The sequence below is a fragment of the Mesoflavibacter zeaxanthinifaciens DSM 18436 genome (genome assembly GCF_000422365.1).
GTDB classification, from domain to species: Bacteria; Bacteroidota; Bacteroidia; order Flavobacteriales; family Flavobacteriaceae; genus Mesoflavibacter; species Mesoflavibacter zeaxanthinifaciens.
In genome coordinates this window covers 1-115,343 of sequence record NZ_AULQ01000001.1, presented here as the reverse complement: position 1 = coordinate 115,343, position 115,343 = coordinate 1, and the positions used below count along the sequence as shown (strand labels likewise).

The 115,343-nt window shown below is 30.8% G+C and carries 102 protein-coding genes, 1 tRNA gene and 1 riboswitch (1 of these 104 running past the window's edge); of the genes, 65 read left to right on the top strand and 38 right to left on the bottom strand.

What is annotated here, in order from left to right:
- Window positions 1-1,316, bottom strand: partial view of a TonB-dependent receptor plug domain-containing protein gene (locus H574_RS0100530; protein ID WP_027878659.1) — the 5' portion only. 535 nt of this gene lie to the left of the window's left edge; 1,316 of the gene's 1,851 nt are visible here — the first part of the coding sequence; the start codon lies at window positions 1,314-1,316; its stop codon lies off the left edge, out of view.
- 33 nt (window positions 1,317-1,349) lie between these two features.
- A riboswitch (cobalamin riboswitch) is annotated at window positions 1,350-1,545 on the bottom strand.
- A gap of 127 nt (window positions 1,546-1,672) precedes the next feature.
- On the opposite strand from H574_RS0100530, the gene H574_RS0100515 reads away from it, so the two are divergent.
- The 8 genes from H574_RS0100515 to H574_RS0100475 all read left to right on the top strand — a co-directional run bounded on the left by H574_RS0100515 (window position 1,673) and on the right by H574_RS0100475 (window position 8,219).
- Complete coding sequence (locus H574_RS0100515; protein WP_338100977.1) at window positions 1,673-2,884, top strand: ABC transporter substrate-binding protein; 1,212 nt, start codon at window positions 1,673-1,675, stop codon at window positions 2,882-2,884.
- Window positions 2,881-3,912, top strand: coding sequence for a FecCD family ABC transporter permease (locus H574_RS0100510; protein WP_027878657.1), 1,032 nt, complete (start codon window positions 2,881-2,883; stop codon window positions 3,910-3,912). The genes H574_RS0100515 and H574_RS0100510 overlap by 4 nt, the downstream gene beginning before the upstream one ends.
- A gap of 1 nt (window position 3,913) precedes the next feature.
- Window positions 3,914-4,708: an ABC transporter ATP-binding protein gene (locus tag H574_RS0100505; RefSeq protein ID WP_027878656.1), complete on the top strand. Its 795-nt coding sequence runs from the start codon at window positions 3,914-3,916 to the stop codon at window positions 4,706-4,708.
- Window positions 4,709-4,780: 72 nt separating this feature from the next.
- Complete coding sequence (locus H574_RS0100500) at window positions 4,781-6,166, top strand: DNA recombination protein RmuC (protein WP_027878655.1); 1,386 nt, start codon at window positions 4,781-4,783, stop codon at window positions 6,164-6,166.
- A gap of 333 nt (window positions 6,167-6,499) precedes the next feature.
- Window positions 6,500-7,042 (top strand): hypothetical protein, encoded by a 543-nt coding sequence (locus H574_RS0100490; RefSeq protein WP_027878653.1) that lies wholly within the window; start codon window positions 6,500-6,502, stop codon window positions 7,040-7,042.
- A gap of 12 nt (window positions 7,043-7,054) precedes the next feature.
- Window positions 7,055-7,405: a hypothetical protein gene (locus H574_RS0100485; RefSeq protein ID WP_027878652.1), complete on the top strand. Its 351-nt coding sequence runs from the start codon at window positions 7,055-7,057 to the stop codon at window positions 7,403-7,405.
- Window positions 7,406-7,407: 2 nt separating this feature from the next.
- A complete protein-coding gene (locus tag H574_RS0100480; protein ID WP_027878651.1) occupies window positions 7,408-7,659 on the top strand; it encodes a hypothetical protein in 252 nt (83 codons plus the stop codon).
- The gene (locus tag H574_RS0100475; protein ID WP_027878650.1) at window positions 7,656-8,219 is read left to right on the top strand and encodes an acyl-CoA thioesterase; all 564 of its coding nucleotides are present in this window, start codon (window positions 7,656-7,658) and stop codon (window positions 8,217-8,219) included. The genes H574_RS0100480 and H574_RS0100475 overlap by 4 nt, the downstream gene beginning before the upstream one ends.
- Window positions 8,220-8,247: 28 nt before the next feature.
- Here H574_RS0100475 and H574_RS13830 read toward each other — a convergent pair whose 3' ends face one another.
- The 3 genes from H574_RS13830 to rpmH form a co-directional block, all read right to left on the bottom strand.
- Window positions 8,248-8,883, bottom strand: a complete 636-nt coding sequence (locus tag H574_RS13830; RefSeq protein ID WP_036226869.1) for a T9SS type A sorting domain-containing protein — start codon at window positions 8,881-8,883, stop codon at window positions 8,248-8,250.
- Window positions 8,884-8,967: 84 nt separating this feature from the next.
- Entirely contained in the window at window positions 8,968-11,820 is a 2,853-nt protein-coding gene (carB, locus tag H574_RS0100465) for a carbamoyl-phosphate synthase large subunit (protein WP_027878649.1), read from the bottom strand.
- 103 nt (window positions 11,821-11,923) lie between these two features.
- Window positions 11,924-12,085, bottom strand: a complete 162-nt coding sequence (gene rpmH, locus H574_RS0100460; RefSeq protein WP_027878648.1) for a 50S ribosomal protein L34 — start codon at window positions 12,083-12,085, stop codon at window positions 11,924-11,926.
- A gap of 171 nt (window positions 12,086-12,256) precedes the next feature.
- Between rpmH and H574_RS0100455 the strand changes: the two genes are divergently transcribed.
- Together H574_RS0100455 and H574_RS0100450 are read left to right on the top strand one after the other, a co-directional pair.
- The gene (locus H574_RS0100455; protein WP_027878647.1) at window positions 12,257-13,141 is read left to right on the top strand and encodes a DUF6263 family protein; all 885 of its coding nucleotides are present in this window, start codon (window positions 12,257-12,259) and stop codon (window positions 13,139-13,141) included.
- Window positions 13,142-13,144: 3 nt separating this feature from the next.
- Window positions 13,145-13,723 carry a tetratricopeptide repeat protein gene (locus tag H574_RS0100450; protein WP_027878646.1) on the top strand — a complete coding sequence of 193 codons (579 nt, stop codon included), beginning with the start codon at window positions 13,145-13,147 and terminating at the stop codon, window positions 13,721-13,723.
- A gap of 4 nt (window positions 13,724-13,727) precedes the next feature.
- Here the strand turns inward: H574_RS0100450 and H574_RS14320 are convergent, their stop codons facing one another.
- The 4 genes from H574_RS14320 to H574_RS0100430 all read right to left on the bottom strand — a co-directional run bounded on the left by H574_RS14320 (window position 13,728) and on the right by H574_RS0100430 (window position 20,171).
- Complete coding sequence (locus H574_RS14320) at window positions 13,728-16,853, bottom strand: T9SS type B sorting domain-containing protein (RefSeq protein ID WP_027878645.1); 3,126 nt, start codon at window positions 16,851-16,853, stop codon at window positions 13,728-13,730.
- Between the two features lie 217 nt (window positions 16,854-17,070).
- Window positions 17,071-18,528 (bottom strand): cardiolipin synthase, encoded by a 1,458-nt coding sequence (gene cls, locus H574_RS0100440; protein WP_027878644.1) that lies wholly within the window; start codon window positions 18,526-18,528, stop codon window positions 17,071-17,073.
- The gene (locus H574_RS0100435; RefSeq protein ID WP_027878643.1) at window positions 18,529-19,458 is read right to left on the bottom strand and encodes a lytic transglycosylase domain-containing protein; all 930 of its coding nucleotides are present in this window, start codon (window positions 19,456-19,458) and stop codon (window positions 18,529-18,531) included. It abuts the gene before it with no gap.
- A 47-nt stretch (window positions 19,459-19,505) separates the two neighbouring features.
- Window positions 19,506-20,171, bottom strand: coding sequence for an alpha/beta hydrolase family protein (locus tag H574_RS0100430; RefSeq protein WP_027878642.1), 666 nt, complete (start codon window positions 20,169-20,171; stop codon window positions 19,506-19,508).
- A gap of 123 nt (window positions 20,172-20,294) precedes the next feature.
- On the opposite strand from H574_RS0100430, the gene H574_RS0100425 reads away from it, so the two are divergent.
- Window positions 20,295-20,591, top strand: coding sequence for a GNAT family N-acetyltransferase (locus tag H574_RS0100425; protein WP_027878641.1), 297 nt, complete (start codon window positions 20,295-20,297; stop codon window positions 20,589-20,591).
- A 60-nt stretch (window positions 20,592-20,651) separates the two neighbouring features.
- Here the strand turns inward: H574_RS0100425 and mtaB are convergent, their stop codons facing one another.
- Window positions 20,652-21,983, bottom strand: a complete 1,332-nt coding sequence (gene mtaB, locus H574_RS0100420; protein ID WP_027878640.1) for a tRNA (N(6)-L-threonylcarbamoyladenosine(37)-C(2))-methylthiotransferase MtaB — start codon at window positions 21,981-21,983, stop codon at window positions 20,652-20,654.
- Window positions 21,984-22,103: 120 nt separating this feature from the next.
- Between mtaB and H574_RS0100415 the strand changes: the two genes are divergently transcribed.
- Genes H574_RS0100415 through H574_RS0100405 form a run of 3 tightly spaced genes read left to right on the top strand, consistent with a single transcriptional unit; the run spans window position 22,104 to window position 26,624 of the window.
- Entirely contained in the window at window positions 22,104-23,264 is a 1,161-nt protein-coding gene (locus H574_RS0100415) for an ATP-binding cassette domain-containing protein (RefSeq protein ID WP_027878639.1), read from the top strand.
- 15 nt (window positions 23,265-23,279) lie between these two features.
- A complete protein-coding gene (locus tag H574_RS0100410; RefSeq protein ID WP_027878638.1) occupies window positions 23,280-25,022 on the top strand; it encodes a PrgI family protein in 1,743 nt (580 codons plus the stop codon).
- A 3-nt stretch (window positions 25,023-25,025) separates the two neighbouring features.
- Window positions 25,026-26,624 (top strand): ABC transporter substrate-binding protein, encoded by a 1,599-nt coding sequence (locus H574_RS0100405; protein ID WP_027878637.1) that lies wholly within the window; start codon window positions 25,026-25,028, stop codon window positions 26,622-26,624.
- Here the strand turns inward: H574_RS0100405 and H574_RS13820 are convergent.
- The 5 genes from H574_RS13820 to H574_RS0100380 form a co-directional block, all read right to left on the bottom strand.
- Window positions 26,621-26,983 (bottom strand): hypothetical protein, encoded by a 363-nt coding sequence (locus H574_RS13820; protein ID WP_036226866.1) that lies wholly within the window; start codon window positions 26,981-26,983, stop codon window positions 26,621-26,623. The two genes, H574_RS0100405 and H574_RS13820, sit on opposite strands and share 4 nt — an antisense overlap.
- Before the next feature lie 9 nt (window positions 26,984-26,992).
- On the bottom strand, window positions 26,993-27,682 hold the full coding sequence (locus tag H574_RS0100395; protein ID WP_027878636.1) for a lysoplasmalogenase family protein: 690 nt from the start codon (window positions 27,680-27,682) through the stop codon (window positions 26,993-26,995).
- A 78-nt stretch (window positions 27,683-27,760) separates the two neighbouring features.
- Window positions 27,761-28,456, bottom strand: a complete 696-nt coding sequence (locus H574_RS0100390) for a lysoplasmalogenase (protein WP_081653156.1) — start codon at window positions 28,454-28,456, stop codon at window positions 27,761-27,763.
- Window positions 28,457-28,528: 72 nt separating this feature from the next.
- The gene (locus H574_RS0100385) at window positions 28,529-29,704 is read right to left on the bottom strand and encodes a GlmU family protein (protein ID WP_027878634.1); all 1,176 of its coding nucleotides are present in this window, start codon (window positions 29,702-29,704) and stop codon (window positions 28,529-28,531) included.
- A 102-nt stretch (window positions 29,705-29,806) separates the two neighbouring features.
- A complete protein-coding gene (locus H574_RS0100380) occupies window positions 29,807-30,058 on the bottom strand; it encodes a type B 50S ribosomal protein L31 (protein WP_027878633.1) in 252 nt (83 codons plus the stop codon).
- Window positions 30,059-30,217: 159 nt separating this feature from the next.
- On the opposite strand from H574_RS0100380, the gene H574_RS0100375 reads away from it, so the two are divergent.
- The 7 genes from H574_RS0100375 to H574_RS0100345 all read left to right on the top strand — a co-directional run bounded on the left by H574_RS0100375 (window position 30,218) and on the right by H574_RS0100345 (window position 37,110).
- Complete coding sequence (locus H574_RS0100375; RefSeq protein WP_027878632.1) at window positions 30,218-30,748, top strand: DUF4199 domain-containing protein; 531 nt, start codon at window positions 30,218-30,220, stop codon at window positions 30,746-30,748.
- A gap of 35 nt (window positions 30,749-30,783) precedes the next feature.
- Window positions 30,784-31,737 (top strand): glycosyltransferase family 2 protein, encoded by a 954-nt coding sequence (locus H574_RS0100370; protein WP_027878631.1) that lies wholly within the window; start codon window positions 30,784-30,786, stop codon window positions 31,735-31,737.
- A gap of 51 nt (window positions 31,738-31,788) precedes the next feature.
- Complete coding sequence (locus H574_RS0100365) at window positions 31,789-33,519, top strand: phospho-sugar mutase (RefSeq protein ID WP_027878630.1); 1,731 nt, start codon at window positions 31,789-31,791, stop codon at window positions 33,517-33,519.
- Complete coding sequence (locus H574_RS0100360; RefSeq protein WP_027878629.1) at window positions 33,520-35,370, top strand: ABC transporter ATP-binding protein; 1,851 nt, start codon at window positions 33,520-33,522, stop codon at window positions 35,368-35,370.
- A gap of 208 nt (window positions 35,371-35,578) precedes the next feature.
- Window positions 35,579-36,124 (top strand): RNA polymerase sigma factor, encoded by a 546-nt coding sequence (locus H574_RS0100355; RefSeq protein ID WP_036226863.1) that lies wholly within the window; start codon window positions 35,579-35,581, stop codon window positions 36,122-36,124.
- A gap of 33 nt (window positions 36,125-36,157) precedes the next feature.
- Window positions 36,158-36,634, top strand: coding sequence for a hypothetical protein (locus H574_RS0100350; protein ID WP_027878627.1), 477 nt, complete (start codon window positions 36,158-36,160; stop codon window positions 36,632-36,634).
- An 11-nt stretch (window positions 36,635-36,645) separates the two neighbouring features.
- Window positions 36,646-37,110: a hypothetical protein gene (locus tag H574_RS0100345; RefSeq protein ID WP_027878626.1), complete on the top strand. Its 465-nt coding sequence runs from the start codon at window positions 36,646-36,648 to the stop codon at window positions 37,108-37,110.
- A 31-nt stretch (window positions 37,111-37,141) separates the two neighbouring features.
- On the opposite strand, the gene H574_RS0100340 is transcribed toward H574_RS0100345, so the two are convergent.
- Entirely contained in the window at window positions 37,142-38,245 is a 1,104-nt protein-coding gene (locus H574_RS0100340) for a WD40/YVTN/BNR-like repeat-containing protein (RefSeq protein WP_027878625.1), read from the bottom strand.
- Between the two features lie 106 nt (window positions 38,246-38,351).
- On the opposite strand from H574_RS0100340, the gene H574_RS0100335 reads away from it, so the two are divergent.
- The 11 genes from H574_RS0100335 (at window position 38,352) to H574_RS0100285 (ending at window position 56,145) form a co-directional block, all read left to right on the top strand.
- Window positions 38,352-39,563 (top strand): RsmB/NOP family class I SAM-dependent RNA methyltransferase, encoded by a 1,212-nt coding sequence (locus H574_RS0100335; protein ID WP_027878624.1) that lies wholly within the window; start codon window positions 38,352-38,354, stop codon window positions 39,561-39,563.
- Window positions 39,564-39,588: 25 nt separating this feature from the next.
- Window positions 39,589-41,442, top strand: a complete 1,854-nt coding sequence (locus H574_RS0100330) for an endonuclease (RefSeq protein ID WP_027878623.1) — start codon at window positions 39,589-39,591, stop codon at window positions 41,440-41,442.
- 162 nt (window positions 41,443-41,604) lie between these two features.
- Window positions 41,605-45,279, top strand: a complete 3,675-nt coding sequence (purL, locus tag H574_RS0100325) for a phosphoribosylformylglycinamidine synthase (protein WP_027878622.1) — start codon at window positions 41,605-41,607, stop codon at window positions 45,277-45,279.
- A gap of 68 nt (window positions 45,280-45,347) precedes the next feature.
- Window positions 45,348-46,154: a helix-turn-helix domain-containing protein gene (locus tag H574_RS0100320; RefSeq protein WP_027878621.1), complete on the top strand. Its 807-nt coding sequence runs from the start codon at window positions 45,348-45,350 to the stop codon at window positions 46,152-46,154.
- A 290-nt stretch (window positions 46,155-46,444) separates the two neighbouring features.
- Window positions 46,445-48,214: an AMP-dependent synthetase/ligase gene (locus H574_RS0100315; RefSeq protein ID WP_027878620.1), complete on the top strand. Its 1,770-nt coding sequence runs from the start codon at window positions 46,445-46,447 to the stop codon at window positions 48,212-48,214.
- 135 nt (window positions 48,215-48,349) lie between these two features.
- Window positions 48,350-48,805: a MarR family winged helix-turn-helix transcriptional regulator gene (locus H574_RS0100310; RefSeq protein ID WP_027878619.1), complete on the top strand. Its 456-nt coding sequence runs from the start codon at window positions 48,350-48,352 to the stop codon at window positions 48,803-48,805.
- Between the two features lie 5 nt (window positions 48,806-48,810).
- Window positions 48,811-51,219 carry a 3-hydroxyacyl-CoA dehydrogenase/enoyl-CoA hydratase family protein gene (locus H574_RS0100305; protein WP_027878618.1) on the top strand — a complete coding sequence of 803 codons (2,409 nt, stop codon included), beginning with the start codon at window positions 48,811-48,813 and terminating at the stop codon, window positions 51,217-51,219.
- Window positions 51,220-51,291: 72 nt separating this feature from the next.
- On the top strand, window positions 51,292-52,482 hold the full coding sequence (locus H574_RS0100300) for an acetyl-CoA C-acyltransferase (RefSeq protein WP_027878617.1): 1,191 nt from the start codon (window positions 51,292-51,294) through the stop codon (window positions 52,480-52,482).
- Between the two features lie 37 nt (window positions 52,483-52,519).
- Entirely contained in the window at window positions 52,520-52,873 is a 354-nt protein-coding gene (locus H574_RS0100295) for a four helix bundle protein (protein ID WP_027878616.1), read from the top strand.
- A 42-nt stretch (window positions 52,874-52,915) separates the two neighbouring features.
- Window positions 52,916-54,724, top strand: a complete 1,809-nt coding sequence (locus H574_RS0100290) for an acyl-CoA dehydrogenase family protein (RefSeq protein WP_027878615.1) — start codon at window positions 52,916-52,918, stop codon at window positions 54,722-54,724.
- 89 nt (window positions 54,725-54,813) lie between these two features.
- On the top strand, window positions 54,814-56,145 hold the full coding sequence (locus H574_RS0100285; protein ID WP_027878614.1) for a M28 family peptidase: 1,332 nt from the start codon (window positions 54,814-54,816) through the stop codon (window positions 56,143-56,145).
- Between the two features lie 40 nt (window positions 56,146-56,185).
- Here the strand turns inward: H574_RS0100285 and H574_RS0100280 are convergent, their stop codons facing one another.
- On the bottom strand, window positions 56,186-57,991 hold the full coding sequence (locus H574_RS0100280; protein ID WP_027878613.1) for a glycoside hydrolase family 15 protein: 1,806 nt from the start codon (window positions 57,989-57,991) through the stop codon (window positions 56,186-56,188).
- Window positions 57,992-58,070: 79 nt separating this feature from the next.
- On the opposite strand from H574_RS0100280, the gene H574_RS0100275 reads away from it, so the two are divergent.
- Window positions 58,071-60,281, top strand: coding sequence for a bifunctional alpha,alpha-trehalose-phosphate synthase (UDP-forming)/trehalose-phosphatase (locus H574_RS0100275; protein WP_027878612.1), 2,211 nt, complete (start codon window positions 58,071-58,073; stop codon window positions 60,279-60,281).
- Between the two features lie 8 nt (window positions 60,282-60,289).
- Window positions 60,290-61,936 (top strand): M1 family metallopeptidase, encoded by a 1,647-nt coding sequence (locus H574_RS0100270; protein ID WP_027878611.1) that lies wholly within the window; start codon window positions 60,290-60,292, stop codon window positions 61,934-61,936.
- A gap of 38 nt (window positions 61,937-61,974) precedes the next feature.
- Here H574_RS0100270 and H574_RS0100265 read toward each other — a convergent pair whose 3' ends face one another.
- Both H574_RS0100265 and H574_RS0100260 read right to left on the bottom strand, forming a co-directional pair.
- Window positions 61,975-63,441 (bottom strand): hypothetical protein, encoded by a 1,467-nt coding sequence (locus H574_RS0100265; protein ID WP_027878610.1) that lies wholly within the window; start codon window positions 63,439-63,441, stop codon window positions 61,975-61,977.
- 8 nt (window positions 63,442-63,449) lie between these two features.
- Window positions 63,450-64,577, bottom strand: coding sequence for a vWA domain-containing protein (locus H574_RS0100260; RefSeq protein ID WP_027878609.1), 1,128 nt, complete (start codon window positions 64,575-64,577; stop codon window positions 63,450-63,452).
- A gap of 98 nt (window positions 64,578-64,675) precedes the next feature.
- On the opposite strand from H574_RS0100260, the gene H574_RS0100255 reads away from it, so the two are divergent.
- The 5 genes from H574_RS0100255 to H574_RS0100235 all read left to right on the top strand — a co-directional run bounded on the left by H574_RS0100255 (window position 64,676) and on the right by H574_RS0100235 (window position 70,616).
- Window positions 64,676-67,894, top strand: coding sequence for a VPS10 domain-containing protein (locus tag H574_RS0100255; protein WP_027878608.1), 3,219 nt, complete (start codon window positions 64,676-64,678; stop codon window positions 67,892-67,894).
- A gap of 90 nt (window positions 67,895-67,984) precedes the next feature.
- Window positions 67,985-68,542, top strand: coding sequence for a superoxide dismutase family protein (locus H574_RS0100250; RefSeq protein WP_027878607.1), 558 nt, complete (start codon window positions 67,985-67,987; stop codon window positions 68,540-68,542).
- A 20-nt stretch (window positions 68,543-68,562) separates the two neighbouring features.
- Window positions 68,563-69,189: a YceI family protein gene (locus H574_RS0100245; RefSeq protein ID WP_027878606.1), complete on the top strand. Its 627-nt coding sequence runs from the start codon at window positions 68,563-68,565 to the stop codon at window positions 69,187-69,189.
- Between the two features lie 100 nt (window positions 69,190-69,289).
- Window positions 69,290-69,817, top strand: coding sequence for an RNA polymerase sigma factor (locus H574_RS0100240; RefSeq protein ID WP_027878605.1), 528 nt, complete (start codon window positions 69,290-69,292; stop codon window positions 69,815-69,817).
- A 1-nt stretch (window position 69,818) separates the two neighbouring features.
- On the top strand, window positions 69,819-70,616 hold the full coding sequence (locus H574_RS0100235; RefSeq protein ID WP_027878604.1) for an anti-sigma factor: 798 nt from the start codon (window positions 69,819-69,821) through the stop codon (window positions 70,614-70,616).
- Window positions 70,617-70,992: 376 nt separating this feature from the next.
- Here the strand turns inward: H574_RS0100235 and H574_RS0100230 are convergent, their stop codons facing one another.
- The 4 genes from H574_RS0100230 to H574_RS14825 form a co-directional block, all read right to left on the bottom strand.
- Entirely contained in the window at window positions 70,993-73,215 is a 2,223-nt protein-coding gene (locus H574_RS0100230; protein ID WP_027878603.1) for a TonB-dependent receptor, read from the bottom strand.
- Window positions 73,216-73,234: 19 nt separating this feature from the next.
- A complete protein-coding gene (locus tag H574_RS0100225; RefSeq protein WP_027878602.1) occupies window positions 73,235-74,518 on the bottom strand; it encodes a tetratricopeptide repeat protein in 1,284 nt (427 codons plus the stop codon).
- An 85-nt stretch (window positions 74,519-74,603) separates the two neighbouring features.
- On the bottom strand, window positions 74,604-75,164 hold the full coding sequence (locus H574_RS14830) for a DUF4331 family protein (protein WP_027878601.1): 561 nt from the start codon (window positions 75,162-75,164) through the stop codon (window positions 74,604-74,606).
- A gap of 22 nt (window positions 75,165-75,186) precedes the next feature.
- On the bottom strand, window positions 75,187-75,837 hold the full coding sequence (locus H574_RS14825) for a DUF4331 family protein (RefSeq protein ID WP_027878600.1): 651 nt from the start codon (window positions 75,835-75,837) through the stop codon (window positions 75,187-75,189).
- A gap of 152 nt (window positions 75,838-75,989) precedes the next feature.
- Between H574_RS14825 and H574_RS0100210 the strand changes: the two genes are divergently transcribed.
- Window positions 75,990-77,174: an LETM1-related biofilm-associated protein gene (locus H574_RS0100210; protein ID WP_027878599.1), complete on the top strand. Its 1,185-nt coding sequence runs from the start codon at window positions 75,990-75,992 to the stop codon at window positions 77,172-77,174.
- On the opposite strand, the gene H574_RS0100205 is transcribed toward H574_RS0100210, so the two are convergent.
- The 4 genes from H574_RS0100205 to H574_RS0100190 all read right to left on the bottom strand — a co-directional run bounded on the left by H574_RS0100205 (window position 77,175) and on the right by H574_RS0100190 (window position 79,941).
- Window positions 77,175-77,930 carry a LytR/AlgR family response regulator transcription factor gene (locus H574_RS0100205; protein WP_027878598.1) on the bottom strand — a complete coding sequence of 252 codons (756 nt, stop codon included), beginning with the start codon at window positions 77,928-77,930 and terminating at the stop codon, window positions 77,175-77,177.
- Window positions 77,931-78,037: 107 nt separating this feature from the next.
- On the bottom strand, window positions 78,038-78,379 hold the full coding sequence (locus tag H574_RS0100200; protein ID WP_027878597.1) for a 2TM domain-containing protein: 342 nt from the start codon (window positions 78,377-78,379) through the stop codon (window positions 78,038-78,040).
- A 22-nt stretch (window positions 78,380-78,401) separates the two neighbouring features.
- On the bottom strand, window positions 78,402-79,760 hold the full coding sequence (locus H574_RS0100195) for a histidine kinase (RefSeq protein ID WP_027878596.1): 1,359 nt from the start codon (window positions 79,758-79,760) through the stop codon (window positions 78,402-78,404).
- A gap of 1 nt (window position 79,761) precedes the next feature.
- Window positions 79,762-79,941 carry a hypothetical protein gene (locus H574_RS0100190; protein WP_027878595.1) on the bottom strand — a complete coding sequence of 60 codons (180 nt, stop codon included), beginning with the start codon at window positions 79,939-79,941 and terminating at the stop codon, window positions 79,762-79,764.
- Between the two features lie 173 nt (window positions 79,942-80,114).
- On the opposite strand from H574_RS0100190, the gene H574_RS0100185 reads away from it, so the two are divergent.
- Together H574_RS0100185 and H574_RS0100180 are read left to right on the top strand one after the other, a co-directional pair.
- On the top strand, window positions 80,115-80,609 hold the full coding sequence (locus H574_RS0100185) for an RNA polymerase sigma factor (RefSeq protein ID WP_027878594.1): 495 nt from the start codon (window positions 80,115-80,117) through the stop codon (window positions 80,607-80,609).
- Between the two features lie 3 nt (window positions 80,610-80,612).
- Window positions 80,613-81,245 carry a hypothetical protein gene (locus H574_RS0100180; protein WP_027878593.1) on the top strand — a complete coding sequence of 211 codons (633 nt, stop codon included), beginning with the start codon at window positions 80,613-80,615 and terminating at the stop codon, window positions 81,243-81,245.
- 29 nt (window positions 81,246-81,274) lie between these two features.
- Here H574_RS0100180 and H574_RS0100175 read toward each other — a convergent pair whose 3' ends face one another.
- Window positions 81,275-82,081, bottom strand: coding sequence for a lysophospholipid acyltransferase family protein (locus H574_RS0100175; protein WP_027878592.1), 807 nt, complete (start codon window positions 82,079-82,081; stop codon window positions 81,275-81,277).
- Window positions 82,082-82,128: 47 nt separating this feature from the next.
- A complete protein-coding gene (locus H574_RS0100170) occupies window positions 82,129-82,770 on the bottom strand; it encodes an NUDIX hydrolase (RefSeq protein ID WP_027878591.1) in 642 nt (213 codons plus the stop codon).
- Between the two features lie 7 nt (window positions 82,771-82,777).
- On the opposite strand from H574_RS0100170, the gene H574_RS0100165 reads away from it, so the two are divergent.
- On the top strand, window positions 82,778-83,485 hold the full coding sequence (locus tag H574_RS0100165) for a peptidylprolyl isomerase (RefSeq protein WP_027878590.1): 708 nt from the start codon (window positions 82,778-82,780) through the stop codon (window positions 83,483-83,485).
- 9 nt (window positions 83,486-83,494) lie between these two features.
- Here the strand turns inward: H574_RS0100165 and H574_RS0100160 are convergent, their stop codons facing one another.
- Window positions 83,495-84,097, bottom strand: coding sequence for a trimeric intracellular cation channel family protein (locus H574_RS0100160; RefSeq protein ID WP_027878589.1), 603 nt, complete (start codon window positions 84,095-84,097; stop codon window positions 83,495-83,497).
- A gap of 102 nt (window positions 84,098-84,199) precedes the next feature.
- Entirely contained in the window at window positions 84,200-84,946 is a 747-nt protein-coding gene (locus H574_RS0100155) for an RDD family protein (protein WP_027878588.1), read from the bottom strand.
- Window positions 84,947-85,025: 79 nt separating this feature from the next.
- On the opposite strand from H574_RS0100155, the gene H574_RS0100150 reads away from it, so the two are divergent.
- From H574_RS0100150 to H574_RS0100110, 9 genes are all read left to right on the top strand, one after another.
- Window positions 85,026-86,009 (top strand): stage II sporulation protein M, encoded by a 984-nt coding sequence (locus H574_RS0100150; protein ID WP_027878587.1) that lies wholly within the window; start codon window positions 85,026-85,028, stop codon window positions 86,007-86,009.
- Window positions 85,990-86,931: a hypothetical protein gene (locus H574_RS0100145; protein ID WP_027878586.1), complete on the top strand. Its 942-nt coding sequence runs from the start codon at window positions 85,990-85,992 to the stop codon at window positions 86,929-86,931. Before H574_RS0100150 ends, H574_RS0100145 begins: the two co-directional genes overlap by 20 nt.
- On the top strand, window positions 86,924-87,694 hold the full coding sequence (locus H574_RS14315) for a DUF4129 domain-containing protein (RefSeq protein ID WP_051169799.1): 771 nt from the start codon (window positions 86,924-86,926) through the stop codon (window positions 87,692-87,694). Before H574_RS0100145 ends, H574_RS14315 begins: the two co-directional genes overlap by 8 nt.
- Window positions 87,691-88,887 carry a DUF4350 domain-containing protein gene (locus tag H574_RS0100135; protein WP_027878585.1) on the top strand — a complete coding sequence of 399 codons (1,197 nt, stop codon included), beginning with the start codon at window positions 87,691-87,693 and terminating at the stop codon, window positions 88,885-88,887. The genes H574_RS14315 and H574_RS0100135 overlap by 4 nt, the downstream gene beginning before the upstream one ends.
- Window positions 88,888-88,890: 3 nt before the next feature.
- Window positions 88,891-89,985 carry an AAA family ATPase gene (locus tag H574_RS0100130; protein WP_081653155.1) on the top strand — a complete coding sequence of 365 codons (1,095 nt, stop codon included), beginning with the start codon at window positions 88,891-88,893 and terminating at the stop codon, window positions 89,983-89,985.
- 13 nt (window positions 89,986-89,998) lie between these two features.
- Window positions 89,999-90,538 carry a hypothetical protein gene (locus H574_RS0100125; protein ID WP_027878583.1) on the top strand — a complete coding sequence of 180 codons (540 nt, stop codon included), beginning with the start codon at window positions 89,999-90,001 and terminating at the stop codon, window positions 90,536-90,538.
- 6 nt (window positions 90,539-90,544) lie between these two features.
- Window positions 90,545-91,876, top strand: coding sequence for a DUF58 domain-containing protein (locus H574_RS0100120; RefSeq protein WP_027878582.1), 1,332 nt, complete (start codon window positions 90,545-90,547; stop codon window positions 91,874-91,876).
- A gap of 94 nt (window positions 91,877-91,970) precedes the next feature.
- Window positions 91,971-93,215, top strand: coding sequence for an OmpA family protein (locus tag H574_RS0100115; RefSeq protein WP_027878581.1), 1,245 nt, complete (start codon window positions 91,971-91,973; stop codon window positions 93,213-93,215).
- A gap of 102 nt (window positions 93,216-93,317) precedes the next feature.
- Complete coding sequence (locus H574_RS0100110; RefSeq protein WP_027878580.1) at window positions 93,318-93,749, top strand: DUF2141 domain-containing protein; 432 nt, start codon at window positions 93,318-93,320, stop codon at window positions 93,747-93,749.
- A gap of 68 nt (window positions 93,750-93,817) precedes the next feature.
- On the opposite strand, the gene H574_RS0100105 is transcribed toward H574_RS0100110, so the two are convergent.
- Window positions 93,818-93,899, bottom strand: a tRNA-Tyr gene (locus H574_RS0100105).
- Window positions 93,900-94,051: 152 nt separating this feature from the next.
- On the bottom strand, window positions 94,052-96,430 hold the full coding sequence (locus H574_RS0100100; RefSeq protein ID WP_027878579.1) for a TonB-dependent receptor: 2,379 nt from the start codon (window positions 96,428-96,430) through the stop codon (window positions 94,052-94,054).
- Window positions 96,431-96,604: 174 nt separating this feature from the next.
- On the opposite strand from H574_RS0100100, the gene H574_RS0100095 reads away from it, so the two are divergent.
- Window positions 96,605-97,207 (top strand): YdeI/OmpD-associated family protein, encoded by a 603-nt coding sequence (locus H574_RS0100095; protein WP_027878578.1) that lies wholly within the window; start codon window positions 96,605-96,607, stop codon window positions 97,205-97,207.
- A 104-nt stretch (window positions 97,208-97,311) separates the two neighbouring features.
- Here the strand turns inward: H574_RS0100095 and yajC are convergent, their stop codons facing one another.
- The 4 genes from yajC to H574_RS0100075 all read right to left on the bottom strand — a co-directional run bounded on the left by yajC (window position 97,312) and on the right by H574_RS0100075 (window position 100,348).
- On the bottom strand, window positions 97,312-97,605 hold the full coding sequence (yajC, locus tag H574_RS0100090) for a preprotein translocase subunit YajC (protein WP_027878577.1): 294 nt from the start codon (window positions 97,603-97,605) through the stop codon (window positions 97,312-97,314).
- 2 nt (window positions 97,606-97,607) lie between these two features.
- The gene (locus H574_RS0100085) at window positions 97,608-98,093 is read right to left on the bottom strand and encodes a DUF1573 domain-containing protein (protein ID WP_027878576.1); all 486 of its coding nucleotides are present in this window, start codon (window positions 98,091-98,093) and stop codon (window positions 97,608-97,610) included.
- Between the two features lie 84 nt (window positions 98,094-98,177).
- The gene (gene nusB / locus H574_RS0100080) at window positions 98,178-99,122 is read right to left on the bottom strand and encodes a transcription antitermination factor NusB (RefSeq protein WP_027878575.1); all 945 of its coding nucleotides are present in this window, start codon (window positions 99,120-99,122) and stop codon (window positions 98,178-98,180) included.
- Between the two features lie 122 nt (window positions 99,123-99,244).
- The gene (locus tag H574_RS0100075; RefSeq protein WP_027878574.1) at window positions 99,245-100,348 is read right to left on the bottom strand and encodes a Glu/Leu/Phe/Val family dehydrogenase; all 1,104 of its coding nucleotides are present in this window, start codon (window positions 100,346-100,348) and stop codon (window positions 99,245-99,247) included.
- Window positions 100,349-100,497: 149 nt separating this feature from the next.
- Between H574_RS0100075 and H574_RS0100070 the strand changes: the two genes are divergently transcribed.
- Together H574_RS0100070 and H574_RS0100065 are read left to right on the top strand one after the other, a co-directional pair.
- Window positions 100,498-102,240 carry an ABC transporter ATP-binding protein gene (locus H574_RS0100070; RefSeq protein WP_027878573.1) on the top strand — a complete coding sequence of 581 codons (1,743 nt, stop codon included), beginning with the start codon at window positions 100,498-100,500 and terminating at the stop codon, window positions 102,238-102,240.
- An 83-nt stretch (window positions 102,241-102,323) separates the two neighbouring features.
- Complete coding sequence (locus tag H574_RS0100065; protein WP_036226860.1) at window positions 102,324-102,695, top strand: PUR family DNA/RNA-binding protein; 372 nt, start codon at window positions 102,324-102,326, stop codon at window positions 102,693-102,695.
- A gap of 84 nt (window positions 102,696-102,779) precedes the next feature.
- Here the strand turns inward: H574_RS0100065 and H574_RS0100060 are convergent, their stop codons facing one another.
- Window positions 102,780-103,115 (bottom strand): tRNA-binding protein, encoded by a 336-nt coding sequence (locus H574_RS0100060; protein WP_027878571.1) that lies wholly within the window; start codon window positions 103,113-103,115, stop codon window positions 102,780-102,782.
- A 45-nt stretch (window positions 103,116-103,160) separates the two neighbouring features.
- Between H574_RS0100060 and H574_RS0100055 the strand changes: the two genes are divergently transcribed.
- A complete protein-coding gene (locus H574_RS0100055; protein ID WP_027878570.1) occupies window positions 103,161-103,730 on the top strand; it encodes a hypothetical protein in 570 nt (189 codons plus the stop codon).
- Complete coding sequence (locus H574_RS14310; protein ID WP_051169797.1) at window positions 103,730-104,413, top strand: DUF2490 domain-containing protein; 684 nt, start codon at window positions 103,730-103,732, stop codon at window positions 104,411-104,413. The genes H574_RS0100055 and H574_RS14310 overlap by 1 nt, the downstream gene beginning before the upstream one ends.
- Window positions 104,414-104,577: 164 nt before the next feature.
- On the opposite strand, the gene H574_RS0100045 is transcribed toward H574_RS14310, so the two are convergent.
- Complete coding sequence (locus tag H574_RS0100045) at window positions 104,578-105,645, bottom strand: tyrosine-type recombinase/integrase (protein ID WP_027878569.1); 1,068 nt, start codon at window positions 105,643-105,645, stop codon at window positions 104,578-104,580.
- Window positions 105,646-105,834: 189 nt separating this feature from the next.
- Here H574_RS0100045 and H574_RS0100040 point away from each other — a divergent pair, with 189 nt between their 5' ends.
- The 8 genes from H574_RS0100040 (at window position 105,835) to H574_RS0100005 (ending at window position 114,963) form a co-directional block, all read left to right on the top strand.
- Window positions 105,835-106,455: a toxin-antitoxin system YwqK family antitoxin gene (locus tag H574_RS0100040; RefSeq protein WP_036226858.1), complete on the top strand. Its 621-nt coding sequence runs from the start codon at window positions 105,835-105,837 to the stop codon at window positions 106,453-106,455.
- Between the two features lie 314 nt (window positions 106,456-106,769).
- Entirely contained in the window at window positions 106,770-106,973 is a 204-nt protein-coding gene (locus H574_RS0100035; RefSeq protein ID WP_027878567.1) for a helix-turn-helix transcriptional regulator, read from the top strand.
- 2 nt (window positions 106,974-106,975) lie between these two features.
- Window positions 106,976-108,958, top strand: a complete 1,983-nt coding sequence (locus H574_RS0100030; protein WP_027878566.1) for a site-specific DNA-methyltransferase — start codon at window positions 106,976-106,978, stop codon at window positions 108,956-108,958.
- Between the two features lie 2 nt (window positions 108,959-108,960).
- Window positions 108,961-111,834 (top strand): type III restriction-modification system endonuclease, encoded by a 2,874-nt coding sequence (locus tag H574_RS0100025; protein ID WP_027878565.1) that lies wholly within the window; start codon window positions 108,961-108,963, stop codon window positions 111,832-111,834.
- Between the two features lie 278 nt (window positions 111,835-112,112).
- Complete coding sequence (locus H574_RS0100020; protein WP_027878564.1) at window positions 112,113-112,454, top strand: hypothetical protein; 342 nt, start codon at window positions 112,113-112,115, stop codon at window positions 112,452-112,454.
- A 165-nt stretch (window positions 112,455-112,619) separates the two neighbouring features.
- Window positions 112,620-112,871 carry a hypothetical protein gene (locus H574_RS0100015; protein ID WP_027878563.1) on the top strand — a complete coding sequence of 84 codons (252 nt, stop codon included), beginning with the start codon at window positions 112,620-112,622 and terminating at the stop codon, window positions 112,869-112,871.
- 5 nt (window positions 112,872-112,876) lie between these two features.
- Entirely contained in the window at window positions 112,877-113,434 is a 558-nt protein-coding gene (locus H574_RS14605; protein ID WP_027878562.1) for a hypothetical protein, read from the top strand.
- Window positions 113,435-114,444: 1,010 nt separating this feature from the next.
- The gene (locus tag H574_RS0100005; protein WP_155912546.1) at window positions 114,445-114,963 is read left to right on the top strand and encodes a hypothetical protein; all 519 of its coding nucleotides are present in this window, start codon (window positions 114,445-114,447) and stop codon (window positions 114,961-114,963) included.
- The last annotated feature ends 380 nt before the right edge of the window (window positions 114,964-115,343 follow it).

The following is a 115,343-nucleotide window of genomic DNA, read 5'->3' as shown; positions in this document are numbered from 1 at the left end:
TTGTATTGTAATTGATGACCTAAATCTACTTGATAAGACGTTTCTGGTTTAAGATTTAGATTGCCACCAGGTTGCCAAAACAAGTCGTTAAATGTTGGTACTCTAAAATTCTTAGAGGCATTTATCATTATTTTGTAAAACTTACTAAACTGATAACTTCCGTCTAAAGAAAATAACAATGGACTTTTAAAATCTGAAGTAACATCTTGTCTAATATTAAAAGCTATAGTAGATTTTGTATCAGGTTTATAAGTAGCTATTGCTGTTGCAGAAAATGCACTACGATTTGGTGACCCAAAACTACTACCATCTGCTTCAAAATAATTATAATCAAGGATACTTTTTAAAGCTATTTTTTTGGAAAGATTGTAATCTAAAATATGTTTAATTAGATAGGTATTTACTTTGCCATAACTATAACTATCTAAGACTTTATTTTGGTAAAATTTAAACAGCTCTTGTAAATGAGCTACTTTTACTTTTGAGGTGTAATGATTACCAATATTTGCCCATTCTAATAATGTTCTAAAGTTTTCATCTAAATATTTATTTCTAGAAATTGTATTTAAGGTACCAGACAGCTCTCGTTCACCTAAAAACGCTTGATGATATAGTTTTAAGATATTATTTTCTGATATAAAATATCCTAAATTGACATTAAAATTTAAATTATTAAAAGCTCCGTTTTCATTAACTTCATTTGTACCTAAATACATGTAATCATTATCTGAAGTCACATATTGAAACCCAAAATTTACTGCAAATTTAGAGCTACCATAATTAGTATTAAAACTTGCTTTTTGTGTGTTAAAACTTCCATAGTTCAACCTTAGATGATTGTCAAAATGCGAGCTAAAATTTAACTTATTATTTAAGTGAATACTACCGCCTATTGCGCCACTTCCGTACTGTACACTTCCGCCTCCATTTTTGATAACGACGTTATCAAAATTATTAACGTTAATTAAATTAAAATCTGTTTGACCATTAAGTTGAGAGTTTATAGAAATTCCGTTCCAGATTACAGCGGTTTGAGAGGCATTTGTGCCTCTAAATGATGGGGAAGACACCATACCATAACCATTTTCTTTAAAGTAAACATTACTATTAAAACGTAAAATATCTGTAAAAGATTTAGAGTCGTTTTGTAAGACAGAATCTTTTAATGTTGTTGTTTTAAACCCATAATTATTCTGCTGTAATTTAACATCGCTTAAAACAACAGTTTCTAACGTTTGTACAGAATCTACTTTGATTTGCCCTTTTAAAGCAATTGTGCTAAAGCACAAAAAAACAAGACTATAAAATAATTTCATAAACCTTAAAACCTTTTTCCCGAAGGTTATTAATTATAATTATAGAATTTGGCAGGTCTCCTGACTTGCGTCTTGCTATTGGTCTTCCCATCTAATAAAGACAGTGACATGAAGTAAAATAACAAGCTTTATAGCTTACAGTTGCGGGAACAGTTCTGGATTTTAACCAGATTCCCTTTTAATTTGATACAAATAATATTATATCAAAACCAAAATCTGCTGCAAATGTAACAGATAAAATAAATAAAGACTATTTTTTCTTATTCATTTTATAAATCAAATACACAAAGCCTAATAAAAAATGAAGAATAATAACACCAGCTACTATATATATTGTTAAATTTGAACCGTCTCGCATGGCAAATAATTTTGATAAATTTACATGCTTTTTTAGTCAACAACAGTTACAAATGTTACAAAAACACCTACTATTTTACATTTCTATTTTTGTATTGCTTTTTACAAATTGTAAAGAGGATGAAGCCAAAACAAAACCTTTACCAAACGTTATTGAAACTAATTTAAACTTAAGTTACGCAAAAGGTTTTAGTATAAAAAACAACGGGAATTTTAAAGTATTAACTATTACAAACCCTTGGCCAAAAGCAGATAAAAATTACCGTTACGCTTTAATATCTAAAGAAAACGCTGCAAAAACAACATTAAATAAAGATGAATTTGATGGTATTATTACCATTCCTATTCAGAACATTGTAGTAACATCTACAACTCATATTCCTGCTTTAGAATTATTAGATGAAGTTGAAACCTTAGTAGGTTTTCCTGGTACAAACTATATATCTTCAATTAAAACAAGACAACGTATTGACGATGGTTTAGTAAGAGAACTTGGTAAAAATGAAGGCCTAAATACCGAAGTCCTTTTAAGCATAAATCCTGATGTTGTCGTTGGTTTTGGTGTAGACGGAAAAAGTAAATCTTTAAACACCATAAAAAAAGCAAACATACCTGTAATTTATAACGGAGATTGGGTAGAAAAATCGCCACTTGCCAAAGCAGAATGGATTAAGTTTTTTGGAGCATTGTATGATAAAGAACAACAAGCAGATTCTATTTTTAAATCTATTGAAACAAGTTATAAAGACGCAAAACAATTAGCAAAAACAGTTACCAATCAACCAACTGTAATTAGTGGCGCATTACACAAAGATGTATGGTATTTACCAAGCGGAACTAGTACCGAAGCACAGCTTTTAAAAGATGCTAACCTTAATTATTTATATGCAGACACTGAAGCTGCTGGTAGTTTAGCTTTAAATTTTGAAAGTGTCTTTGCAAAAGCCAAACAAGCCAATTTATGGTTAAGTCCGTCGTATTATTCTTCTATGGATGCTCTAAAAAAAGCTAATCCGCATTACACACAATTTGACGCTTTTAAAAACAATCAAGTATACTCTTTTACTAATGCAACTGGCGCAACTGGTGGCGTTTTATATTACGAAACTGGCTTTGCAAGACCTGATTTAGTTTTAAAAGATATTATTAAAATTGGTCATCCAGATCTTTTAAAAGATTACGAACCTTATTTTTTTAAAGTTTTAAAGTGAATCAAAACCAGTCAAATAAATGGACGTTTTTAGCGCTTACATTAGGGCTTATCGCTATGTTTATTTTAAACATCAGTTTAGGATCTGTACAGATTTCATTTTCTACAATTATTGATAGTTTTTTTTCATCTTCTGACACATTAACTAATAAAGAATATATCATTCAAAATTACCGTTTACCTAAAGCGATTACTGCCATTTTAGTTGGTTCTGGTTTAGGTATTTCTGGTTTGTTAATGCAAACCTTATTTAAAAATCCTTTAGCTGGTCCTTTTGTTTTAGGGATTACTTCTGGTGCAAGTCTTGGCGTTGCTTTAGTTATTTTAGGCAGCTCGGTCTTTGGTGGATTTTTAGCTACGTTTTTAATTAGCAAATGGAGTTTGGTAATTGCTGCAAGTTTAGGTAGTTTTTTAGTATTATTACTTGTGCTTATCGTTTCAAGTAAAGTTAGAGATACTATGGCAATTTTAATTATAGGATTAATGTTTGGTAGCATTACCGCATCTATAGTTAGTGTGTTATCTTATTTTAGTTCTGCAGAGCAATTACAACAATATATTTTTTGGGGATTTGGTAGTTTAGGCGATTTAGATTGGCAGGAGCTTATCATATTTATCATTATTTACAGCTTTGGACTGTTCTTTAGTATCCTTTCAATTAAAGGGTTAAACTCTTTATTGTTAGGTGATAATTATGCTAAAAGTTTAGGTTTAGATTTAAAGAAAAGCAGATTTATCATCATCATTGCCACTAGTTTATTAGCAGGAACAATTACCGCTTTTGCTGGACCAATTGCTTTTATTGGTTTAGCAATTCCGCATTTAACGCGACAATTATTTAAGACTTCAAACCATAAAATATTATTACCAGCTGTGTTTTTAATTGGAGCCATTATTATGCTTATTTGCGATAGTATTGCACAATTACCAAACAGCGATTATTCGTTACCAATTAATGCAATAACCTCTTTATTTGGTGCTCCAATAGTGATTTGGTTACTAGTTAGACAACGTAAAATGATATTTTAAAATGAATGCGAAAAACCAAAATATCATCCTAAAAACCAAGAATTTAGACATAGGTTATATTTCTAAAAAGAAAGAAAACCGTATAGCCAAAGACATTAATATTAATCTAAATAAAGGTGAATTAATAGCGCTTGTCGGCGGAAATGGAATAGGAAAATCTACATTATTAAGAACACTAACCAAAGTACAACCTGCTTTAAATGGAGATATTTTTATTAACGAAAAACATCTAAACAATTACAATAATTTAGAATTAGCAAAAGAGATGAGTTTGGTTTTGACAGAGCCTATTTCATCTAAAAACCTTAGCGTTTTTGAGCTTGTCGCTCTGGGAAGACAACCTTATACAAACTGGATAGGCAACTTAACAACAACAGATTTAGAGGCTGTAAAAAAAGCCATTCAACTTACAAATATTGAAGATTTACAGCACAAAAAATGTTTTGAACTAAGCGATGGACAACTTCAAAAAGTAATGATTACACGTGCTTTAGCCCAAGACACACCAATTATTATTTTAGACGAGCCTACAACGCATTTAGATATGTATCATAAAGCATATCTTTTAAAACTGCTAAAGCAATTAACGATAGATACTAGCAAAACCATATTGTTTTCTTCTCACGAGATTGATTTAGCCATTCAACTTTGTGACAGTATGGTTGTAATGACAAAAGACCAAGTGGTTTCTGATCAACCATGTAACCTTATTTCAAAAGGTGTTTTTGAAAGTCTTTTCCCTAAAGATTTGATTGTTTTTGATGAAAAAACAGGAAGTTTTAGAGTGAAGAAATAGTTGAGAAAACTTTTTAACTTGTAGATTTCAACTTATAACTTTATTTTATCTTTGAAAAAATCAATTTTTTAAATGAGCGACAACATCATTCTTATTATAGCGATACTTATTTCGGCAGCTATTGGCGGTTATTTGGGTATGCTTTTTACCAAACTAAAAAGTAAAAGCGAAAAAAGTACTTTAGAGGAAAGAAATGCCAATATTCAGCAACAATTTAACGACTTTAAAGCCTTTCACGACAGTGAAAATCAAAAACAAAACGAGGCTTTTAATCTTCAATTAAATGAATTACGTCAACAAATTTCTAAAACCGAAAACGAGCGTGAAGACATCAGGCGCGAAAAAGAATTTTTAAACGCAGAACTTACAAGACGTAATACTGAGTATGAAAATCTTCAACAACAAAATTTAAAACGTGATGAAGAGTTAGCGCTACAACAAGAACAATTACGTAAAGATTTTGAGTTATTGGCAAATAAAATTCTTGAGGAAAAATCAAACAAATTTACAGAGCAGAATAAAGAAAATATCAAGAATATTTTAAATCCATTACAGGAAAAAATTCTAACCTTCGAGAAAAAAGTAGAAGACACACAAAAGGAAAGCATAAGCATGCATAGTGCTTTAAAAGAACAATTATTGGGCTTAAAAGACCTAAATCAACAAATGACTAAAGAAGCCACAAACCTTACTAGAGCATTAAAAGGCGATAGTAAAATGCAAGGAAATTGGGGCGAATTAGTACTAGAACGTGTTCTTGAAAAATCTGGTTTAGAAAAAGATCGCGAGTATTTTGTACAGCAAAGTTTTACTCGTGCAGATGGAACACGTGTGTTGCCAGATGTCGTGTTACACTTACCGGATAACAAAAAAATGATTATTGACAGTAAAGTGTCTTTAACCGATTACGAACGTTACGTTAATGCAGATGAAGACGAACGTGCAATATTTTTAAAAGCGCATTTAAACTCGATAAAAAAACATATCGAGCAACTATCTGAAAAAAATTATCAAGATTTATACGATATAGAATCGCCAGATTTTGTTCTTCTATTTATCCCAATAGAACCAGCATTTGCAATAGCAATAAACGAAGATAACACGCTTTACAACAAAGCTTTTGAGAAAAATATTGTAATTGTAACACCTTCTACCCTACTTGCTACTTTAAGAACAGTAGACAGTATGTGGAACAACGAAAAACAACAACAAAACGCTATTGAAATTGCACGTCAAGCTGGTGCATTATATGATAAATTTGAAGGCTTAGTTAAAGATTTAACTGGTGTTGGTAAAAAAATTGACGATGCTAAAAAGGATTATTCTTCTGCAATGAATAAGTTAGTAGAAGGACGAGGAAACTTAATTACAAGTGTAGAAAAAATTAAAAAATTAGGTGCTAAAGCCAAAAAATCTTTACCAGAAAATATTGTAAAACGAGCGCATAGCGACGATTAAATATTACAATGAATTATATCAATTCAAAAATTAAACCTAAAAACTGTAGGAGATACTATACTTCAGTTAAGATTACTGATAAGGAAACTGAATTGATTAATTTAGGGATTCAACCCAAAGAAATGGATGGAGGAAAATGGCGAATTATTAAATCGAAATCACATTACATACTAAAGAGATCTTGGTCTAATGTTGAAATTTTTAAATTTAAGATTAAAAATCAATTGATTAGTGAAATTATAATAAATACAACTTATGTTTCATCTGAAAAATTTAATCCATTAAAATTCAAAATTCTACTATTTGATATCATTTTTAATTACAATTTTCAAAATGAATAATAAAACTTTAGATGAGGTAAAAGAATCTGTAAAAACAGAATATAAAAACAAAATTAAACTTACAGATAAAGTCTCAAATGTTGATTGTATAAAATTCAATATGAGTCAAATTGATAATAATAAAAATTTAAACAAGATTTTAATTAATAAGATTTCTAATTTAGACAACAGTAAACCTTATGTCTATATTTTTGAATTTTTAAATTTAAGCGACAGTTCATTCTCAATCAGAGATAATTTTATTAAAACAAAAAAAATAAATAAATACAATAGAAATTTTACACAGGTAAATTCAAAAGCTGATATAAAGTCTAAAATTCTTTACATTGGTAGTGTTAAAAATAAAATTTCAACAAGATTCAAGCAACATTTGGGCGTTTTAGCTGGAACAACTGGAGCATTACATCTAAGTTATTGGATGGATAAAAATTTAGATCTTAAATTTACTTATATTGAAATACCAAACATAACAATGACGAATGATTTTGAAGCTGCTCTAAGAAAACAATTAACACCTCTATTGGGACAAAAATAAAGTTAGACAAATATGAAATTCTTAATTAAATCCATTATAGTAATCCTTTTAATAGTTATAGGCTACTTTGCCTTTATCTACTTTGTACCTTACAGCGAAGGTGTTAGAGCTGGAGAACTCGTGAAGTTTAGTAAAAAAGGTGTCATGTTTAAAACTTGGGAAGGTGAAATAAGTCAAGGCGTTAGCGAAGCGCAAATATTTCAGTTTTCGGTAGAAAAAGGAAAATCTCAAGTTATTGAAGATTTAAATAAATATCAAGGTCAGTTTGTAAAACTATCATATGTAGAGCGTTATCAAAGTTTTTTCTGGCTTGGTGATACCAAATATTTTATAACTAAAGTTGAAGAAAAAGAGCGTAATTAAATTTGACAAAGCATGACCAAAATATAATTTACAAATATGCTTTAAGAGCTAAATATATCTTTGTATTTGCAGCTGGAGCTGGTTTATTATCTCTCGGAATACAAATCTTTTTTCAGCCTAATTTAATTTCTAAAAACCCAGATTTAGAATCAATTTTAATGGTTGGATCCTTAATATTTGGTTTAATTTTTATTGCATTTGGGTTTTACTACAAAAAAGACATTGAAATTTATATTAGACAACAACAATTATGAGCAATAAATCCTATAAAAAAGTAGATGCATCTCGTGTAAGTATTTCGCAATTAATGCAACCTTCACACTCTAATTTTGGAGGAAAAATTCATGGTGGTTACATTTTAAATTTAATGGATCAAATTGCGTTTGCTTGTGCTTCAAAACACTCAGAAACTTACTGTGTAACTGCAAGTGTAGATACTGTAGACTTTTTAAATCCAATAGAAATTGGTGAGCTTGTTACCATGAAAGCATCGGTAAATTTTGTTGGCAATACATCTATGGTAGTTGGTATTAGAGTAGAATCTGAAAACATACAAACTGGAGCTGTAAAGCACTGCAACTCGTCTTACTTTACTATGGTTGCAAAAAATAATGACGGAACTTCTAAAAAAGTTCCTGGTCTAATTTTAAATGATAAAAATGAAGTGAAACGTTTTTTAAAAGCCATTAAACGAATGGAAACTAAAAAACAACGTCAAAACGAATTTGACAGTGAAGATTTTTCTCATATTGATTACTTACCCTTATTAGAAAAATACAAAGTTAAAATTGAATTACCAGATCAGTTTAATTAAAAAAAGCCTCGATAAATGAGGCTTTTTTTTAAATCTTTACAAATTTTTTGGTAATTGATTTTCCTTCTTTTTTAGATGTTATTTTGATCAAATAAACACCATTATCCCAATTTGAAACAGATATTTCATTACTTTGGATAGAAGTGTTTTTACTGAAAATTTTCTTTCCTAATACATTAAATACATCAATAGCGTATTCATCTTCCAAAATAAAAGGAAGAATTATTTTTAATTGAGTAGATGCTGGATTAGGATAAATATTGATTTTTTTTGAAGCTTCTTCAAAGGTAGACACACTTAAAGTACCTTCTGGTACTACAGTAATTACGCCATACATATTACCACTATGCGGTGTACATACGTAAGGATTTGTTCCAACAGATGTAAATGTTCTTTGAAAAGTCACTCCTGCTCCAGAAGATATAAAACCACTATCCCAAGTCTCAGTACTTCCTGCGCTACTTGTTACAGTATGTGTTCCTGTTGCGTAATAATTCCAAATTACCGTATCTCCAACTTCAATAGTTCGATCTGCGTTTGTAGGATCTGTAGTTGGTGTAACATCAGAATTTGATCCAAAGGACCAATCTATAGTTACCGTTTGCGTTTGTGCAGCAACACTAAAAGTTGCTAAACAAGTTAAAATTAAGAGTAGTTTTTTCATCATAGTTGTTTTTTTATTAAATATACAAAAAACAAACCAAAATATATTGACTATCAATTAACTAAAACTTGTTTAGCAATATAATTATTTACTTAAATACATTTTACGTCTTGCATAAAGATCATAAAACTCATCATCTTTAAGGCTATCTATAAACAAGATACTTTCTCCTGTACTCTTCATTTCTGGTCCTAATTGCTTATTTACATTAGGGAATTTATTAAAAGAAAAAACAGGCTGTTTTATAGCGTATCCATCAAGCTTCGGATTAAAATCAAAGTCGGTTACCTTCTTCTCTCCTAACATTACTTTAGTAGCATAATTTACATAAGGTTCCCCATACGCTTTTGCTATAAATGGTACGGTTCTAGAAGCTCTTGGGTTTGCTTCGATAATGTAAACAGTATCGTCTTTTACCGCAAACTGTATATTGATTAAACCTACTGTATTTAGTGCTAATGCAATCTTTTTAGTATGATCTTTTATTTGTTGCATTACTAAGTCACCTAAATTAAAAGGTGGTAACGTTGCGTTACTATCTCCAGAGTGAATACCACATGGTTCTATATGCTCCATTATACCAATGATGTATACATTTTCGCCATCACAAATAGCATCTGCTTCTGCTTCTATTGCACCATCTAAATAATGATCTAATAATAATTTATTATTAGGAATACTACGTAATAAGTCTACAACGTGTTCTTCTAATTCTTTTTTATTGATCACAATTTTCATTCCTTGTCCACCAAGTACATAAGATGGACGTACTAAGATTGGAAAGTCTAATTTATCTGCAACTTTAAGTGCTTCTTCTGCTGTTTCGGCAGTATCAAACTTAGGATAAGGTATATTGTTTTCTTTTAATAGTTTAGAAAAACTTCCTCTATCTTCGGCTAAATCTAACGCTTCGTAGCTTGTTCCTATTATTTTAATACCGTACTTAGATAGTTTTTCTGCAAGCTTTAATGCAGTTTGACCACCTAATTGAACGATAACACCTTCTGGTTTTTCATGACGAATAATATCGTAGATATGTTCCCAAAATACTGGTTCAAAATATAGTTTATCTGCGGTATCAAAATCTGTAGACACAGTTTCTGGGTTACAGTTTATCATTATAGTTTCGTAGCCACATTCTGCAGCTGCTAATACTCCATGCACACAACAGTAATCAAACTCAATACCTTGACCAATTCTGTTTGGTCCAGATCCTAAAACAATAATCTTTTTCTTGTCGGTAACTATACTTTCGTTATCTGCATATCGCTTACCATCTGCAGTTTCAACTTCATTTTCAAATGTAGAATAGTAATAAGGTGTTTTTGCTTCAAACTCGGCAGCACATGTATCTACTAATTTGTATACACGGTTGATGTTTAATTCTTCTCTTTTATTATATACTTGACTTTCTAAACAATTAAGCATATGTGCAATTTGCCTGTCACCATAACCTTTTTGCTTAGCTTCTAATAATAAATCTCTTTCTATAGTATCTATTGTATACGTCGAAATTTCTTTTTCTAATTGGTACAACTCTTCGTACTGACGTAAAAACCACATGTCTATTTTTGTGATTTCGTGAATACGACTTAACGGAATACCCATTTGAATTGCGTCATAAATTACAAATACTCTATCCCAACTTGCGTTAGTTAATTTATCTATAATTTGGTCGTAATTTTTATAACCTTTACCATCTGCGCCTAATCCATTTCTTTTAATTTCAAGTGATTGAGTGGCTTTATGTAAGGCTTCTTGAAAAGATCTACCAATACCCATTACTTCTCCTACCGCTTTCATTTGAAGACCTAAAGTACGATCTGATCCTTCAAATTTATCAAAGTTCCAACGTGGTATTTTTACAATAACATAATCTAATGTTGGCTCGAATAAAGCAGAAGTTGATTTTGTAATTTGGTTTTGAAGTTCGTCTAAATGATATCCTATAGCTAATTTAGCAGCTATTTTTGCAATTGGATATCCTGTTGCTTTACTTGCTAATGCAGACGAACGAGATACACGTGGATTAATTTCAATTGCGATAATTTCTTCATGTTCATCCGGACTTACAGCAAATTGTACGTTACATCCACCAGCAAAATCACCAATACTACGCATCATTTTTATTGCCATATCACGCATTTTCTGAAATGTTTTATCAGAAAGTGTCATAGCTGGCGCAACAGTAATTGAGTCTCCGGTATGGATTCCCATAGGATCCATATTTTCAATCGTACAGATAATTACAACATTATCATTTTTATCTCTTAAAAGCTCAAGCTCATACTCTTTCCACCCCATCATAGCCTTATCAATCATCACCTCATGTATTGGTGATACTTCTAAACCACGGGTAAGAGCGTCGTCAAATTCTTTTTCGTCATAAACAATTGCTGCTCCTGCTCCTCCTAAGGTAAACGATGCTCTAATACATAACGGAAAACCAAATTCTTGAGCTATTTCTTTACCTTTTAAAAATGAAGTTGCTGTAGCTTGAGGTGCCATACCAACACCTATTTTTAACATTAACTCTCTAAACTTTTCTCTGTCTTCTGTAATGTTAATGGCATCAATATTAACACCGATAATTTCTACTCCAAAGTCTTCCCAAATACCTTTTTCGTCTGCTTCAATACAAAGGTTAAGCGCTGTTTGTCCTCCCATTGTTGGTAAAACAGCATCTATTTGAGGATGCTCTTTTAATATTTTAACAATAGACTTTGTATTAAGAGGAAGCAAGTACACATGATCTGCCATTTTTGGATCAGTCATGATAGTTGCTGGGTTAGAGTTAATTAAAATAGTTTCGATTCCTTCCTCTCTTAAAGATCTTAATGCTTGTGAACCAGAATAATCAAATTCGCACGCTTGACCAATAATAATTGGACCAGAACCAATAATAAGGATAGATTTTAATTTAGGATTTTTAGGCATTGTATTATGTGTTGTTTTTGGTTTTTCAAAAATAGTGATAATTAGATATAAAAAAAGGCGTTACACCTAAGCAACGCCTTTATATATTAACAATTGTTAATCATTATTTTTTATGTCTAGTTTCAGATGAAACAGATAATTTCTTTCTTCCTTTAGCACGACGACGCGCTAATACTTTTCTACCATTAGCAGAAGCCATTCTTTCTCTAAAACCATGCTTGTTTCTTCTTTTTCTTTTCGATGGTTGAAACGTTCTTTTACTCATTGTATATTATCTTTAAATCTGAAAATGTAATTTTTAATATAATTCTGGTTTTGAAATCTCCAAAACTGAGCGCAAATATACAAAGGGTTTTTAATTTGACAAACCTAAAATTAAAAATATTTTTCAATAAAATTTTAGTTTCTTTGCAAAAGCAAATAAAACAATGCTTTTATGTCCTTTAAAAAATTATTTTTATTAGTCCTTTTGATAGGTTTTACTAGTGTTACACAAGCACAACACTATCTTGGATATAACTTAAATGTTGGTGACACCTTAAAGATTACTCAGGTTTCTGAGCAAGAAATTGTTCAAAAAATGAATGATCAAGAACATAAAATTATTAATAATCTTGGTGGAGATTATCTGTTTCACATCAAAAAAGAGACAGATAGCTCTTATATTATTAACTTTAAGTATGATTCATTTTTCATGAAAACCACTTCCAATTTAGCAGGAACCATATTTAATGTTGATACTAAAAAAGATATTAGTGAAGACGATGTAGAAGGAAAAATCTTTAAAGGGTTAACCGAAACTGCTTTAGAGATAAACATGCTAAAAACAGGAAAAATTGTAAGTTTAGTTGGTACCGAGGATTTAATTAACAATATGATTAACGATCTTGATTTTGATAATTTTACTAAAGAAATCATGAAAGAATCTATACGAAATGAATTTGGAGGCGAAAGTCTTATTGAAAGTCTTGGTCAGTTTACTTTTATGTACCCAGATAAAACGGTAACTATTGGTGAATCATGGAATAATGAGTTTAAAGGAGACATGAAAGCTAAGAATACTTGGCAACTAGATAAGGTTGATAACAATTTACATATCTCTTGCAATAGTGCCATAACTTTAACATCTAAAGAAGATACACTTACCATGAACTTAGAAGGTACGCAACAATCTGTTATCACTTCTAACAAAACTTCTGGTTGGCCAATAGAAGCTAAAATAACTTCTATAGCAAAAGGAATTTCTATTATGCAAGGCATGGAAAGTGTAGAAATCCCTACAACTATAATTTCAACAACAACATATAAACCATTTAAATAAAACATGTACAATAAAATTTTTAAACTAATACTAGCAGTAGGAATATTTGGAGTTGCAATCTGGCAATTTATTGACGGTGAGATAGGTAATGGCATCATGTACCTTTTACTGTCTTTAGTATTTCTATTTTTATATTTTAAAAATGAATTTATTCTTCTTGCCTTTTTACGCCTAAGAAAACAAGATTTTGACGGCGCAAAAAAATGGCTTAATAAAATTAAAAATCCTGAAGCTGCATTAGTAAAAAAGCAACAAGGATATTACAACTTTTTACACGGAATAATGGTGTCTCAAGATAATGTAAATGAAGCAGAACGTTATTTTAAAAAAGCAGTAAGCTTAGGGTTGTCGATGGATCACGATATGGCTATGGCAAAATTAAACTTAGCTGGTATTGCTTTTTCTAAACGAAGAAAACAAGAAGCTACAAAACTACTTGCCGAAGCACAAAAACTAGACAAACAAGGTATGCTTACTGACCAAATAAAAATGATGAAGCAAAATATGAAGCAGGCGCAAATGCCTAAGCAACATTATGGTCAAGGTGGATCTTTAAGGTCTCAAAAAAGAAGAAGCAGATAGGCGTTTATCGTTTTAACGTAAAATGCCCTTTGTAAGTTAAACCATTTGCTCTGGTTACAACAAACCAATAGTCGTTGGTTGGCATAGTATTACCATTATAAGTACCATCCCAACCAGCGTCTTGACTACCTAATTGTTTTAAAAATTTTCCGTATCTATCAAATATAAAAACTTCTAAACCAGGTTCAAGACTTGCAAATTTTATCTGCCAAAATTCATTTATATCATCTCCATTTGGAGTGAAATATTTAGGGTAATGTAATAGATAAACGTCTTTATCTACAATACCACATCCATTACTATCCTTAATGTAAACTCTATATTCTCCTGGTTCTAAATTAGAAAAAGTGTTTTGAGTTTGATAATCAATTCCATTTAAAGAATATAGGTAATTTCCTGTTCCAGAAGTCATTACTGCTATTGAATTTTCATTAGCAGTCCAATCTGAAATTTCTATATTTTCGATAGTTGCTGGTTCTGAATTTATTACTTGATAATTCTTTGTGCTTTCACAATAAAAGTCTCCTATTTCATCTATAATAGTTACTGTATAAGTACCAGCTTGATCTACAATTATACTTTGTGTTGTTTCTTCTGTTGACCATAAATACGCATCAAAACCAGAATCTGCTATTAATGTTGCTGTACCATTAGGACAGATGTAAACTGTTTCTTCTTCACATAAAACAGGTACTTGACCAACATATATTTGAAATGATGTTGTTGCATGACACAATGCTAAATTATTATGTATAACCCTTGCGTAAACCGTTTGAGGATTGGTATTATTTGTAAATTGATTTGGCAACAGATTATTACCTGTATCTGCATCAGACTGGGATAAATGATAGGTTATTGTGTAGTTATTTGGGTTTTGATTTCCTAAAATTTGTTCGTTTTGAGTGTCTAATTGAAACACTTCTTGGTCTATACCATCTGCTTTGCAAATTGTAAAGTCGTCTGGTTGGTTTGCTCTAGCTAATGGTAATAAATTTTCGAGATTAATGGTTATATTTTCAATGCTTCCGCAGGCATCTTCTACTCTAATTTCGTAAATATTATTAGGTAAGCCTGAAAACACGTTATTAGTTCCGTTATTTATTGTTATTGGGGAAATAATACTATAATTGAAAGGCGCTACACCAATAGCTTCTACTACGACGTCTGACGGATTACCGCCACCAGAACAATTTAAATTATAAACTCCTGAAATGACTAAATCTGAATATACAGTGAAATTGGCAAATTGATCTAAACAATACACGTCTGGATTTTCTGAATTTATAGATTGAAACACTTTTATCAATCTAAAATCTCCTGTTAAAAAAATATTATAAAGTGTTTCCGTATTTTCTATTTCAATAGCAGTTGTGCTATTTGGGATATCGCCTTCTGTGTACGCTACACCGGTATTTGGATGTCCCCAAACTTCATCTTCTTCAAAGTAATATTGCAACCAATATGTTTGGTTAGTTACTGTTTGATCTAAATCATTAATAGTAACATCAAAAGAACCGCAGTTTCTGGTTAATGTGTATGCAAAAGGATTACTGGTATAACTATTTATGGTAACATTAGTTGTGTAATCAAAATTACAAGTATCAGTAGATTCAAATTGATAATCACCAACGGGTAAATTATTTATAAAAAGGTTACCATTTGCATCTAATAAATTGGTACCATTAAAAGGAATAGTTTCCGCGAAAGCGGAAGGTGCAGCGACAATAATAATTTCTGATAATTGTCCATGATTACTGCTTAGATTTAAAGAACCTGTTTCTGTTTCGCAATTTGGAAGTGTTAATACATTTAATCCTTGAAACTGAAACACCGGAATATTAGCATCTAAAGTATATTCTACACCACAATTATCAACTACAGTAACAACATAATCTCCTGCAGGAAGATTGTTATCCTGAATGGTTAAAATATCTCCAACAATAAACTCATCTGCATTAAAGGGTAATGTTTCGGTAAATGATGATGGTGCGCTAATAATGGTTGCTGTAATTACTTCACGTTCTGGAATCCTAATTTCTAAAATACCAGAATTTGCAGAACATCCATTATTGCTTGTTATTACTAACGGATCTACAACAACTTCGTCTACAAAAATAGTACCCGTTCCTACACGATTGCAAGCATCTACTACTTCTACAGTGTACATACCTGTTGGCACTGGATTATCGTCAAAACCAAAAATTATAGTTCCATCATCCTCAGTAAATGGTCCTGGATAACTATTGTTGTAATCTGATGGATCAAAACCTGAAGGCGCAGATGTAAAACTTAAAGTGAAAGGTGGCAAATAGTTGTTTATTGCTACGTTTAAAAATTCGCCACAAAATTCTTCTGTCGTGGTTAAATTTACTTTTGGATTTGGGTTTACAATTTGATCAGATTCAAATAGAAGTTGACATGAATCTTGAATTGAAATATTTACATCAAAACTATCTGATCCAAATAACGGAATTAGTTGATTTATTGTAAAATTTAAATCGTCTCCACTTGTAATATTTTGATTAAAAACAATCTCTGGAGAACCATCTGGTGGATATAGTGTTAACGTTACCGAAAGCGGATAAATTATTGTTGTACCTTCTGCCGCATCAATAGAAATTTCGACATCTGCTTCATCACAATTATCGTATACAATTGGCAAACCTACTTCGCCTATAATTAAGTCATTGATATCTAGTAACATTGTGTAGGTTTTTGAGAGCGCATTATCACAATCGTCATAAACTCTAATAATGTAAGTACCTTGAGGCAAATCTGTAAAAACATTTGAAGTTTGAGGAGCAACCGTTTCTGGTCCAGAAATCACCTCGTAAGACACAGGATTACCAGATGTTATATTTACTGTGATTGTGCCAAACTCGTCACAATTTGACGTGGTTGAATGCGAAATATCGTAATCTAAAGTTGTAGTTAAATTGTTAATTGTAATGTCTTGTTGTTGCTCATTTTCTTCACTTCCAAGAGTTTGTGTCGCAACGACAATGTAATCTCCAGATGGCAAACTACTAAAAGAAGACGCTGTAGTTTCTGCAATTGGATTTGTACTGTCTGGTAGTAAAAATAATGAATATGTAATTGTTGCTCCAACTGCTGTATTATTAACACTCATTGTCAAAGCACCGTTACCAGAACACGTTTCGTCAGTTGCAGTTACTACTAGATTAAAGCCTGGTAATTGAGCAATTACAGACCAATGTGTAAGAAAAAAGAATATAAAAACCCAAACTATTCTTTTTACTTTATAAATATTTATGTTGGTTGATGTTTTAATTTCATTATCAATTTAGCCCTTTAAATATACGACTAAAAAATTTTGAATTAAATAATTATAACAACGGAGCCCAAAGCCTGCAATAAGCTTCTTTTAAACGTTCTAATTTACCTCTGTTTTTCCATTGGTCGTAGTCCATACACAAAGAATCATCCAAATCGTTTAAATACATCTGTTTTGCTTTTAAAGCTTGTTCTTTACTGTAGATTAATGCATTAATTTCGAAGTTAATATTGAAACTTCTATAATCCATATTACAAGTACCAATGGTTGTAAAGACATCATCAATAACCATTGTTTTTGCATGAGTAAATCCTTTTTTGTACCTGTAAACCTTAACATTGGCATCAAACAATTGTTCTAAATAAGAGTTTGTTGCATGTTGTGCTATCCAAGAGTCTGATTTATCTGGTATTAAAATCCTAACATCTACTCCACTTTTTGAAGCCACTTGCATTGCGGTTATAATTTGATCATTAGGAATAAAATAAGGTGTCGCTATATACACGTATTTTTCTGCAGTTACTATTGAGAAGAAAATAGCTTCCATAATGTTTGCCCAATCGGTATCAGGACCACTTGCAGCAATTTGAATTGGAGTAATTGTTTCTGTTTTATTTTTTGGAAAATAGGTTTGATTTAGCTCTATTTTTTTATCTGAAACAAAATTCCAGTTGGTTAAAAATTGAACTTGAAGTGTAAATACTGCTTCACCTGTAATTCTAAGATGTGTATCTCTCCAATACTTTTTGTTTTCTGGATAATTCACATAAGTGTCCGAAACATTTATTCCTCCAACATAACCAATTTCGCCATCAATAATCACTATTTTCCGGTGATCTCGGTAATTCATTTTACCAGTAAATTTTGGAAATAATACTGGCATAAACGGATGATGCTCTATTGAAGATTGCGTAAGCCTTCTTTTCATTTTAGATGAAATTTTGCTTCCTACATCATCATAGCTTAGCTTTACTTGTACACCTTGATCTGCTTTTTTAAGTAATAGCTCTAAAAATTTTGTACCAATTTTATCATCTTTTAAAATATAGTATTCTACATGTATATGCTGTTTTGCTGACTCTATATCTTTGAAGAGCTTTTCAAATTTATTTTCACCATTAATTATAATTTCAACATCGTTATACTGTGTTAATGGTGATTTATCATTTTTTTGAAGTAGTTGAACTAAACGTATTTGATCTTCTTCTGCTTCTGCTTCATAAAAAGTTAAAGCTTCGGGTTTTATTTCTAATTTATCTTCAATAGATTGTATTAATTCATTATTTAAAATGTCTTTTTTATTGAAGATTTTATTTTTTCTATACTCTTGACCAAACAGATAATAAACGATTAAACCAAAAAAAGGAAACACTAACAATACAATAATATATGTTAGTGTTTTTGTTGGATTTATAGATTTAAATAGAATGGTAACAACTGCAATTAGTGCCAATATATAGTTTAGCGTTATTGCTATTGTCCACCAATGTGATTGTAAAAACTCTATCATTTAAGGTTGTATGTTATAATAACCTTCTTTAGGCAATTCTATAAAATATTGCTTTCTTGATTTATTATTTAAATGCGGCTCTCTTAACCAAGGATTGTGTAGTTTTAAAATTTTATAGTTTATACCAAACTGCTTTGCAAAACCAGCAAAATCTGTAACTGCTGTATCTACTTCTACTAAATATGTTGGTACTTTAGAGTATAAGTCTTTATCTCTAAAATTAAAACCATATTTTGAAGGGTTTGATAAAATTTCTTTTAAAGCTAAAATTCTGAATACATAACGACCAGTTTCTTCACCTAACAACAAATCGTAATATCCATTAACTTGTTGTGCATCTAACCTTCTTTTTATACCTGCATTACCAGCATTATAAGCTGCAGCTGCAAGTGTCCAACTACCTAAATTTTCTTTTGCTTTTTTTAGATAATCGCAAGCCACTTCTGTTGCTTTTTCTAGATGATATCTTTCATCTACATTATCATTAACTTCTAAACCATGTTCGCGACCTGTAGCTTTCATTATTTGCCAAAACCCACTTGCTCCAGCTGGTGATTTAGCATTAGTTAACCCACTTTCTATAACTGCTAGATATTTAAAATCATCAGGTACACCATGTTTTGCTAAAATAGGTTCTATTATAGGAAAGTATTTTTTAGCTCTTTTAAACATTAATAGACCGTTAGATTGCCAATAGGTATTTACTAAAAGCTCTCTATCCATTCGCTCTAAAATATCAGGATTAGATAATGGTACTTCTTCGCCTGCAAAATCCATATAATCCGGAACTTGTAATGCGTATACGTTGTAATCGTTTATAAGTTTTTTTGTAAAATTTTCGTCTGTTGGAGCTTCTTGCATAGCATTGATAGATAATGCTCCAATAGCGACTAAACCAACTGCTGCTAATGTGTTTTTAACTAACTTCATCTTCATTATTTCTTTTTCTAAATTTAAAAATTTTATTTGATTTTTTATTAATTACCTAGGATTAGTTTTGGTAAATTTTCGTTAAACCATTTATACTTATTTATAATCATAATGTGTGTTCCGCCTTTAATTTTTGTACAATTTGATATGTAAGAACACGGAAACACCATATCATTATCGCCATGTATGTGTATGGCTTCTGGTATTGGTTGATCTTGTTCCCAACATATTACTTGCTCTATTGCCCAATCTAAATATGCTTTATCACTAACAGATAGGTATTTTTTATACAATTCTACACGTTTAGTAATAGTTTCTCCAAAAGCATATTTTGCTAATAAATCTATATTACCCATTAATTGCGTAGGAAGCAATTTATAAGCTTTTGTTACTTTAAGCAACTTCATACGTTTTGGCAGCTCATGTTTAGTCTTAACGCTAGAAACAACAAATAATTTTCTTACACTAATATGTTTACTCATTTCTTGCACTAAAATACCTCCAAAAGACACACCTAAAAGTACAGGGTTTTCATGCTTTACTTCTTCGCACATACGTTTGGCATAATCTTGTAGAGTTTCTTTTTTAAAAGGCATTTTCCACGATAACCAAAAAATTTCAAACTGATCTTCGGGTAATTTTATATATTCAAAAATTGTAGGATTTGCCGCCATACCTGGCATTAAGTAAACTGGTATTAACTGCTGATTCATAAGCTTTTAACAACTTAAACAACTATTGTTGTTATTATTTTTTGTAAATTTGTAGTATAAAACTAAAAAATAGTTTGGTACTATTTTTGAAACTTCCTTGATAATTAATAAAACTTTATAAATATGATTGATGCAGCTGAGCTGATTGACAACGATTTTTTACGTCAATTTGAACTGAAAATAGATGATCATTTTGCTAAAATTGAGTATTCTCTTCAAGAAAAAAAGATTTTTTTAACCAAGTTAATTGTTCCTGAAGCACTTGATAATGACGAGTTTAAAACAGATTTTATCAAAATAGTATTTGATAATATCGAAGAGCGCAACTTAAGTGTTGTCCCAACAAGTCCTTACATTGCTAAATTTATTAGAAAAAACCGCCAATTTAAAAGGTTATTACCTGTTGGTGTAAGAATCTAATTAGGTTTAATTTAACTTAAAAAGAAAACATCCGAGGTTAATCACTTCGGATGTTTTGTTTTATATCACTTCTACGTTTACAAAATCAAATCTTACTAAACCGTCTGTGTCTATTTTAGTAAGCTGGACTTGATGAAGCGTATTGACTAATTCTGGGTTCCATGGTGCTTTAACCTTGACATAATTTTCTGTAAAGCCGTGTATGTAACCTTCTTTATTTTCTGATTCAAAAAGTACGGTTCTTTTTGTACCTATTTGTGACTCGTAAAATGCACGACGCTTTTTAACGCTTAATCCTCGTAACATTTTACTTCGTTTTGATCTTACTTTTTTAGGCACAACGCCATCCATTGTAGCTGCTACTGTATTTTCTCTTTCAGAATATGTAAATACGTGTAAGTATGAAATATCTAATTCGTTTAAAAAATTGTAGGTTTCTAAAAAGTGTTCATCCGTTTCTCCAGGAAAACCAACAATAACATCTACACCAATACAAGCATGAGGCATCACTTTTTTGATTTGTTCTACACGATCTACATACAATTCTCTTAAATAACGACGTCTCATTTTTTTAAGCATATCGTTACTTCCGCTTTGTAGCGGAATATGAAAATGTGGCACAAACGTTTTACTTTGGGCTACAAAATCTATCGTTTCATTTTTAAGCAAATTAGGTTCTATAGAAGAGATACGTAAACGCTCTATACCTTCTACTACGTCTAAAGCTTGTACTAATTCGTAAAATGTGTGCTCGTGTTTTTTATTACCAAATTCGCCTTTACCGTAATCGCCTATGTTTACACCTGTTAAGACAATTTCTTTGATGTTTCTTTCTGAAATTTCTTTAGCATTTTTAAGTACATTTTCTAAAGTATCACTTCGTGAAATACCACGAGCTAAAGGAATTGTACAATACGTGCATTTGTAATCACAACCATCTTGCACCTTTAAAAAAGCACGTGTTCTGTCACCTATGGAGTAACTTCCTACGTAAAAATCGGCTTCTTCTATCTCGCACGAGTGTACTTCGCCAAAATCATTTTTTGACAAATCGTTTAGGTAATCTGTAATCTTAAATTTTTCGGTAGCACCAAGCACTAAATCTACTCCATTTACGTCTGCTAACTCTTGTGGCTTTAACTGCGCATAACAACCTACAGCGGCAATAAAAGCTTCTGGATTTGCTTTTTGCGCTTGCTTTACTATGGTTTTAAAACGTTTATCTGCATTTTCGGTTACAGAGCATGTGTTTATAACATAAATATCTGCTTGATCATTAAAGTCTACACGCTCAAAACCTTCGTCTTTAAAGGAACGTGCAATGGTTGATGTTTCAGAAAAATTAAGTTTACAACCTAAAGTATAAAAGCCAACTTTCTTTTTGTTATTCAATGCAATTCGTGTTTATGCTAAGTAAGTTTTGTTATATTTACCTAGTGCTATTAAAATTTGTGGCTGCAAAAATACGTAATTTTTCCTGCTATAAAAAGCGTTTAAACCTTTAAAATCAATATGTCTACATTAGAAAAAAGACTACAAGAAGTCTATCGTTTTTTTGAAAATAAAGATACTGTTTTAGGCTACAGAAAACTTATGGATTGTGCTTTAGACACACAAAACTTAGAGATTTATAATCAAATTATTGAAGTTACCGATTGGAAATCTAAACATCCTGATAACGAAAGCGAGTTTATAACTAAATGCTTGAAGGTTTTGGAGGATATTTCTAAAATTCCTATTGAGGTTTACAACAATTTTAAACCTATTGTCACAGCAACAAACATCACTAAAAGTTATGGAACTAATAGTTTTAGTTTAGGACCTATCAATCTTTCTATAAAAAAAGGAAATGTTTATGGTTTAGTTGGTGAAAATGGAAACGGAAAAACAACACTTTTACGTGTACTTGCTAAAGAGTTAAAACATACTTCTGGTAACTTAAACTATGATTTTGATAGTAAAGTAAATACCGATTTTGAACTAAGATCTAAATTAGTTTACATACCGCAACGTACCCAAAAATGGTACGGTAGTTTAAAAGACAACTTAAAATTTGTGTTGTCTAATTATGGAATTAGTCCCGAAGAAAATGAAACAAGAGTTTTAATGATGATTTGTAGACTTGGTCTTTGGGATTACAAACATTTAAAATGGAGCGAATTATCTTCTGGTTACAAAATGCGTTTTGAACTTGCAAGAACTTTATTGCGTCAACCAGAATTACTATTACTTGACGAACCGTTAGCAAACCTTGATGTTTTAGCACAACAAGTTATTCTTGAAGACTTAAAATCTATTTGCAACTCATTAAATCATCCTATTGCATTAATTTTAAGCTCTCAACAATTATATGAAGTTGAAAAAGTTTCGGATAAGGTTATTTATTTAAAAAATGGAAAATATACTGATAACAACAACTCTGAAACTGAAGAAACAACAATAAAAAATCAACTAATCATAGAAATTGATTGTAATTGCGAACGTGAAAAACTTCAGCAAATTTTTAATCCTTTACAACTTGAAAAATTGGTTTTTAATGGCGGAATTTATGTAGCATATTTTGATGCTAACACTCAATTTTATCAAGTTTTAGAAGCGCTAGGTAATCATCAAATTGATGTTACTTATACCAGAAACATAACTAAATCTACTAGACGTTTTTTTGTATCTTAATCTCTATTATTCAAAATGCAGCAATTCATTTCTAAAATAAATAAATATTTAATCGAGCGTCATCCAACATTATGGAACACCAAAGTAGTTTGGATGTTAGGTGCTTCTTTAATTATTCATATTCTATTCTTTTTATTTGGTTTAATTACATTAACAAACCCAGAAAGCTTACAAAATAGAGGCGCCGAAACTATCTTTTTTGATAATGGCGCAATTTTCTTTAGCATGATGATTTCTGTAGTTATGCTAGTACTTTGGCTAGTATTTATGTTTAAAAACAATGCGTTTAAAAACTACTATCCAACAACTGCTTTTAAGCTATTTAAGCAATTTGTATTATACTTCATTATCATATTTTTTTCGATAACCTTCTACTTCTCGTATAATTTTGGTTTAAAGACATATATCGTCAATAAATATCCTGATAACATTACTAAAAATGAAGTTTTAACTGCTAATAAGGCTAGTGTATTTTTATCGCACTCTTTAAAAAATTATACTGTAGACCGACTAGTTTATCCTAAACCTTTTGATTCTTTACATTGTGAAACTGAATACTCTAAAATTGATTTAGATAAACCTTATCTTGATTTTTTAGGAAAAAAATATCAGTTTTATAACTTAAAATTTGTCTCTTATTATGATAGTGACAAACCTATTCATTACAACGTAAAAGGCTACGTGTATTATAAGCATAAAGACACTACCACAATATATGCTTATAAAGATTCTGTTGTAGATGTTTCTGCATATTTAAAATCTGCTAAACCAAATTATTACAACTATTCCAAAATATTTTACAGTTATGGTAAAGACGATGTAGATTATTTATACTCTAGATATGAATACAATCCTTTAGACGATAGATATGGAAATGTGTCTAAAAAACAATTAGTACAAAAAGGAAATTTTGATTTATTAAACAGAAATAACCCAGATGAAATAAAACAGTTGTTAAACGATTTTTTAGAAGTATCTAAAAAGTATAGAATAAAAACCAATTTAGACACAGACAACTGGTTTAAAATGGTTTACAATCCAACAGATTTTGAGGTAAAACACCTTATAAGCAACAGAGATTATCCTTACAAAAAAAGCTATAGGTCTAACATAGATCGATCTGATTTTGAAATCTATCAAGATAAAATAATGACTAACAAGTTTTTTGACTCAGATCATCTTAAAATTGTGTTTGAAAACTTAGACGATATAAAAAACAAAACTATTATAGATGCTAGTATTCATGCTTTTATTTGGATAGCATTTGCAATTGCATTACTTATATTCTGTTTTAGAGTAACCAGTTTAAAATCTGTTTTATTTACTATTGTTAGCGGTATATTACTTACTATTTTTATATCATTAGTAGCAGCTGCTATAGGCTTTACATCTAGAAGTGGTGGTATTGATTTTGAATACTTTATGATGTATTTTATTTTATTTATTGCATCCATTATAATAATTATTGGTCTATTTGGAGTCACTAAATTAAAAAAGCTAGTAGGCAGTATTTTTATCAATCTAACATTGTCTGGATTTGTCGCTTACGTATTATTAATTATGGCAATTATTACATCACACCAAAGCGATGCGTGTCGCTTAAAATTTCCTGATTATTCAGAAAGAACTGAAAATTGCTTTGTTCTATTAAGAGACTTAGGTTTGTGGTCAAGTTTAATTTTATTTGTTGTTGGTATTGTTTTTACTTACTTATATTGCAATACTATCTTAAAATGGAGAGCTACACCAGAAAATTAATCAATGAAACACTTATTATATTTTAGCTTTAGTTTACTACTGTTTTGGTCTTGTAATTCAACTAAAAATGATAATAAAGACCATTTAGTTTTTAGATATAATGAACATAAAAATATAGGGTCTTTAGATCCCGCATTTGCTAAAGACAATGCAGATATTTGGGCTATTAATCAACTATTTAATGGGTTGGTTGAAATGAATGACAGCCTAAAAGTCATACCAAGTATTGCAAAAAAATGGACAGTTTCTGAAGATGGTTTAACTTACAAATTCACATTACGAAACGATGTTTATTTCCACAAACATTCACTCTTTAAAAAAGACAGTACAAGAACTGTAAAAGCACAAGATTTTGAGTATAGTTTTAACCGAATTTTAGATCCAAAAGTTGCTTCTTCTGGTCGTTGGGTTTTTAATAAAGTGGAACATTTTAAAGCTGAAAACGATAGCATTTTCACTATAAATTTAAAGCAACCATTTCCTGCGTTTTTAGGCCTACTAACCATGAAGTATTGCAGCGTAGTCCCAAAAGAAATTGTAGAACATTACGGTAGCAATTTTAGATCCAACCCAATTGGTACTGGTCCTTTTAAATTTAAACGTTGGGAAGAAAATATAAAGTTAGTTTTTAGAAAAAACAATAACTATTTTGAAACTGATGCTAAAGGCAATCAACTACCATATTTAGAAGCTGTAGCTATTACTTTTTTACCAGATAAGCAAAGTGAATTTATGCAGTTTGCACAAGGTAATCTAGATTTTTTAAACAGCTTGGATGCTTCTTATCAAGATGAAATTTTAACAACAAAAGGCGAACTTAGAGACAAATACACAAAAACTGTAAACGTCATTAAAGGTCCATATCTAAATACCGAATATTTAGCTTTTTTTATGGATAGTGAAAAAGATGAAATTAACTCAAAAAATTTAAGATTAGCAATTAATTACGGTTTTGACAGAAAAAAAATGATAACCTATTTACGTAACGGAATAGGCATACCCGCAAATGGTGGATTTATCCCAAAAGGTTTACCTGGTTTTAATAAAAATACTGGTTTTGAATATAACCCAGAAAAAGCAAAGCAACTTATCGAAGACTACAAAACACAAACTGGCAATTTAAACCCAGAAATAACTATCACAACGACAAGTAATTACCTTAATTTTTGTGAATATATACAAAGAGAATTAACAAAAATAGGACTTATTGTCAATGTAGATGTAATACCAGCTTCAACATTAAAGGAAGGTAAAGCAAATGGTAAATTAGACCTATTTAGAGCAAGTTGGGTTGCAGATTATCCCGATGCTCAAAATTATTTATCATTGTTTTACAGTGAAAACTTTGCGCCAAACGGACCAAATTACACACACTTTAAAGATGAAACTTTTGACACTTGGTACACGCAATCTTTTTTAGAGTCTAATGTAGACGAACGTGCTAAGCTATATTCTAAAATGGATAGTTTAATATTAAAAGAAGCGCCTATCGTACCTTTATATTATGATGAAGTAATACGATTTACGCATAAAAAAGTTTCAGGTATAGGTAATAATCCTATAAATTTATTGCAGTTGAAAAGGGTTAAAAAAGAACTTTAAATTCTGAATTTAGGCTTTTCTTCTTCTTTTTCTTCCTCTATTGATTTGCCAATATCTTCTATACTTTGAATTGGTTCTGGTTTATTTTGCTCGAAGTTTTTCTTTAATAAGTAATGAAACAACGCTACGGTACCAAGACCAAATGGTGTCGCGATCAAGGTCATTAACAAAGTATTTTCCCAATCTATATACCAACCAAAAATTTCGCTTAAAACACCAATAATAACACCACCTATTATTGATCCTGCATAATAGCTTATTACTCCTAAAACAGCATACAACCACTTGTTTTTATTATAAGCTTCAGCTAATTTGATAAAATGTTTTCCTATAAATATAATTAAAATTATCGTTAACATTAGTTTACTTTATTCATTAATTAAAACCGTCTCTTTTGTTATACCAAGCACTACAAGATATTGAAATAATCCGTAAAATAACATTACAGAATACTGATTAAGACCAAAGTTTTGATTGTAAAACGATTGTAATACCGATATAGAATCTGAAAACACACTACATACAACACCTGCAAAAACTAAATAAAAACTTAAACTATTTACCACATCATACCTTAGATAAGCAAATAAGAAGATTAACATAGATACAAAAAAGTAAAGTAAAACAGGTATAAAGAAGTCTCCTAAATTGTCAAAAATTAAAGAAGCAACAAAGACAATGTATATAAAAAGGATAGTTAGAAAAGGAAATAACCTTTTAATTTTAAAATCTTTTTGATTAGAAAACCTTACTGTGTAAGCTATTTTACCTAACATAAAACAGAATAAACCCGTAAGGTATATTGTCTCATATTCATAGAAAATTAGAAAAAAATCTCCCAAAAGAAAAGCAAACAAACCTGCTAAAAAAATTTTATCTTTCAATAGCTTAATTGGTTTATTATATTGAAAGAAAAAAACAATAAGTAGTGTAACTAAAGATAATTTTGTGAAGATTCTTACATAAAAAAAATCAGATATATTTTTAAAAATTATATCTAAGAATAATATAAAGAAATAAACGAAAGTAAAATATTTAATATTTACAAAAGCTGTCATAAATTATTACAAATAGCGTTTGCAATATAGAATAATTATACGGCTATTACAATAATTTAAAACTAAAACAAACAATAATCAACTAGTTACTAGAGTGTTATTTTCTTTTAGTATGCCTAAAACAATTAGATATTGTGATAAACTATAGAAGAGCATGATTGTATACTTATGATAAAAAAAGCTTGAATCATAAAAAGATTTTAAAAAAGCAATACTATCGGATGCCATAGAAAATAAAACACCTATTAAGACCAAATAATAGCTTAAATTATTCACTTCATTTTTTCTTAAATAAGCTATTTGACCTAGCAATAGTACCACAAATAAGTATATTAAAGTAGGTATAAAATATAAGCCTAATTTACTGTAAATAAAATTCATCATCAAGCTCATGTAAATAAAGCAAAACAGTAAAAAAGGGAGTAGATTTTTTATATAAAAGTCTTTTTTATTTCTAAATCTAACAATATAAAATGCTTTTGCTATCCCAAAAAAAACACCTCCAATAGCAAAAGATTTTGTAGTATTTTCTCCTACTAAAACTAAATCTCCAATAATAAAACTAAATAAAGCTAATATTACTAATCTGTAATTAAATACACTTTTTTCTTTTTGATTAACTATATAAAATAATAGTAAAATTAAGATTAAAAGTGTCTTAGAAATATATCTAAAAGGGAAACGAAACTGAGAATTTTTAATAAAAGTATCAATTATAAACACCAAAAAGTATAGCAAAGTGAATAGCTTTACATCCTTAAATATTAGTTTCATAAACTTGGGGCAGTTTTAAGTATATCCAATATTAAAATACTTTTTTATTAAATGCAAAATTTTTAGATAATCTTAGTCTTTTCTATATTTTTTTGTAATTTCAAAAACATGTTCTAAAATAGCTTTATCTTGTAATGTAAACTCTATATTTCTTCTAGACATTGCTACTTCTGCTACTTCAAAAGCTTTCTTAGTTAAATATGTAGAAAACCCAGATGCTCCGCCCCAACTATAGCTTGGCACAAAATTTCTTGGGAAGCCACTTCCAAAAATATTAGCATTAACACCTACAACTGTTCCTGTGTTAAACATTGTATTTATGCCACATTTACTATGATCACCCATCATTAAACCACAAAACTGAAGTCCAGTTCTAGCAAAACGTTCGGTATCATAATCCCAAAGTCTTACTTCTGCGTAATTATTTTTTAAATTAGAATTATTACTATCTGCACCAAGATTACACCATTCGCCTAAAACAGAGTTACCTAAAAACCCATCATGTCCTTTATTAGAATATCCAAATAGTACACTGTTATTAACTTCTCCTCCAACTTTAGAAAATGGACCAATAGTAGTCGGACCGTAAATTTTAGCTCCTAATTTAATAGTAGCATTATCACACAATGCTAACGGACCTCTAATGATAGAGCCTTCCATAATTTCGGCATTTTTACCAATATAAATTGGTCCAGAACTAGCGTTTAGTGTTGTAAATTCTAGCTTAGCGCCTTCTTCTATAAATATATTTTCTGGTGCAATTACGTTATTACTTGATGGTATTGGTTGCGATGTACGGTCAGTAGTCAATAAATCAAAATCTTGTTGTATTGCTTCTCCGTTTTTAGAAAAAATATCCCAAGTATGCTCTATTTTTAGTATATCGTTATCAAATTCTATCGCTTCAAACTTATCAAAATCAATATCCTCTTCGGCTTCTGTAGTAAAAAAAGCAATAACGTCTTCATCTTTAAAAATTGCTTGATTTTTTTCAAGACCAATTATTAATTCTATTAATTCTGGGTTTGGTAAATATGACGCATTAAGCATAATATTTTCTTCCATTTCTACCATGGGATATTTGTCCGACAAATAATCTTCGGTTACCGTTGTTGTGGTTGTTTTAAGATACTGTTCCCATTTTTCTCTAATGGTCAAAATACCTACGCGTATATCTGCAACTGGTCTTGTATATGTAAATGGTAGTAATTGGTTTCTTACTGGTCCGTCAAATAGAATATAATTCATTGTAACTATTTAGATTAAAATATAAAAATAGATTAATTAGCGGTAACAAAAAAGCCTTTCAAAAAATATTGAAAGGCTTTTAGTATATGATTGCGTCTAAACTTATTTTTTAAATTTAGCGTATTTGTTTTTGAATTTATCGATACGTCCAGCTGTATCAATTAATTTAGTCTTACCAGTGTAAAAAGGGTGAGATGTTCTAGAAATTTCCATTTTAATTAATGGATACTCAACACCATCAACTTCTAAAGTTTCATTAGTATTTGCAGTAGATTTTGTTATAAAAACATCTTCATTAGACATGTCTTTAAATGCTACTAATCTATAATTTTCTGGATGTATACCTTTTTTCATCGCTTAATGCTTTTGTGTCTTTACTAAATTCGAGGTGCAAATTTAAGCATTTTTTACAAATCAACAACAAATTTATTAAAATTTTTTATTTCATTTTTTATGTAACAATTTGTTGTAAAATTATACTAACTTACAAATACTAACTTAAATCAAAATATTATGGAAAAAACTATTAAATCTATTGCATCTAATTATGGATTATATTTAGGGCTTTTTATCGCTGTTGTATACGTTGTATCGTATGCTGTTAATCTTGAATTACTAACAAATCCATTTGTAGGAATAGCAATGCTTTTAGCTATTATTATTTTTGGTATTATATCTATAGTAAAATCTAAAAAGTCTCAAAATGGTTTTATATCATTTAAAGAAGCTTTTACATCTTACTTCATAACGGTATTAATTGGATTAATTGTAGCTAGTGTGGTAGCAATAGTTCTTTTCAATGTTATTGATCCTGATGCTGCTATAACTTTAAAGGAAAAAACAATTGAAGGAACAGCAGAAATGATGAGAAACTGGAATGCACCAGAAGAATCAATTGTTGAAACCGTTGAAAAAATGCGCGAGCAACCAAACCAATTTAGTATTGGTAGCGTATTACAGTCTTTAGTTATCCAAATTATTATATTTAGTATAATTGGTTTAATAGCTGCATTAATCATGAAAAAATCTGATGATAACGCATAATAATTCTATATTTGAAATAATTTTCAAGTTGAATTATGGATATATCAGTAGTCATACCACTACTTAACGAACAAGAATCTTTAACAGAGTTACACCATTGGATTTCATCAGTCATGAAATCCAATGGTTTTTCTTATGAAATTCTTTTTATAGACGATGGTAGCACAGACCAATCCTGGCAAACCATTTGCACTTTAAAAGAGCAAGATAAAAATGTAAAAGGAATTAGATTTTTAAAAAACTTTGGTAAATCTCAAGCATTGCATGCAGGCTTTGCCCAAGCTAAAGGTGATGTAATAATCACTATGGATGCAGATTTACAAGACAATCCAGAAGAAATACCAGAACTTTATAACTTAATTACTAAACAAAAATTTGACCTTGTTTCTGGTTGGAAAAAGAAACGTTTTGATAATAAATTTACCAAAAACCTACCTTCTAAGCTTTTTAATTGGGCTGCAAGAAAAACATCTGGTGTTAAATTAAATGACTTTAATTGCGGACTAAAAGCCTACAATAAAAACGTAGTAAAAAATATAGACGTTAATGGCGAGATGCACCGTTACATACCTGTACTTGCTAAAAATGCTGGCTTTACCAAAATTGGTGAAAAAGTCGTACAACATCAAGCCAGAAAATATGGCGAAACAAAATTTGGTATGGATCGTTTTATTAACGGTTTTTTAGACTTAATAACCATTTGGTTTATATCTAGATTTGGAAAAAGACCTATGCACTTATTTGGTGCTTTAGGTGTTATTATGTTTATTGTTGGTTTTGGTTTTGCTGTATATTTAGGTATTGATAAGCTATTTTTTAATCCAACAGGAAGATTAATTACACAACGACCTCAATTTTACATTTCACTTACAACAATGATTTTAGGATCTCAATTTTTTATAGCTGGTTTTTTAGGAGAAATTATTTTACGTCAAAACGCAAACAAAAAACGCTATTTAATTAAAGAATCTTTAAATTTAAAAGAGTAAAAACTTTAGCATTTTGTAAATGCTTACTTTTGTATATAATTTATTTACGTTATGAGATATATTGACCCAGAACTTTTAGAACGTGTCAACACTTGGTTAACGCCAACTTTCGATAAAAAAACACAAGATTACATAAAAGATTTAATCGCTTTAAAACCAGAAGAATTAAAGGAAAGTTTTTATAAAAATTTAGAATTTGGTACAGGTGGTATGCGTGGCGTTATGGGTATTGGTACAAATCGTATCAACAAATATACACTCGGAAAAAATACACAAGGCTTAAGCAATTATTTACATAAAAGTTTTCCTAATCAAGACTTAAAAGTAGCTATTGCTTTTGATTGTAGACATAATAGTAAAACACTAGCAAAAGTAGTTGCAGATGTGTTTTCGGCAAATAATATTAAAGTATTTTTATTTGAAGACCTGCGTCCTACACCAGAGCTTTCTTTCACTTTAAAACATCTAAATTGTCATTGCGGAATTGTACTTACCGCATCACACAACCCGCCAGAATATAACGGTTACAAAGTATACTGGCAAGATGGTGGACAATTAGTTCCGCCACAAGATGCCGAAATTATTCAAGAAATAAATAACCTTGAATATTCAGAAATTAACTTTGAAGCAAAAGAAAAAAATATTCAATACATAGGTCAAGATGTAGATGATGTTTTTATAAACGCATCTGTTAAAAACGGAAGTTTTAACACAAGTCAAGACGCAAAAGATAATTTAAATATTGTATTTACATCTTTACACGGTACATCAATAACAACCATTCCAGAAACGTTAAAACGTGCTGGTTATAAAAATGTACATATTGTAGAAGAACAACGTGAACCAAACGGAGACTTTCCTACGGTAGTTTCGCCTAACCCAGAAGAGCCTGAAGCTTTAAAAATGGCTTTAGAATTAGCAGAAAAAGTTAATGCAGACATTGTTATTGGGACAGATCCTGATAGTGATAGATTAGGTATTGCAGTAAGAGATCTTGATAATAAAATGACGCTTTTAAACGGAAATCAAACCATGGTCTTAATGACAGATTTTCTTTTAAAACAATGGAAAAACAATAACAAAATTAACAACAACCAATTTATTGGTAGTACAATTGTATCTACACCAATGATGTCTGTTTTAGGACAAGCTTATAATGTAGAATGCAAAGTCGGACTAACTGGTTTTAAATGGATTGCTAAGATGATTAAAGACTTTCCCGACTTAGACTTTATTGGTGGTGGCGAAGAAAGTTTTGGATTTATGGTTGGCGACTTTGTAAGGGATAAAGATGCTGTTACCTCTTCCCTTCTAGCGATTGAAATTGCAGCACAAGCCAAGGCAAAAAACAGTAGTTTTTACAAAGAACTTATAAATCTGTATCTAGAACACGGTTTTTATAAAGAACGACTTATATCAATGACCAAAAAAGGGATTGAAGGCGCGCAACAAATTAAACAAATGATGATTGACGCTAGAGAAAATCCTTTAACAGAAGTTAACGGGTCTAAAGTTATACGTATTGAAGACTATCAATTATCAGAAGCTAAAAACCTAACTAACAACACTACAGAAACGATAGAAATTCCTAAATCTAACGTACTAATTTATTACACAGAAGATGGTAGTAAAATAGCATTAAGACCAAGTGGTACCGAGCCTAAAATTAAATTTTACATTAGTGTAAATACTACTTTAGACAATGTGTCAGACTTCACTATAACGGAACAAAAATTGGAAGCAAAAATAGACGCTATCATAAATGATATGCAACTTAATTAAATGGATAAAAGCCTAAAAAAAATAATTCCCTACGCAAAAGCTTATAAAAAAAACATAGTATCTAACGTAATATTTAATGTTCTTTTTGCTCTCTTTAGTTCGTTATCATTTGTAGCATTAATACCAATGATGCAAGTTTTATTTGACGAGACTAAAACAAACATCAAAAAACCTGTATATACTTCGTTTTTAGAAATTACAAGTTATGGTAAGGAATTGCTGTACTATTACATTTCTGAATTAACAGAACAAAAAGGTCCTCAATTTGCATTACTACTAGTTATATCTATAGTTATTATTACTTTTTTATTAAAAAACTTATTTAACTATTTAGCTGCATATAACCTTACATATTTTAAAAATGGAGTTTTAAAAGACTTAAGAATAAAAATGTTTGATAAAATTCTATCATTACCTATTTCTTATTATTCAGAAAAAAGAAAAGGAGACGTAATGGCTAGAATGCTTGGTGATATAGGAGAGTTACAAAACTCATTTTTCCTCATTTTCGAACTTATAGTAAGAGAACCTTTAACCATCATATTTACAATTGCTATAATGCTTAAAATAAGTGTTAAGCTAACACTATTTGTTTTTATTTTTATTCCTATATCTGGATTTATTATATCCAAAATAGGCAAAAGTTTAAAATCAAAATCCACAAGAGCTCAGAAGGAATCTGGATTTTTTATTTCTTTAGTTGAAGAAAGTTTAAGTGGACTTAAAGTAATACAAAGCTACAACGCTCAATCAAAGGTTAAATCCACTTTTTTCGATTCTATTAATAGAATTTTTAAGCTAAGGGTTTCTATAGGTAACAAAAACAATTTAGCTTCACCTTTAAGTGAGTTTCTAGGTATCTTAACTATTGGCGCACTACTTTGGTATGGAGGTAGAATGGTTTTAATAGAAAAACTACCTAATGGTCAACCAGTACTTTTAGCATCAGAGTTTTTAGCTTACATGGGATTAGCTTATAATATTTTAACTCCTGCAAAAGCAATATCTAAAGCCTCTTACGCTGTAAAAAATGGATTAGCAGCAGCAGATCGAGTTTTTGAACTTATCGACCAAGAAGATAATTTTTACAAATCTAAAAATCCTGTAGATTTAAATGATTTAAATAATGCTATAGAAGTTAATAATATTGACTTTTCTTATAACAATAAAGATCTTGTTCTTAAAAACTTTAATTTAAAAGTAGAAAAAGGAAAAACAGTAGCGTTAGTTGGTCAATCTGGAAGTGGTAAAAGTACTATAGCAAATTTACTTACTCGTTTTTATGATATAAATAAAGGAGAAATTTTAATCGATAACACCAATATTAAAGAAGTTAAATTAGACGCTTTAAGACACCTAATTGGATTAGTTACACAAGATTCTGTATTATTTAATGACTCTATAAAAAATAACATATTATTAGGTAAAGCAGATGCAACCGATGAAGAAGTAATTGATGCATTAAAAGTGGCAAATGCTTGGGAATTTGTAAACGACCTACCAGAAGGAATAGAAACTAATGTTGGTGATGCTGGTAACAAGCTTTCTGGCGGACAAAAACAACGTTTAAGTATTGCAAGAGCTGTACTTAAAAACCCACCTATTATGATTCTTGACGAAGCTACTTCTGCACTAGACACAGAAAGCGAAAAGCTAGTACAAGAAGCTTTAGAAAACATGATGAAAAACAGAACATCTATAGTCATAGCACATAGATTATCTACAATACAAAATGCAGATAACATTGTAGTTATGCAAAGAGGCGAAATTGTAGAACAAGGAACACATCAAGAGTTGTTAGCTAAAAATGGTATGTACAAAAGGTTAGTAGAAATGCAAAGTTTTGACTAACAAAACTCTAAATAAACAAAAAGGATAAACAAATGTTTATCCTTTTTTTATTCATTGTTAAATTTGGAGACGACTAATAGCATTTAAAATATTAAAAAAAATGCTGTATCGATTAGTCCATACTAAAAACAACTAATCTTTAGTTAAAAAAATCTAAATTCTGTCAAGCAATTAAACCAGGTAAATAAAATATAGTCTAACAAATTATATGATAATAGACGAAAACCAATTAATAGCACAATTACAATCGCAAGATCAAAAAAATCATGCGTTTAAAAAGCTTATTTCGCTTTATAAAGAGCGTTTATATTGGCATATTAGACATATAGTAAAATCCCATGACGATGCAGACGATGTCTTACAAAACACGTTTATCAAAGTTTTTAAAAACATAGATAACTTTAAAGGAGAAAGTAAATTATATTCTTGGTTATACAGAATTGCAACTAATGAAGCCTTAACACATCTTAAAAAAAACGCAAAAAGACTAAATTTAAATAATGAAGAAGCTAATAGTCTAGCAATTAAAAATTTGGAAAGTGACGTATATTTTGAAGGAGAAGAAATTCAATTACAATTACAAAAAGCAATAGCTACGCTACCAGAAAAACAACAACTAGTATTTAACATGAAATACTTTCAAGATTTAAAATACAGCGAAATATCTGAAATTTTAGAAACCAGCGAAGGTGCTTTAAAAGCATCATACCACATTGCCGTAAAAAAAATTGAAACCTACTTAACTCAAGATTAAACCTTTATTAAAAAAAAGTGTCTAAATATTGAAATGAAAAAAGAAAACTTAAATAACATCAAACAAACTGGTTTTAAAACACCAAATAACTATTTTAATACTATTGAAGACCAAATTATGTCTCAAATTAGTTTAGAAGAAATTGGCAAAGATTCTGGATTTAAAACACCAGACAATTATTTTGATACTATTGAGGATAATATTTTAAGCAAAACTAAAGAGACTAAAATAATTAAATTATTCAACAAAAAAACAATAATTACAGTAGCCAGTATTGCAGCAATGTTTGTTCTATTTTTTAATTTAAATCCTTTTAAAACACAAGTCACTTTTGATAACCTAGATACAGAAACTGTTGAAGCTTACATTTTAAATGAAGTTGAACTTAATGATATTAGAAACCTAATAAACACCGATCAATTATCACAAACAGATTTTATTGACTATAACGGTATTTCTATAGATAACTATTTAGACGACATAGATTTAGAAGATTTTTTAGACGAATAAAAACTTAACACATGAAAAATAAAATATTTACTATAATCTTATTATTTGTTTCTATAAGCACTTTTGCTCAATTAGAAAAAGAAAAAGGTTACACAAAAAAAATAAGTGAGAAATTAAAAGCACTAAAAGTTGCCCATATTACAGAGCAACTTGACTTAACAAAAAAAGAAGCCGAAAACTTTTGGCCAATATATAATGCACACGAAGAAGAAAAACATAAATATTTTCAATCTTCAATAAAGAAAAGAAAAGATTTAGATATAGAAAAACTTACCGAATCAGAATCTGAAGCATTACTTAAAGAAATGCAAGCAAATGAAGAAGCTAAAGTAAAAAATGAAAAAGCTTTTATTGATAAACTTACTAAAGTAATAAGCTACAAGAAAATTGTAAAGTTAATGCATGCAGAACGCACCTTTAAACGTAAGATGATTGAAGAGTTTAGAGGTAGACATCGAGAAGCACGAAAAGACTAAACATAAAAAAGCAGCCAAATGGCTGCTTTTTTTATTTAAAACTTAATTTACTAATACGACCATTTCCTGCTGCATAAGCAGTACTATCGTTTAAAAATCTTAATGTATAATAACCTTCATCGCTTAGATGTTTCCAGGTTTGTCCTGCATCTGCACTGTAATCTATACCTTTAAAACCTATCGCGACTAATTGTTGTGCATTGCTGTTTGGTACATATTGCACACAACTACGGTAACCTGGTCCACTTCCATCTGCAACAACTTGCCATGTTTTTCCGCCATCATTAGTCACTATTTTATTCTTTTGGTTAGCATCTGCATCTGTATAATCGCCACCAATTGCAAAACCATGGTTTTCATCATAAAAATCTATACTATACATTCCGGTAGTTTCTTTTCCTTGTATAATTGGCGTATCAAAAACATCCCAAGTTTTTCCTTTATCTGCCGAAAACAATATTCGGCTAGATTTTCCTCCTGTTGCTACCCAAGTCTTATCGCCTACTATAGCAATGTTGGTATCACTTGCTGCAAATGCTGCTTCACCTTCATTAGCTTTTGGTAAATCTTCACAAGACAATTTAGTCCAAGTGTCTCCTCCATCTCTGGTAATAATTATACTCATACAGTCATCAGTAGGATCACCAATTGCAATACCTTCTTGGTCATTCCAAAATTCCATAGAATCATAAAAAGCTTTTGGGTGATTTTCTTGGTAGACCAAATCTATTACTCCTTCAGAATCTATTCGATATAGCAATGCTGGATTACCAATACTTAATGCAAAACCTAAATTTTTTACTAAAGCTAAAGATCTAAAATTTAATTTTGAATTAGTACTATCTACAAAAGTTGGATACACTACTTTATTAATTTCATTATTATCATATTCATTATCTCTTGTTAGTATTGCTCCAAGATTACCTGTTGAAGTCAAAAAACCAAAGGATTTATTAGTATCGAAATATTCAAAAGCTCTAACATTCAAAGTAGAATCTTCAATTAAAGTTTCAATTTCAACTGAAGTAAAATTTTCAACTTCCTTTTCAGTACGACTTTCTTCTTTTAAAGATTTACAACTAAAGACAATTAGTAGAGACATGAAGGCTATAATAAACTGAAGGAATAATTTCATCGTTAATAATTTTCAATAAAAATAGAAAAGCAAATTGAAATATTTAACAAAGTCATTCAAAATCCACATATAAACCTTAACTTTGTCTGCTTTTAAATTTTAAAATATGCGCTTACACAGAAACTTATGTTTTGCAACCGTAGATGGTTTACTTCAAATATTTAACGAAGGTCAATACGCAGACAAAGTAGTACAACAACTTTTAAAAAGAGACAAACGTTGGGGAAGTCGTGATCGTGCTTTTGTAGCCGAAACCACTTACGACATCGTACGTTGGAAGCGTTTATATGCTGAAATTGCTAACGTAAAAGAACCTTTTAGTAGAGATGATATCTGGCGTCTGTTTGCGGTTTGGGCAACTTTAAAAGGAATTAAATTACCAGATTGGAAGTATTTTGAAAACACACCAACTCGAAAAATTAAAGGACGTTTTGATGAGCTTTCTAAAATTAGAAAAATTAAAGAATCTATTCCAGATTGGATTGATGATATTGCTGTAAAAGAACTTGGAGAAGCCAAATGGACTAAAGAAATCCAAGCCTTAAACGAGCAAGCAGATGTAATTTTAAGAGTAAACACCTTAAAAACGACTAAAGAAAAGCTTCAAAATATTCTTTTTGACTTAGATATAGAGACCGAAACTTTAAAAGATTATCCAGACGCATTACGTTTAAAAGAACGTGCTAATGTGTTTTCAACCGAAGCTTTTAAAGATGGATTGTTTGAAGTACAAGATGCGTCTTCACAATTAGTGGCAGACTTTTTGCAAGTAGAACCAGGTATGCGTGTAATAGATACTTGTGCTGGTGCTGGCGGTAAAACATTACACCTAGCTTCTATTATGCAAAATAAAGGACAAATAATTGCTTTAGATATTTATGCAAATAAGTTGAAAGAATTAAAGCGTCGTGCAAAGCGTAATGGCGCGCATAATATTGAACCTAGACATATAGACTCTACCAAAGTCATTAAAAAATTACATGACCAAGCAGACCGTGTTTTAATTGATGCACCTTGTTCTGGTTTAGGCGTTTTAAGAAGAAATCCTGATGCTAAATGGAAATTAGAGCCAGAATTTTTAGACCGAATTAAAAACACGCAAGCCGAAATTTTAAGTTCGTATTCTAAAATGGTAAAATCTGGCGGACAATTAGTTTATGCTACATGTTCTATTTTACCATCAGAAAATCAAGAGCAGGTAGATAAATTCTTAGCTTCAGAAGAAGGAAAAGAATTTACATTTGTAAAAGATAAAAAAATATTGGCTCATGAGTCTGGATTTGACGGATTTTACATGGCTTTATTAAAAAGAAAATAAATTATTCTCCCAAAATTAAAACTAAATGAAACAAATTTACATTTTAATAGCCTTATTAATTACATCTTTTGGCTTTGCTCAAGTTCCTGCAGGATATTACAGTACAGCAACAGGTACTGGTTATACCTTAAAAACACAATTAAAAGTTATCATAACAAATGGTCATACCTGGAATAGTAATAGTTATGATAATCTATATCAAGAATACGCATTAACAGATACCGATAACTATTATGAAAACGATGGCTCTGTATTAGATATTTATACAGAAAAACCTTCACAATCAGATACTTATAATTATAATCACTCTATTTCAGACCAATGTGGTGGATCATACAACGCAGAAGGACAATGCTATAATAGAGAACATTTATTTCCTCAAGGATTTTTTAATAATTCAGAAAACCTTCCAATGGTATCAGATATCCATCACGTAATACCTACAGATGGTTTTGTAAATAATGGACGTAGTAATTACCCATTTGGTGTAGTAACAAGTACTAATACATCTTACAGTAATGGTTCTAAATGGGGAACAGGAAATAATTATGGTTACACAGGAAGGTGTTTTGAACCTATAGACGAATTTAAAGGTTATGTTGCACGTGCAATGTTATATTTTGCAGTAAGATACGAAGACAATTGGGACGACTCAGGTTGGGATCCACATACAGTTCAATACAATCCATTAAACGGAACAAGTGATCAATTTTATGAAACTTGGTTTATTAACACTATGTTAGATTGGCATAATACATATCCTCCTTCTCAATTTGAAATAGACCGAAATGATGCTGCTTATCTATCACAAGGTAATCGTAACCCATTTGTAGACAATCCAGCTTATGCTAATTTAATTTGGAATCCTTCAACAGACACTACAGCTCCAACTACTCCAACAAATTTAGTAGCATCTAACGCTACTGCATCTACAATAGGTTTATCTTGGACTGCCTCTACAGACGATGTTGCTGTAGCAAGTTATGATATTTTTGTAGATGGCTCTTTCTATACAAACACCTCAACAGCTGTAACTAATTTTACTGTTACAGGATTAACTTCAGAAACTAACTACTGCTTTACAATTTATGCTTTAGATGCAGCAGGAAATACTTCAAATGTAAGTAATCAAGATTGTGAAATGACAACTAATGTTCCAGCCGGCATAAACGAGATATTCTTTTCTGAGTACATAGAAGGTAGCGGTAATAATAAAGCTTTAGAGATTGCTAATTATACAAACTCAACTGTACAATTAGCAAATTACACTTTAAGATTAGGCTCAAACGGTAATAGCTTTGGAAGTGATGTTTCTTTTCCTTCAGGTGCTTCAATTGCTGCTGGAGATGTTTACGTAATTGTAAACAGCGGACTATCTTTAGGTTGCGAATCTGAAGCAGATTACACCAATAATACAATCACAGGATTTAATGGTAATGACGCTATTGGTTTATTTAAAAACGGAACTTTAATTGATATTATAGGAGAAGAAGGTAACTCTTCTACTTTTGCTCAAAACACTACTTTAGTTAGAAAGTCTACTATTACTAATCCTACAACTTCTTTTAGTTTGTCAGAATGGGATAGCTATCTTCAAGACACTTGTGATAGTTTGGGGCAACCTACATTATCAACTTCAAATTTTGAAAAATCAACATTCAAAATCTACCCTAACCCAATTAAAGGAAATACTTTAAACGCAGACGTAAAATCAACAACTAGCTATCAAATCTATGATATTTTAGGTAAGAAAATTTTAAGCGGAACGGTAACTACAAACAACAAAAAAATTAATGTATCTAGTCTTAAAAAAGGAATTTACATCCTAAAACTAGAAACTAGTAATGGTAGTGTTACAAAAAAATTAATTAGAGAATAAGTTATCAAACTTGTTAATAAAAAAAGCGACACCAAGATGTCGCTTTTTTTATAGTTAATAACCACGTGAATAACTAAAAAAAAATGACAACTTTTTAATAAAATAATCTAACTAAAAGATGTAAATTTGATGCTTTAAAAACAACACAAAACTCCTGAAATAATGATTCATTTCTTCGGAAACCAAAACAGTAAAGTATTTGCTGTTCAAGCAACAAAAGAATTATCTACTGAAACTATCAATAAATTAACGTGGTTATTTGGCAACCAGCCTAAAATAGAACAAGCATCCTTAGATGCTTTTTTTGTTGGTCCGCGTGCAGCAATGATTACTCCATGGAGTACCAACGCTGTAGAAATTACGCAAAATATGGGTATTGATGGCATCATTAGAATTGAAGAATTTGAATCTTGCACACAAGATTTTAAGGATTACGATCCTATGATTTCAGAAAAATTTAATGGTTTAAGTCAAGATAGTTTCACAATAAACATTCAACCAGAAGCCATTAAAAACATAGAAGATATAACTGCTTACAACGCTCAAGAAGGTTTAGCCTTGAGTGATGAAGAAGTAGCCTATTTAGAAAGCGTATCTAAAAAAATAGGAAGACCATTAACAGACTCTGAAGTGTTTGGTTTTTCTCAAGTAAATAGCGAACATTGTCGTCATAAAATCTTCAATGGTACATTCGTTATTGATGGAGAAGAAAAGCCTACATCTCTTTTCAAATTAATTAAAAAGACTTCAGAAACTAATCCAAACGATATCGTTTCTGCTTATAAAGATAACGTGGCTTTTATAAAAGGTCCAGTAGTTGAACAATTTGCTCCAAAACGTGCAGATGTTCCGGATTTTTATCAAACTAAAGATTATGAATCTGTTATTTCGCTTAAAGCAGAAACACACAACTTCCCTACTACTGTCGAGCCTTTTAATGGTGCTGCAACAGGATCTGGTGGAGAAATTAGAGACAGACTTGCTGGAGGAAAAGGTTCTTTACCTTTAGCCGGAACCGCGGTTTATATGACTTCATATTCTAGATTAGAAGACAATCGTCCGTGGGAAAAAGCATTTCCAGCACGCAAATGGTTATACCAAACACCAATGGATATTTTAATAAAAGCCAGTAATGGTGCTTCAGATTTTGGTAACAAGTTTGGACAACCTTTAATCTGCGGATCTGTTTTAACTTTTGAACATAAAGAAGATGCTAAAGCTTTAGGTTTTGATAAGGTGATTATGCAAGCTGGCGGAATTGGTTACGGTAAAGCAGATCAAGCGTTAAAAGACACTCCAAAAAATGGTGATAAAATTGTAATTCTTGGTGGAGAGAATTATCGTATCGGAATGGGTGGAGCTGCAGTTTCTTCTGCAGATACAGGTGAGTTTTCTTCAGGAATAGAGCTTAATGCTGTACAACGTTCTAACCCAGAAATGCAAAAACGTGCGGCTAACGCTGTACGCGGTATGGTAGAAAGTGACGAGAATTTTATAGTTTCTATTCACGATCATGGTGCTGGTGGACATTTAAATTGTTTAAGCGAATTAGTTGAAGATACCGGTGGAAAAATTGATTTAGATGCCTTACCTGTTGGTGATCCAACACTTTCTGCTAAAGAAATTATAGGTAACGAATCTCAAGAACGAATGGGATTAGTTATTGCCGAAAAACACATCGAAACCTTAAACAAAATTGCAGAACGTGAACGCTCTCCAATGTATACCGTTGGTGATGTAACAAACGATAAAAGTTTTACTTTTGAGTCTAAAACTAATGGTGACAAACCAATGGATTTAGCTTTAGAAGATATGTTTGGAAGCTCTCCAAAAACAATAATGACAGATAAAACTGTAGCTGCAAATTACAGTGAAATCTCTTACGACAAAGACAAAATCTACGATTATTTAGATCAAGTGTTACAGTTAGAAGCTGTAGCTTGTAAAGATTGGCTTACCAATAAAGTAGACCGTTGTGTTGGTGGTAAAGTTGCTAAACAACAATGTGCAGGACCATTACAATTACCATTAAACAATGTTGGTGTAATGGCATTAGACTTTAAAGGTAAAGAAGGTATTGCAACATCAATAGGTCACTCGCCTATTTCAGGATTAATTAATCCAGTTGCTGGAAGCCGCAATAGTATTACCGAAGCTTTAACTAACATTGTTTGGGCACCATTAAAAGATGGTTTACAATCGGTGTCTTTATCTGCAAACTGGATGTGGCCTTGTAAAAATGAAGGTGAAGACGCAAGATTATATGAGGCTGTTCAAGCAATTTCAGATTTTGCTATAGACTTAGGCATAAATGTTCCAACAGGAAAAGATTCATTATCAATGAAGCAAAAATATCCTGACCAAGAGGTTATTTCTCCTGGTACAGTTATTATTTCTGCTGCAGCAAATTGTAATAATATCACTAATGTTATTGAGCCTGTTTTAAGAAGAAATGGCGGAGATATATACTATATCAACTTATCACAAGATCAATTTAAATTAGGCGGAAGTAGTTTTGCTCAAATCTTAAATAAAGTTGGTAATGAAGCACCAAACGTTAAAGATGCTGGTTATGTAAAAACGGTATTTAACACAATTCAACAATTAATAAAAGACCAAAAAATTGTTGCTGGTCATGATGTTGCTTCTGGTGGATTAATAACCACTTTATTAGAAATGTGCTTTGCTGATATTAATTTAGGGGCTGAACTTGATCTTTCTGCTTTAAATGAAAAAGACACGGTAAAGTTATTATTTGCTGAAAATTCAGGAATAGTTTTCCAAGCTTCCGATAATTCAATAGAAACAGTTTTAAATGATGCTAATATTGAGTTTTTCAACATAGGAAAACCAACTACAAGCGATGTATTAAGTATTATAAATAATGATGAAGTTTATACAATGACAGTTTCTAGACTAAGAGACATGTGGTACAAAACTTCATATTTATTAGATCAAAAGCAAACAGCTAACGGATTAGCAAAAACACGTTTTGAAAACTACGCAAAACAACCGCTAAACTATTATTTTCCAAAACATTTTACTGGCGAATTAAGTTTTTACAACAAAAACCAATCTTCAGATAGACCAAAAGCTGCTATTTTAAGAGAAAAAGGAAGTAACTCTGAACGCGAAATGGCTAACGCTATGTATTTAGCTGGTTTTGACGTAAAAGATGTACATATGACCGATTTAATTTCTGGTCGCGAAACACTTGAAGACATTCAGTTTTTAGGTGCAGTTGGAGGTTTCTCTAATAGTGATGTTTTAGGCTCTGCAAAAGGTTGGGCTGGAGCAATTAAATATAACGACAAAGCTAACAAAGCGATTAAAAACTTCTTTGAAAGAGAAGACACACTTTCTGTGGGTATTTGTAACGGTTGTCAATTATTTATGGAGTTAGAACTGATAAATCCAGAGCATGAAAATCATGGGAAAATGGCACATAACAACTCTCACAAACACGAAAGTTCTTTCACCTCTGTAGTTGTACAAAAAAACAATTCGGTGATGTTATCAACACTAGCAGGAAGCACTTTAGGTGTTTGGATAAGTCATGGTGAAGGTAAATTTAACCTTCCAAAAGATGAGAACAATTATGATATTGTTGCTAAATATGCTTATAACGATTACCCATCAAATCCTAACGGGTCTGATTATAATACAGCAATGTTATGCGATAAAACAGGAAGACATTTAGTAACAATGCCACATATAGAGCGTTCTATTTTCCCTTGGAATTGGGCTAATTATCCAGAAAACAGAAAAGATGAAGTTTCCCCTTGGATAGAAGCTTTTGTAAAAGCTAGAAAATGGATAGAAAACAAAAAAAATTAAAAACCGTATAATATTTCAATCTTTTTTTATTAAATTTCACTCACTTAAAAGTGTGTAAAGTATTATAAATGAAGTTTGAAAGAATTTATTGCCATAGGCCTAACAAGCTTATTGGCTCTTTTGTTGAAGTACAAATTGAAGAAAATGACTTTCCTTACGTAGTAGATTTATTGCCTACAGCTCAAAGTCACATTATCTATTTCTTCTCTGATGTAAAACATGAAGTTAAAATTAATAACAAGTCCTTTTTTAACAAAGGACTTGTTATATCTGGTCAATCTTACCGATCCTATCAGTTTATACCTAAAAAACCTGTTAGAGTTTTTGTTGCTAATTTTAGCGCAACCACACTACACAAGGTATTAGGAAAACAAATGTCTTCTATAACAGATTCTCATATTCCATTATCAGAGTTTTGTAATGAATTTTATGAACAAATAAATCCGTTGTTTAATCCTGATAAAACAGCTAAAGAAATTGCTTTAGACTTTGAAAGTTTAATGTATGACTTGCCCAAAATTGATAATAAGAATGTTAATTATGTTGATATTGCTGTAGATTTGATTCATCAAAAAAAAGGGAGAATTACTGTAGATGAACTTTTAGAATTTCTTACTATATCACAAAAAAATCTAGAGATTCAATTTAAAAAAATAGTTGGCTTAACACCTTTAAAATATATTAAACTCTATAGGTTTTGGCATTTAATGAAAGCTTACGAGAGTAATAAAATTGATTTTAATCAAGCTTTAGAATTTTATAATTATTATGATTTATCTCATTTTAATCGTGACTTTAAGCTTTTTATGAAAATAAAACCTTCAGAATACGTCAAAAGAGATAATTCTTTAATAAGAAAATATTTAACAATTTAATTTTTACGATATTTTACATCCCGTTTCATTATAAATTCAATACTTTAGCTATCAAATGGTACTATTTGTTTAATTTAAATGAAAGTTAAGGGATTCATTTAAAAATAGTTAGTTATTAAATAAATATATTAAAAGTATCATTTTAAGCTATCAATCAGTTAGCAAGGAGCTGTTTAATTGCAGCTCCTTTTTTGGCAAAAAAATGAAAGCTTTATTTAAATTTTAATAATTTTTGTTAACCTTAAATCATTTTTTCATAATTTGCATTCCCCTTAATTCATTTAAATATAATGATTGAAGTAACCCGACTTTTCGATTTTCCTTATTACCAACTTGAAAAACACAACCTAGAAGCTGCTTTAGTTACCAAAAAAAATGGTGCATGGGAAGCAACTTCAACCAAAGAATATATAGATAAAGCTAATGCTTTAAGTAGAGCTTTATTAAGATTAGGTGTAAATAAAAACGATAAAATTGCAGTAATTTCTTCTACAAACAGAACAGAATGGAATATTGTAGATATTGGCGTATTACAACTTGGTGCGCAAAATATTCCTATATATCCAACTATATCTGCAGAAGATTACGAGTATGTTTTAAATCATAGCGAATCTATATACTGCTTTGTTTCAGATAAAGAAGTTTTAGAAAAAATAAACAAAGTTAAAGACAAAACTAAACTTAAAGAAGTTTACTCTTTTGATCATATTGAAGGCTGTAAACACTATTCAGAACTTTTTGATTTAGGAAAAGATGATAGTAATCAAGCAGAAGTTGAAGCTAGAAAAGATGCAGTAACACCTGATGATTTAGCTACAATAATATACACTTCTGGTACAACAGGTAAGCCAAAAGGTGTTATGTTAAGTCACAATAATATCACTAGTAACGTATTAGATAGCATACCACGACTACCAATTTCTACTGGTCAAACAAAAGTATTAAGCTTTTTACCAATTTGCCATGTATTTGAACGTGTATTAATTTACATTTATCAATATGCAGGAACAAGTATTTATTTTGCAGAAGCAATAGATAAAATTGCAGAAAATGCTCAAGATATTAAACCAAATTTAATGAGTGTTGTACCTAGATTGTTAGAAAAAGTATATGACAAAATCTATGCAAAAGGAACAGAATTAAGCGGTATAAAAAGCAGACTTTTCCATTGGGCTATAGAATTAGGAGAACAATGGGAACCTTACGGTAAAAATGGTGCTTGGTACGAGTTTAAACTAAAAATAGCTAATAAATTAATCTTTAGTAAATGGCGAGCTGCTTTAGGTGGCGAGTTAACTACTATGGTATCTGGTAGCGCAGCTTTATCACCAAGATTAACACGCATATTTTGTGCTGCAGGCATGAAGGTTATGGAAGGATATGGATTAACAGAAACATCTCCTGTTATTTCTGTAGGCATGTACAGAGAAAATCATTTTAAGGTTGGTACCGTTGGTAAACCGATAAGAAATGTAGATGTAAAAATAGCAGAAGATGGCGAAATCCTAATTAAAGGACCAAACGTGATGAAAGGTTACTACAAAGATCCAGAAAAAACGGCTAGTGTAATGACAGGAGACTATTTTCATACAGGAGATAAGGGTGAAATTGATCCTGATGGTTTCTTAAAAATTACGGGGCGTAAAAAAGAAATGTTTAAAACCTCTGGAGGAAAATATGTCATTCCTACTCTTTTAGAAAACGACCTAAAACAGTCTAGATTTATAGAACAAGCAATGGTTGTTGGGGAAGGCGAAAAAATGCCAGCAGCTATTATTCAACCTAATTTTGAATTTTTAAGAGATTGGATTGATAGAAAACATAATCATATAGGTAAATCAGATAAAGAAATTGCAACATCACAAATAGTTATAGACCGTATCCAAAAAGAAATAGACAACTGCAATAAAAGTTTCGGAAAATGGGAACAAATTAAACGATTTGAACTTACACAAGATGTTTGGTCTGTAGATGGTGGACAATTAACACCAACCATGAAAATGAAACGAGACGTCATTAAAAATATTTATAAAGATCTTTATGATAAAATTTATAATTAATCATTTTTTAATACAAAATAAGAAGCCATCTAAAATTTAGATGGCTTTTTTTGTTAATATCATAATCTTTTTTAAAAATTTATTATGCACGCATAATAAATTTTACTATCTTTGAAAACCTTCAAAAGAATTTTAATGCAAAACAAAAAAGAAAGAACGATAGATTACATGCTAAGAACCACTTGGTTAGCGGTAAATAAAATGTATAACGAAGAAGCTGCAAAGTTTGACACAACTATGGCTACAGGGTTTACATTATTAAGTATCGATAAAGAAAACGGTACACCTTCTACCTCTTTAGGACCAATAATGGGCATGGAAGCAACTAGTCTTTCAAGAATATTAAAACGTATGGAAGAATTAGGTTTGATAGAACGTAAACCTAACCCAAACGACGGTCGTGGTGTTTTAATTCATCTTACTGAGTTTGGAAAAGAAAAAAGAAAAGACGCCAAAGAACGTGTTTTAGTTTTTAATGAAACTGTAAGAGCACACGTCTCAGAAGAAAAACTAAAACATTTCTATGAAGTGTCAGACACTATAAACGAGTTAATTTCTAATAAAAAAATATATACTAAAGAAACCATTTAATAAAAATGAGTAAACGTAGAATCAAAAAAGTAGCCATTATTGGATCAGGAATTATGGGAAGCGGTATTGCTTGTCATTTTGCCAATATTGGTGTTGAAGTCTTATTATTAGACATTGTTCCAAGAGAATTAAACGATGCCGAAAAAGCTAAAGGATTAACTTTAGAAGACAAGGTTGTAAGAAACCGCATTGTAAACAATGCATTAGCTGCATCATTAAAATCTAAACCATCACCAATCTATCACAAAGATTTTGCTAACAGAATTACTACTGGTAATCTTGAAGATGATATAGCAAAAGTGGCAAATGTAGATTGGATCATGGAAGTAGTTGTAGAAAGACTTGACATTAAAAAGCAAGTATTTGAAAAACTAGAACAACACCGTACACCAGGTACTTTAATTACATCAAATACATCTGGTATTCCTATTAAGTTTATGAGCGAAGGACGCAGCGAAGATTTCCAAAAACATTTCTGCGGAACGCACTTCTTTAATCCAGCGCGTTACTTAAAATTATTCGAAGTAATTCCTGGACCTAAAACATCTCAAGACGTTTTAGACTTCTTAAACGGTTATGGGGAACAATTTTTAGGAAAAACATCTGTAATTGCTAAAGATACACCAGCTTTTATTGGTAACCGTATTGGTATTTTTGGTATTCAATCGTTATTTCACCAAGTAAAAGAATTAGGATTGACCATAGAAGAAGTTGATAAATTAACTGGTCCTGTTATTGGACGCCCAAAATCGGCAACTTTCCGTACGGTAGATGTTGTTGGGTTAGACACTTTAGTGCATGTTGCTAACGGAATTTACGACAACTGTCCTGATGACGAAGCACATGAGCTTTTCAAACTACCAGATTTTATCAATACCATGATGGAAAACAAATGGTTAGGAAGTAAAACTGGTCAAGGATTTTATAAAAAAGTAAAAGGTGATAATGGTAAAAGCGAAATTTTATCATTAGACTTAGATACATTAGACTATCGTTCTAAAAAAAGAGCCTCTTTTCCTACTCTAGAATTAACAAAAACTGTAGATAAAGTTATCGACCGTTTTCCAATTTTAGTAAAAGGAAAAGATAAAGCAGGCGAATTTTATCGCAAAAACTTTGCAGCAATGTTTGCTTACGTATCACATCGTATTCCTGAAATTTCAGACGAATTATATAAAATAGATGATGCAATGAAAGCTGGATTTGGTTGGGAACATGGTCCTTTCCAAATTTGGGATGCAATTGGTGTAGAAAAAGGTCTTGAAATTATGAAAGCTGAAGGTAAAACACCAGCAGCTTGGGTAAATGATATGGTTGCTTCTGGTAACACATCGTTTTACACAGTAAAAGATGGAGCTACATATTTCTACGATATTGATAAGAAAGCACAAGAAAAAGTACCAGGTCAAGATAGCTTTATCATATTAGATAACATCAGAAAATCTAACGAGGTATTTAAAAACTCTGGTGTAGTTGTTGAAGATTTAGGTGACGGAATTTTAAATGTTGAATTCCAATCTAAAATGAACACTATTGGTGGCGACGTACTAGCTGGTTTAAATAAAGCAATAGATTTAGCTGAAAAAGATTTTGCTGGTTTAGTGGTTGGTAACCAAGGAGCAAACTTCTCTGTTGGTGCAAATATCGGAATGATTTTTATGATGGCTGCAGAACAAGAGTATGACGAGCTTAACATGGCGATCAAATACTTCCAAGACACGATGATGCGCATGCGCTACTCTTCTATTCCTACTATTTCTGCACCACATGGCATGACGCTTGGTGGCGGATGTGAGTTATCACTTCACGCAGATAAAGTTGTTGCTGCTGCAGAAACTTACATGGGATTAGTTGAATTTGGAGTTGGTGTAATTCCAGGTGGTGGCGGATCTAAAGAAATGGCTTTAAGAGCGCAAGATACTTTCAAAAAAGGTGATGTTGAGTTAAATACACTTCAAGAGTATTTCTTAACTATTGGTATGGCAAAAGTATCAACTTCAGCTTACGAAGCATTTGATTTAGGCGTATTACAAAAAGGAAAAGATATTGTTGTTGTTAATAAAGACAGACAAATTGCTACAGCTAAAGCACATGCTAAATTAATGGCAGATCAAGGCTACACGCAACCTGTAAAACGCAAAGACATAAAAGTACTTGGTAAACAAGCATTAGGTATGTTCTTAGTAGGAACAGATGCAATGGAAGCAAGCCACTACATTAGTGAACACGATCAAAAAATAGCTAACAAATTAGCTTACGTTATGGCTGGTGGTGATTTATCAGAACCAACTAAAGTAAGTGAGCAATATCTATTAGATCTAGAACGCGAAGCATTTTTATCGCTTTGTACTGAAAGAAAAACATTAGAAAGAATTCAGCATATGTTGAAGACTGGAAAACCACTTAGAAATTAGAAAAAAGAAACAAGATGCAAGAAACAAGACATCTTGATTCTTGATTCTTGGCTCTAAAAATCAAAAGAAAAAATGAAACAAGCATATATAGTAAAAGCATACAGAACAGCAGTTGGTAAAGCACCACGAGGCGTGTTCCGTTTTAAAAGAGCAGACGAGTTAGGTGCAGAAGTGATTCAGCACATGATGAAAGAATTACCAAATCTAGACGTAAAACGTATTGACGACGTTATAGTTGGTAACGCAATGCCAGAAGGATCACAAGGTTTAAATATGGCACGTTTTATCTCATTAATTGGGTTAAATAGTGTAGATGTTCCTGGTGTAACGGTTAACCGTTTTTGTTCTTCAGGAATAGAAACTATTGGTATTGCAACTGCAAAAATCCAAGCAGGAATGGCAGATTGTATTATTGCTGGTGGATCAGAAAGTATGAGTAGTGTACCAATGACAGGTTTTAAACCAGAACTAAATTACGATACTGTAAAAGATGGTCACGAAGATTATTATTGGGGAATGGGTAATACTGCAGAAGCGGTTGCTAACCAATTTAAAGTGTCTCGTCAAGATCAAGATGAATTTGCTTACAATTCACATATGAAAGCTTTAAAAGCTTTAGCAGAAGATCGTTTTCAAGATCAAATTGTTCCTATAGATGTAGAGCAAATTTATTTAGATGAAAACGGTAAAAAAGCAACTAAAACATACACTGTAACAAAAGATGAAGGTCCTAGAAAAGGAACTAATGTAGAAGCTTTAGCAAAATTACGACCAGTATTTGCTGCAAACGGAAGTGTAACCGCTGGTAACTCGTCTCAAATGAGTGATGGTGCTGCATTTGTTATGGTTATGAGTGAAGATATGGTTAAAGAATTAAATCTAGAGCCTGTTGCAAGATTAGTAAATTACGCTGCTGCTGGTGTAGAACCAAGAATTATGGGAATTGGACCAGTTAAAGCTATTCCAAAAGCATTAGAACAAGCAGGATTAAAACAATCTGATTTAGGATTAATAGAACTTAACGAAGCTTTTGCATCTCAATCATTAGCTGTAATTAGAGAGTTAGATTTAAATCCAGACATTATTAATGTTAATGGCGGTGCAATAGCATTAGGGCATCCATTAGGATGTACAGGTGCAAAACTTTCAGTACAGTTATTTGACGAAATGCGTAAACGTGACATGAAAGGTAAATATGGTGCTGTAACCATGTGCGTTGGTACAGGTCAAGGTGCTTGTGGAATTTTTGAATTTTTAAACTAGAGACAAGATTTTAAGAATCAAGAAACAAGAGGTGAAGATGCATAATTTTAAAAAATTAAAAATTTGGAATGAAAGCATGAAAATAGTTTCTGAATCTTATAAAATTACTAGAACGTTCCCAAAATTTGAAACTTATGGATTAATGAGTCAAATGCATCGAAGTGCAGTTTCTATTCCTTCAAATATTTCAGAAGGTTCAAGCAAAAGATCTGATAAGCATTTCAATATTTATTTAGAAAACAGCTTAGGTTCTGCTTTCGAATGGGAAACACAATTAAATGTAGCTTTCAATGAAAACTATATTACAGAAGAAAAATTTTTAGAATTAGAACAACAAATAAAACAAATACAAAAAATGATTTCGGGATTTCAATCTAGACTTGATTTATAAGTCTTGGATCTTGAATCTTGAATCTCTTAATCTTATAAAAATATGGCAGAAACAGAAAAAGACATCCTACGTGGCGGTCAATTCTTAGTAAAAGAAACAAATTGTGAAGATATTTTCACACCTGAAGATTTTTCAGAAGAACAACAAATGATGAAAGACTCGGTTATCGAATTTAATGACCGTGAAATTATACCTAACAAACCTCGTTTTGAAGCTAAAGATTATGCTTTAACAGAAGAAGTAATGCGTAAAGCTGGAGATATGGGCTTTTTAAGCGTTGCTGTTCCTGAAGCTTATGGCGGAATGGGAATGGGCTTCGTATCTACAGTGTTAACTTGTGACTATATTTCTTCTGGTACTGGATCTTTTAGTACTGCTTTTGGTGCGCATACAGGTATTGGTACTATGCCAATTACACTTTATGGTACAGAAGAACAAAAACAAAAGTATGTACCAAAATTAGCTTCTGGTGAATGGTTTGGAGCGTATTGTTTAACAGAACCTGGTGCTGGATCTGATGCAAATTCTGGTAAAACTACTGCAGAGCTTTCTGCAGATGGTAAAACATACAAAATCAACGGACAGAAAATGTGGATTTCTAACGCAGGTTTCTGTAACTTAATGATTGTTTTTGCTAGAATTGAAGACGATAAGAATATCACAGGTTTTATTGTAGAATATGATAAAAACAATCCTAACGGAATCACTTTAGGTGAAGAAGAACATAAATTAGGAATCCGCGCAAGTTCTACACGTCAAGTATTCTTTAATGATACTGAAGTTCCTGCAGAAAATATGCTAGCAGGACGTGGTGAAGGTTTTAAAATAGCAATGAATGCCTTAAACGTTGGTCGTATCAAATTAGCTGCTGCTTGTTTAGATTCGCAAAGACGTATCACAACTACAGCTGTTCAATATGCTAACGAGCGTAAACAATTTAAAACACCAATTGCAGACTTTGGTGCTATAAAAATTAAGTTAGCTGAAATGGCAACTAACACTTATGTTGGTGAATCTGCAACTTACAGAGCTTCAAAAAATATCGAAGACCGTATTGCTTTACGTGTTGAAGCAGGAAATACACATCAAGAAGCAGAACTTAAAGGTGTAGAAGAATACGCTATCGAGTGTTCTATCTTAAAAGTAGCAGTATCTGAAGACGTACAAAATTGTGCAGATGAAGGTATCCAAATTTTTGGAGGTATGGGATTCTCTGAAGAAACTCCAATGGAAGCTGCTTGGAGAGATGCTCGTATTGCTCGTATCTACGAAGGAACAAACGAAATTAACCGTATGCTTTCTGTAGGTATGTTAGTTAAAAAAGCAATGAAAGGTCATGTAGACTTATTAGGTCCTGCTATGAAAGTTCAAGAAGAATTAATGGGTATTCCTTCTTTTGATACACCAGATTATTCTGAGCTATTTTCTGAAGAAAAAGAAATGATTGCAAAACTTAAGAAAACCTTCTTAATGGTTGCTGGTGCTGCAGTACAAAAATTTGGACCAGATTTAGAGCAACACCAACAATTACTAGTTGCTGCTGCAGATATTTTAATTGAAATCTACATGGCAGAATCCGCAATCTTACGTACAGAGAAAAATGCAAAACGATTTGGAGAAGAGTCTCAATCTGCACAAATCGCAATGTCTAAATTATATTTATATCACGCTGTAGAAACTATAGAGAAAAAAGGAAAAGAAAGTATTATTTCTTTTGCTGAAGGTGATGAGCAACGTATGATGTTAATGGGACTTAAGCGCTTTACTAAGTACCAAAACTATCCAGACATTGTAGACTTACGCAATGAGATTGCTGAAAAAATAAAAGAAGAAAACAAATATTGTTTCTAAGAATTTAAGTGAGTTTTAGTTTTAATTTCGAAAAAGCTGGTTCAAGTATTTGAATCAGCTTTTTTATTTTAGTATTTTAGAAAAAAAAAATGAAAAAACTAATTATTCTACCTTTACTTCTCTTTACTTGCATTTCATTAGGACAAACCAGTCAAAAAATATATGATATTATCGATTCTGTTTCAGCAAAACGAATAGAAAAAGATATACAAACATTAGTAAATTTTGGAACAAGAAACACCTTTAGTGATACCATTTCTAACACAAGAGGAATTGGTGCTGCAAGACGTTGGATAAAGTCTGAATTTGAATCAATTTCTAAAAACTGTAATAACTGTCTTGATGTATTTTATCAAAAAGACTTTGTGACTAAAGAAGGGAATCGACGTGTGCCTCATGATGCTTGGGTTGTAAATGTTGTAGCTATACAAAAAGGAACAAAATATCCTAATAGATATATTATTATGAGTGGAGACATAGACTCTAGAGCTAGTGATACTATGGACTTTACCACAGATGCGCCTGGAGCAAATGATAATGCGTCTGGTATGGCTGGAACCATTGAAGCTGCAAGAGTCTTATCTAACTATCAATTTGAAAGTAGTATTGTTTACGTCGGTCTTTCTGGTGAAGAACAAGGTCTTTTTGGTGGCAGTGGTTTAGCTAAATATGCTAAAGAAAACAATTGGGATGTTATTGGTGTTCTTAACAATGATATGATTGGAAATATCAAAGGAGTTGATGGAGTAATAGACAATCGTACTTTCAGAATTTTTTCTGAACCTGTTCCTGCAAACGAAACAGAAAGAGAAAGACAACTTAGACGTTTTTATGGCGGCGAAGTTGATGGCATATCTAGACAATTAGCAAGATATGTACACAAAACAGTAAAGACATATATGCCAGAAATGAATCCTATGATGGTTTATAGACTTGACCGTTTTGGTCGTGGCGGACATCACAGACCTTTTAACGATTTAGGTTTTGCAGGAATTAGAATTATGGAAGCTCATGAAAACTACAATCAACAACATCAAGATATACGTGAGGAAAACGGAATTAAATATGGTGATGTAATTGAACACGTTAATTTTGAATATGCTAAAAAACTAACTGCTGTTAACGCAATAAACATGGCTAGTTTAGCTTCTGCGCCGCCAGCTCCAAAAAATGTTGCTATTGGTGGTATTGTAGAACCTTCGGCTAAATTTAAATGGGATAAAGTTGAAGGTGCTTTTGGTTATAAAATATATTGGAGAGACACAACTTCTCCTACTTGGGATTATAGCAGATATGTAGGTGATGTATCAGAATTTACTTTAGAAGGTATTGTTATAGACAACTTCTTTTTTGGAATTGCTGCTGTAGGAAAAGATGGTTTTGAAAGTCCCGTTGTTTTTCCTAATAAGGTATTTAGATAATAAAAAAGGACTTCAAATTTGAAGTCCTTTTTTTGTTTATTTAATTAGCTATACTACTTTTTACTTTTTCATCTGTTGTCACATTAGACAAGTTAATCGCTGTTTCAATTAAAGCTAAATGAGAATACGCTTGCGGGAAGTTACCTAACAATCGTTTTGTTTTAAAGTCTATATCCTCACTAAATAACCCTAAATGATTACTGTAAGATAATAGTTTATCAAACATTGCTTTAGCTTTTTCCTCCTCGCCTATTTTATACAAACTGTTTATAAACCAGAACGTACAAATTGTAAATGATGATGATGGTAAACCAAAATCGTCTTTATTTTTATATCTATAAAGTAATCCATCGTTACTTAGCTCTCTTTCAATTGCGTTAACTGTGCTAACATATCTTGGGTCTTTAGCATCTATAAATCCATAAGGTTCCATTAATAATACAGAAGCATCTAAATCTTCTACACCATAAGCTTGTGTAAATGCATTAGCAGTATCACTCCAAGCATTACTCATAATGTCATTTTTAATTTCTTCTTTAATAATTTTCCACTTATTTGCTTTATGGTATTTATTCAATATTTCAGCAACTTTAATAGCACGATCTATTGCTACCCAACATAACACTTTAGAAAACGTAAAATGCCTGTCCTCGCCTCTAAATTCCCAAATACCTTTATCTGGCTCTTTCCAGTGTTTGTTTACTACCCAAACAATTCCTTTAGTAATGGTCCAAAGTTCTTCGGTATTTTCTATGTCTAAAGAAAAAGACACAAATTGCTGATGGATTACATCCATTAAAATACCATAAATATCATTTTGTTTTTGCTTATAAGCAGCATTACCAACACGCACAGGTTTAGAATCTTTATAACCGCTTAAATGATCTAAACTATACTCGGTTAACTTTTTTTCCTTATTAATCCCGTACATGATTTGCAGTTTTTCATCTTTATCAGGAATCAAATCGATAATAAAATTTAGGTAGCGTTTGGCCATATTTTTATGACCTAATTGTGATACTACTTTAATTACCATAGATGCATCTCTAATCCAGCAAAAACGGTAATCCCAGTTTCTTACTTCACCAATAGTTTCTGGTAAAGAGGTTGTTGCTGCTGCTAGTACAGCACCAGATTTGTCATAGGATAATAATTTTAATGTTAATGCACTGCGTAAAATTTGTGCGTTATACATATTATATTTTGGTGTTTTATCTATCCAATTTAACCAATATACTTTGGTACGTTGGTGATCTAGATAAATACTTTCTACTGTTGGATTAAAAATCTTTTCGTTGTAACCTATTAAAAAGTAACCGTCTTCTGTTAGCGTAATTTCTTTTTTATCTACAATTGCATTTTTATCAAATGACGTGTATAAAAAAAGCGTATCAAACTTTTCACCATGAGTTAGGCTAGCTATAAAATCATCTTTTACGTAAATTTCTGTTTTACCTTTAGCATACTCTAATTTTGGATTATAATCTACTGTAAATGTAGGTTTACCTGAAATGTGTTTAAAATATCTTACTAATTCTGGTGGATAATAATACGTTCCGTCTTGTTTATGAAATCTTGGCATAAAATCATGCACTTCAAAAACATCCATACCATTACTAAATCTAGTAACCAAGATATTTGTTTTATCAATATAAAATTGTTTAGTAGTATAACTTTCATCTACATTAATAGAAAAGTGACCACCAATTTTTTCATCTAAAAGTTTAGCAAAAACAGATGACGAATCAAATTCTGGCAAGCAACACCAATCTACAGATCCTGTTTTTGATATTAATGCTGCACTTCTACAATTCCCTACAATTCCGTAATCTAAATTATTTCCCAAATCTTTTGTTTTATAATGTTTTCAATCAATTTTTCATTAAATTAACGAAAATCTTAACTTTAAACCAAAGCAAACCCTTATGAATAAAACAATTATTGTTTCTAATCGTCTTCCTTTACAAGTCAAAATTGAAAATAATACTTTAAACATAAAACCTAGTGTTGGCGGATTAGCTACCGGTTTAAAATCGGTTCATGAAGAAGGGAATGGTATTTGGATTGGTTGGTCTGGATTGACCGAAGAAGAGTTAAATAAAGACTTGTCTAATCAAGTTAATAAAGAAGTTACTAAAGCAAAATGCGCTACTGTACCGTTAACACAAGATGATGTAGACAATTTTTACTTCGGATTTAGCAATAAAACCCTTTGGCCTTTATTTCATTATTTTATGGAATATACCGAGTTTGACAACGACCAATGGGAAGCTTATAAAACCGTTAATCAAAAATTTGCAGATGTTGTTTTAGACAATATCGAAGATGGTGACACAGTTTGGGTACATGATTATCAATTGCTGTTACTGCCAAAGCTTATCAAAGACAAAAAACCAAATACGACCATTGGTTTCTTTTTACATATTCCTTATCCGTCTTATGAAATTTTTAGAACGTTTCCTTGGCGTGAAGAATTGCTGCACGGTATGCTTGGTGCCGATCTTTTAGGATTTCATACGTATGATTACGAGCGTCACTTTTTAAGTTCTGTAAAACGAATTTTAAGATTAGATGTTCAGTTTAACGAAATTTCATATTTAGATCGTGTTGTTAAGGTAGATTCATTCCCAATGGGAATAGATTATAATAAATTTCATAACGCAGCGCTTTCTCATTTAAATCAATCAAATACTGAAAAATCTGAGCTTCAAAAACGATTAGACGATCATATTCAGACTGGTCCAGACACCAAATTAATCTTGTCTATAGACCGTATGGATTATACCAAAGGTATTCCAAATCGTATTCGCGCTTTTGAATATTTCCTTAATAAATATCCGCAGTTTAAAGAAAAAGTAAGGTTAGTAATGTTGGCGGTTCCGTCACGTTCTGATGTGCCTCAATATCAAAAATTGAAACGAGAAACAGACGAACTTGTTGGTCGTGTTAATGGAGAATTTTCTACAGTTAGTTGGACACCAATCTGGTACTTTTATAGATCTATGCCTTTTGATAATTTAATAGACTTGTATACCTCATCACAAATTGCATTGATTACTCCTGTAAGAGATGGAATGAATCTTGTTGCTAAAGAATACGTTGCAACACGCGTTAACCAAGATGGTGTTTTAATTTTAAGTGAAATGGCTGGCGCATCTAAAGAAATGAATGAAGCCTTATTAATTAACCCTAATAACTTCGAACAACTAGCTGATACTTTAAAACTTGCTATTGAAATGCCTGCTGAAGAGCAATCTAAAAGAATAAAAATTCTTCAAAAACGTCTACAACGTTATAGCGTAGAAAAATGGGCAGAAGAGTTTATGAAATCCTTGAACGACACCAAAAAAATAGGCAAAACAATTGTTGCTAAAAAAATGGATAAAGACCATCAAGCAACTATGATTTCAGATTTTAAACAAGCTAAAAGAAAGCTATTATTCTTAGATTATGATGGTACATTGGTTGGATTTAAAGATAATCCACAAGATGCAAAACCAGACGATAAATTAATACAGCTTTTAGACCAATTAAATCAAACAGAGAATACAGATGTAGTTATAGTTAGTGGTCGCGATCGTGAAACTTTTGAAGACTGGTTTGCAGACAAATCTTATAATCTTATCACAGATCATGGCGTATGGTTAAAGGGTAAAAACGACGATTGGCAAATGTTAGAAATCTTAAAAACAAACTGGATGGACAACATACAACCAATACTTCAAACCTTTGTAGATCGTACTCCAGGTACATTTATCGAACAAAAAAAATACTCGTTAGCTTGGCATTACCGCAAAGCCGATCCAGAATTAGCACAAATAAGAACTATAGAATTAAATACAGTTTTAACACATTTAATATCTAACAACGATTTATCTGTTTTAAAAGGAAATAAAGTCATCGAAATTAAAAGTAGTAGCGTTAATAAAGGTCGTGCAACTTCACGCTGGTTAACAAAAGCTAATTACGATTTTATTTTTGCAATTGGTGATGATTGGACAGACGAATTTATGTTTGAAGATTTACCAGAAAACACCTATTCTGTAAAAGTTGGCTTTAAAAAAACAAAAGCAAAATATTACGTAAAAGATACAGACAAAGTCAGAGATTTATTAGCTAATTTTACGCAACAATAATTTATTAAATGAAATCAATTTTCACCTTTGCTATTTGCTGTTTGGCATTTACAATATCTCACGCACAATTACTTCATAAAAAGAAAGATTTTACACGACAAGATACACTTCGTGGAAGCATTACACCTGAGCGAGAATGGTGGGATTTATCTTATTATCACCTAGATATTAAAGTAGAACCAGAAACCAAAACAATTTCGGGTAAAAACACCATTCAATACAAAGTGTTACAACCATATCAAGTCATGCAAATAGATTTGCAACCGCCTTTAGAGTTGACTAAAGTCACTCAAAATGGAGAACAACTTGATATTAAACATGATGGAAACGCTCATTTTGTCACACTTAAAAACACCCAAAAAATAGGAGAAGTAAATAGCGTCGTAGCCTACTACGAAGGTCAACCACGTGAAGCTGTTCGTGCACCTTGGGATGGCGGTATTTCTTGGAAAAAAGATAAAAATGGTAATCATTTTATAGCATCATCTTGTCAAGGACTTGGCGCAAGTGTTTGGTGGCCAAATAAAGACCACATGTATGACGAGGTAGACAGTATGCTTATTAGTGTAAATGTTCCTGAAAAATTAACGAATGTTTCCAACGGAAGACTTAGAAAAGTTGAACAAAAAGATGACCAAACAAAAACCTATCACTGGTTTGTAAATAACCCAATTAATAATTACGGAGTAAATATTAACATAGGTGATTACGCTAATTTCTCTGAAGTTTATAAAGGTGAAAAAGGCGATTTAGACATGAATTATTATGTACTAAATTACAATCTAGACAAAGCCAAAACACACTTTACAGATGCACCAAAAATGATGAAAGCTTTTGAGCATTGGTTTGGTCCTTATCCATTTTACGAAGATAGTTTTAAGCTAGTTGAAGTACCATATTTAGGCATGGAACATCAAAGTTCTGTTACCTACGGAAATCAATATTTAAAAGGATATTTAGGTAACGATCTGTCTGGTACAGGTTGGGGATTAAAATTTGATTTTATCATTATTCATGAAGCTGGACATGAATGGTTTGCCAACAATATTACAAATGTAGATATTGCAGATATGTGGATTCATGAAAGCTTTACAGCATATTCCGAAAGTTTATTTTTGGATTATTACTATGGTAAACAAGCAGCATCAGAATATGTGATTGGAACCAGAAGAAGCATACAAAACGACAGACCTTTAATTGGACAATACAATGTAAATAATGAAGGTTCTGGAGACATGTATTACAAAGGTGCTAACATGCTTCATACCTTAAGAACTATGGTAAATGACGACGAAAAATGGCGTCAGATTTTGAGGACTTTAAATAAAAAATTCTATCATCAAACTGTTACAACACAGCAAATTGAGAATTTTTTAGCTGAAGAAACTGATTTAGAACTAACAGGTTTCTTTAATCAATATTTACGCACGACTATAATTCCTGTGTTTGAGTATAAAATTGAAAACAAAACTCTGAAATTCAGATTTTCAAACACTGTAGAACATTTTAAAATACCTTTACTAATTAATATTGATGAAAAAGAACATTGGATCAATCCAACTAATGAATGGAAATCTATTAAAATCCCTTCAGCAAATTCTTCAATTAGTGTTAACAACAATTTTTATATAAAATCATTACAAATAAAGTCTTAGATAAAAAAAGCATCGTAATAACGATGCTTTTTTTTTATTTACAAACCTTTAATAAAGCTTCCGTAAGGATCTTTAAATTGAATTCCTTTTGTAAATCTGTATTTACTCAATTGCTTATATTCTACTAAAGCCCAAAGCACAAACTCTTTCATAAAGTAGCTATCTTCTTTACTTAAATTTGATTGATGTTTTGCAATTAAATCATCTAATGGAGAAACAGCTTCTAGTAATGATTTATATTCTTTATCTCTTAAATCATCAAGTAACTCAAAACTATCAGATTGGTTAAAAAACCAAGATACAATATCATCATATGGACCTACATCATCTTGTTTTTTAAGTTTTTCAATTTCAGGGAAATATTGAATAAATAATGTTTTTACCGCTTCGCCAATTAAATTATAAGCCACATTTGCTGCACCTTCTTGTTCGCCTTCATAAACCAATTCTACTTTACCAGTTATTGCAGGAATAATCCCTAAAAAATCAGATAACCGTACAGCAGTTTTCTCTTCATTGTTTTTTAATGCTCTTAGTTCTGCAGCACTTAATAAGTTTTCATAAGCTGTAATACTTAAACGTGCACTAACACCGCTTTTTTCGTCTATAAAATCGCTATGTCGTGCTTCAAAAACTACTTGTTCTAAAACATCTTTTGCTAATTCTGGTACGTAAATAGCATCTTGTTGTCTTATATCCGATTTTGCTTCTTGTTGTGTAATCGTTTTTGCGGTTTCTATATCATTAGGATAATGCGTTAATATTTGCGAACCAATTCTATCCTTTAAAGGCGTTACAATACTTCCTCTATTTGTATAATCTTCTGGATTTGCAGTAAATACAAATTGCATATCTAATGGCAATCTTAGTTTAAAACCACGTATTTGAATATCGCCTTCTTGCAAAATATTAAATAATGCCACTTGTATCCTGGCTTGTAAATCTGGCAACTCGTTAATCACAAAAATACAACGGTTAGCACGTGGAATCATTCCGTAGTGAATAACACGATCATCTGCATAACTTAATTTTAAATTGGCTGCTTTTATAGGGTCAACATCACCAATAATATCTGCTACGGTAACATCTGGCGTTGCTAATTTTTCGGCAAAACGCTCGCTTCTATGTAACCAACTAATAGGCGTATCGTCTCCTTTTTCTTCAACTAATTGAATAGCGTATCTTGAAATGGGTTGTAACGGATCGTCATTAATCTCGCTACCTTCAACAACAGGAATATATTCGTCTAACAATGTCAACATTAAACGTGCAAGTCGTGTTTTTGCTTGACCGCGTAATCCTAACAAATTAATGTTGTGTCTTGATAAAATGGCACGTTGTAACTCCGGAATTACTGTGTTTTCATAACCGTGTACACCGTTAAAAATGGTTTCCTTATTTTTTATTTTTTCTATTAGATTATCTCTCAATTCATCTTTTATAGATTTTGGTTGATAACCAGATTTTTTTAATTCTCCTAAAGTTGTTATGTTTTCTATTTTCATCTTAGCTTTTATCTTCTAATTCTTTTTTTTCTGTTGGTTTCGTAATCTTCAAAAATCATTTCGCCCAAACCTTTTAAACCTGTATAAAATGCTTTTCCTTGATTGGCTTGTGTAAACTCTCTTACAAATTGCATTAAATAACGGTCTTGAGCAATCATAAATGTAGTGATTGGGATATGTAATTTTCTGGCTTGTTGCGCCATAGCATAACACTTGTTTGTAATGTATGGATTTAGTCCGTTACTATCTTTATAATATGTACCATCAGGTAAACGCAAACAACTTGGTTTACCATCTGTAATCATAAAAATTTGCTTATTGGTGTTTCGTTTTCGTCTTAATAAATCCATTGCTAATTGCAAACCAGCAACTGTATTTGTGTGATACGGACCAACGTTTAAATACGGTAAATCTTTGATTTTTATTGGCCAAGCATCGTTACCAAAAACCAAAATATCTAAAGTGTCTTTTGGGTATCTGGTCGTTATTAATTCGGCTAACGCCATAGCTACTTTTTTAGCTGGCGTGATTCGGTCTTCACCATACAAAATCATACTGTGACTAATGTCTATCATTAATACCGTACTCATTTGTGATTTATGGTTAGTTTCCTCTACAACCAAATCATTTTCAGTAAGATTAAAATTACCAATACCGTTATTGATTTGTGCATTTTTTAAGCTTTCAGTCATTGAAACTTTATCCAAATTGTCTCCAAATTGGTATGCTCTAAAATCGCCAGTATGCTCGTCTCCTACTCCAATACTTTTGCTTTTATGGTTACCGCTACCGCTCTTTTTAATATTCCCAAAAATTTGCTCTAAAGCAGATTGCCTTATAGCTCTTTCGGTTTTAGCGGTAATGGCGTTACCCTTTTTTCCGTCAGGTTTAATTTCTTCTCTTATGTAACCTTTCTTTTTTAGATCTTCAATAAAGTCGTCTATGGTATACTCTGCAGTAGTTAAGTTATACTCGTCATCAAGTTGCTTTAACCAATCTATAGCTTCATCAAAATCGCCAGAAGTATGTGTAATTAACTCTTTAAAAATTTCAAAAAGTTTTTCAAATGGAGTTTGCGAAGGTGCTTCGTAAAGTTTAAATACAAAGCCTTTTCTATGTGTTTTTTCGTTTTTCATTGCAGTATAAAAATACGATTTTTTAAAGTCAAAATTTATCCATTAACACCTTTTTAATAATTTGTTGCTTAACTTTAGGCAAACTAAATTAACTAATAATGAAAAAACTTTCCCTTTTACTATTCTTAATGATTTCGTTTTCAGGTTTTTCGCAAGAAATAAACTTGGATTTACTTAAAAACATGAAACCTAGAAATATTGGTCCTGGTGGCATGTCTGGTCGTGTAACTGCTATAGATGTTGTACATAAAAACCCAGATGTAATGTATGTTGGAACTGCTTCTGGTGGACTTTGGAAATCTACTTCTGGAGGCATAAATTGGGAACCTATTTTTGAAAAAGAAGCGACTGCATCTATTGGTGCTGTGGCTATCCAACAATCAAATCCTAGCGTGATTTGGGTTGGAACTGGTGAAGGAAATCCTAGAAACAGTTTAAATGGCGGTTATGGTATTTATAAATCTTTAGACGCCGGAAAAACATGGCAACTTATGGGATTGGAAAAAACAAGACATATCCATCGTGTAATTGTAGACCCTACAAATCCTAATATTGTTTACGTAGCTGCTATTGGTAGTCCATGGGGAGAACATCCAGAACGTGGTGTTTTTAAAACTATTGATGGCGGAAAAACATGGAAAAAAATCTTATTTGCTAATAATAAAACTGGTGCTGCAGATTTAGTAATGGATCCATCAAACCCTAACAAATTAATTGCTGCGCTTTGGGAACATAAACGCGATCCTTGGTTTTTTAAATCTGGTGGCGAAGGTTCTGGTTTGCACATTACCCATGATGGTGGAGAAACTTGGAAAAAAATAACCGATGAAGACGGTTTCCCTAAAGGCGAATTAGGTCGTATTGGTGTTGCGATTGCTAAAAATAAACCTAATGTTATTTATGCTTTAGTCGAAGCTAAAAAAAATGCACTTTACAAAAGTGAAGATGGTGGTTTTAAATGGAAAAAAATAAACGATAAATCTGATATTGGTAACAGACCTTTTTACTATTCTGAAATTTATGTTGATCCAGAAAACGAAAACCGTGTTTACTCTGTTTTTACCTATGTAAATGTAAGTGAAGATGGTGGTAAAAACTTTAATCAATTAATGCCAGCATATGGTTCTAGTAACGGTGTACATCCAGATCATCATGCATGGTGGATACATCCAGATAATGGTAATTTTATGATCGATGGTAATGATGGAGGATTGAATATTACTAAAGATGGCGGAAAAAATTGGCGCTTTATTGGCAACTTACCTGTGGCGCAATTTTATCATATTAATGTAGATAATGAGTTTCCATATAACGTTTATGGCGGAATGCAAGATAATGGATCATGGCGCGGACCAGCATATGTATGGAAAGCACAAGGTATTCGTAACAGTTATTGGCAAGAAATAAGTTTTGGAGATGGTTTTGATGTTATCCCTGATAGAGATAACTCACAATATGGATGGACCATGAGTCAACAAGGATATGTAAGTCGTTACGACTGGAAAACAGGTAATAATTATACCGTACAACCAACACATCCAGATAAAGATGTAAGACTTCGTTTTAATTGGAATGCTGCCATAAATATCGATCCTTTTGATAATAGCACGATTTATTTTGGAAGTCAGTTTGTACATAAATCTACAGACAAAGGTTTAACTTGGGAGGTAATTTCACCAGACCTAACCACTAATGATCCTGAAAAATTAAAACAACACGAAAGTGGTGGGTTAACTATGGATGCAACAGGTGCAGAAAACCATTGTACTATACTAGTTATAGAACCATCTCCAGTAGAAAAAGATGTGTTTTGGGTTGGTACTGATGATGGAAAAATTCATATCACTCAAAACGGAGGAGAAACTTACAATGACGTGTCTAGTAATTTACCAGGATTACCAAAAGGAAGTTGGATTGCTCAAATAAAAGCTAGTAATAAAAATAAAGGTGAAGCATTGCTAGTAGCGAACGACTACAGACGTTTTAACTATTCACCTTATGTTTACAGAACAAAAAACTATGGAAAAACTTGGCAACGTATTGTAGATCAAAACGATGTAAAAAGTTATGCACTAGCTATAATTGAAGATTTAGAAGAACCAAACCTTATGTTTTTAGGTACAGATGACGGTTTATACATCTCGATAGACGCAGGAAACCAATGGACCAAATGGACTAACAACTTCCCTACTACGTCTGTAAAAGACTTAGTAATTCATCCACGTGAGCATGATTTAATTATTGGTACTTTTGGTCGAGCTGCTTGGGTATTAGATGATATTAGACCGTTAAGAGCAATTGCAAAAAATAAAAACACGCTTACAGAAACCATAACTTTATTTAATCCTCCAACCGCTTATCAAGCGGCATACCAACAACCTACGGGAAGTCGTTTTGGCGCAAACGCTATGTTTAATGGCGAAAATCGTGGTAGCGGAGCACGTTTTAGCTACTTTATTAATCCAAAAGATAAAAAAGAAGAAAGCCCTAAAGAGGATGAAAACAAAGAAGATTCTGAAAAAGACAGTCAAGAAACGGAAAATAAAGAAGTCATTAAATGGGATTCCATTTCACTTAAAATCTATGATAATAACAAACTAATTAGGACTTTAAAACAAAAAGCGCCTAAAGACAAAGGATTACATAGATGGACGTGGTATATGGATGAAAAAGGTGTAGATAGACCTTCACGTTCAACAAGAAAAAGAAAGAGAGAACCTAGCGGAGTTGATGTAAAACCAGGAACTTACAAAGCTGTTTTAGAATATGGTGATCAAACTTCAGAAACAACTATCACCGTAAAATCAGATCCTAGATTAGACGTCTCTAAAGAAGCTATAAATGAAGTTTACAATACTTTAAAGCAATTAGAACAAATGCAACAAGTTGCTGCAGACGCTACAAAACAGCTTGCAGAAAGCAAAGCATTAGCAGAAAAGTATAAAAAAGAACTTACCGATTTAGACAAAGATAAATACAAAGAAGACATCAAAACATCTAAAGATATTATAAAGAAAATAGATGAAGTTTTAGATATTTATCTTGGAAAGCAGGATAAAAGACAAGGTATAACTATGACGCTAGATGTTAGTGTAACAGACAGGTTAAGTAAAGCTAGATGGTATGTTGGATCAAGAAAAACCGGAATTACAGAAACAGAAAAAAAATTAATCAATCATGCTAAAAAAGATCTAGAAGCCGCTTTAAAAACAACTAACTTGTTTTTTGAAGATACTTTTAAGCCATATTATCAAAAAATGCAAACTATTAATATGACAAAAACATTAGATAACATTAAAAACTTCAATTTAGATTAAACTATTTTAAAGAATTATTAACTATAGATATTTGCAAAAAGGCTTTTTAGTAGTTAAATTTCTATGTCTAACCATAAAATTTAATATAATATGAAAAAGATAAGCCTTATTACACTAACATTAACCTTAGCAGTTTTTGTTGGATGTAAAGAAGATAAAAAGAAAATGGACACAGAAAAAACAGTAGCTGAAACGTCTAAAAAAGTAAAACTAAATTTAGAACCTAAAAGCGGTAGTAATGTTTCTGGATCTGCTGTTTTTACAGAAACTAATGGTGTTGTAGAGTTTACAGCCATGTTAAGCGGTTTAGAGCCTGGTACGCATGCCATTCACATACACGAAAAAGCGGATTGCTCTTCTGACGACGGAAAAAGTACCGGTGGTCATTGGAATCCTACAGGAACTTCTCACGGAAAATGGGGTAGCCCAGACGGCTTTCATAAAGGTGATATTGGTAATTTAACTGCTGATGAAAACGGAAAAGCAACTGTTACGTTAAAAACAGATTTGTGGTGTGTAGGATGCCAAGATGACACCAAAAATGTAGTAGGAAAAGCTATTATCGTTCATTCAGGAGAAGATGATTTTACAACACAACCAACAGGAGCAGCTGGAGGAAGAATTAGTTGCGGAGGAATAATTAGATAACCAAAATAAATATAAAACAAATGAGAAAAATTTCAATTTTACTATTAGCTATAACATTAAGTGTTTTTGTTAGTTGTAAAGAAGAAAAAAAAGAAACCACAACAACCGAAGACGTTAAAACAACTAAACAGTTTGTTGTAAAACCAGAAGCTACTTCTGTTAAATGGACTGCTTATAAAACAACAGACAAAGTTGGAGTTAATGGAGAGTTTACAACCGTAAAATTTGATAATAAATCTGGTGCAACTCCAGAAGAAGCATTAAATAACTTAAGCTTCTCTATTCCTGTAAGTAGCCTTTTTACAAATGATGCTACAAATACAAGAGATGCTAAAATTAAAAACTCATTTTTTGGTTCAATGATAGATACAGATTTGATATCTGGAACATTAAAGTACAAAGATTCTAAATATGTAGCAAGCTTAACAATGAATGGTGTAACCCATGATTTACCATTAGAAGTTGGTATAGAAGATGAAAGACGAGTAACGTTAAAAGGTACTATGGACTTAAATAATTGGAATGCTATTGAAGCCTTAAACGCACTTAACAAAGTTTGTTTTGACCTTCATAAAGGCGCAGATGGAGTAAGTAAAACATGGGAAGATGTTGCAATACAAATTGAAACTTATTTAAGAGAAAAATAAGCTTAAATACAAATAGAAACTCAATTATAAAAAATCGCTCTCGGGCGATTTTTTATTTTATCATTTATCCTTATATTTAAAAAATACATCAAACCCTTATATGCAATTAGAATACTTAGTATCTCAATTTCAAAAGAAAGACGAAAAAGCTTTTGAAAAACTCTATAATATGTACAGTCAAAGCATGCATGGAGTTATTTATAACATTGTTAGAGACAATGAAATAGCTGAAGAAGTCATGCAAGACGTCTTTATAAAAGCATGGGAAAAAGCAGATAGTTACAACTCTAGTAAAGGTAGATTTTTTACTTGGCTTTTAAATATATCTCGCAACGCTGCAATAGACAAAACTAGATCTAAAGCTTTTAAAAAATCTAGCAAAAACCTTAACTCAGATTATTTCGTAGATATAATACACTCATCAGATAACTTAGGAAGTAAGACTGATGCTATTGGTATAAAAAAGTTTGTAGATAAACTAGCAGAAAAATGTGTTAAGATTATAGAGCTACTTTACTTTAAAGGTTATACCCAAAAAGAAGCTTCAGAAGAGCTTGATATGCCAATAGGCACAATAAAAACAAGAAATAGAAATTGTATCCAAGAACTAAGAGATTCAGTATTATAAAATGAATATTAACGAATACATACAATCTGGAATATTAGAACTTTATGTTGCAGGACAACTTTCTGAAAAAGAAAACAAGGAGGTTTATGACTTAATGCTTAAACATCCAGAAGTTTTACAGGAAGTATTACAAATAGAAGCTGCATTTATAAAATTATCTAATAGCATAGCTCCAGAGCAACCTGTTGCTTATAGCACTATTAAAGCGCATTTAAGAAACAGTAACGATAAAGTTATACAGTTACCAAAAGAGAAAAACAGAAATTGGTTTACTTACACAGGTTGGGCAGCTGCAGTAATAGTTGGTGCTGGCTTATTGTGGACCTTAAACCAAAAACAGCAATTAGAAACCGAGGTAACTACAATAAACACAGAAAAAGAATTTTTAGAAATTCAAATAGAAGACTCTAAATCTAAGTTAGCCGAAACTAAAAATCTGCTTAACGTAATAAGAGATAGAAACATAATTAAGGTACCTTTAGAAGGTCAAGCAGCTTATCCTGATGCTTATGCAACAGTTTATTGGGATGAAAATAATGATCAAATCTATTTAGACTTACAAGGTCTACCTGAGCCTCCAGAAGGAAAAGTATACCAAGTTTGGTCTTTATTATTAGATCCGCTTACACCAACAAGTTTAGGTACAATAGACGATTTTATGCAGGATGATAATAAGATATTTAAGCTAGATAATGCCAACAAATCTCAAGCATTTGGTATTACCTTAGAGCCTGCTGGCGGTAGCCAATCGCCTACATTAGAGCAATTATATACGTTAGGTGCCTTAGCCTCTAACTAATATTTTAAATACATATAAAAAAAGCACTTCTTAAATGAAGTGCTTTTTTTATTTTCTATTTTTTACTACCAATTTATATTCTTGAATAGAATAAAAAACCTCATCATTCCTTATTTCAAAATTTAATTGTTTGAAGCTAATATTAAATACACATAGTTAACGTAATTATTTATAGCTACTTAAACAACATAGTTAAAAAAAGAAATGCCTAAAAAGTATAAACCAATTAGACATTTCCTACAAACTAACAAAAAACAAACCTTACTTTTTCATAGCATTAACCTATTTGTTAGTTCTTTATATCAATTCCCTTAAATCGATAGCTAACATATTTACGTAATTATGAATAGCAAGGTTTTATTTTTTTATTCTTTTTTTAAAAAGAATAACTTAATGTTGTTCTAAAGTTGAATGGCGTACCTGGTGTAAAGTGAATTTCTTCAACAGGTGCAACTTCATTTTGTAATCTAGACTCGGTTAAAAACTGAGTTTCTTTCCAGTCTGTATCAAATAAATTTTCAATAATAACACCTAATTTCCAGTGTTTATTAAAGCTATAGTTTAAGTTAAAATCCGTTACAAAATATCCTTCTGCAGCTACGCTATTATCTTCGTTTGCAGGTCTATCATCAATATATCTGTAGTTAATTGCTCCAGAAAACTTATAAAAATCTTTAACCGATAATCCACCAACTAAAGTAAAATCTGGCGCTAATGGTATATAATCTTCTCCATCTTCAGCTTCTAGACTTCTCGCTTTTGTAAACGTTGCATCTGTATTAAAATAGAAATAATCATTTAACTGAAATCTTACACCTAGATCTAATCCGTAACGTTCAGATTCTCCACTTGGTTCTACAATCCCGGCATCACCAACGTAAACAAATTCTTCTTCAGAAAACAAGTACCATAATGTTGTATTAAGTACAATTTTTTGTGTTGGTTTCCAGATATTTCCAAAATCTACACCATACGCTTTTGGTAACGCTTTATCTACTTCGTTATTTAATACAATTCTGGCGTCGTTAGAATGGAATCCTATTCCTGATTTTAAAAACCATTGTAAATTTTCGTTTTGATTAAATTGAAAATTAAGTTTAGGCAATACAGCTACTTCTGTATTGGTTTGTAAATCGTAAGTTTCACTTAACTTATTATTATATTGAAAGTTGAAATACTCTAACCTTAATCCTGGAGTGATGCTAAATTTTCCTAAGTCAATTTCGGCATTAACAAAAGCATTCATATTACGTTGATACACATCTCCTAATTGGATGTAATCTAAAGTTGTCTTTCTATTTAATGTGTGTGATAGCTCTATATCTTTAATATCGTCAAAACGTAATCCTAAACCAGCTGTATAATTTACATCAAAAGAATTGTAATTAACTTCTTTATTAAACTGCGTGTTTAATCCAAAAATATCACGGTTTTCTTTTTGTTTAATTTGATCACCGTTAACAGGATCTTCTAAAAAGAAGGTGAAGTTTGAGTATAATTCGAAATTATATTTAGAGTAAAACACATTACTTTGCATAGCAATATCATTATCTAATATGGTACTAAATTGTACATTAGCATTGCTTCTACTTGTATATCCTCCTTCTGTATCATCTATAGCACCAAAATTGGAAATATTACCATTGTTAACTTCTCTAACAGGAATTTGACCTGATGCATCCCATTTACTTGTAAAATGACTAACCGTTAATCCTAATTTTGAATTATTGTTTAAATACGCATTATATTTACCCATAAGGTTTAATCTGTCAAAATTTTGAGGTGACTCAAAAGGTCCATCTGTTTCTATATATTCTAATGCTACATATGCATTTTGAGATGCTTTGTTTTCTAAAAGATTAAACATACCTAAAGTACGTAAAGTGTTAAACTGTCCTGCTGTAAAGCTAATAGTACTGTTATCTAAGCTGCTTTTAGTTCTAAAATCTACAAAACCTGCAGTATTAAAATCTCCATGATCTGAGTAATACGGACCTTTACCAAAGTTTATTTTTTCTATAGTTTCTGGTATTAAGAAGTGTAAATCACTATAACCTTGTCCGTGTGCGTGAGATACCATATTTACTGGCATACCATCTACAGACAATGCTACATCTGTACCATGATCTACATCAAAACCACGTAAAAATAATTGTTCTGCTTTTCCGCCACCAGCATGTTGACCGATGATTAATCCTGGCACTTTTCTTAAAATTTCTTGAGAAGAGTTAATCGGATTGGTTTCTAAATCTATTTGAACAATGCTACTTAAAACATCTGTTGGTTGTGATAATACCAACTCGTCTAACATAAACGCTTTTGGTTTTAAATCTATAACTAGATTAGCAATTAAATTATCTGTTAAGGTTACTTCTTGTTTTTCGTAACCTAAAAGTCCTATTAGTATTACGTCACCAACGTTAGTATTACTAATTTCAAATTGACCTAACTGATTTGAATGCGAATGACTTTTTGACGTTTGATTGTAAATATAAGCGTCTTCAATAGGTTGATTGTTGCTTACAACTGTTCCTTTAATTTGTGCAGATAAGGACATAGTTGTTCCTATCATTACAAATAGTAATAATAATTTTTTCATAAGATTAGTTGTTGGTAGTTTATAGTTGTGACACCTGTTTTGTGGTTACAGGTCCAAGCTCGTAACTACTAGCTAGTAGTTCTTTTTTTAAAGCTGCTACTTTGTCTGTTTTTCCGTTAGCTTTGTAGATTTTCGCCATGTGGTATTGTGCTTCTGGTTCAAAGGTTTTATTAGCTACAAAAGTATCAATAATTTCTAAAGCTTTTTCTTTTTTACCTGTGTTAAAATAGCTCCAAGCTAATAAATCGTAAGACATTGGTGTTGGTCTATTTTGTACTTCTATTTTAGCTAACTCTACAGCTTTTTCGCTATTAACATCCGCTAACAATTTAGAAGTATGCACGTTATACATATCTCCGTATTTAGGATTGTTTACACTATCTAAATAAATTTTGAAATACTTATTTTTTTGTACTGTATCACCTTCAAATTCAGCTAACTCTGCTTTAAACAAATAGTAATCTGGAGATTGATGCTGTTTTTCAATCTTTTCTAAGATTCTTTTAGCCTCTTCAGGATTATTTTCATGTGCGTAAACAATCCAAGCTATTCCTTTTTTTGCGTAAGCATTATCTGGGTTTAATTGTAATGCTTTTAAATAATTATTATAAGAGTTTTCTATTTGACCATCATGACCATAAAAATCGGCTAGATTAGTATATGTCCATTGTTTAATTTCGTTTAATTGAGAGGATTCTGCAATAGTTTGTGCTTTTTCTAGATATTTAATTGCAGAAGATAAGTCTCCTTTATAGTCACTCCATTTTGACAATCTAATTAAATAACCAAAGTCGTTTAAGTCTTTAACTTTAGTTAAATTATCTTTTGCTTGAGCGTAATTACCAAGTTCCATGTGCACATCAAAAAGCATTTTTTGAGTTCCTTCAAGGTTTTCTCCATTAATTTCAGCTTTTTTTAATACGTCTAAAGCTTCTTTAAATTTGTGTTGAGAAATGTAATTTCTTGCTAAGCTTCGTAAATAGCCTGCATTGTTGTATTTGGTAATTTTATTTACCTCTAAAAGATTTTCTTCAGCTTTTTTTAAATAATCTATATTTCCTGTAGCTGTAAACAACTTACTTTCTGCAGCTGCTAACTTAGCTAGATATGGATATTGGTTTGGAGTCTCTTTATACTTGTTTTTCCAAAAACTATAATCTTCTTCTATTTTACTTAATATCGTATTGTCTGGATTAGTAATGTAGATTTCGTAATCTGCTGTTTTAGTAATCTTACTAGGTTTTTCTTTACAACTACTTGCCAAGACAAATGCAAATAGTAATAATATAATATTGGTTTTCATTGTTTTTGTTTTTTGTAGTTTGTTTGTTGTAATAAGTAGGTAAATTAAGGAGTACTTTGGGGAAATACTCCTTAATTAAAATAGTCTACCAAGGAGATGCTAAGTAAGGAAAAGACGTTAAAAACGGCTTATCATTTGCGTCTACATGATCATCTGAAAGCGAAGGGTTTTCTGTACCATCTTCACCACCAAAGATAAGTAGTAGTTCTACTGAAATAACATCGTCTGCTAAAGCACGACCTGTTAATACGTTAGTCCCGTCAAAGAAAGTTGTTGTTCCATCTAATGAGACATTAAGTACATCTGTAGCTAATAACCCAGTAAATGTTGGCGCATCTAAACCTAATGCATTTTGATCACCAGGATTTGCATATGCTGGACTTAAACCTGTTAAGTTTGTTTCGAACATAGATTGAAACGCAGCATTTTGATCTGTAGGAATAGTTGTATTAAACATATCTTTAGAAGATGATGATACAAATACTGTATTTACTGCAGGTCTACCCATTTGATCGTTTTGAGCATACGTCCCTGAAAAATCTGGTTCTTGTTGCGTTGGTATTTGAGTAAAGTCATCGTCGTTAGAACAACTAACAGCAGCTAATGCAAATACTGCGATGCTAAATATTTTATATATAGATTTCATAATTTTTAATTTAAAAGTTTAATTATTGTTTAGTTTTAGTTTCTACCCAAGTATTAATAGTTCCTGTGCCACCAATAGAAGATTTTGGTACTTCAATAACAACAGACATTACATTTGTTCCTGCAAAAGTATCTGTGCCTGGATCGTTAAAACCTGAAGCATTTCCTGCAATAATCTCTCCGTATTGCGCAAAATCCATAAAGAAAGGATCGTCTCTTGGTCCTGCAAAAGCTTTAATGTTTCCGTTAGTTTCAACAATTGCATTGCTTCCGTAAGAAGTAATATCTACAACTGTTACATCTGCAGAAGTATTAATCATACTGTTTAACCCAGTTGAAGACGGTGCAAATGGTCCAAAAAAGTACATTTTTCCGTCTCTTGGTACTGCTTGTATTACTAAGTCTTCAACATTGTCTCCTGTGTTGTCAATATTAAATTCTATCATAACGTTTTCATCAAAAGCAGCACTTGCTGATGCTGATGGACTAAGTAAACCCTGCACATTTGCAGCAAATACTAAATTGTCTGTATCTTCGCCCTGAAAGGCATAAAAATCTGTGATATCACTTGTACCACCTGATACTGCAGGTGCATCAATATGGTCTGCAGATAAAAAGAAGTAGCCTGCAATTGCAAAAATGCTAACTCCTAATACTAGTTTTAAATTTTTCATAATGTCTGAGATTTTGTTAATTATTATTTTTGGTTCTCAACACTACCTACGCAATTATTTAACTTAAGGTTTTATTAAAATTTTGTTAAAGAAAATTTGAAGTGATAAAATCAGATTAAAAATATATCTTTACCATCTATTTATTTTAAGGCATGAACCCATCGGCTACAGGTTGGATAAAAAAATTAATAAGAGACTTAAACCCTAATATAGTCTTAAAAAATACGAGTCTTGAAAACTATTACGAAGCGTTTAGGCATTGCGGATTTATCTACGGAAGCAACGTAGATATTGTTGCTAACCTTATCAAAAATAACGATTACGAAAGTGAAGAACTTTGCAAAATTAACTTAGTAATTGCATTACTTATCATTCATATTAATAGTGAAAGTGAAAATGATTTTTACACAGATGTTGATGCATTTTACAATGCTTTAAACAAAAAAAGATCTTCGTTTTTAAATATTTTTATTGGTAATAAAGATAAAGAGGATAGTGTTGAAAGGATTATTAATAAGCGTATACAAATTGATGACAATCTAATAGACAAAAGCTTTAACTACTTTGTAACCAACGCCTTACTTTTTATAGATATTATTGCTTTTAGAGTTTACTTACAAGACAAAAGTATTAGTGATGATTTTTTAAGAGATCATGAAATTATTATAGAAAGTATTGTTATTAATACACTTAATGCAAAAAAACACAAGTCAGATTATGATGAAAATTTAATTGATCTTTTTGAGCAATCTGCAAGATACGAACATGAAAAAGTATTAGACTACAATCTAGCAATAGCTAAAGTAGAAACCGAAATTTTTGCAAAATATTGTTTAGATATGGCTGCTATGGCAACTTGGACAGATGCTAAAATTGATAGTGATGAAGAACTTTTTTTATCTGATTTAGGTAAACAATTAAATTTAAGCAACCTGCATGTACACCAAGCATCTAGTAGCATAGCAAGTTTTTATAAAAAATTTAAAGAAGAAGTACCGCTTTTAGGATCAAAAAACATAGTAAAAACATTTTACGATAACTCTACAAGTTTTGTTTTAAAGTTAATTAAAAGAAACGGGAAACGTCTAACTAAAGAACTTAAAGAGAGTAAAGAGTTACTGCTATTATTATCTCAATCTACTATAAGAGACCTTTCTAAAGAAGAACAAAAAAAAGTACAAGACCAGTTATTAGACATTTTTAAATCTATACCAAGTCTTGCTATATTTTTATTACCTGGCGGCGCGTTATTATTACCAATTGTGGTTAAGTTTATACCTAAATTATTGCCAAGTGCTTTTGATGATAACCGTATTGAAGAAGAAAAAAAGGAATAGTTAATCTAACCATTCCTTAAAATCTTTAACACGTTCTCTAGCTACAATTACATCATTTTCATTGTAAGAATTTAACTTAATTTGTAACCTGGAATTGGTATAACTTATAATGTCTTTAATAGCTCCTATGTTTACATAAAACTTACGATTTACTCTAAAAAACTGTGTTGGATCAATCTCTTCTTCTAAAGCTTCTAAAGTGTTTTCTAACAAATAGTTTCTATTATCTGTAGTATGTAAGTATGTGCCTTTATTTTCGCTGTAAAAACATTCAATTTCATCTGTATTTACAAGCTTAATATGTTGTCCAACTTTTATAGAAAAACGTTTTTTATATACTCTATCAATTGGATTGACTAATAGTTTTTTTATGTCTTCAAAATCTAAAGACATATTAGTTTTTTGTGGTAATCTTGACTTATATTTTTGTACTGCTTGTTCTAAATCTTCTGCGTCAATTGGTTTAAGTAAATAGTCAATACTGTTAAGCTTGAAGGCTTGTAATGCGTACTCATCATAAGCGGTTGTAAATATTATAGCAGAATTAATCTCTATGGTTTCAAAAATTTCAAACGATAAACCATCACTTAATTGTATGTCTAAGAATATCAAATCTGGATGTGTATTGTTTTTAAACCAATTAATAGACTCTTCTACAGAATGTAAAAGCGTTGTAGCTTCTACATTTAGGTTGGCTAGCATACGTTGCAATCGTCTTGCTGATGGTTTTTCGTCTTCTATAATTATAACTTTCATTTTTATTTTTTTATGAATGGTTGATTATTGGCAACAGAAGTAATAAACTGCTTACTGCTTACTGCTTACTGCTTACTGCTTACTGCTTACTGCTTACTGAAAACTAACTATTCCCACATAGACTCTTCTTTATCCATAAACTCTTTAATTTTTCTTTGTTCCCAATCTTTTCCAAAAAATACTCTAGGTCCAAAAACTCCTAGGAAATGAAAAAATAAACCTATTCCCCAAAATAATGGTGTTGATAACGTACCAAAATGCCATAAGGATCCGCCATTTAATACAATTGCTAAAATAATAAATATGTTTACTACGATGTATACCGCTAAATGCCAATAAAATCCTACTATTTTCTTTACTTTTTCTTTAGCTCTTTGGTAGGCTTCTTCTTTTAAAAATTCTTTTCTAGAAAAATTATCTTCGTAAGGTTGTATATCTGTATTTCTCATGATTTTTAATGTTATTTTGTTATTAATTCCAACGTTTTTCTTGTTCTTCTTCTCTCATAAATTGGTCTATTTTTCTTTGTTCCCAGCTGCGTCCAAATTTGCCATTATTTACAAATACTCTAAAGGCTTGTGCTGTTAGTCCAAATCCCCAACCTATCATAGGAAACCAAAACCATTGAATTGTAAATGGTGTAAATTTGTACCAAATAAAGTATAAACTTGGTATAACAATACAGTAAGCTGCTAGGCTAAAATAAAACCCTTTTAGTTCTTCTACGTGTTGTCTTGCTCGTGCATAACTGTCAAGCATTTTTGATTGTGATAATTGTTGTTGTCTCATAACTGATACTTGTTTTGTAAGCATTGGTAATGCAACTGCAAAACTGTTTGCTTCTTGATTGATGATTACTTTTTTATTTGTTAATAATTGGTAGCGTTGTCTAATGTTTGCTAATCCAACACCACTACTCTTTTTTAATATTTTTTTGGGTTGTAGATTATTTTTTACAACTAAATTTCCGTTGCTTTCAAATATTTTAATGTGTAAGGGTTTACTACTTGTTACTACATTATGCTTTACTGCATTTTCTAATAATAGCTGTAGTGATAGTGGCACTACCTTACTTTCTGGGTTTTGTGCTTGTTCTGGTATTTCAAAAATTATACTGTCTTCAAATCTGTTTTTTAATAAAGACATGTAGGTTTTTGCAAACTTTAACTCTTCGTCTACTGTCACTAATTCTTTATTTTTCTGCTCTAAAACATATCTATATACTTTTGATAAACTGGTTGTAAATTGCTGTGCTTTGTCTGGGTTTTCTTCAATTAAACTGGTTAATACATTTAAGCTGTTAAATAAAAAATGTGGATCTAATTGGTTTTTTAAGGCATCAAACTTAGCACTTGCTGTTCCTGCAATTACTTTTTGCTCTTTTACCTTAGTTTCTTGTTTAGATTTTATATAGTAAACCGTATAAAATATAGCTGTTATGACTACAGATATAGTTAAAGACATCCAATAAAAAACTACTTTCTCATTTTGTAAAAACGATGTAGCATCTTGGTTATACCCGTAAACTATTATTAAAAATCTAAGTATAAAAATGGTTGCTAATGATATAAATACTGAAGACAATAAAGCAACTAAAAGACGATTAAGTTTAAATAAGTCTTGCTTATACTTATTCATCATGTACGTTACAAAATAGGCGTTGGTTAAGTATAATGACACTGCAAATAATTGATTATAAAAAAAATCTAAAGCTAAATCTTGGTTAAAATCTAATGTGTTACCATTAGCCAATATAAATATGCCTCTAATTAAAAAGACTAGAACACCAATTGAAAAGGCTTTAGCGGTTTCTTTTAAAAATTTAATCATCCTATTTTTTGTTAGTTTCTAAAGTTAATAAGCACTTATTTTTGCTATACAAATTAGTGTCTTGATATGGATTAAAGGTAGTAAAAATAGGTGTTTTATCTGCTTTTGCTACTGAAGGTTTGTCTAGACCTTTTACTTGTCCTGTTACAGCCATTACAATTATTAATACGAGTTTAAACATGGTTTGTGTTTTAATTACAAGGCAAATATCTATCAAGAGTTTAGGTTTTTAAAAATTGAAATACCGAACTGTTATTTTTTTATGACGAATTGTAGCTACGCAAAAAATAATTCTAATTTTGTGTAACATCTTCTTTATTTAAGCTACAAATAAGTACAACTAACTAAAAGATATTGGATAAACCATCAGAACATAATTTTGTAGAATTACTAGAAAAGCATCAAAATATTGTGCACAAAGTCTGTAGACTTTACACTAATAATTATGATGCACACAACGACTTATTTCAGGAGATTACCATACAACTATGGAAAGCCTTCCCGAAGTTTAGAGGTGATAGTAAATTTACAACTTGGATGTATAGAGTTGGTTTAAATACAGCAATTACATTGTATCGTAAATCTAAACGTCGTATAAAAACGCAAGAATTTGATGCTATACAATTTAAAATTAGTGCAGAAGAATATGACAGCACAGAAGAAGAACAATTAAAATTAATGTATCAAGCTGTACACCAATTAAATGACATTGAAAAAGCTCTAGTATTTTTATATCTAGAGGATAAAGATTACCGAGAAATTAGTGAGACCTTAGGAATTAGCGAAGTTAATGCCAGAGTGAAAATGAATAGAGTGAAAAAAAAGCTAAAAACCATTTTAAATCCGTAAAACATGGATGAATTAGAATTATTAAAGAAAGATTGGCAAAAAAACAATAACACTTTTGAAAAAAAATCAAGTAGTGATTTATATGCCATGTTACATAAAAAGTCGTCAAGTCTTGTAAAAAAACTATTTTACATAAGCATTGCTGAGTTAATTTTCTTGATTAGTGTTAATGTATTACCTTTTGTTTTTTCAAAAAGTTACAGACAGCATTTTAATAAAGTATATAATGATAGCCTTCTTAATCAAAGTATTGAAGTTCTATCATACGTTGTAATAATTCTTTTTGTTATTTTACTCTTTAGATCTTATAAATCTATTACAGTCGTTGATGACACAAAAAAATTAATGAAAAGTATTTTAAGAACAAGAAAAATAGTAAAATACTATGTTTTATATAATCTAACTTTCATTGTTATTTTAGTCCCTTACTTTATGTATAAAGCCATCAAAACAAACTCTAGTGAGATAGATTTAGAACATTTGACAAACTTTCAAATTTTAAAACTTATTGGAGGTATTTTTCTTTTTACGCTCTTATTTGCTGGTGTTGTTTGGTTTATCTATAATCTAATCTATGGTATTATCCTTAGACGATTAAATAGAAATTATAAAGAACTAAAGAAAATGGAAGTTTAATCAACATTGAATAATAAATGCTATATATATTATTCATTTAAAAATTCACGTTGCTTATTAAGCTCTTCTTGAGCAAGTAATTCTTTCTCTGGGATTACTTTTAAAAATGAAGGATGTTGCTCTATAGCGTATTCTATTTTTTCAACAATATCTTGGATACTTTCGTTTTCGTAATCAATTTTTAAAGGTTCTTTAATTTCAAAAGTTTGATAGACGTTTTTCTTTTTAATTCTTAGTCCTTTTTTGTCAAAACTTCTTCTAAAACCATCAATTACAATAGGTACAACCACAGGTTTGTAGTGTTTTATAATATGAGCTGTTCCTTTTCTAATAGGCTTAAAAGGTGTTGTAGTACCTTGCGGAAATGTAACAACCCAACCATCATCTAAAGCACGTTTTATTGCAGAAATATCACTCATTTTTACTTGACGATTAACGTCTTTTCCTTGACTACGCCAAGTACGCTCTATACTTATAGATCCTGTATAAGCAAAAATCTTTGGTATTAAACCAGATTTCATGGTCTCTTTTGCTGCCACATAATACATGTTTAGCTTAGGATTCCATAAATATCCTACATTCTTAATATTATCTTGTCTGTTTGATAATGCAGCATTAAATACATGAAACATAGCAATAACGTCTGCAAAATAGGTTTGATGATTTGATATAAATAAAACGTTTGTGTCTGGTAATTGTCTTATAATTTCAGAACCTTCAATTTGTAACTCATTAAAGCCTCTATAGCGTCTGTGTGTTAAAAGACCTAAGATTCTGATTAACCATTTTTTTACAAAAAGTATATGTCCGAAAGGATTTTTTTTAAGTAATCCCATATTGTGTTTAAGTTTTAAGGAGCTACAAATATAACAAATCAAAACACTTATAAAACCTGTTTTAATAAGTCTTTAACTTCGCTAAGCATCATTGCTGTTGCGCCCCAAACCAAATAATTACTTAAATTAAAGGCAGGCACCTCAACATCAACACCATAACTGGTTTTTACTGTTTTTTGGGTTAAATTACTATCACTTAACAAATCTTTTAAGTAAACTTCTATTAAATCTTCTACTTCTGTTTCTTGTTTGACAAATTTTGGAGTTTGCTCTGCAATACCTAAATAAGGCTGAACTACAAAGTTACTTGGCGGAATATAAACTTGCGTCATTTCTTTGTAAACCTTAATATAATCTGGTTTTACACCTACTTCTTCGTGAGTTTCTCTTAAAGCGGTTTGCATTAAATTTTGGTCAGAATGTTCTACTTTTCCACCAGGAAAACCAACTTGTGCCGAGTGTACACCTTTGTAAGTTTTTCTTAAAATTAAAATAAGTTTAGTTTGTAACTCTAAATCTGGATAAAACAATGCCATTACTGCACTTTGCCTAGCATGTTTCATCTTATCTTTTTGCTGTTCTAAAAGTGCTTCACGATAAGGTGGAGCCATTTTAAACTGAGATGTTTCGGCTGGTAGTGGTATATTTTTTATTTTTGACAATGCTATGGTAAAATCCTTAAAATTCATTTTAAAAATGCGCCTATTTCTTTTTTTTAGTCTTTGTCTTATTTTATTTAATTGTGAAGATAAGCAATCTAAGACTAAAACTAACTATAACAACGCCAAACAAGCTGCAGACACTGTAAAAACAGATACTAAAACGGTTAAAAAAGATTCGATTAAGAAAAAGGAATATCCTTATTTAACTGAAGAAAATGTTATGGACTTTTTCTTAGAATATGAAAAAGAAAACTTAGAGAATAAAGTACGCATTAAAACAAGCATGGGAGATATTGATATTTTATTGTTTGACGAAACCAAGTTTCATCGTGCTAACTTTATTTATTTAGCAAAAATTGGAGCTTTTGATAATACTCAGTTTCATCGTGTAGTTAAAAACTTTATTATTCAAGGAGGAAACACAGATGATATTAGAGTAGCCAGAAAACGTCATAAAATAGGTCATTACTTATTACCTACAGATACTAAACGTGGTTTTACACATCATCGAGGTGTAATTTCTATGCCAAGTAGTGATATTGAAAACCCTCATAAATTAGCATCGCCTTATGAGTTTTTTATTACGCAGCAAGACGCCTTTCATCTAGATGGCGATTACACTATTTTTGGAAAAGTTGTTAAAGGAATGGATGTTGTTGATAAAATAAACGCTGTAAAAACAGACGAGTCTGATTGGCCTTTTGTTAATGTATATATTAAAACTGTTGAAGTTTTAGAATAAACAATGATACTAATCTTTGTAAAGACTTGGTAAGCTTACCTTAAATCTTACAGCTATTAACCTTACTATAATTACTACTAGACCAGAAATAACAAATACAAAGTTTGTAACTACGGGTAACTGGCTTATAGCAAAATAAGTAATACCGCCTAATATACATGCGGTTGCGTAGATTTCTTTTCTAAAAATCACTGGTATTTCGTTACATAGAATATCTCTAATTACTCCACCAAAACAAGCACTCATCGTACCCAAAAAAACACAAATTATTGGATGCAAATCTGCCGAAATTCCTTTTTCAATTCCAATTACAGTATATAAACCAATACCAATTGTATCAAATAAAAACAATGATTTACGCAAGTAATCAATCTTATGTCTAAAAAGTACGGCAAATACTGTAGATCCAAAAATAAAGTAGGCATAACTCATATCTTTCATCCAACTTACTGGTGTTTCGCCAATCAAAACATCTCTTAATGTTCCGCCACCAACTGCTGTTACAAACGCAATAATTAAAATACCAAATGCGTCCATACGTTTGTTGAGTGCTACAAGTACACCAGAAATTGCAAAAGCAATAGTTCCTAAAATATCTATGATGTAAAACATTGGATTGAAATTGTTTTTAAAATTTAATAGTAAGGGATACTTCGACTGCGCTCAGCATAAGCGATTCACACACTTTTTTTTATAAAAAAAGTGGTTCTCTGCTTACATGTTTTGTGTGTAGTAATTATAATCTTTTATAACTGTGGAAATAAATTCCATATCATTACTTTCAACTTGGTGTCTAATTTCCATTACCTCAATTACTTTAACTCTTAACTTAATTAATGTAGCGTAGTCTTTAGATTTTTTAGCAGCCAAATATGTCTCTTTGATAATACGTACATCATTATCTGACAACTTTATTACTGATGGATAAGTTGGTGTGTAATCTTCTTTAAGTTCTTCTAAAATGGTATGACTAATATTGACTTTATTTTTTAAAGCTATAACACCTGTTCCTGCTGTCATATCTCCTATTCTTTGGTTTTTATTACTAGTAACTACTGCTATTAACCCTATTATACCAGAAAACAAATTTAAATCTACTATTCTAAAAAACCATCTTACAATAAAATCTGGAAAAGAAGCTTGATAGCCATCTATTTTAACTACTTTAATTTTTATTATTCGTTTTCCTGGTGTTTGTCCATCTAAAAGCGATTCAAAAATTAAAGAATAAAATATAGCAGGTAAATAAAAAAACACTACAACTGCACCTACAGACCATTGGTCCATATCTTTAGCCCAATCTTCAAAATTAAAAGCTTTAAACATTAATTGATAAACAACAATAACATAAGCTATTTTTATAATCCAATCTATAAGATATGCGAGCAAACGTTCGCCAACACTAGCTGCGACAAAATTTATATTTACGTTTTGGGTGGTATTTATTGATATATTGACCATAAGCTAAGGTCAAATGTAAGCATTTTTTTAACGCATAAAAGTGGTTTTAATATAAAAAATATGTAGATTTGGTTGCTTTATGAGAGAAGTCGCTTTTATCAAAACCAACAAAGAAAAATGGCTAGAATTTGAACAAGCTATTTTTGGAAAACAACTAAAAAACCCTGACGAATTAGCCTCACTTTACACACAATTGGTTAATGACTTGTCATATGCACAAACGTATTACCCAAAAAGTAAAACAGTTTTATATCTTAATAATTTAGCAGCAAAAGCGTTCCAGAAAATCTATAAAACTAAGCGACAAGACACTAATAGATTTGTATATTTTTGGAAGACTGAAGTCCCATTAATAATGTATGAATACAGACGTTACGTGGCTTACGCTTTTTTAGTTTTTTTAAGTTTTGTAGCTATTGGTGCTTTATCTGCAGAGTTTGATGATGCTTTTATTAGACTTGTTCTTGGTGATCATTACGTAAATTTAACCTTAGAAAATATTGAAAAAGGAGATCCTGTTGCTATTTACAAAAGTGGTAGTAATTGGGGAAGCGCTTTTGGTATTACATTAAACAACCTCTATGTTGGTATAACCTCTTTTGTCTTTGGTATTTTTGGAGGTTTAGGCACAGGTTATATTTTAATGGAAAATGGCATTATGCTAGGTTCTTTTCAATATATGTTTGTAAAAGAAGATGTATTTTGGGAAAGCGTTAGAGGTATCTGGATACATGGCGCTATGGAGATTTTTGCAATTGTTATAGAAGGTGCTGCTGGTTTTATTTTAGGCGCTAGTATTTTGTTTCCTAAAACTTTCTCTAGGATGAAATCTTTTAAAAGAGGTGTAAAAGTTGGAGTTAAAATTTTAATAAGCACATTTCCTTTTACTATTGCTGCTGGATTTTTAGAAGGTTATGTTACTAGATATTCTAACATAATGCCAAATTGGTTATCTATTGGTATCATTCTTACAACGCTAAGCATAATTTCATTTTACTATTTAATATATCCGTTTATTGTTAACCGTAAAGCAAAACTAAACTATGAAACTATATCAAAATAGAGACTTTAACTCGTTTTTTCAAGACACATTTACTTTTTTTAAAGAACACGGTAAACACTTCTTTACTTTCTTTTTTACTGTTAGTGGTGCACTTATTATTCTATTAGCTATTGTAAGTTATTATGTAACTAAAACTTATACAGAGTCTTTTATGTATAGTTTTTCTACTTCTGGTAACCCATCTGCGTCAATAGACCAATTTGCTAATGAAAACTTTGGTGTTTTTGTGCTTACCATTATAGGTGTTGTGATTTTATCTATATTATTTTGGATAATTGTGTATGCCTTCACTCCTATTTACTTTAAACTTTTTGAAAAACATAATGGTCCCAATTTTGGCATGAAAGAAATTAAAGATAGCTACAAAGCCAATGCTGGTAAACTTATCATGTTTGTAATTTTAGGCTTTATTTTAGCTATACCTTTGGCTATTATCTTTGGTATAGTTGGTTTTATACTAGCAATAACTATTGTTGGTATACTTGCGCTACCGTTTTTAATAGGTATCTTTAGTAGTCTTTACCATATGACACTTTTAGAGCAATTAGACAATAAACGTAATTTTTGGGATAGCTTTGGTTATGCATGGCAATTAATTAGAAGTAAATTTTGGCATGCTGTAGGTTGCATTGGTATTTTTTACTTAATGGCTTACGTTGTACAGATGGGTGTTGGGCTAATTCAGGGGATTGTACAAGGTGTACAAAGTATAACTGTTATACAAGAACCTGTAACTATAGATGAGATGCCTGTTGGTAGTTTAATTTTAGCGATAGTTATTTCTGTAATTGCATTTATTATTAGTACAACTTTACAAACCATTATACAAGTTAACCAAAGTATTGTGTATTACGGTTTAAAAGAAACTAGCGAAAATGTAAACACTAAAAGTGTTATTGACGAAATAGGATCTGGTGAGTAAATTACTTAAACTACATATTATCCTTTTTTTATTAGCTTTTGGTACTGCTAATGCGCTTCAAAAACACTCGCAAGAAGTTTATGAAGACTATAAGTATTTAGAAGCAATAGATTCTGTAGCAACAGATCATGCAAACGTCCTACCAAAACAATTTGATAACTTATCTGAAAAATATACCGGAGATGATTTTATTTACCAACGCATCAAAGCTAGTTCTGGTTGGTGGACACGATTTAAAAAAGCGGTTTCAGATTTTCTAAAAAGTCTATTTAATATTCAAAACGCTGGTCAAGCTTCTAGAGCAACAGACATAGCTTTAAAAATTGCAGGCGTAATTATTTTCTTGTTAGTTATCTATTTTATCTTTAAAGCTATTGTTAACAAAGAAGGTACATGGGTTTTTGGCAAATCTTCAGATAAAAAAATTATTCCTGTAACAGACCTAGAAAACAACATTCATCAAACAAATTTTAAAGCTTTAATTAGTGAAGCCGAAAGTAATAACAATTACAGACTTGCCATTAGATATTACTATTTGTGGCTTTTAAAAGGCTTATCAGAAAAAGAAATTATAGACTACGATCCAGAAAAAACAAACAGCGACTATCAATACGAAATAAAAACACCAGAAATCTCAGAACAATTTGCCTATACATCTTACCTATATAATTACATTTGGTATGGCGAGTTTAATGTAGATCAAACTCAATTTGACAAAGCAAAACGTGCTTTTACTAACTTTTTAAACTCAGTAAAAGCATGAACAGAACTATAAAAATTTATGTAGGATTACTAATCCTTTTTTTAGGCTTAATTGCTTTTATCGAGCTTACTAAAGAACGACCTATAAATTGGAAACCAACTTATAATGAAAGACATAAAATACCTTTTGGAACTTATATTTTTCATGAAGAATTAGAAAACGTTTTTTCTGATAAAGAATTTACAGACGTAAGAAAAACACCTTACGAGTTTTTTGACGAGTATTACAATTGGGAAGAAGATGAATACACCACAACAGGTAATTTTATACACGTTGCTCAATACTCAGAAATGGACGATATTTCTGCACAAGAACTTTTAGATTTTGTATCCTACGGTAATACAGTTTTAATGTCTAGCAATTACTTTCCTAAACGATTAAAAGACTCTTTAGGATTTAATACAACTAATGAATATGACTTAAAAGGTAATAGCTATTTTACATTAACCAATCCAAGGTTTAAAACAGATAGTATTACAATAGACAGAGGTATTAACAACTTTCATTTTTCAAAACTTGACAAAAATCTTACAACGGTTTTAGGACATCAAACCTTTGACAGTATTGCGTTTCCTAACTTTATAAAAGTAAAACATTATGATGGTCAGTTTTTACTTCATCTACAACCTATAGCCTTCACAAATTATAGTTTATTAAAGAAAAATAATAAAAAATATACCGAAGCTGTTTTAGGATATCTGCCAAATGATAATATTTATTACAACTCATTAAATAAGGCTAACACCAACGTTAGCGGTTCTAAACTTAGGTTTATATTAAGTCAAGATGCACTACGTTATGCTTGGTATTTAGGATTAATTAGTTTGCTTTTGTTCTTAATTTTTAACGCAAAACGAAGACAACGCATTGTTAAAGAAATTAAACCTCACGAAAATACTACCGTAGCATTTACAAAAACCATTGGTAATTTATATTACGAAACTAAAGACCATAATAATTTAGTTGAAAAGAAAATAACTTACTTTTTAGAATATTTAAGACGTGTTTACTTTTTAGATACTCAAGTTTTAGATGAACGTTTTACTAAGCTACTGATCCAGAAATCAGGAAAAGATAAAGAACAAATACAACAGTTAGTTAAATCTATAGTACATTTAAAAGCAAAACCACAATGTACAGAAGCAGATTTAATCCATTTAAATAAGCAAATAGAAGATTTTTACACCGCATAAATTATGGAAGAATTTAATAACGAAGACAAAAAAAATCACATTCCGTCAGATGCTGAAAACACAGAAAATCCAGCACCAACAAATGATGTTATTTCAGATAATGTTAAGCCAGACACAACAGACGATAATGTAAACTTTACAAACCGTATTGACTTAACCGAACTGCAACAAGGTGTTGCACAAATAAAGTCAGAAATTAGTAAAGTAATTGTTGGTCAAAAAGGAATGATTGATATGCTAATTGCAGCTATTTTAGCCAACGGTCATGCATTAATAGAAGGTGTTCCTGGTGTTGCAAAAACAATATCGGCACGTTTATTAGCCAAATCTTTAGCAATAGATTTTAGTCGTATTCAATTTACGCCCGATTTAATGCCTAGTGATATTTTAGGAACTTCAGTTTTTGACATGAAAAAATCTGAATTTGAGTTTAAAAAAGGTCCTATTTTTTCTAACATGGTTTTAATTGACGAGATTAACCGTGCACCAGCAAAAACTCAAGCTGCGTTGTTTGAAGTAATGGAAGAACGCCAAATAACTATAGACGGTAATAAATATCAAATGAGTTTACCTTTTATTGTTTTAGCTACTCAAAACCCTGTAGAGCAAGAAGGAACATATCGTTTACCAGAAGCACAATTAGACCGTTTTCTTTTCAAAATAGATATTGATTACCCTAATTTAGAAGAAGAAATAGAAATCTTAAATCGCGAGCACGACTTAAAAGGAAATAAAAAAATTAATCAAATCACGACTTATTTAAGTCAAGAAAAAATTAAAGAATTTCAAGGTTTAGTCAATCAGATTATTATCGAAAGTCATTTAATAAAATACATCGCAGATATCATAGTAAACACACGTAATAATCCATTTTTATATTTAGGTGCATCACCAAGAGCATCTATAGCTATTCTAAAATCTAGTAAAGCTTTTGCTGCAATGAATGGACGCGACTTTGTAACTCCAGAAGACATTAAACAAGCAGCAATACCAGTGTTACAACATCGTGTTATTGTAACGCCAGAACGCGAAATGGAAGGTGTAACAAGCAAACAAATTATAAAGCAAATTATAGAAGCTGTAGAAATACCAAGGTAAAACAATTAATCTAATGCTATTAAACTCTGATCATTGTAAACTTTGCGATAATAAAATTGTAGATTTCTCAAGAGGTACTTTATGTGCTTTAACTAACGAAAGACCTACTTTTAGTAAAACATGTCCTTCAATAGTTTTAAATAAGGAAACCGAAAAACAAATTATTGATATTAATATTGAATTTGAATCTACTCAGAAAGAAAAAACCAATCAAGTAGGTTTAGGAATAGTTAATATGAGTATTGGTATAGGAATAATTATTTTATCTATGATAATAACAAAATTTATATTTGATAAAGGATTTATTTCTACAATAACACTTATTTTATTTGGTGTTGCTCTTGTTCCTATTGGCAAAGGTATTGGTACACTAAATCATTACTTTACAAGAGTAAAAATTGCAAAAGAAAAGAAACAAAAATTAGATAAAACCTTAGCATTTTATAATAAATCTTACAATATAAATATTGAACATTTAAAAGATAGCCTAGGTAATGTAGATCATAAAGTACAATTACAAATTTTAAATCAACCGATTAATTTTAAAGGATAATTTAAAGTGAAACTCATAAAACCATTTTACATACAAAACCGTTTTTTCTATGCATGTATTGCCATTATGATATTGTATGTGGTTAGCTTTTTGTTTCCAAGATTACTCAATATTGTTTCTTTTTTGCTTTTAGGTTTAATCGCATTAACATTATTAGATACTTTGCTATTATTTTCAGCTAAAAAAGGAATTTTAGCCTCAAGAATTTTACCCGAAAAACTTTCAAACGGAGATCAAAATCCAATTCAACTTGAGATTGAAAACTTTTATACATTTCCTATATATACAAATATCATTGACGAAATTCCTGAACAATTTCAAGTAAGAGATTTTAATATTGAAAGAAAGCTAAACGCAACATCTTCATCTAAATTAGAATACCAATTACGTCCAGTAGAACGTGGCGAATATCACTTTGGAAAACTAAATATATACGCGAAATCGGTGTTTGGTTTAGTCGCAAGACGTTTTACTTTTAACGATAATGCAATGGTACCTAACTACCCAAGTTTTATTCAATTAAAAAAATACGACTTGATGGCTTTTAGTAATAATTTGTTGCAATACGGTATCAAAAAAGTGCGTAGACTTGGTCACACAATGGAGTTTGAACAAATTAAAGACTACGTTTTAGGTGACGATTTGCGTACCATTAACTGGAAAGCTACCGCAAAACGAAATGCGTTAATGGTTAATCAATTTCAAGATGAAAAATCGCAACCAGTCTACTCGGTTATAGACAAAGGTCGTGTTATGAAAATGCCTTTTAACCAATTAACCCTTCTAGATTACGCCATAAATGCATCTTTAGTGATTAGCAATGTAGCATTAAAAAAGCAAGACAAAGCAGGTATTTTCACCTTTTCTAAACGTGTTGAAAATCGTGTCGTTGCAGAAAGAAGAACATCTCAAATGAATTTAATTCTTGAAGGCTTATACAATGTTAACACCGATTTTTTTGAAAGTGACTTTGGCAGATTATATGCAGATATAAAAAGAAATATTACACACAGAAGTTTAATATTACTCTATACAAACTTCGAAACATTAGACAGTTTACATAGACAATTACCGTATTTAAAAGGTATTGCAAAAAACCATTTACTAGTCGTTATTTTCTTTGAAAACACTGAGCTAGATAAATTTATCAAAGCACCTGCCGAAACGATACAGCAAACTTATGATAAGGTAATTGCAGAAAAATTTGCTTTTGAAAAACGTCTAATCGTTAACGAACTTAAAAAGTATGGTATTTACTCTATTTTAACCACACCAGAAAACCTTACATTAGATACTATTAATAAGTATTTAGAAATTAAAGCACGTGGTTTATTGTAAGCTAATCGCCAAACTTTACCTGTTATCTATTTATTTTTAATATTCTGTTTTTTTAGTTTATATTGGCTTTGCTATTAATCAATTTACTAAAAACATGAAACACTTAGTTTTATTACTAACTGTAATTCTTTCCCTATCCTTTACATTAACAACTTTTGCTCAAGATAATTATTCTCCTTGGACAGCAAGCTTAAGTACAAACGCAGTAAACAATCCAGTTAGAAAATTACCTGGCGAAGAAGGAAAATTTCAAACATGGAATATGGATCCTGCAGGTTTTAAATTAGCTTTAGCTAGACATTTAAAGAATAAAATATCTTTTGAAGCACTTGTATCACTTAATAGCATAAAACAAGAACATACCAACAGAGACGAAAAATTTCCTTACATCTCTATTGACGGTATGTTTAAATACAAACTAATCAATAATATTACTTTTAATCCATACGTAAGTCTTGGTGGCGGATATACTTGGTTAGACGAAATTGGCGCAGGAACAGTAAATGGAGCTGTAGGTATAGATTTTTGGTTGACATACAATTTTGGCTTTACAGCACAAAGTGCCTACAAGCATTCTTTTGAAGATTATGGTTTAAGTCATTATCAACATTCTGCAGGAATAATTTTCAAATTTGGAGGTGCAGACAATGATAATGATGGTATTTTTAATCAAGAGGACGAATGTCCTGACACATTTGGATTAGCAAAATTTAATGGATGTCCCGACACCGATAAAGATGGAATACCTGATAAAGAAGACAACTGTCCAGAAACACCAGGAACCAATAACGGTTGTCCTGACCAAGATAACGATGGTGTTGCAGACCTTTATGATAGGTGTCCTACAATAGCAGGAGATATTAGCAACAAAGGTTGTCCATTACCAGATTATGATAAAGATGGTGTACCAGATAAATATGATAAATGTCCTAAATTACAAGGAACAGAAAACGGTTGTCCTAAAAAAGAGATAAAAAATGCTTACAGTAAAGAAGAACTTAAAAACCTAAAACCTATTGTAATTTATTTTGAATTAAGTAAAGCAGAAATTAGACCTTCAGAAATTAAAAAACTTGAGAATATTGCTCAACTTATATCAAAAGGAAAATTTAAAAAATATTTAATTTCTGGACATACAGATAATACGGCAACAGAAGAAACCAATCTTAAACTATCTTTTGAAAGAGCTAATACAGTAAAAAATTACTTATTAAATAAAGGTATTAACACAGAAAGTTTAATAGTTAAAGGTTTTGGAGAACAATATCCTGTAGACACAAGTAATACAGAAGAAGGTAGAGTAAAAAACAGACGTGTAGAGGTAATTCCTGTAGAATAAACAATTCATCATAAAAAATCTACAGTTCGGTGACTTAGTTTGTGAAAGCCTCATGTTTTGTTAGACATTTGAACTATCAAAAAACAACAAAACCGATTAATTATGAAAACTATTTACACACTTTTAATAGCTTTAATATTTACTTTAAATGTAAATGCTCAAACAGAAACAAAAGTAACTTCTAATGGTCAAAATATTACTGTTACCATACAAAACATTAAAAATGATAAAGGTAGTGTTATTTTGGGTCTACATACCGAAGACACTTTTATGAAAGGTCCTGGTATAAAAAACTTAAAGTCTAAAATAGAAAACGGACAAATAACCGTTACTTTTAAAAATGTTGAAGTTGGCACATACGCCATTATGGTTATGCATGACGAAAATGATAATAATCGTATGGATTTTGAAAATGGTATGCCTTTAGAAAGTTATGGTATGTCAAATAACCCAATGTCTTATGGTCCGCCTCAATACCAAGATGCAAAATTTGAAGTAAACGATAAAGATTTAAGCTTTAATATTAGATTTTAATCAATAAACCAACCAATTCAATCAATCAAAAAACTAAAAAAGCGCTCTAAATAGAGCGCTTTTTTTTGTGGGGAGAGCAGGATTCGAACCTGCGAAGACATAGTCAGCAGATTTACAGTCTGCCCTCGTTGGCCGCTTGAGTATCTCCCCAAAACCGTCGGCAAATATATTTAAGTTATTATTCTAAACAAAGTAAAATTTTAACCTTTTTACAAATTATTTTAGAATAAATTGATTTTTAACATTTTAAGAAAAAAAAACTTTTAAAGAATATATATTTAAATAATGACGATTTATTAATGTTAAAACGAATAAGTTAATACACCTGCAAAATTTCTTGGGTCGGTTTGGTTTATATAACTTGTTCTGTAGGCGTTGTAACCTATTTCGTTAAACAAGTTATTTATTAGTACTCTAAAGTTCAAATTTTGATTGAATTTATAAGCTACTTGAGCGTTAACTTGAGTGTATGCATCTACATTAAATGGTTCTTGATTTGGTACAATACCTTCGTGTGTTACAGCACCAGCACTCCAATCGTTAATTGGTCTTTCACCAGTATAGTAAACACCTGCTCCAATTGATAAACCTTCTAGTTGCTGTTTAAAGCTATAATTAGCATAAGCATTAAAAGTATGTTTTGGTGTATTTAAAGGTGCAGATCCATATACATAAGCTGTGTGCTCTTTATATTGTGCATCTATATATGAGTAACCAGTTATCACTTCTAAATTATCTAAAATACGTCCACTTAATTCAACCTCAATACCTTGTCTTTGATCGTTTCCTCCTTTTTGGTAATAACCAGTTTGTTCCCAGTTTTCATCGTATACTGGTAAATTAATATCCTTGTTATTTATTTTAAAATAAGTAAAATTAAAACGCAATCTACTATTTAACCAATTGGTTTTTATACCTGTTTCAAATTGATCAAAACGTTCGTTTCCTAATTCATCTCCATTTACATCTAAACGTGTTCCTGTTCTTGGGTACGAGCTATTTGTATATGATACAAAAACGTTAATATTTTTTAAAGGAGATATAATTATTCCTCCTAATGGATTAAATGCATCACTTTCGGTAGTTTCATCTTCTGTAATAGTTCTTGTTTTACTATAGCGTAAACCTATAAACGTTTTTAAATATTTATTAAATGTAATTACATCTTGTGCTACAAAACCTAATGCTTTAGTTTTTGCTGCTAATCTTGTTTTTGCTGCAAAATTTACATCGTCTGGTAAAATATTTGTGTTATTAGTAAATACATTAATAGTATCTACAGTTGCAGCACGTTGTGACGTTGTATTATAGTTACTAGTGCGGTAATCGAAACCTACTTGCAATGTGTGAGAAATTTTTCCTGTTTTAATATCATCTCCAACCAAATCAAATTGTATAACACTATTACTGTCTTCTCTAGTAGTTATAGAGTAGCCTCTTTTTCTTTGGTTATATATTGGTTCTCCTAACTCATCTCTTACAACACCTCCTAAACTAGCACTTTTACCATCTAACTCTAAATCTGATTTATATAAAGCACCTTTTAGGCTTAATTTATTGGTTAATTCTCTATCTACCCTTATAGCATAAGTTGTATTTGTAGTTAAAGATTTATCCTCTTTAAATCCTAAAAATTTATCATAAGGTAAATCGTAAATAGCGTTTACGTCATTTTCTCCAAGGTTTACAGTACCTAGATCTGTAGTACGGCTATCTTCAAAATAATCTAATTCAAAAGTAAATGTAGTTTTCTCATCTGCTTTCCATTCAAAAGATGGGTTGATATAAAAACGGTCAGAATCAATTCCACTTCTATAACTATCTGCACGTTCTAAAGCACCGTTAATTCTAAAGGCTGTATTTTGGGATTTAGTTAATGGACCATACACATCAAACGTTGTTCTAGCTTGCCCGTAACTACCACCGCGTAAAGACACATTACCACCAAAAACATACTTAGGTGTTTTTGTAACTAAATTGATAACTCCTCCAGGACTACCTAAATCTGTTGCTACACCTTGTGTTATAGAAGCAGCGCCTTTAAGTACTTGTATGTTGTCCACTCCTTGCATATCTGTTAATATACCTTGACCCCTAAAATCTGAATGTACACGAACACCATTTTTTAATATAGGAATACCTCTAAAACCACGTGATGATATGCTTTCTCTTCTATTACCGTAAGTCGCAAAAGTGTACACACCAGGTACGTTTTTTGTAGCGTCTGATATGGTTAAATTACCTTGTTGCATTATTAACTTATCAGAAATAATAGAAATACTCTGTATTTGCTCATAAGGAGCTAATGGTAATCTAGTTAATGCTTCAATTTTATCCGGATGTTTAAAACGACTTCCAAAAACTTCAACTTCTTCTAGGTCTGTATCTCCTTTTAGTTGAAAATTAACTGTTAAAGTTTGATTTGCTTCTAAGTTTACTGTCTTTGTTTGTGATAAAAAACCAACATAAGACACTTTGATATTGTACGTTCCCTTTGGTAAATTTTCTAATGAATAATAACCTTCTTGATTTGCAGATGTTCCTTTAGATGTACCTTCTATAATAACATTTGCAAAAGGGATTATCTCATTAGTTTGACTAATAACTTGACCTTCAATTTTTGATTGTGCAATAGCAAATTGCGTAAACAAAATTAATAATAGAGTAATATTTTTTAACATAATTTATTTAGATTGATTTTAAATAATGCCGCAAATATAGTTTTAGAGAAGAACAAAAAAAAGTTTATTTAGACTAAATATAAATAATATTTATAATGATTTAAAAGTCAACAATCTAATTTATGTTAAAGTTTAGGCTATAATTTATGTAACTTAGTCCTAAATAATAATAAAATGAAAAAGGTAAGTTCAGTTGATGAGTATATTGAGAATCATCCAAAATTTTCTAATCAATTAATTGCTTTAAGACAGCTTTTAATTTCAACAGAATTAGAAGAACAAATAAAATGGAATGCACCAACCTACTCTATAAATGGGAAGAATATAGTTGGATTGGGTGCTTTTAAAAATCATTACTGTTTATGGTTTTTTAATGGTGTGTTTTTAAAGGATGAAGCTAATGTGTTAGTTAATGCTCAAGAAGGAAAAACTAAAGCATTGAGACAAATGCGGTTTGAAGCGGATGATACAGTAAACTCTAATTTAGTTTTATCTTATGTAAAAGAGGCTATACAAAATCAAAAATTAGGTAAAGAGATTAAAGCTACAAGAACTAAAAAAGCAGATATTACGATTCCTACAGAATTAGAATTTGCTTTTAAAGAAGATAATAATCTTAAAGATGCTTTTGAAAAACTAAGTCCTTCTAAACAAAAGGAGTATTGTAATTATATAAGTGAAGCTAAACGAGAATCAACAAAAGTGAGTCGGTTAGAAAAAATAACGCCTATGATTATGGAGTTAAAGGGCTTACATGATAAATATAAAAATTGTTAATTTACATCGTGCTTTAGTTATGTGGTATCTAATAATCTTTTGAAATGATATATAATAAAAAAAGGCAACCAACTTGGTTGCCTTTTTTAAATATGTCGTAATAATTACTTTTTTTCTACTGATGGATTGTTTAATGTTTTACTCATTTCCATAGAAATTGCAGAACGATCAAACTTTAATTTACCAGACATAGTTTCTATAATACAGCTGTTATCTTTTTCATTAAGATCTACAACTTTACCATGTAAACCACTTTTTGTAATTACTTTATCACCGCGTTTTAATTCTGCAGCAAACTTTTTTTCTTGTTTAGCACGTTTCATTTGTGGTGCTATCATAAAAAAGTATACTACAGCAAACATTAAAATTATTGGTAAAAAACTTCCTATTTCTCCCATAATTATTGTGCCATAGGTAAGTTAGCTTTTTGAGCAGCATTTGGATCTGGCTTCACAAAAGCAGAGATTTTTACAGTTTCTCTTCCTGTTTTAGTGTTTGCAGTAACTGTTACTACTTTAGTTACTTTGTTTGTTCCTTTACCGTTAAATTTAACTGTAAACTTTCCTGATTCGCCTGGTGCTAATGGCTCTCTTGACCAATCTTTAGGAATAGTACATCCACAAGAACTTTTTACATCTGTAATTACTAATGGTGCTTCTCCTACGTTTTTGTAAGTAAACACAGTTTCTACAGGTGTACCAGAAGCTATTTCGCCAAAGTCATGCTCTGTTTTATCAAATTCCATTACAGGAAAAACGTTTGCTTTTGCATCTCTTTCTGCTGCAGCTGCAACATTTTCTGCATCAATTTTTTTTGTTGCATCTTCCTTACATGATGTAAATCCTACTAAGCAAATTGCACTTAATAAAACTAGTACTTTTTTCATAATATTAATATTTAATAGTTATTTATTGCCAAATTGGCTAAAAGGTTAAAAATTTAGATTGGTAAAAGTAAGAATATTTTTTTACTACATCAATCCTCTACCTACTTTATTTAGTTTTCCTTCGTTTTGGTATTCTTTTAATAGTTTATCTAAAATACCATTTATAAATATGCTACTTTTTGGTGTAGAATATTCTTTAGATATTTCTAAGTACTCATTAATTGTTACTTTGGTTGGTATTGAAGAAAAGTGCAATAACTCGCATATTGCCATTTTTAGTAATATCATATCTAGTGATGCAATACGATCTCTGTCCCAATTACTTGTTTTTCCAGAAATTTCTTCGCCTAACTTACTTTGATTTAGTAACGTCTTTTTAAATAGTTTTATAGCGTATTCTTTGTCTTCTATATCTTTGTATAGCTTTGGTGTTAAAGTTACAGGATCACTAGTTTCTTTAAGTTTTCTTAATAATTTAAGGATAAATGTATTTACTGTTGGTAAGTCATCTAACCATGTTAGATTTTTATCTTCTAGATAATCATAAAGTTTATCGTTTGGTGCTATAATTTCTTTAAAGATATCTATTATAAAGTTTTTATCTTCTTTAAATGTAGAGGTCTTTGTTGACATGTAATCTTTGTACAGGTCACTGTTTTTAATTTCTTTGTAAAGTAAATCTACGTACTCGTTATCTAATTGCCAATTTGTTATTTTTCTGTCTTCTAATTGAACTTTTAGTCTTTCGTTATTAACGATTAATTGTAGTAATTGGTTGTTTATAAACTTTTTATTTGGATTTTTATCTTCTTCTGTGGCTAGATGTTTTTTTTGTGCGGTTTCTAGATGAGTTGTCGCTTTTTTATTGATTTCTATTAATAAAGACATTAATAGTAAATACAGGTTATACATATTGTCTATACTGTACAATAAAAACTTTTGATCTTTTGTAAAATCATCACTTTCTGTACCATCAAATGCAAATAGGGTTTGCATTACTTTTACACGAATATGTCTTCTTGTTAACATCATTACAAAGAACTTTTTGGGTTGTGCACTATTTAGTTTAAAATGCTTTTCTTATTAAATTAAAAAAGGCGAAAGAAATAGTTTCTTTCGCCTTGCAAAAATAATATAATTTATAGGATAACCTATTGTTGATTTTCTTTTTTTCTTGCTTCTATTCTACTTTGTGCAATATTTAAAGCAGCTTGATGTGTCGTGATATTATTAACATCTGCATTGTTTAAAATCTCAATAGTTGTATTGTATATGTTTTCTGTTTTGCGCATAATTTCTGTTTTGTCATAATTTTCTAATTCTGCGTAAACATTAATTATTCCTCCAGCGTTAATTAAAAAGTCTGGTGCGTAAACAATACCTTTTTCTTGTAGTAGACGACCGTGTTTAATCTCGTCTGCTAATTGGTTGTTTGCTGCTCCTGCTACAACTTTTGCTTTTAATGTTTGGATAGTAGCATCGTTAATTGTTGCTCCTAATGCACATGGTGCGTAAATATCTACTTCTTCTGCATAAATATTTTCACCTTTATAAATTGTTGCACCGTACTTTTTACTAATAGCTTCAAGACGCTCTTGGTTAATATCGTCTATAATTACTTTTGCTCCTTCTTGTACTAAGTGTTCTACTAAAGTTTCGCCAACATGACCAATACCTTGTACTATTACTTTTTTACCTTCTAATACATCCGTGCCAAATTTAAATTTAGCTGCAGCTTTCATCCCCATAAACACACCGTATGCGGTAATTGGTGATGGGTTACCTGCGCCTCCTTTTTCTTCAGAAATACCTGTTACGTATGGTGTTACTTCTCTTACTAAATCCATATCTGATGTTTCCATACCAACATCTTCTGCTGTAATATATTTTCCGCTTAGGCTATGTACAAACTCTCCAAAACGCTTCATTAATTCTGGTGTTTTTTGCGTTTTTGCATCACCAATAATTACTGCTTTTCCTCCACCTAAGTTTAATCCTGTAATTGCAGATTTAAAAGTCATACCGCGTGATAAACGTAGTACGTCATTAAGTGCTTCCCACTCGTTAGCATACTGCCACATTCTGGTTCCTCCTAATGCAGGTCCTAATACTGTATTATGTATCCCGATTATTGCTTTTAATCCCGTATCTTTGTCGTTGCAAAAAACAACTTGTTCGTGATTGTCAAAAGATAATTGCCCAAAAACAGGATCTGCTTTTTGTAATTGATTTGTATTGATTAATTCTGAAATCATTTTTTATTGATATTAATTTTAAACCTAGTCAAAATATAGATTTTATAAAATGACGGTGCAAAATTAGACTATAATTAATATATGAACAATTTTTTTAGTGTTAAAATACGAATTTGACAATATCATTTATTTCAATTATTAATTTCTTAATGAAAGAACTACAACATCTTAATAAATATTTTTACAAGTACAGAAGCCGTATTATTATTGGTATTTTTATAACTATAGCTTCTAAAGTCTTTTCGGTTTTTGTCCCAAAATACATTGGATCTATAATCGATGTGGTTAACCAACAGCTTCAAAATGAAAATATAAATGAAGCACTATTTAAAAGTACACTTCTTAAATACATTTTAATTATTGTTGGTGCTGCTGCATTTTCGGGTATTATGACCTTTTTAATGCGTCAAACTTTAATTAACGTTTCTAGATTTATAGAAGCCGATTTAAAAAATGAAGTCTACCAACAGTATCAAAGACTATCGCTTAATTTTTACAAGAAAAATAGAACTGGAGATTTAATGAATCGTATTAGTGAAGATGTTGGTAAAGTACGTATGTATGTTGGTCCTGCCTTAATGTACAGTATTAACACCTTAACGCTTTTTGTGGTCGTTATTATTTTTATGTACCGACAATCGCCAACATTAACAATGTACACCTTAATACCATTACCAATTTTATCGGTTATTATCTATAAAATAAGTTCTGAAATACATAAAAGAAGTACCGTTGTACAACAGTTTTTATCAAAACTATCAACGTTTTCTCAAGAAACATTTAGCGGAATTTCAGTAATTAAAGCCTACGGAATAGAGCCACAAACCTATACCAATTTTGAAAATTTAGCCGAAACTAGTAAACAAAAACAACTAAGTTTGGTACGCATTCAAGCGTTTTTCTTCCCGATGATGATTTTATTAATCGGGTTAAGTAACATCGTAGTAATTTACTTTGGAGGTAAACAATATATGGCTGGAGAGATTACTTTAGGAACCATTTCTGAATTTATTATGTACGTCAATATGCTAACTTGGCCAGTTGCTACTGTTGGTTGGGTAACCTCTATTGTACAAGAAGCAGAAGCCTCTCAAAAAAGAATAAACGAATTTTTAAAGACCGAACCTGAAATTAAAAACAACAACCCAAAACCTTCTACTATAAAAGGTGATATCGAGTTTAAAAATGTTTCTTTTACCTATGATGACACTAATATACAAGCCTTAAAAAAAGTAAGTTTTAAAGTGAATTCTGGCGAAACACTAGCTATAATTGGTAAAACAGGATCTGGTAAATCTACCGTTTTAGATCTGGTTGGTAGATTGTATGATGTTGAAAAAGGAGAAATTAGTATTGACCAAAACCCAATAGAACAACTTAACTTAAACAGTTTAAGAAACGCAATTGGTTACGTGCCACAAGACGCCTTTTTATTTAGTGACACTATAAATAACAACATAAAATTTGGTAAAGAAAATGCAACTGATGAAGAGGTTATTGAAGCTGCAAAACAAGCACAAGTCCATAAAAATATTATCAAGTTTAATAAACAATATGATACTGTTTTAGGTGAACGTGGTATTACATTATCTGGCGGACAAAAACAACGTGTGTCTATTGCCAGAGCATTAATAAAGCAGCCTCAAATAATGTTATTTGATGACTGTTTATCTGCTGTAGATACAGAAACAGAAGAAAAAATATTAAATAATCTTAAAAAAATAACCGAAGGAAAAACATCTATAATTGTAAGTCACCGTATATCTGCAGCCAAAAATGCACATAAAATTATAGTATTAGACAACGGTAAAATTGTACAATCTGGCACACACGATCAGCTTATAAACATAGATGGTTACTACAAAGAGCTATACTTAAAGACAACCAAATAAAAAGATTTGCATGAAATTGTTGTGACATTCAACTTTTTTTTTGATTTTTGATTTAGAAATTTTTAACAAACACAACTCATATTATGAATAACGAAATGATGGAGAAAGAGGAAATTTTTTCTAAAGTACTTAGAGCAGGAAGACGTACTTATTTTTTTGATGTAAGAGCTACTAAAGCAGACGATTATTATTTAACCATTACAGAAAGTAAAAAGTTTACTAACGACGATGGATCATTTCATTACAAAAAACATAAAATCTACTTATACAAAGAAGATTTTAGCGAGTTTAACACCATCTTAAAAGAAATGACCGATTATATCGTGAATGAAAAAGGTGAAGAAGTAATTAGCGAGCGTCATCAAAAAGACTTTAAAAAAGAATACAATACAGAACAAGTTACCTCTGAAAGTGCAGAAAGCAGATTTACAGATGTAGACTTTGACGATATATAAGATAACTTAACTACTCTAACTTAAAAGGCGCTTTTTTAATTTAAAAAGCGCTTTTTTTATTCTTAGTTTTTAAAAAATTCTTTATCAATTTACACTAGTCCCATTTGGTACTTTTTGTTCTGGATTAAGTAAAAACACATCTTTTTCTTTTACTGCACCAACAACTAAACACTCGCTCATAAAATTAGCAATCTGTTTTTTAGGAAAATTTACAACAGCTACAATCTGTTTATTAAGTAAATCTTCTTTATTATAAATAGTGGTTATTTGAGCAGATGTTTTTTTAATACCTAAACCTCCAAAATCAATTTTTAACTGAAATGCAGGGTTACGTGCTTCAGGAAAATCTTTAACCTCTATGATGGTTCCTATTCTTAAATCTACTTTTGTAAAATCTTCAAATTGAATAGTATTACTCATAAATATTTATTTCAATGTTTATCTTTGCAAGATAATTGTTTACTCATGAAAAAATTAATTTTTCTACCTCTAATTTTCTTAACAGTGCTTCAACTTTCAGCTCAAAATAAATATGAGCAAGAGTCTAAAATTTCGTTTACAAACGTACCTGAAAAAGCCAGGTTATTTGTATCAAAAATCATTCAATCTAAAAAAGTAAAATGGTATAAAGAGCAAAGTAATAACGGGATTAGCTTTGAAGCAAAATCTAAATTTAAAGGCGAAAAATACAGTATCGAATTTGATACTAACGGAACAATTGAAGATATTGAAATTGAAAAAAAATGGAATGATCTACCAAAAACCATTCAACAAAACATTATAAACTCTTTACAAAACACTTTTATAAAGCATAAGATTAGAAAGATACAAATTCAGTTTTCTGCTGAAGAAAAAGACCTAATCAACTATTTTAAGGATGATGTTAAAAATAATATTACGGTTAAATATGAAATAGTTGTAAAAGGAAAATCTGATTCTGGAAAACATCTTTTTGAGCTTTTATTTAACCACAAAGGACAATTAGAAGCTACGTCTAAAATTGTGTTTAGAAACACTGATAATATCGAGTTTTAATGAAAAAACGTTACGCTTTTTTAGTTATATGTCTACTTGCTATTTCGGTTAGTTTTGGTCAAAACAGATACCAAGTTGGCACATTACCTACATTAAACATTAGTAAATCTTTAAACAATAATTGGCAGTTAAATTTTAAATCAGAATTTAGACAGTTATTTAAAGAAGGCATTACCAACAGCACCCAAAATTCTGGTTACGATTACGTACATACAGATGCAGCTTTTGTAGTCTCTAAAAAAGTGGGATTAAACAATAAATTGGCTGGTGGATTTTTACTTAGATTTACCAATAAAGAGATTATTAAACGTAGTATACAACAATTTACTATTATAAATACTCTAAGCAATTACCGTTTAGGACATAGATTTGCATCCGATCAAACTTTTGAAAGTGATCAAGATATGCAATTAAGACTTAGATATCGTTTAACTTTTGACTTGCCTTTAAACGGTCAAACTGTAGATGCGCAAGAATGGTATTTTAAAATAAGTAATGAATACTTAAATATTTTTGAAAGTAAGGATTACGATTTAGAATTAAGATTATCGCCTACCTTTGGCTATGTTTTTACAGATAATAATAAACTAGAACTTGGTTTAGAATATCGCTTTAACGATTTTGTTAATAATAATACCAGAAACAGATATTGGTTAACTATTGGTTGGTATTTAAGTTTATAATCGTTATTCTGTACATTACAAATGTATTAGTAGTCAAAGGATCTTTAATTAAGATTATTATAATATTGATTTTTCAGCCATGCATCACTTCAACTACGCTTAGTGAACAATCTGAATAAGGACAATACATGTTTTTTAGATTTCTCTTTTCGCAGAAATTTTATTTACAAATAATCTAAAGGACTTTTAATTTTATGCTTAGAAAGATTAGTTACATTGGTGTAAACCTGAGTAGTTTTAATGCTATAATGTCCCAATAATTCTTGAATAAACCTAATATCTGCGCCACTTTCTAAAAGATGTGTAGCGTAGCTGTGTCTTAAACCATGTATACCAATACGTTTGTTAATTCTGGCTTTTTTCATTGCGGTTTTAAAAATACTTTGCACGCTTCTGGTCGAATATTTTCCGCCGTATTGACCGTTAAATAAATAATATTCTGGTTTGTATTTTTGGTAGTAATCACGCATTTCTTGCAAAATACTTTCGGGTAAATTTACTACGCGGTCTTTTTTTCCTTTTGCTCCTTCTACTCTAACCATCATATTTTCGCTATCAATATCGGTTATTTTAAGATTAGTCACTTCGCTTAGGCGTAAACCCATACCATAAACCAGTTTTAAAATAAGCAGATGTTTTTCATTTTTAACCTGTTTAAGTAGGCGTTTTATTTCGTTTTTAGATAAATGTTTAGGTAATGTGATTGGCTTTTTGGGTCTAGGTATATCAAAAAACATTTTTGGTTTATGTAATACTTGCTCGTAATAAAATTTAATAGCATTAATCTTTCCATTAAGTTTTCGTTCTTTCATTTTATCATGCTCTAAACAAAATAAAAAGTAGGATTTTAGTTTTTCTGGAGTAAGCATATTTACATCATAATTTTTTATCAACTTAAGTAAATGTGCAAACTCATAAAGATAGGTCTTTATAGTGTTTGGGCTGTATGCTTTAAGTTTAAGTAACTGATGAAAATTTATAAAAGCTTCTTGATTATTTGGATGAATTTTTTGCAGATAACCAACAGATTTGTCTTTACTTGGTAGTTGTAACGCTTCTCTAAGCGAAGTACCATCTATCATGTACCAGCATTTTTGAGTCTTACTCCATTTTGCAGAAGGAAAACGTTTTTTGAGTTGATTTATGAGTGTTGAGGAGTATGGAAACTTAATCCAAATAACATCTTTGTCATTGTGTTTACCAAATTGAAACGAATAATTACTTAAAATCAAAACCTGCGTAATTTGTATATCTATTTACCAAAAATAAAAAATAATTTTAATTAGATATACCAATTGCGCAATTAATTTAAAATCTCTTAACACACTGTAAACAATGAGCTTTTAAATATTTATGCTTATAGATTGAATATTTATTTTATATTTAGTATTATTGCGTATATATAAGTGTTGTGCATAATTATGAAAATCGTGCTAAAATCAATCTTTCTGCTATTTATAAGCCTTTCGTGTTTTAGTCAAAACAGCGGAAATGAAAACCTGAATTTAGTTTTTTATAGCGAATGTTCTGGAAAATTCATTACACCTGAATTTGATTTAGACATTGTTCCAGAATCGGAAAATGTAAAAATATTAACTTATTACATTGAGCGTGGAGAATGGATTTCTCAAAACACAATTACTATTGATTTAAGAAAAAATGACACGATTAAAATTCCCAAAATACTGTTTGGAGGAGGAAATGAATTACATAGTCAACGTTGGACTTATTTAAATTGTAATAAAATTTGCAAAGGAAAAGAAACCGACTATTACTCTAACGGAAATAAAAGACTTGAAGGAATTTTTGAGAACGGAAAACCATTTGAAATCAAGTTTTTTAGAGAGAACGGAACTTTGGAATCTCAAGAAATTTATAAACTTGGAACTTTAAATAAAACGAGAATTAATTATTTCGACAAAAAAGGAATTTTAACAGAATATGAAATTCACAAAAACCGAAAGAAAAAAACAATAATTCAGACATTTGACAAAAATCACAAACTGATAAAGAAAGAAGTTCGACATTATTATATTGAATAAAATAACTATGCACAACAATGTATAACCGCAATTACGGCGGATTCGACTGCGTCCGAATCCACTCGGAATTGCTAACGCCAGTTCTTAACCGAAAATCATTAACTTTAATCCCGTAACTGACGGTTATACGAGACCGTTGTACACAAGCTCTGAAAAGCCAACCGCACAGTCAAGCACATTTCATTTTGCTCGTGCCTCACAAAATAAAAAGAGCTTGACTTTTTCCACAGCTACTCATGATAATACAATGAATATTTTCATTATTATTCAATGAAGTTTTACTAAATTACACTCGAATAAAAAAAAGGTTTAAAATGAACCGAATAAAGGAAATTCTGAAAGACAAAGGAATTAGTCAAACTTGGCTTGCTGAAAAAATGGATAAAAGTTATCCTACAATTAATGAGTACGCAAGAAATAAAAGACAACCAAGTGTAGAAGACCTATATAAAATAGCTGAAATACTTGAAGTAAGCGTAAAAGACTTACTACAAGAAAACGATATTAAAAGAGATTAAACATGAGCATTGAACAAAACGTAACCAATGACATAAAAGCACGCAATGAAAATATTAATGTGCTCAAAAAACATTTTAGCCAATGTTTTGATAAAAACGGAAACATAAACATTGAAAAGTTCAAACAAGAACTTTCTGCCAATGAAATAGACATTTCTAAAGAAAGTTATGGTTTAGATTGGCTTGGTAAATCTTATGCTCGTGTTTTAGCAAGTGATGAAACAACAACTTTATTAAAAGAAGACGAAGAATTTAATCAAAAAGAGGAAAACAAAAACTCTCAAAATTTGCTTATAAAGGGCGACAATTTAGAAGTTTTAAAACATCTTTCTAATGCTTATTATGAGCAAATAAAAATGATATACATTGACCCACCTTATAACACAGGAAATGATGGTTTTGCTTATCAAGATGATAGAAAATTCACAGTAGATGAATTGAAAAAATTAGCTGGAATTGATGAAGAAAAAGCAAAACGTATTCTTGATTTTACTCAAAGCAATAGCAATTCACATTCTGCTTGGTTAACGTTTATGTATCCAAGATTATATATAGCTAAAGAATTACTGAAAGAAGAAGGAGCAATTTTCATTTCTATTGATGACAATGAAGCCTCACAACTTAAAGTAATTCTTGATGAAGAAATTTTCGGAGAAGAAAATTTCATAGCTAAAGTACCAGCAATTATGAATCTTAAAGGCAATCAAGACAATTTTGGTTTTGCAGATTGTCATGAATATTTTTTGGTTTACGCAAAAAACAAAGATAAATGTGAATTGTTTGAATTTGACATTGACGAAGAAGAGATTTTTAATGATTGGAACGAAGATGAACATGGACTATGGAAAAAAGCTGACGGTTTAAGAAGAACTGGAGATGATGCTTCAAGAATTAACCGCCCAAAAGGATGGTTTCCTGTTTTCATTACACCAGAAGATAAGATTTATGTTACTGATGACGATAAACCATTATCAAAAAAAGACACTATTCTTTATCCAATTAATGACGATGAAGAGGAGTTATCTTGGTCTTGGGGAAAACCCAAAATTAAAAATGAAACATACAATTTGATTGTTACTGATGCAAGAAGTGGTGGAAAATCTATTTATAAAAAACAACGTCCAAAACTTGGTGATTTGCCCACTAAAAAACCCAAATCTTTCTTCTATAAATCGGATTACAGCACGAGTACTGCAACAACTCAACTAAAAAATTTGTTTGGCAAGAAGGTTTTTAAAGGCCCTAAACCTGTGCCATTCATAATGGACTTAATAACAATTGGAATGAGTAAAGATGATACTGTTTTAGACTTTTTTGGTGGTTCAGGTACAACAGGCGAAGCAATTATGCGCTTAAACTTGAGTGATGAAGGTGACAGAAAATATATTATGGTGCAGTTACCTGAATTATTAGATTCAAAGAAAAATAAAATAGCATACGATTATGTTAAGAATGAACTTAAAATAAATAAACCAACAGTTTTTGATATAACTAAACAACGATTAATACTTTCTTCTAAACAGATTAAAGAAGATAATCCAAATTTGGAAAATCAAGATTTATCATTTAAAATTTTTGAAACTATACCAATTTGGGATGATTATGGTTTTGAATCCAAAGAACTAACTACTCAAACAAAATTATTTGACGAAAGCAAGTTAACAAAGGAGGATTTAAAAGCATTACTCGTTACATGGAAGACTAATGATGGTTCAGAATTAACAGAATCAATCGAAGAGTATGATTTAGATGGATATTCGAGTTATTATACAAATGGTAAACTCTATCTTATGAATAAAGGGTTTACCACAAAAAACTTGACATTTTTACTGGAAAAGATTGATTCAGATAAAGATTTCAATCCAACCTCAATTATAGCATTTGGGTATCATTTTGAAAGTAAAAATCTACGTGAAATTTCGGAAAACATAAAATCATATGCTAATAAAAAAAGCATTGATATTGACTTTATTACAAGATATTAGGTATGAAGGGATTTAACTTTGAAAAAAACCTGAATCATCAAACACAAGCGGTAAATAGCACTATTGCTGTGTTTGAACATCTTCAAACAAATAAACCTGAAGGCATTAACAAAAACTTCATTAATCCAATTTTGGAACATGGTAATGGGTTTCAATACATTGAAAATATAATTAAAATTCAAGGTCAAAACAGTATTGGAGAAATTCGTAATGGTCAAAGTAACATCATTGACATAATGATGGAAACTGGTACAGGAAAAACCTATACTTATACCAAAACAATTTTTGAACTCAACAAAAATTTTGGGATTTACAAATTTATCGTTGTTGTACCAACATTATCAATTAAAGCTGGAACAATAGACTTTTTAAAATCGGAAAGTTCAAGAGAACATTTTAAAGAGCAATATGGCAAAACCATAAACCTTCATATTGTTGAGAGCAAAAAAGGAAACAAAAATAAAAAATCATATATGCCACCTGCTGTAAACAGTTTTGTAACATCAGGTGATTTTGCAAAAAAATCTATTCAAGTTATGATTATCAATGCTGGTATGATTAACTCTGAAACAATGCAAAAAACTTTTGACAAAGGTCTTTTTGATAAATACAACACACCTTTTGACGGAATAGCTTCTGTTAATCCATTCTTAATTATTGACGAACCTCATAAGTTTTCTCAAGCCAATAAAACTTGGGAACATATTCAAAAAATGAATCCTCAATTTATTTTGAGATATGGTGCAACGTTTCAAGAATATGAAAACTTGGTTTACACGCTTTCTGCTGTAGATTCTTTTAATAAAAACTTGGTAAAAGGGGTTATTGGTCACATAACTGAATTTGAAAATGGTAAAAATGCTATAGTCAAACTTGTGAGTACAGATGGTACAGAGGCTAATTTCGAATTGACTCAAAATTCTAAAAAAACAACAACTAAACTTACTAAAAAGGAAAGTTTACAGCAAGTGCATCCTGAAATGACTGATTTAGTTATTGAAAACTTGAACAAGTCCAAAGTGGTTTTGTCAAATGGTTTAGAAATGAAACGAGGCGATAAAATAAATCCTTATTCATATGCTCAAACTTTGCAGGAAATAATGATTCAAAAAGCCATAAAGCATCATTTTGAAATAGAAAAATCTCTATTAACAAAAGACGTAAAAATTAAACCTTTAACGCTTTTCTTTATTGATAATATTGAAGAATATAGAGATTCTGAAGGATACATAAAAGCTGTTCTTGAAAAATTAGTTAAAGCAGAAGTAGAAAATCTACTCAAAACTGAAAAGAATTTATTCTACAAAGCATATTTAGAAAAAACACTTGCAGATTTATCAAAAACACATGCTGGTTATTTCTCAAAAGATAACACAGAAAAAGACGAAGCGATTGAACAAGAAGTAATTGAAATTCTTCATGATAAACAAGCAATGCTTGCTTTAGAAAATCCAAGACGTTTTATTTTTTCAAAATGGACTTTAAGAGAAGGTTGGGATAATCCTAACGTTTTTCAAATATGCAAATTAAGAAGTAGTGGTAGTGAAATATCTAAACTACAAGAAGTTGGTCGTGGATTAAGATTACCTGTTAACGAATATGGTAACAGAGTTAAAGATGAACAGTTTTACCTCAATTACTTTGTTGACTTTACCGAAGAAGACTTTGTTGATAGTTTAGTTAATGAAATTAATGAAAAATCTGGAGCAATATCTATTGAAAAAGAACCTGAAAAACTTTCTGATGAAATAATCGATGAAATTTGTGAGATTTACGAAACCAACGAAGATGATTTACTCGAAATTCTTGATGATAACAATGTTATAAATCGAACTAATAAATTTAAAGAAGGTGGTTGGAAATATATCAAGAAAAATTATCCATTAATTTTTAAAGGAGTTGGTTCTAATAAAGTTCGAAAGTCAACAGAAACTAAAAAGCAAGTTTCAGTTAGAACAGAAAAGTATAAAGAGTTAAAGGAACTTTGGGAAAAACTAAATGAAAAAGTGATTTTGGAATATAAGTTTAAAGATGAAAGTTCATTTGAAACTATTCTAACTGACTTTTTTAAATCTCAAAAAAAATCATTCTCAATTGAGGGAATTAAAGAAAGAAAGTCGAAAATAGAAATTAAAGATAAAAAAGCAATTACTTCAGATGAAATTTCAGTGTTAGATAATGATGTCACACCTATTTCAACAATGAAATACAGCGATTTTCTTCTTGACCTTTCAAAAGCTTTAAATATTAACTTAAAAACGATTCATGCTTCTTTAAAAGCCTCAAAAATTGAAATTAATCAATACTTAAACACTTCAACGATTCGAATAGTCAAACAAAATTTTGACAACTATTTAATGTTTAACGCAATTGACAAATTTAGTATTGAATATAAAAAGGTTTCAAATAGTATTCATCCAACCAAATTAACGAATAATTCAGGTAAAGTATTAAATGAAATTACAGCTTCTGATGTTGGTGTAATGTATGACGATAAAGATGTGGCAGAAAGTTACTTTTTTGATGAACTATATTACGATTCTGAATTAGAGAAAGACAATATTGAAACCGAAATTAAAGAAGTCGTTGTATTCACAAAAATTCCAAAAAATTCAATTAAAATTCCTGTAGCAGGAGGAAAAAGTTATTCACCTGACTTTGCTTATGTTTTGAATTTTGAGGATGGAAAAAAGAAACTTCATTTTATAGTTGAAACAAAAAACGTAAAAGGAGAAGAAACATTAAGAGAGGAAGAAAAACAAAAAATAAAACATGCGGAACAATTTTTTAATGGAACTGTGAAAATTGATTTTAAAACTCAATTCAGTAATAATAAAATTTTAGATTTGATTAAAGAAATAACTGTTGCGGAATAAAAAAGCCAACGCTTTAAGCCATACACATTTGCAATTCGCTAAAGCCAACACACAAGCCAAAATTGCAAAAGAGTATGTCTTTGCCAACGCTGAATGACAATCTGAACGAAAAAAGCCAGTGTACAACAACGTATATAAAAAATAGCGGTTTAATCGCTTAATCGAAAGAAAATGAATAAATTAAAGGTCTGTTACAAACCGTAAAGTTAGTGCATAAAATCCGCTACTTTTCATATACAAGACCGTTGGCTACAATATGAGAATAAAACGTAATCGAAATGAAAGACATATTGCATAAAATTTTTCTAATACTAATCGGAATTGTTTTAATCGGAAAAATATCGAATTGGTTACTAGATTATAGTGACGAAACAAATCAGATTCTGAATGCTGGAATGTTTACTCTAATCGGAATTGCATACTTGGTTGGAGGTTTTGTTTGGGATAAAAAACTGAATAACATAATTTTTCTAGTTTGCGGAATTTATTTAATTGCAATGAATTTTATTGGTGATTTTGGACCGAAATCAATAATCGGAATTGTTTGTATTTTGACACCAATGTTGATTGCTCGATTCTCACCTGAAGATACTGATGAAAAAGAATTGTCTGAAAATTAAAAATACTATAGCCAACATAGTATAAATTCAATTGCGGCTGAATTTCCTACGGAAATTCATTGCAATTTTCTATCTTTCAGTCTCAATCGGAAAATCGTACCGATTTTCCGCAACTGAAATTTATACACAAACGTTACAAATAATACAAACGAAAATAGATAACAAATGAAAAAAACGAATTTAATTTTAATTACAATACTAATAAGCCTTTTTGTTACCAGCTGTGAAAAAGACCCTTGCGATGATGGATATACTCAACTAGATAATGGAGTATGTGTGCCTGACTATGTTGTTGGAATAGAGAAAAACACAAATCTAGGTAATGTTTTCTACCACTCCGAATATGGTGCAATTACATTCAAAAATGGAAATTGGTATGATAATCAAAATTTAATTATTGAAAATATAAAAGACTAGATGTTATGAAGAATATTTTGATAATTTTCATCGTCTTTTCTTGTTCATTAGCAAATGCGCAATTTAATAAGGGAACTGTTTTTTTAAAAGACTCAACTGAACTAAATGGCTTAATAAGAATTAAAACATTTGGTGGAATTAAATTTAAAACCACAAAAGATTCTAAATCTACCTTTTATGATTATAAAACAATTACCGGATTCGACACAGAAGATGGAAAATATAGATATATAAAATATCAAGATGGATTTCCCCCAAGACTGTTAAAGGAAAATATAAAAGGGAAAATTTCACTATACAGTAATGAAGTTTATAATCCAGGACATACTATGCCTAACGGATTTGCTGGCGGAGGAATGGGAATGACTTTCGGAGGAGGTTCAGCAACAATTTATTTCATTCTAGTAGAAGGTAAACTTCAAAGAGTTGGAACTAGACTGAAAAAGAAACATTTGAAAATTTTAGAAAACTGTAAAAGCTTAACTGAGAAAATTAAAAAGAAGGATTTTAAAAAAAGAGATGTTTATGAAATCATAAATTATTATAATAATAGTTGTGATTGATAAGGTACTATTTGTAACAATGGCTATAAGTAATTGCTTGTCCTCGCCTACTTCTGAAAATCCTTGCGGATTTTCAGTTTGGTATGTACTTGCAAAGTTAAGTACTAACCCACGCAACTACTCATAGCCGAGACCGTTGGTTGCAATAGCGGAATTAAAAACTAAACGTAAAAATCGTGCGAATTCCGAACTTTGAAAACAGCAGAACTTTGCGTAAAAAAGTTTTACGGAAACTGAATTTAAAACTCGAGACCGAAAAGTAACGCTGAATTGAAAATGTAAAACGGAACTGTGCGCTGAAACCAACTCGTGCGGAATTAAAAAACGTGAATTGATCACTTCTACTCTATCGAATTCCAAAATTGCGGAATCAAAACGTGGAATTGAATAGCTGAACGCAAAAAAAACGCTGAGTGAATCTCAAAAAACTGAAATATAACTGCAACCAACAATGTATAAATTCAATTGCGGCTGAATTTCCTACGGAAATTCATTGCAATTTTCTATCTTTCAGCTTCAACGGAAAATCGTGCCGATTTTCCGCAACTGAAATTTATACGCTAACGTTGGTTGCAATAGCGAAATTAAAAACTAAACGTAAAAATCGTGCGAATTCCGAACTTTGAAAACAGCAGAACTTTGCGTAAAAAAGTTTTACGGAAACTGAATTTAAAACTCGAGACCGAAAAGTAACGCTGAATTGAAAATGTAAAACGGAACTGTGCGCTGAAACCAACTCGTGCGGAATTTAAAAAACGTGAATTGATCACTGCTACTCTATCGAATTCCAAAATTGCGGAATCATAACGTGGAATTGAATAGCAAAACGCAAAACAAAACGCTGAGTGAATCTCAAAAAACTGAATTATAACTGCAACCAACAATGTATAAATTCAATTGCGGCTGAATTTCCTACGGAAATTCATTGCAATTTTCTATCTTTCAGTCTCAATCGGAAAATCGTACCGATTTTCCGCAACTGAAATTTATACGCTAACGTTAGCAAACATATGAGAAAAACGATATTCATAATAGCAAATTTGGTTTTCATTTTCACAATGAGTTGTAAAGCTCAAAACACAACAAATGAAACTAAATTAAAACGAGACGATTTAAAAAAGAGTAAACTGGCAGTTGACACAGTTGCTGAATCCGAAAAAAAATCTGCATATGATTTTGCATATCAAACCTTTATGAATTGCGACACTTATGAATTCCCAAAGTTGACGTCTGAAAATGCTACGGAGAGATTAGTAAAATTGTGGAAAACTGAAAAACCGAAAGTGGTTGAGACTTGTGACAATTATAATTCTACTTACGGAAAACTGACAAAACTCAATTTGTCGGAAATTCTCTCTGACAAAACTGGCTATAAATATTTTAGATATAAGGCAACTTTTTCAGAAACCGAAAATATAGCTGAAATCCGAGTATATACGAATTCTGACAATAAATTTGACGGAATAATAATTAAACCTAAATGGAATAATGAATATTCTGAATGGAATGAAAAGACTAAATCTGAATAAAAAAATACGTTTGCTAACAACGTGTATAGCTCATTGCGGCTGAATTCCTAATCGGAATTCATTGCAATTTGCTATCTTTCGGTTACGGCGGAAAATCATAGCTGATTTCCCGCAACGAGCCATACACAAACACGTTGGTTGCAATAACCGAATTAAAAACTAAGCGTAAAAATCGTGCGAATTCCGAACTTTGAAAAAAGCGGAACTGTGCGCAAAAAGCTTTACGGAAACTGAATTTAATACTCAAAACCGAAACGTAACGCTGAATTGAAATTGTAAAACGGAACTGTACGCAGAAATTCACTCGAACGGAATTATAAAAACGTGAATTGATCACTCCTACTCGATTGAATTCCTAAAATAATGGAATCAAAACGTTG

Excerpts from the sequence above, each read along its gene's own strand:
- H574_RS0100515 (WP_338100977.1), top strand. The coding sequence starts at position 1,673 with ATGGCAAATAATTTTGATAAATTTACATGCTTTTTTAGTCAACAACAG.
- H574_RS0100505 (WP_027878656.1), top strand. The coding sequence starts at position 3,914 with ATGAATGCGAAAAACCAAAATATCATCCTAAAAACCAAGAATTTAGAC.
- H574_RS0100500 (WP_027878655.1), top strand. The coding sequence starts at position 4,781 with ATGAGCGACAACATCATTCTTATTATAGCGATACTTATTTCGGCAGCT.
- H574_RS0100490 (WP_027878653.1), top strand. The coding sequence starts at position 6,500 with ATGAATAATAAAACTTTAGATGAGGTAAAAGAATCTGTAAAAACAGAA.
- H574_RS0100485 (WP_027878652.1), top strand. The coding sequence starts at position 7,055 with ATGAAATTCTTAATTAAATCCATTATAGTAATCCTTTTAATAGTTATA.
- H574_RS0100475 (WP_027878650.1), top strand. The coding sequence starts at position 7,656 with ATGAGCAATAAATCCTATAAAAAAGTAGATGCATCTCGTGTAAGTATT.
- H574_RS13830 (WP_036226869.1), bottom strand. The coding sequence starts at position 8,883 with ATGAAAAAACTACTCTTAATTTTAACTTGTTTAGCAACTTTTAGTGTT.
- carB (WP_027878649.1), bottom strand. The coding sequence starts at position 11,820 with ATGCCTAAAAATCCTAAATTAAAATCTATCCTTATTATTGGTTCTGGT.
- rpmH (WP_027878648.1), bottom strand. The coding sequence starts at position 12,085 with ATGAGTAAAAGAACGTTTCAACCATCGAAAAGAAAAAGAAGAAACAAG.
- H574_RS0100455 (WP_027878647.1), top strand. The coding sequence starts at position 12,257 with ATGTCCTTTAAAAAATTATTTTTATTAGTCCTTTTGATAGGTTTTACT.
- H574_RS0100450 (WP_027878646.1), top strand. The coding sequence starts at position 13,145 with ATGTACAATAAAATTTTTAAACTAATACTAGCAGTAGGAATATTTGGA.
- H574_RS14320 (WP_027878645.1), bottom strand. The coding sequence starts at position 16,853 with ATGAGTGTTAATAATACAGCAGTTGGAGCAACAATTACATATTCATTA.
- cls (WP_027878644.1), bottom strand. The coding sequence starts at position 18,528 with ATGATAGAGTTTTTACAATCACATTGGTGGACAATAGCAATAACGCTA.
- H574_RS0100435 (WP_027878643.1), bottom strand. The coding sequence starts at position 19,458 with ATGAAGTTAGTTAAAAACACATTAGCAGCAGTTGGTTTAGTCGCTATT.
- H574_RS0100430 (WP_027878642.1), bottom strand. The coding sequence starts at position 20,171 with ATGAATCAGCAGTTAATACCAGTTTACTTAATGCCAGGTATGGCGGCA.
- H574_RS0100425 (WP_027878641.1), top strand. The coding sequence starts at position 20,295 with ATGATTGATGCAGCTGAGCTGATTGACAACGATTTTTTACGTCAATTT.
- H574_RS0100415 (WP_027878639.1), top strand. The coding sequence starts at position 22,104 with ATGTCTACATTAGAAAAAAGACTACAAGAAGTCTATCGTTTTTTTGAA.
- H574_RS0100410 (WP_027878638.1), top strand. The coding sequence starts at position 23,280 with ATGCAGCAATTCATTTCTAAAATAAATAAATATTTAATCGAGCGTCAT.
- H574_RS0100405 (WP_027878637.1), top strand. The coding sequence starts at position 25,026 with ATGAAACACTTATTATATTTTAGCTTTAGTTTACTACTGTTTTGGTCT.
- H574_RS13820 (WP_036226866.1), bottom strand. The coding sequence starts at position 26,983 with ATGTTAACGATAATTTTAATTATATTTATAGGAAAACATTTTATCAAA.
- H574_RS0100395 (WP_027878636.1), bottom strand. The coding sequence starts at position 27,682 with ATGACAGCTTTTGTAAATATTAAATATTTTACTTTCGTTTATTTCTTT.
- H574_RS0100390 (WP_081653156.1), bottom strand. The coding sequence starts at position 28,456 with ATGAAACTAATATTTAAGGATGTAAAGCTATTCACTTTGCTATACTTT.
- H574_RS0100385 (WP_027878634.1), bottom strand. The coding sequence starts at position 29,704 with ATGAATTATATTCTATTTGACGGACCAGTAAGAAACCAATTACTACCA.
- H574_RS0100380 (WP_027878633.1), bottom strand. The coding sequence starts at position 30,058 with ATGAAAAAAGGTATACATCCAGAAAATTATAGATTAGTAGCATTTAAA.
- H574_RS0100375 (WP_027878632.1), top strand. The coding sequence starts at position 30,218 with ATGGAAAAAACTATTAAATCTATTGCATCTAATTATGGATTATATTTA.
- H574_RS0100370 (WP_027878631.1), top strand. The coding sequence starts at position 30,784 with ATGGATATATCAGTAGTCATACCACTACTTAACGAACAAGAATCTTTA.
- H574_RS0100365 (WP_027878630.1), top strand. The coding sequence starts at position 31,789 with ATGAGATATATTGACCCAGAACTTTTAGAACGTGTCAACACTTGGTTA.
- H574_RS0100360 (WP_027878629.1), top strand. The coding sequence starts at position 33,520 with ATGGATAAAAGCCTAAAAAAAATAATTCCCTACGCAAAAGCTTATAAA.
- H574_RS0100355 (WP_036226863.1), top strand. The coding sequence starts at position 35,579 with ATGATAATAGACGAAAACCAATTAATAGCACAATTACAATCGCAAGAT.
- H574_RS0100350 (WP_027878627.1), top strand. The coding sequence starts at position 36,158 with ATGAAAAAAGAAAACTTAAATAACATCAAACAAACTGGTTTTAAAACA.
- H574_RS0100345 (WP_027878626.1), top strand. The coding sequence starts at position 36,646 with ATGAAAAATAAAATATTTACTATAATCTTATTATTTGTTTCTATAAGC.
- H574_RS0100340 (WP_027878625.1), bottom strand. The coding sequence starts at position 38,245 with ATGAAATTATTCCTTCAGTTTATTATAGCCTTCATGTCTCTACTAATT.
- H574_RS0100335 (WP_027878624.1), top strand. The coding sequence starts at position 38,352 with ATGCGCTTACACAGAAACTTATGTTTTGCAACCGTAGATGGTTTACTT.
- H574_RS0100330 (WP_027878623.1), top strand. The coding sequence starts at position 39,589 with ATGAAACAAATTTACATTTTAATAGCCTTATTAATTACATCTTTTGGC.
- purL (WP_027878622.1), top strand. The coding sequence starts at position 41,605 with ATGATTCATTTCTTCGGAAACCAAAACAGTAAAGTATTTGCTGTTCAA.
- H574_RS0100320 (WP_027878621.1), top strand. The coding sequence starts at position 45,348 with ATGAAGTTTGAAAGAATTTATTGCCATAGGCCTAACAAGCTTATTGGC.
- H574_RS0100315 (WP_027878620.1), top strand. The coding sequence starts at position 46,445 with ATGATTGAAGTAACCCGACTTTTCGATTTTCCTTATTACCAACTTGAA.
- H574_RS0100310 (WP_027878619.1), top strand. The coding sequence starts at position 48,350 with ATGCAAAACAAAAAAGAAAGAACGATAGATTACATGCTAAGAACCACT.
- H574_RS0100305 (WP_027878618.1), top strand. The coding sequence starts at position 48,811 with ATGAGTAAACGTAGAATCAAAAAAGTAGCCATTATTGGATCAGGAATT.
- H574_RS0100300 (WP_027878617.1), top strand. The coding sequence starts at position 51,292 with ATGAAACAAGCATATATAGTAAAAGCATACAGAACAGCAGTTGGTAAA.
- H574_RS0100295 (WP_027878616.1), top strand. The coding sequence starts at position 52,520 with ATGCATAATTTTAAAAAATTAAAAATTTGGAATGAAAGCATGAAAATA.
- H574_RS0100290 (WP_027878615.1), top strand. The coding sequence starts at position 52,916 with ATGGCAGAAACAGAAAAAGACATCCTACGTGGCGGTCAATTCTTAGTA.
- H574_RS0100285 (WP_027878614.1), top strand. The coding sequence starts at position 54,814 with ATGAAAAAACTAATTATTCTACCTTTACTTCTCTTTACTTGCATTTCA.
- H574_RS0100275 (WP_027878612.1), top strand. The coding sequence starts at position 58,071 with ATGAATAAAACAATTATTGTTTCTAATCGTCTTCCTTTACAAGTCAAA.
- H574_RS0100270 (WP_027878611.1), top strand. The coding sequence starts at position 60,290 with ATGAAATCAATTTTCACCTTTGCTATTTGCTGTTTGGCATTTACAATA.
- H574_RS0100265 (WP_027878610.1), bottom strand. The coding sequence starts at position 63,441 with ATGAAAATAGAAAACATAACAACTTTAGGAGAATTAAAAAAATCTGGT.
- H574_RS0100260 (WP_027878609.1), bottom strand. The coding sequence starts at position 64,577 with ATGAAAAACGAAAAAACACATAGAAAAGGCTTTGTATTTAAACTTTAC.
- H574_RS0100255 (WP_027878608.1), top strand. The coding sequence starts at position 64,676 with ATGAAAAAACTTTCCCTTTTACTATTCTTAATGATTTCGTTTTCAGGT.
- H574_RS0100250 (WP_027878607.1), top strand. The coding sequence starts at position 67,985 with ATGAAAAAGATAAGCCTTATTACACTAACATTAACCTTAGCAGTTTTT.
- H574_RS0100245 (WP_027878606.1), top strand. The coding sequence starts at position 68,563 with ATGAGAAAAATTTCAATTTTACTATTAGCTATAACATTAAGTGTTTTT.
- H574_RS0100240 (WP_027878605.1), top strand. The coding sequence starts at position 69,290 with ATGCAATTAGAATACTTAGTATCTCAATTTCAAAAGAAAGACGAAAAA.
- H574_RS0100235 (WP_027878604.1), top strand. The coding sequence starts at position 69,819 with ATGAATATTAACGAATACATACAATCTGGAATATTAGAACTTTATGTT.
- H574_RS0100230 (WP_027878603.1), bottom strand. The coding sequence starts at position 73,215 with ATGAAAAAATTATTATTACTATTTGTAATGATAGGAACAACTATGTCC.
- H574_RS0100225 (WP_027878602.1), bottom strand. The coding sequence starts at position 74,518 with ATGAAAACCAATATTATATTATTACTATTTGCATTTGTCTTGGCAAGT.
- H574_RS14830 (WP_027878601.1), bottom strand. The coding sequence starts at position 75,164 with ATGAAATCTATATATAAAATATTTAGCATCGCAGTATTTGCATTAGCT.
- H574_RS14825 (WP_027878600.1), bottom strand. The coding sequence starts at position 75,837 with ATGAAAAATTTAAAACTAGTATTAGGAGTTAGCATTTTTGCAATTGCA.
- H574_RS0100210 (WP_027878599.1), top strand. The coding sequence starts at position 75,990 with ATGAACCCATCGGCTACAGGTTGGATAAAAAAATTAATAAGAGACTTA.
- H574_RS0100205 (WP_027878598.1), bottom strand. The coding sequence starts at position 77,930 with ATGAAAGTTATAATTATAGAAGACGAAAAACCATCAGCAAGACGATTG.
- H574_RS0100200 (WP_027878597.1), bottom strand. The coding sequence starts at position 78,379 with ATGAGAAATACAGATATACAACCTTACGAAGATAATTTTTCTAGAAAA.
- H574_RS0100195 (WP_027878596.1), bottom strand. The coding sequence starts at position 79,760 with ATGATTAAATTTTTAAAAGAAACCGCTAAAGCCTTTTCAATTGGTGTT.
- H574_RS0100190 (WP_027878595.1), bottom strand. The coding sequence starts at position 79,941 with ATGTTTAAACTCGTATTAATAATTGTAATGGCTGTAACAGGACAAGTA.
- H574_RS0100180 (WP_027878593.1), top strand. The coding sequence starts at position 80,613 with ATGGATGAATTAGAATTATTAAAGAAAGATTGGCAAAAAAACAATAAC.
- H574_RS0100175 (WP_027878592.1), bottom strand. The coding sequence starts at position 82,081 with ATGGGATTACTTAAAAAAAATCCTTTCGGACATATACTTTTTGTAAAA.
- H574_RS0100170 (WP_027878591.1), bottom strand. The coding sequence starts at position 82,770 with ATGAATTTTAAGGATTTTACCATAGCATTGTCAAAAATAAAAAATATA.
- H574_RS0100165 (WP_027878590.1), top strand. The coding sequence starts at position 82,778 with ATGCGCCTATTTCTTTTTTTTAGTCTTTGTCTTATTTTATTTAATTGT.
- H574_RS0100160 (WP_027878589.1), bottom strand. The coding sequence starts at position 84,097 with ATGTTTTACATCATAGATATTTTAGGAACTATTGCTTTTGCAATTTCT.
- H574_RS0100155 (WP_027878588.1), bottom strand. The coding sequence starts at position 84,946 with ATGGTCAATATATCAATAAATACCACCCAAAACGTAAATATAAATTTT.
- H574_RS0100150 (WP_027878587.1), top strand. The coding sequence starts at position 85,026 with ATGAGAGAAGTCGCTTTTATCAAAACCAACAAAGAAAAATGGCTAGAA.
- H574_RS0100145 (WP_027878586.1), top strand. The coding sequence starts at position 85,990 with ATGAAACTATATCAAAATAGAGACTTTAACTCGTTTTTTCAAGACACA.
- H574_RS0100135 (WP_027878585.1), top strand. The coding sequence starts at position 87,691 with ATGAACAGAACTATAAAAATTTATGTAGGATTACTAATCCTTTTTTTA.
- H574_RS0100130 (WP_081653155.1), top strand. The coding sequence starts at position 88,891 with ATGGAAGAATTTAATAACGAAGACAAAAAAAATCACATTCCGTCAGAT.
- H574_RS0100125 (WP_027878583.1), top strand. The coding sequence starts at position 89,999 with ATGCTATTAAACTCTGATCATTGTAAACTTTGCGATAATAAAATTGTA.
- H574_RS0100115 (WP_027878581.1), top strand. The coding sequence starts at position 91,971 with ATGAAACACTTAGTTTTATTACTAACTGTAATTCTTTCCCTATCCTTT.
- H574_RS0100110 (WP_027878580.1), top strand. The coding sequence starts at position 93,318 with ATGAAAACTATTTACACACTTTTAATAGCTTTAATATTTACTTTAAAT.
- H574_RS0100100 (WP_027878579.1), bottom strand. The coding sequence starts at position 96,430 with ATGTTAAAAAATATTACTCTATTATTAATTTTGTTTACGCAATTTGCT.
- H574_RS0100095 (WP_027878578.1), top strand. The coding sequence starts at position 96,605 with ATGAAAAAGGTAAGTTCAGTTGATGAGTATATTGAGAATCATCCAAAA.
- yajC (WP_027878577.1), bottom strand. The coding sequence starts at position 97,605 with ATGGGAGAAATAGGAAGTTTTTTACCAATAATTTTAATGTTTGCTGTA.
- H574_RS0100085 (WP_027878576.1), bottom strand. The coding sequence starts at position 98,093 with ATGAAAAAAGTACTAGTTTTATTAAGTGCAATTTGCTTAGTAGGATTT.
- nusB (WP_027878575.1), bottom strand. The coding sequence starts at position 99,122 with ATGTTAACAAGAAGACATATTCGTGTAAAAGTAATGCAAACCCTATTT.
- H574_RS0100075 (WP_027878574.1), bottom strand. The coding sequence starts at position 100,348 with ATGATTTCAGAATTAATCAATACAAATCAATTACAAAAAGCAGATCCT.
- H574_RS0100070 (WP_027878573.1), top strand. The coding sequence starts at position 100,498 with ATGAAAGAACTACAACATCTTAATAAATATTTTTACAAGTACAGAAGC.
- H574_RS0100065 (WP_036226860.1), top strand. The coding sequence starts at position 102,324 with ATGAATAACGAAATGATGGAGAAAGAGGAAATTTTTTCTAAAGTACTT.
- H574_RS0100060 (WP_027878571.1), bottom strand. The coding sequence starts at position 103,115 with ATGAGTAATACTATTCAATTTGAAGATTTTACAAAAGTAGATTTAAGA.
- H574_RS0100055 (WP_027878570.1), top strand. The coding sequence starts at position 103,161 with ATGAAAAAATTAATTTTTCTACCTCTAATTTTCTTAACAGTGCTTCAA.
- H574_RS14310 (WP_051169797.1), top strand. The coding sequence starts at position 103,730 with ATGAAAAAACGTTACGCTTTTTTAGTTATATGTCTACTTGCTATTTCG.
- H574_RS0100040 (WP_036226858.1), top strand. The coding sequence starts at position 105,835 with ATGAAAATCGTGCTAAAATCAATCTTTCTGCTATTTATAAGCCTTTCG.
- H574_RS0100035 (WP_027878567.1), top strand. The coding sequence starts at position 106,770 with ATGAACCGAATAAAGGAAATTCTGAAAGACAAAGGAATTAGTCAAACT.
- H574_RS0100030 (WP_027878566.1), top strand. The coding sequence starts at position 106,976 with ATGAGCATTGAACAAAACGTAACCAATGACATAAAAGCACGCAATGAA.
- H574_RS0100025 (WP_027878565.1), top strand. The coding sequence starts at position 108,961 with ATGAAGGGATTTAACTTTGAAAAAAACCTGAATCATCAAACACAAGCG.
- H574_RS0100020 (WP_027878564.1), top strand. The coding sequence starts at position 112,113 with ATGAAAGACATATTGCATAAAATTTTTCTAATACTAATCGGAATTGTT.
- H574_RS0100015 (WP_027878563.1), top strand. The coding sequence starts at position 112,620 with ATGAAAAAAACGAATTTAATTTTAATTACAATACTAATAAGCCTTTTT.
- H574_RS14605 (WP_027878562.1), top strand. The coding sequence starts at position 112,877 with ATGAAGAATATTTTGATAATTTTCATCGTCTTTTCTTGTTCATTAGCA.
- H574_RS0100005 (WP_155912546.1), top strand. The coding sequence starts at position 114,445 with ATGAGAAAAACGATATTCATAATAGCAAATTTGGTTTTCATTTTCACA.